At 47.5% G+C, this 115343-nt stretch carries 114 protein-coding genes, 4 tRNA genes and 4 pseudogenes (1 of these 122 running past the window's edge); 72 read left to right on the top strand and 50 right to left on the bottom strand.

Annotated features, from left to right (window positions below):
- Nucleotides 1-231 precede the first annotated feature (231 nt).
- The gene (locus WC647_09645; protein ID MFA6222566.1) at nucleotides 232-1311 is read left to right on the top strand and encodes a DUF4032 domain-containing protein; all 1080 of its coding nucleotides are present in this window, start codon (nucleotides 232-234) and stop codon (nucleotides 1309-1311) included.
- An 80-nt stretch (nucleotides 1312-1391) separates the two neighbouring features.
- On the opposite strand, the gene WC647_09650 is transcribed toward WC647_09645, so the two are convergent.
- The 5 genes from WC647_09650 to WC647_09670 all read right to left on the bottom strand — a co-directional run bounded on the left by WC647_09650 (nucleotide 1392) and on the right by WC647_09670 (nucleotide 6849).
- Nucleotides 1392-2171: a hypothetical protein gene (locus tag WC647_09650; GenBank protein MFA6222567.1), complete on the bottom strand. Its 780-nt coding sequence runs from the start codon at nucleotides 2169-2171 to the stop codon at nucleotides 1392-1394.
- 219 nt (nucleotides 2172-2390) lie between these two features.
- On the bottom strand, nucleotides 2391-3335 hold the full coding sequence (locus WC647_09655; protein MFA6222568.1) for a diguanylate cyclase: 945 nt from the start codon (nucleotides 3333-3335) through the stop codon (nucleotides 2391-2393).
- 54 nt (nucleotides 3336-3389) lie between these two features.
- Entirely contained in the window at nucleotides 3390-4643 is a 1254-nt protein-coding gene (gene ahcY / locus WC647_09660) for an adenosylhomocysteinase (GenBank protein ID MFA6222569.1), read from the bottom strand.
- Nucleotides 4644-4722: 79 nt separating this feature from the next.
- Nucleotides 4723-5892 (bottom strand): methionine adenosyltransferase, encoded by a 1170-nt coding sequence (metK, locus tag WC647_09665; GenBank protein ID MFA6222570.1) that lies wholly within the window; start codon nucleotides 5890-5892, stop codon nucleotides 4723-4725.
- Between the two features lie 159 nt (nucleotides 5893-6051).
- The gene (locus tag WC647_09670; protein MFA6222571.1) at nucleotides 6052-6849 is read right to left on the bottom strand and encodes an energy-coupling factor transporter transmembrane component T; all 798 of its coding nucleotides are present in this window, start codon (nucleotides 6847-6849) and stop codon (nucleotides 6052-6054) included.
- An 86-nt stretch (nucleotides 6850-6935) separates the two neighbouring features.
- On the opposite strand from WC647_09670, the gene queF reads away from it, so the two are divergent.
- Nucleotides 6936-7370 (top strand): preQ(1) synthase, encoded by a 435-nt coding sequence (queF, locus tag WC647_09675; GenBank protein MFA6222572.1) that lies wholly within the window; start codon nucleotides 6936-6938, stop codon nucleotides 7368-7370.
- Between the two features lie 5 nt (nucleotides 7371-7375).
- Here queF and WC647_09680 read toward each other — a convergent pair whose 3' ends face one another.
- Nucleotides 7376-7870, bottom strand: coding sequence for a GNAT family N-acetyltransferase (locus WC647_09680; GenBank protein ID MFA6222573.1), 495 nt, complete (start codon nucleotides 7868-7870; stop codon nucleotides 7376-7378).
- Nucleotides 7871-7903: 33 nt separating this feature from the next.
- Complete coding sequence (locus WC647_09685; GenBank protein ID MFA6222574.1) at nucleotides 7904-8389, bottom strand: acyl-CoA thioesterase; 486 nt, start codon at nucleotides 8387-8389, stop codon at nucleotides 7904-7906.
- 257 nt (nucleotides 8390-8646) lie between these two features.
- Between WC647_09685 and WC647_09690 the strand changes: the two genes are divergently transcribed.
- From WC647_09690 to WC647_09715, 6 genes are all read left to right on the top strand, one after another.
- Nucleotides 8647-10215, top strand: a complete 1569-nt coding sequence (locus WC647_09690; GenBank protein MFA6222575.1) for an FMN-binding glutamate synthase family protein — start codon at nucleotides 8647-8649, stop codon at nucleotides 10213-10215.
- Nucleotides 10216-10437: 222 nt separating this feature from the next.
- Nucleotides 10438-11004, top strand: coding sequence for a GNAT family protein (locus tag WC647_09695; protein ID MFA6222576.1), 567 nt, complete (start codon nucleotides 10438-10440; stop codon nucleotides 11002-11004).
- Nucleotides 11001-11663 carry an N-acetyltransferase gene (locus tag WC647_09700; protein MFA6222577.1) on the top strand — a complete coding sequence of 221 codons (663 nt, stop codon included), beginning with the start codon at nucleotides 11001-11003 and terminating at the stop codon, nucleotides 11661-11663. The genes WC647_09695 and WC647_09700 overlap by 4 nt, the downstream gene beginning before the upstream one ends.
- Before the next feature lie 8 nt (nucleotides 11664-11671).
- Nucleotides 11672-13600, top strand: coding sequence for a DUF294 nucleotidyltransferase-like domain-containing protein (locus WC647_09705; protein ID MFA6222578.1), 1929 nt, complete (start codon nucleotides 11672-11674; stop codon nucleotides 13598-13600).
- Between the two features lie 22 nt (nucleotides 13601-13622).
- The gene (locus tag WC647_09710; protein ID MFA6222579.1) at nucleotides 13623-14291 is read left to right on the top strand and encodes a 3'-5' exonuclease; all 669 of its coding nucleotides are present in this window, start codon (nucleotides 13623-13625) and stop codon (nucleotides 14289-14291) included.
- Nucleotides 14292-14437: 146 nt separating this feature from the next.
- Nucleotides 14438-14647 (top strand): hypothetical protein, encoded by a 210-nt coding sequence (locus tag WC647_09715; GenBank protein ID MFA6222580.1) that lies wholly within the window; start codon nucleotides 14438-14440, stop codon nucleotides 14645-14647.
- A 125-nt stretch (nucleotides 14648-14772) separates the two neighbouring features.
- Here WC647_09715 and WC647_09720 read toward each other — a convergent pair whose 3' ends face one another.
- Nucleotides 14773-16425 carry a sodium:solute symporter family protein gene (locus WC647_09720; GenBank protein ID MFA6222581.1) on the bottom strand — a complete coding sequence of 551 codons (1653 nt, stop codon included), beginning with the start codon at nucleotides 16423-16425 and terminating at the stop codon, nucleotides 14773-14775.
- 54 nt (nucleotides 16426-16479) lie between these two features.
- Nucleotides 16480-16647 carry a hypothetical protein gene (locus WC647_09725; protein ID MFA6222582.1) on the bottom strand — a complete coding sequence of 56 codons (168 nt, stop codon included), beginning with the start codon at nucleotides 16645-16647 and terminating at the stop codon, nucleotides 16480-16482.
- Nucleotides 16648-17299: 652 nt separating this feature from the next.
- On the opposite strand from WC647_09725, the gene WC647_09730 reads away from it, so the two are divergent.
- Nucleotides 17300-18142 (top strand): cupin domain-containing protein, encoded by an 843-nt coding sequence (locus WC647_09730; GenBank protein ID MFA6222583.1) that lies wholly within the window; start codon nucleotides 17300-17302, stop codon nucleotides 18140-18142.
- A gap of 72 nt (nucleotides 18143-18214) precedes the next feature.
- Here WC647_09730 and WC647_09735 read toward each other — a convergent pair whose 3' ends face one another.
- The gene (locus WC647_09735) at nucleotides 18215-18925 is read right to left on the bottom strand and encodes a hypothetical protein (GenBank protein ID MFA6222584.1); all 711 of its coding nucleotides are present in this window, start codon (nucleotides 18923-18925) and stop codon (nucleotides 18215-18217) included.
- A gap of 467 nt (nucleotides 18926-19392) precedes the next feature.
- Here WC647_09735 and WC647_09740 point away from each other — a divergent pair, with 467 nt between their 5' ends.
- Nucleotides 19393-20349, top strand: coding sequence for an alcohol dehydrogenase catalytic domain-containing protein (locus tag WC647_09740; GenBank protein MFA6222585.1), 957 nt, complete (start codon nucleotides 19393-19395; stop codon nucleotides 20347-20349).
- Here WC647_09740 and WC647_09745 read toward each other — a convergent pair.
- Nucleotides 20335-23001 (bottom strand): DUF3458 domain-containing protein, encoded by a 2667-nt coding sequence (locus tag WC647_09745; protein MFA6222586.1) that lies wholly within the window; start codon nucleotides 22999-23001, stop codon nucleotides 20335-20337. The genes WC647_09740 and WC647_09745 overlap by 15 nt on opposite strands.
- A 297-nt stretch (nucleotides 23002-23298) precedes the next feature.
- On the opposite strand from WC647_09745, the gene WC647_09750 reads away from it, so the two are divergent.
- The 8 genes from WC647_09750 to WC647_09785 all read left to right on the top strand — a co-directional run bounded on the left by WC647_09750 (nucleotide 23299) and on the right by WC647_09785 (nucleotide 29962).
- Nucleotides 23299-23751, top strand: coding sequence for a tetratricopeptide repeat protein (locus WC647_09750; GenBank protein ID MFA6222587.1), 453 nt, complete (start codon nucleotides 23299-23301; stop codon nucleotides 23749-23751).
- A gap of 157 nt (nucleotides 23752-23908) precedes the next feature.
- Entirely contained in the window at nucleotides 23909-25213 is a 1305-nt protein-coding gene (locus WC647_09755) for a helix-turn-helix domain-containing protein (protein ID MFA6222588.1), read from the top strand.
- Between the two features lie 226 nt (nucleotides 25214-25439).
- Nucleotides 25440-26552 carry a DegT/DnrJ/EryC1/StrS family aminotransferase gene (locus WC647_09760; GenBank protein MFA6222589.1) on the top strand — a complete coding sequence of 371 codons (1113 nt, stop codon included), beginning with the start codon at nucleotides 25440-25442 and terminating at the stop codon, nucleotides 26550-26552.
- A 69-nt stretch (nucleotides 26553-26621) separates the two neighbouring features.
- Entirely contained in the window at nucleotides 26622-27335 is a 714-nt protein-coding gene (locus WC647_09765) for a glycosyltransferase (GenBank protein ID MFA6222590.1), read from the top strand.
- Nucleotides 27335-27703, top strand: coding sequence for a hypothetical protein (locus WC647_09770; protein ID MFA6222591.1), 369 nt, complete (start codon nucleotides 27335-27337; stop codon nucleotides 27701-27703). Before WC647_09765 ends, WC647_09770 begins: the two co-directional genes overlap by 1 nt.
- Before the next feature lie 20 nt (nucleotides 27704-27723).
- Nucleotides 27724-28476 (top strand): class I SAM-dependent methyltransferase, encoded by a 753-nt coding sequence (locus WC647_09775; protein ID MFA6222592.1) that lies wholly within the window; start codon nucleotides 27724-27726, stop codon nucleotides 28474-28476.
- A gap of 2 nt (nucleotides 28477-28478) precedes the next feature.
- A complete protein-coding gene (locus WC647_09780) occupies nucleotides 28479-29132 on the top strand; it encodes a methyltransferase domain-containing protein (protein ID MFA6222593.1) in 654 nt (217 codons plus the stop codon).
- Nucleotides 29126-29962, top strand: a complete 837-nt coding sequence (locus WC647_09785; protein ID MFA6222594.1) for a ribonuclease H-like domain-containing protein — start codon at nucleotides 29126-29128, stop codon at nucleotides 29960-29962. The genes WC647_09780 and WC647_09785 overlap by 7 nt, the downstream gene beginning before the upstream one ends.
- Before the next feature lie 71 nt (nucleotides 29963-30033).
- Here the strand turns inward: WC647_09785 and WC647_09790 are convergent, their stop codons facing one another.
- The 4 genes from WC647_09790 to WC647_09805 form a co-directional block, all read right to left on the bottom strand.
- Entirely contained in the window at nucleotides 30034-31572 is a 1539-nt protein-coding gene (locus WC647_09790; GenBank protein ID MFA6222595.1) for an NAD(P)/FAD-dependent oxidoreductase, read from the bottom strand.
- 58 nt (nucleotides 31573-31630) lie between these two features.
- Nucleotides 31631-34093 carry a heavy metal translocating P-type ATPase gene (locus WC647_09795; GenBank protein ID MFA6222596.1) on the bottom strand — a complete coding sequence of 821 codons (2463 nt, stop codon included), beginning with the start codon at nucleotides 34091-34093 and terminating at the stop codon, nucleotides 31631-31633.
- Nucleotides 34086-34286, bottom strand: coding sequence for a heavy metal-associated domain-containing protein (locus WC647_09800; protein ID MFA6222597.1), 201 nt, complete (start codon nucleotides 34284-34286; stop codon nucleotides 34086-34088). The genes WC647_09795 and WC647_09800 overlap by 8 nt, the downstream gene beginning before the upstream one ends.
- A gap of 93 nt (nucleotides 34287-34379) precedes the next feature.
- On the bottom strand, nucleotides 34380-34622 hold the full coding sequence (locus WC647_09805; GenBank protein MFA6222598.1) for a hypothetical protein: 243 nt from the start codon (nucleotides 34620-34622) through the stop codon (nucleotides 34380-34382).
- A 237-nt stretch (nucleotides 34623-34859) separates the two neighbouring features.
- Here WC647_09805 and WC647_09810 point away from each other — a divergent pair, with 237 nt between their 5' ends.
- The gene (locus tag WC647_09810) at nucleotides 34860-35627 is read left to right on the top strand and encodes a Bax inhibitor-1/YccA family protein (protein MFA6222599.1); all 768 of its coding nucleotides are present in this window, start codon (nucleotides 34860-34862) and stop codon (nucleotides 35625-35627) included.
- Nucleotides 35628-35644: 17 nt separating this feature from the next.
- Here WC647_09810 and WC647_09815 read toward each other — a convergent pair whose 3' ends face one another.
- Nucleotides 35645-36388 (bottom strand): HAMP domain-containing sensor histidine kinase, encoded by a 744-nt coding sequence (locus WC647_09815; protein ID MFA6222600.1) that lies wholly within the window; start codon nucleotides 36386-36388, stop codon nucleotides 35645-35647.
- Between the two features lie 41 nt (nucleotides 36389-36429).
- Complete coding sequence (locus WC647_09820) at nucleotides 36430-36948, bottom strand: response regulator (protein MFA6222601.1); 519 nt, start codon at nucleotides 36946-36948, stop codon at nucleotides 36430-36432.
- A gap of 167 nt (nucleotides 36949-37115) precedes the next feature.
- Between WC647_09820 and WC647_09825 the strand changes: the two genes are divergently transcribed.
- The 3 genes and pseudogenes from WC647_09825 (at nucleotide 37116) to WC647_09835 (ending at nucleotide 37888) form a co-directional block, all read left to right on the top strand.
- Nucleotides 37116-37190, top strand: a tRNA-Val gene (locus tag WC647_09825).
- Between the two features lie 209 nt (nucleotides 37191-37399).
- Nucleotides 37400-37528, top strand: a complete 129-nt coding sequence (locus WC647_09830; GenBank protein MFA6222602.1) for a hypothetical protein — start codon at nucleotides 37400-37402, stop codon at nucleotides 37526-37528.
- A 197-nt stretch (nucleotides 37529-37725) separates the two neighbouring features.
- Nucleotides 37726-37888 (top strand): annotated as a pseudogene (locus WC647_09835) (transposase).
- Nucleotides 37889-38121: 233 nt separating this feature from the next.
- Here WC647_09835 and WC647_09840 read toward each other — a convergent pair.
- Nucleotides 38122-38367, bottom strand: a complete 246-nt coding sequence (locus WC647_09840) for a hypothetical protein (protein MFA6222603.1) — start codon at nucleotides 38365-38367, stop codon at nucleotides 38122-38124.
- Nucleotides 38368-38836: 469 nt separating this feature from the next.
- Here WC647_09840 and WC647_09845 point away from each other — a divergent pair, with 469 nt between their 5' ends.
- From WC647_09845 to WC647_09880, 8 genes are all read left to right on the top strand, one after another.
- Complete coding sequence (locus WC647_09845) at nucleotides 38837-40378, top strand: ATP-binding protein (GenBank protein MFA6222604.1); 1542 nt, start codon at nucleotides 38837-38839, stop codon at nucleotides 40376-40378.
- 19 nt (nucleotides 40379-40397) lie between these two features.
- A complete protein-coding gene (locus tag WC647_09850) occupies nucleotides 40398-41105 on the top strand; it encodes a response regulator (GenBank protein MFA6222605.1) in 708 nt (235 codons plus the stop codon).
- A gap of 190 nt (nucleotides 41106-41295) precedes the next feature.
- A complete protein-coding gene (locus WC647_09855) occupies nucleotides 41296-41862 on the top strand; it encodes a hypothetical protein (GenBank protein MFA6222606.1) in 567 nt (188 codons plus the stop codon).
- Nucleotides 41863-42284: 422 nt separating this feature from the next.
- The gene (locus WC647_09860; protein ID MFA6222607.1) at nucleotides 42285-43511 is read left to right on the top strand and encodes an efflux RND transporter periplasmic adaptor subunit; all 1227 of its coding nucleotides are present in this window, start codon (nucleotides 42285-42287) and stop codon (nucleotides 43509-43511) included.
- Entirely contained in the window at nucleotides 43486-44181 is a 696-nt protein-coding gene (locus tag WC647_09865; GenBank protein MFA6222608.1) for an ABC transporter ATP-binding protein, read from the top strand. The genes WC647_09860 and WC647_09865 overlap by 26 nt, the downstream gene beginning before the upstream one ends.
- The gene (locus WC647_09870) at nucleotides 44178-45389 is read left to right on the top strand and encodes an ABC transporter permease (GenBank protein ID MFA6222609.1); all 1212 of its coding nucleotides are present in this window, start codon (nucleotides 44178-44180) and stop codon (nucleotides 45387-45389) included. The genes WC647_09865 and WC647_09870 overlap by 4 nt, the downstream gene beginning before the upstream one ends.
- A gap of 6 nt (nucleotides 45390-45395) precedes the next feature.
- A complete protein-coding gene (locus tag WC647_09875) occupies nucleotides 45396-46622 on the top strand; it encodes an ABC transporter permease (protein ID MFA6222610.1) in 1227 nt (408 codons plus the stop codon).
- A gap of 367 nt (nucleotides 46623-46989) precedes the next feature.
- Nucleotides 46990-47070: transfer RNA gene (locus tag WC647_09880), tRNA-Leu, on the top strand.
- A gap of 373 nt (nucleotides 47071-47443) precedes the next feature.
- On the opposite strand, the gene WC647_09885 is transcribed toward WC647_09880, so the two are convergent.
- Nucleotides 47444-47935, bottom strand: a complete 492-nt coding sequence (locus WC647_09885; protein MFA6222611.1) for a DUF3795 domain-containing protein — start codon at nucleotides 47933-47935, stop codon at nucleotides 47444-47446.
- 297 nt (nucleotides 47936-48232) lie between these two features.
- On the opposite strand from WC647_09885, the gene WC647_09890 reads away from it, so the two are divergent.
- The gene (locus WC647_09890; protein MFA6222612.1) at nucleotides 48233-49057 is read left to right on the top strand and encodes a cyclase family protein; all 825 of its coding nucleotides are present in this window, start codon (nucleotides 48233-48235) and stop codon (nucleotides 49055-49057) included.
- Nucleotides 49058-49357: 300 nt separating this feature from the next.
- Here the strand turns inward: WC647_09890 and WC647_09895 are convergent.
- Nucleotides 49358-49930 (bottom strand): annotated as a pseudogene (locus tag WC647_09895) (amino acid permease).
- Between the two features lie 178 nt (nucleotides 49931-50108).
- Nucleotides 50109-50834, bottom strand: a pseudogene (locus WC647_09900) (amino acid permease).
- A gap of 232 nt (nucleotides 50835-51066) precedes the next feature.
- On the opposite strand from WC647_09900, the gene WC647_09905 reads away from it, so the two are divergent.
- A complete protein-coding gene (locus WC647_09905) occupies nucleotides 51067-51861 on the top strand; it encodes an FkbM family methyltransferase (GenBank protein MFA6222613.1) in 795 nt (264 codons plus the stop codon).
- 266 nt (nucleotides 51862-52127) lie between these two features.
- Complete coding sequence (locus tag WC647_09910) at nucleotides 52128-52709, top strand: DJ-1/PfpI family protein (protein ID MFA6222614.1); 582 nt, start codon at nucleotides 52128-52130, stop codon at nucleotides 52707-52709.
- A 300-nt stretch (nucleotides 52710-53009) separates the two neighbouring features.
- Here the strand turns inward: WC647_09910 and WC647_09915 are convergent, their stop codons facing one another.
- The gene (locus tag WC647_09915) at nucleotides 53010-53558 is read right to left on the bottom strand and encodes a hypothetical protein (GenBank protein ID MFA6222615.1); all 549 of its coding nucleotides are present in this window, start codon (nucleotides 53556-53558) and stop codon (nucleotides 53010-53012) included.
- Nucleotides 53559-53804: 246 nt separating this feature from the next.
- Between WC647_09915 and WC647_09920 the strand changes: the two genes are divergently transcribed.
- The 3 genes from WC647_09920 to WC647_09930 all read left to right on the top strand — a co-directional run bounded on the left by WC647_09920 (nucleotide 53805) and on the right by WC647_09930 (nucleotide 57651).
- Nucleotides 53805-54515, top strand: coding sequence for a M50 family metallopeptidase (locus tag WC647_09920; GenBank protein MFA6222616.1), 711 nt, complete (start codon nucleotides 53805-53807; stop codon nucleotides 54513-54515).
- A gap of 533 nt (nucleotides 54516-55048) precedes the next feature.
- Complete coding sequence (locus WC647_09925; GenBank protein ID MFA6222617.1) at nucleotides 55049-56326, top strand: 4Fe-4S dicluster domain-containing protein; 1278 nt, start codon at nucleotides 55049-55051, stop codon at nucleotides 56324-56326.
- A gap of 287 nt (nucleotides 56327-56613) precedes the next feature.
- The gene (locus WC647_09930) at nucleotides 56614-57651 is read left to right on the top strand and encodes a DUF4331 family protein (protein ID MFA6222618.1); all 1038 of its coding nucleotides are present in this window, start codon (nucleotides 56614-56616) and stop codon (nucleotides 57649-57651) included.
- Nucleotides 57652-57715: 64 nt separating this feature from the next.
- On the opposite strand, the gene WC647_09935 is transcribed toward WC647_09930, so the two are convergent.
- Together WC647_09935 and WC647_09940 are read right to left on the bottom strand one after the other, a co-directional pair.
- Nucleotides 57716-58204 (bottom strand): hypothetical protein, encoded by a 489-nt coding sequence (locus tag WC647_09935; protein ID MFA6222619.1) that lies wholly within the window; start codon nucleotides 58202-58204, stop codon nucleotides 57716-57718.
- Between the two features lie 66 nt (nucleotides 58205-58270).
- Nucleotides 58271-58720, bottom strand: coding sequence for a hypothetical protein (locus WC647_09940; protein MFA6222620.1), 450 nt, complete (start codon nucleotides 58718-58720; stop codon nucleotides 58271-58273).
- Nucleotides 58721-59023: 303 nt separating this feature from the next.
- Here WC647_09940 and WC647_09945 point away from each other — a divergent pair, with 303 nt between their 5' ends.
- Together WC647_09945 and WC647_09950 are read left to right on the top strand one after the other, a co-directional pair.
- Nucleotides 59024-60601: an aldo/keto reductase gene (locus tag WC647_09945; GenBank protein ID MFA6222621.1), complete on the top strand. Its 1578-nt coding sequence runs from the start codon at nucleotides 59024-59026 to the stop codon at nucleotides 60599-60601.
- A gap of 116 nt (nucleotides 60602-60717) precedes the next feature.
- Nucleotides 60718-61716, top strand: coding sequence for an aldo/keto reductase (locus WC647_09950; protein ID MFA6222622.1), 999 nt, complete (start codon nucleotides 60718-60720; stop codon nucleotides 61714-61716).
- Nucleotides 61717-61976: 260 nt separating this feature from the next.
- On the opposite strand, the gene WC647_09955 is transcribed toward WC647_09950, so the two are convergent.
- Complete coding sequence (locus WC647_09955; GenBank protein MFA6222623.1) at nucleotides 61977-62198, bottom strand: hypothetical protein; 222 nt, start codon at nucleotides 62196-62198, stop codon at nucleotides 61977-61979.
- Between the two features lie 502 nt (nucleotides 62199-62700).
- Here WC647_09955 and WC647_09960 point away from each other — a divergent pair.
- The 12 genes from WC647_09960 to WC647_10015 all read left to right on the top strand — a co-directional run bounded on the left by WC647_09960 (nucleotide 62701) and on the right by WC647_10015 (nucleotide 74031).
- Nucleotides 62701-63267, top strand: coding sequence for a methyltransferase domain-containing protein (locus tag WC647_09960; protein MFA6222624.1), 567 nt, complete (start codon nucleotides 62701-62703; stop codon nucleotides 63265-63267).
- A gap of 145 nt (nucleotides 63268-63412) precedes the next feature.
- A complete protein-coding gene (locus WC647_09965; protein ID MFA6222625.1) occupies nucleotides 63413-64723 on the top strand; it encodes a ferric reductase-like transmembrane domain-containing protein in 1311 nt (436 codons plus the stop codon).
- Nucleotides 64724-64756: 33 nt separating this feature from the next.
- Nucleotides 64757-64987, top strand: a complete 231-nt coding sequence (locus WC647_09970; protein ID MFA6222626.1) for a hypothetical protein — start codon at nucleotides 64757-64759, stop codon at nucleotides 64985-64987.
- A 20-nt stretch (nucleotides 64988-65007) separates the two neighbouring features.
- On the top strand, nucleotides 65008-65925 hold the full coding sequence (locus tag WC647_09975) for a 3-hydroxyacyl-CoA dehydrogenase (protein MFA6222627.1): 918 nt from the start codon (nucleotides 65008-65010) through the stop codon (nucleotides 65923-65925).
- A gap of 183 nt (nucleotides 65926-66108) precedes the next feature.
- Entirely contained in the window at nucleotides 66109-66351 is a 243-nt protein-coding gene (locus tag WC647_09980) for a GlsB/YeaQ/YmgE family stress response membrane protein (GenBank protein ID MFA6222628.1), read from the top strand.
- A gap of 136 nt (nucleotides 66352-66487) precedes the next feature.
- Nucleotides 66488-67207: a TerC family protein gene (locus WC647_09985; GenBank protein MFA6222629.1), complete on the top strand. Its 720-nt coding sequence runs from the start codon at nucleotides 66488-66490 to the stop codon at nucleotides 67205-67207.
- 275 nt (nucleotides 67208-67482) lie between these two features.
- Entirely contained in the window at nucleotides 67483-68763 is a 1281-nt protein-coding gene (locus tag WC647_09990) for an ABC transporter substrate-binding protein (GenBank protein ID MFA6222630.1), read from the top strand.
- Nucleotides 68764-68850: 87 nt separating this feature from the next.
- A complete protein-coding gene (locus WC647_09995) occupies nucleotides 68851-69717 on the top strand; it encodes a branched-chain amino acid ABC transporter permease (protein MFA6222631.1) in 867 nt (288 codons plus the stop codon).
- Between the two features lies 1 nt (nucleotide 69718).
- Nucleotides 69719-70741, top strand: coding sequence for a branched-chain amino acid ABC transporter permease (locus WC647_10000; protein ID MFA6222632.1), 1023 nt, complete (start codon nucleotides 69719-69721; stop codon nucleotides 70739-70741).
- A 103-nt stretch (nucleotides 70742-70844) separates the two neighbouring features.
- Nucleotides 70845-71624 (top strand): ABC transporter ATP-binding protein, encoded by a 780-nt coding sequence (locus WC647_10005; GenBank protein MFA6222633.1) that lies wholly within the window; start codon nucleotides 70845-70847, stop codon nucleotides 71622-71624.
- Nucleotides 71617-72363: an ATP-binding cassette domain-containing protein gene (locus WC647_10010; protein ID MFA6222634.1), complete on the top strand. Its 747-nt coding sequence runs from the start codon at nucleotides 71617-71619 to the stop codon at nucleotides 72361-72363. Before WC647_10005 ends, WC647_10010 begins: the two co-directional genes overlap by 8 nt.
- 15 nt (nucleotides 72364-72378) lie before the next feature.
- Nucleotides 72379-74031, top strand: a complete 1653-nt coding sequence (locus tag WC647_10015) for an AMP-binding protein (protein MFA6222635.1) — start codon at nucleotides 72379-72381, stop codon at nucleotides 74029-74031.
- A 212-nt stretch (nucleotides 74032-74243) separates the two neighbouring features.
- Here the strand turns inward: WC647_10015 and WC647_10020 are convergent, their stop codons facing one another.
- The 4 genes from WC647_10020 to WC647_10035 form a co-directional block, all read right to left on the bottom strand.
- Entirely contained in the window at nucleotides 74244-74540 is a 297-nt protein-coding gene (locus WC647_10020; GenBank protein ID MFA6222636.1) for a hypothetical protein, read from the bottom strand.
- Nucleotides 74541-74636: 96 nt separating this feature from the next.
- Nucleotides 74637-74954, bottom strand: coding sequence for a TusE/DsrC/DsvC family sulfur relay protein (locus WC647_10025; GenBank protein MFA6222637.1), 318 nt, complete (start codon nucleotides 74952-74954; stop codon nucleotides 74637-74639).
- Nucleotides 74955-75119: 165 nt separating this feature from the next.
- On the bottom strand, nucleotides 75120-75629 hold the full coding sequence (locus WC647_10030) for a tetratricopeptide repeat protein (GenBank protein ID MFA6222638.1): 510 nt from the start codon (nucleotides 75627-75629) through the stop codon (nucleotides 75120-75122).
- A 169-nt stretch (nucleotides 75630-75798) separates the two neighbouring features.
- On the bottom strand, nucleotides 75799-76512 hold the full coding sequence (locus WC647_10035) for a TerC family protein (GenBank protein ID MFA6222639.1): 714 nt from the start codon (nucleotides 76510-76512) through the stop codon (nucleotides 75799-75801).
- Nucleotides 76513-76960: 448 nt separating this feature from the next.
- Here WC647_10035 and WC647_10040 point away from each other — a divergent pair, with 448 nt between their 5' ends.
- The 8 genes from WC647_10040 (at nucleotide 76961) to WC647_10075 (ending at nucleotide 81704) form a co-directional block, all read left to right on the top strand.
- Complete coding sequence (locus tag WC647_10040; GenBank protein MFA6222640.1) at nucleotides 76961-77764, top strand: cytidylate kinase-like family protein; 804 nt, start codon at nucleotides 76961-76963, stop codon at nucleotides 77762-77764.
- 292 nt (nucleotides 77765-78056) lie between these two features.
- Nucleotides 78057-79271, top strand: coding sequence for a DUF5309 family protein (locus WC647_10045; GenBank protein ID MFA6222641.1), 1215 nt, complete (start codon nucleotides 78057-78059; stop codon nucleotides 79269-79271).
- Nucleotides 79272-79372: 101 nt separating this feature from the next.
- Nucleotides 79373-79448, top strand: a tRNA-His gene (locus tag WC647_10050).
- 19 nt (nucleotides 79449-79467) lie between these two features.
- A tRNA-Arg gene (locus WC647_10055) sits at nucleotides 79468-79544 on the top strand.
- 193 nt (nucleotides 79545-79737) lie between these two features.
- On the top strand, nucleotides 79738-80142 hold the full coding sequence (locus WC647_10060) for a hypothetical protein (GenBank protein ID MFA6222642.1): 405 nt from the start codon (nucleotides 79738-79740) through the stop codon (nucleotides 80140-80142).
- 357 nt (nucleotides 80143-80499) lie between these two features.
- Nucleotides 80500-80751: a hypothetical protein gene (locus tag WC647_10065; GenBank protein MFA6222643.1), complete on the top strand. Its 252-nt coding sequence runs from the start codon at nucleotides 80500-80502 to the stop codon at nucleotides 80749-80751.
- Nucleotides 80748-81089 carry a PIN domain-containing protein gene (locus WC647_10070; GenBank protein MFA6222644.1) on the top strand — a complete coding sequence of 114 codons (342 nt, stop codon included), beginning with the start codon at nucleotides 80748-80750 and terminating at the stop codon, nucleotides 81087-81089. The genes WC647_10065 and WC647_10070 overlap by 4 nt, the downstream gene beginning before the upstream one ends.
- Before the next feature lie 342 nt (nucleotides 81090-81431).
- On the top strand, nucleotides 81432-81704 hold the full coding sequence (locus tag WC647_10075; GenBank protein MFA6222645.1) for an HU family DNA-binding protein: 273 nt from the start codon (nucleotides 81432-81434) through the stop codon (nucleotides 81702-81704).
- A 49-nt stretch (nucleotides 81705-81753) separates the two neighbouring features.
- Here the strand turns inward: WC647_10075 and WC647_10080 are convergent, their stop codons facing one another.
- Nucleotides 81754-82701 (bottom strand): glycoside hydrolase family 130 protein, encoded by a 948-nt coding sequence (locus tag WC647_10080; protein MFA6222646.1) that lies wholly within the window; start codon nucleotides 82699-82701, stop codon nucleotides 81754-81756.
- A gap of 11 nt (nucleotides 82702-82712) precedes the next feature.
- Nucleotides 82713-84065: a glycosyltransferase gene (locus WC647_10085; protein MFA6222647.1), complete on the bottom strand. Its 1353-nt coding sequence runs from the start codon at nucleotides 84063-84065 to the stop codon at nucleotides 82713-82715.
- 257 nt (nucleotides 84066-84322) lie between these two features.
- On the opposite strand from WC647_10085, the gene WC647_10090 reads away from it, so the two are divergent.
- The gene (locus WC647_10090) at nucleotides 84323-84766 is read left to right on the top strand and encodes a hypothetical protein (protein ID MFA6222648.1); all 444 of its coding nucleotides are present in this window, start codon (nucleotides 84323-84325) and stop codon (nucleotides 84764-84766) included.
- A gap of 304 nt (nucleotides 84767-85070) precedes the next feature.
- Here WC647_10090 and WC647_10095 read toward each other — a convergent pair whose 3' ends face one another.
- From WC647_10095 to WC647_10105, 3 genes are all read right to left on the bottom strand, one after another.
- Nucleotides 85071-86168, bottom strand: a complete 1098-nt coding sequence (locus WC647_10095; GenBank protein ID MFA6222649.1) for a patatin-like phospholipase family protein — start codon at nucleotides 86166-86168, stop codon at nucleotides 85071-85073.
- Between the two features lie 219 nt (nucleotides 86169-86387).
- Nucleotides 86388-86777 carry a cyclophilin-like fold protein gene (locus WC647_10100; protein ID MFA6222650.1) on the bottom strand — a complete coding sequence of 130 codons (390 nt, stop codon included), beginning with the start codon at nucleotides 86775-86777 and terminating at the stop codon, nucleotides 86388-86390.
- Between the two features lie 847 nt (nucleotides 86778-87624).
- Entirely contained in the window at nucleotides 87625-87867 is a 243-nt protein-coding gene (locus tag WC647_10105; GenBank protein MFA6222651.1) for a hypothetical protein, read from the bottom strand.
- Nucleotides 87868-88120: 253 nt separating this feature from the next.
- Here WC647_10105 and WC647_10110 point away from each other — a divergent pair, with 253 nt between their 5' ends.
- The 6 genes and pseudogenes from WC647_10110 to WC647_10135 all read left to right on the top strand — a co-directional run bounded on the left by WC647_10110 (nucleotide 88121) and on the right by WC647_10135 (nucleotide 95296).
- Complete coding sequence (locus tag WC647_10110; protein ID MFA6222652.1) at nucleotides 88121-88597, top strand: hypothetical protein; 477 nt, start codon at nucleotides 88121-88123, stop codon at nucleotides 88595-88597.
- A 387-nt stretch (nucleotides 88598-88984) separates the two neighbouring features.
- Nucleotides 88985-89869, top strand: a complete 885-nt coding sequence (locus tag WC647_10115) for a hypothetical protein (GenBank protein MFA6222653.1) — start codon at nucleotides 88985-88987, stop codon at nucleotides 89867-89869.
- 834 nt (nucleotides 89870-90703) lie between these two features.
- Nucleotides 90704-91510, top strand: a complete 807-nt coding sequence (locus WC647_10120) for a hypothetical protein (protein MFA6222654.1) — start codon at nucleotides 90704-90706, stop codon at nucleotides 91508-91510.
- Between the two features lie 1130 nt (nucleotides 91511-92640).
- Nucleotides 92641-93318 (top strand): hypothetical protein, encoded by a 678-nt coding sequence (locus WC647_10125; protein MFA6222655.1) that lies wholly within the window; start codon nucleotides 92641-92643, stop codon nucleotides 93316-93318.
- Nucleotides 93319-93511: 193 nt separating this feature from the next.
- Entirely contained in the window at nucleotides 93512-95071 is a 1560-nt protein-coding gene (locus WC647_10130) for a zinc ribbon domain-containing protein (protein ID MFA6222656.1), read from the top strand.
- Nucleotides 95072-95152: 81 nt separating this feature from the next.
- Nucleotides 95153-95296 (top strand): annotated as a pseudogene (locus WC647_10135) (transposase).
- A 132-nt stretch (nucleotides 95297-95428) separates the two neighbouring features.
- On the opposite strand, the gene WC647_10140 reads toward WC647_10135, so the two are convergent.
- From WC647_10140 to tsaA, 3 genes are all read right to left on the bottom strand, one after another.
- On the bottom strand, nucleotides 95429-95785 hold the full coding sequence (locus tag WC647_10140) for an ankyrin repeat domain-containing protein (protein MFA6222657.1): 357 nt from the start codon (nucleotides 95783-95785) through the stop codon (nucleotides 95429-95431).
- Between the two features lie 387 nt (nucleotides 95786-96172).
- Nucleotides 96173-96544 (bottom strand): hypothetical protein, encoded by a 372-nt coding sequence (locus WC647_10145; protein MFA6222658.1) that lies wholly within the window; start codon nucleotides 96542-96544, stop codon nucleotides 96173-96175.
- A gap of 826 nt (nucleotides 96545-97370) precedes the next feature.
- Nucleotides 97371-97868 carry a tRNA (N6-threonylcarbamoyladenosine(37)-N6)-methyltransferase TrmO gene (gene tsaA / locus WC647_10150; protein ID MFA6222659.1) on the bottom strand — a complete coding sequence of 166 codons (498 nt, stop codon included), beginning with the start codon at nucleotides 97866-97868 and terminating at the stop codon, nucleotides 97371-97373.
- Nucleotides 97869-98019: 151 nt separating this feature from the next.
- On the opposite strand from tsaA, the gene WC647_10155 reads away from it, so the two are divergent.
- Both WC647_10155 and WC647_10160 read left to right on the top strand, forming a co-directional pair.
- Complete coding sequence (locus WC647_10155) at nucleotides 98020-98280, top strand: hypothetical protein (protein ID MFA6222660.1); 261 nt, start codon at nucleotides 98020-98022, stop codon at nucleotides 98278-98280.
- A gap of 117 nt (nucleotides 98281-98397) precedes the next feature.
- On the top strand, nucleotides 98398-98874 hold the full coding sequence (locus WC647_10160) for a TIGR03067 domain-containing protein (GenBank protein ID MFA6222661.1): 477 nt from the start codon (nucleotides 98398-98400) through the stop codon (nucleotides 98872-98874).
- Nucleotides 98875-99047: 173 nt separating this feature from the next.
- On the opposite strand, the gene WC647_10165 is transcribed toward WC647_10160, so the two are convergent.
- The 10 genes from WC647_10165 to lexA form a co-directional block, all read right to left on the bottom strand.
- Nucleotides 99048-99500, bottom strand: coding sequence for a PH domain-containing protein (locus tag WC647_10165; GenBank protein MFA6222662.1), 453 nt, complete (start codon nucleotides 99498-99500; stop codon nucleotides 99048-99050).
- Between the two features lie 152 nt (nucleotides 99501-99652).
- Complete coding sequence (locus tag WC647_10170) at nucleotides 99653-99964, bottom strand: hypothetical protein (protein ID MFA6222663.1); 312 nt, start codon at nucleotides 99962-99964, stop codon at nucleotides 99653-99655.
- Complete coding sequence (locus WC647_10175) at nucleotides 99964-100215, bottom strand: DUF6364 family protein (protein ID MFA6222664.1); 252 nt, start codon at nucleotides 100213-100215, stop codon at nucleotides 99964-99966. Before WC647_10175 ends, WC647_10170 begins: the two co-directional genes overlap by 1 nt.
- Before the next feature lie 465 nt (nucleotides 100216-100680).
- On the bottom strand, nucleotides 100681-101172 hold the full coding sequence (locus WC647_10180) for a DsrE family protein (protein ID MFA6222665.1): 492 nt from the start codon (nucleotides 101170-101172) through the stop codon (nucleotides 100681-100683).
- Nucleotides 101173-101300: 128 nt separating this feature from the next.
- A complete protein-coding gene (locus WC647_10185; GenBank protein MFA6222666.1) occupies nucleotides 101301-101654 on the bottom strand; it encodes a hypothetical protein in 354 nt (117 codons plus the stop codon).
- A gap of 6 nt (nucleotides 101655-101660) precedes the next feature.
- The gene (locus WC647_10190; protein MFA6222667.1) at nucleotides 101661-101831 is read right to left on the bottom strand and encodes a hypothetical protein; all 171 of its coding nucleotides are present in this window, start codon (nucleotides 101829-101831) and stop codon (nucleotides 101661-101663) included.
- Between the two features lie 204 nt (nucleotides 101832-102035).
- Nucleotides 102036-102377 carry a hypothetical protein gene (locus WC647_10195; protein MFA6222668.1) on the bottom strand — a complete coding sequence of 114 codons (342 nt, stop codon included), beginning with the start codon at nucleotides 102375-102377 and terminating at the stop codon, nucleotides 102036-102038.
- Nucleotides 102378-102693: 316 nt separating this feature from the next.
- The gene (locus WC647_10200; GenBank protein ID MFA6222669.1) at nucleotides 102694-103155 is read right to left on the bottom strand and encodes an OB-fold nucleic acid binding domain-containing protein; all 462 of its coding nucleotides are present in this window, start codon (nucleotides 103153-103155) and stop codon (nucleotides 102694-102696) included.
- Nucleotides 103148-105727, bottom strand: coding sequence for a DNA polymerase III subunit alpha (locus WC647_10205; protein ID MFA6222670.1), 2580 nt, complete (start codon nucleotides 105725-105727; stop codon nucleotides 103148-103150). Before WC647_10205 ends, WC647_10200 begins: the two co-directional genes overlap by 8 nt.
- A gap of 74 nt (nucleotides 105728-105801) precedes the next feature.
- Nucleotides 105802-106422, bottom strand: a complete 621-nt coding sequence (gene lexA, locus WC647_10210; protein ID MFA6222671.1) for a transcriptional repressor LexA — start codon at nucleotides 106420-106422, stop codon at nucleotides 105802-105804.
- A 293-nt stretch (nucleotides 106423-106715) separates the two neighbouring features.
- Here lexA and WC647_10215 point away from each other — a divergent pair, with 293 nt between their 5' ends.
- From WC647_10215 to WC647_10230, 4 genes are all read left to right on the top strand, one after another.
- The gene (locus WC647_10215; GenBank protein MFA6222672.1) at nucleotides 106716-107498 is read left to right on the top strand and encodes a hypothetical protein; all 783 of its coding nucleotides are present in this window, start codon (nucleotides 106716-106718) and stop codon (nucleotides 107496-107498) included.
- A 168-nt stretch (nucleotides 107499-107666) separates the two neighbouring features.
- A complete protein-coding gene (locus tag WC647_10220) occupies nucleotides 107667-108509 on the top strand; it encodes an aldo/keto reductase (GenBank protein ID MFA6222673.1) in 843 nt (280 codons plus the stop codon).
- A gap of 12 nt (nucleotides 108510-108521) precedes the next feature.
- On the top strand, nucleotides 108522-108824 hold the full coding sequence (locus WC647_10225) for a Smr/MutS family protein (protein MFA6222674.1): 303 nt from the start codon (nucleotides 108522-108524) through the stop codon (nucleotides 108822-108824).
- Between the two features lie 138 nt (nucleotides 108825-108962).
- Nucleotides 108963-109514 carry a phospholipase D family protein gene (locus WC647_10230; GenBank protein MFA6222675.1) on the top strand — a complete coding sequence of 184 codons (552 nt, stop codon included), beginning with the start codon at nucleotides 108963-108965 and terminating at the stop codon, nucleotides 109512-109514.
- A 93-nt stretch (nucleotides 109515-109607) separates the two neighbouring features.
- Here the strand turns inward: WC647_10230 and WC647_10235 are convergent, their stop codons facing one another.
- On the bottom strand, nucleotides 109608-111188 hold the full coding sequence (locus tag WC647_10235) for a methyl-accepting chemotaxis protein (protein ID MFA6222676.1): 1581 nt from the start codon (nucleotides 111186-111188) through the stop codon (nucleotides 109608-109610).
- Nucleotides 111189-111369: 181 nt separating this feature from the next.
- Here WC647_10235 and mnmG point away from each other — a divergent pair, with 181 nt between their 5' ends.
- Nucleotides 111370-113247: a tRNA uridine-5-carboxymethylaminomethyl(34) synthesis enzyme MnmG gene (mnmG, locus tag WC647_10240; protein MFA6222677.1), complete on the top strand. Its 1878-nt coding sequence runs from the start codon at nucleotides 111370-111372 to the stop codon at nucleotides 113245-113247.
- 160 nt (nucleotides 113248-113407) lie between these two features.
- Here mnmG and WC647_10245 read toward each other — a convergent pair whose 3' ends face one another.
- Nucleotides 113408-114898, bottom strand: a complete 1491-nt coding sequence (locus WC647_10245; protein MFA6222678.1) for a DUF4340 domain-containing protein — start codon at nucleotides 114896-114898, stop codon at nucleotides 113408-113410.
- Between the two features lie 4 nt (nucleotides 114899-114902).
- A protein-coding gene (locus tag WC647_10250) for a Gldg family protein (GenBank protein ID MFA6222679.1) crosses the window boundary here: on the bottom strand, nucleotides 114903-115343 show its 3' end. 1038 nt of this gene lie beyond the right edge of the window; only the last 441 of its 1479 coding nucleotides appear in the window; its start codon lies off the right edge, out of view — the gene reads right to left on this strand; its stop codon occupies nucleotides 114903-114905.

Below are 115343 nucleotides of genomic sequence, written 5' to 3' on the forward strand. Positions count from 1 at the left end.
AGGATACAGACCCTTAAAAAGTTGAGTCTTGGGTCTGTCGACCCGACGAAAAACCAAGGCTAGCCCTCCAACGGTCGTGAAAAAGCCGAGAATCACTCCCCGCCAAAATCGCGTGGTGGATTTTGGAACTTCGAGTGCCTTGACATGTCTTTTGGTAACATGTAAAAGGCCTTTTCCCCTGCGGATAAATTTGAGAAGACAATATCCGCCGGACTGTTTCAGGAGGAGAGCATGGACATAGTGGCGAATATTCCAGCGCCGGACGAGTGCGCATCAAAGATATTTAATTACAGTGGACAGAAGTATGAGCAGGAAATAGCGTCGGAACTTTGGCTTAAAATCTTACAGCACAAATGGTTCCTGTCCGAAAAACTGGGCAGGGACGCAGGCATAAAAGTGGCCTGTCTGGACTACATCGAAAACGTTGAGGTCATATACGCAAAACAGATAGATGAAGATCGGGTCAGTACCCTGAGAGAGCTGGGCGCTCAACTGGTGGATAGATCGATATGGGACACCATTTCAGAATCGCAACCTCCAAAGCAAATCATAGAGAAGAGGGTCATCCTCCCGCTCACTGAAGTGAATCTTGCTGAAAAACATGGGGTTACACCGCCAAAGACCATAATCTTCTTTGGCCCGCCCGGAACCGGAAAGACGCATTTCGTCAAAGCGATAGCCGGCGTTCTTAACTGGTGGTTTGTCGAGGCGAGTCCAAGCGATTTGATGTCAGACGGACAGGACCGCCTGGGCAAAAATCTGAAAAACTTGATGGAAAAGGCCGGTCGGATGGAAGACGCTGTGATATTCATTGATGAATTTGAAGAAATTGCGGGAACCCGCGATCAGGCGTCACGAATCGACAAATCAATAACAAATGAATTCCTTAAGCAGGTGCCGTTATTCAAGAGACAGCCTGGAAAGCGATTGCTCGTTTGCGCGACAAATTATATCCGCGAACTTGATGGAGCATTGTTGAGGCCGGGCCGGTTTGATCTGATCATACCCGTGGGTGGGTTGGACATGGAGGGACAGAGAACCATATTCGAGCATTACCTGTCCAAAACGAACTCAGGTGAAGTCGATATTGACAAGCTCGTCTCCTTGATGCCGCTATTTACCCCTGCGGATATAGAATATTTGTTCCAGAAAGTCACTCAAAAGGCTTTTGAAAGGGAACTTAAGACCGGTTCGGACTATCGTTTGAATACGGAAATTTTTCTGGAGGTCTTACTCGAAGTGAAGCCATCTCTGACAGAAGAGATTGCGGCGGAGTTCCAACGAGACTGCAGGGATTTTACCAGGCATTAGAATCACATTTAGAACCAATCGGTGGAGACATTCCAATTTCTCCACCGGTTGGTTCTATTATCAAAATACGGGGTCGCTTCTCACTGTGGGCACTCGGTCTTGGTTCCAACCACACCACCATTTTTCTCACATTCGCCTCTGGTAGCGTCAACGCATTCCCCAGACTTGTTTTTGCACTTGTATATCTCACACTCATAAGACGGATAATTCACTTCATTTCCCCCGGATGCGGAACACTGTTCCCTGCTGGTGAGAGTGACGGTTCCGCCCTTGCAGCAATTGATTTTGGCGCACTGTTGAGCGCAATCAGTTACTTCAGTTCCCCCGGCTGCGACGCATTCGGAGCGGGACTTTTGAGTACATGACCCATCAATACAACAATTCACCTGGATCAAATCGTCCAACTTCTTGTTCAGAGTGTCTATGCTCTCGTTATATTTCCCGGTAAATTTGGATTTTTCAAGATTCAGATCACTTAGCGCACTGTCGTACTTGAGTCTCAACTGAACCAGAAAAGCCTCAGCTCCCGCCTTTTGTCTCAGAAGATTGTTAAGTGACTGTGTCAATCCTGTGCGTTGCTGTTCCGTCGCGTTTGAAATCGCTTCGTCAAGTTTGACTATCTGAGCGTCGATGTTCGCAAGTTGAGCCTCATAGCCGCTGATCTGTTGCGCAAATCCCTGCGCGCCCTGACCGCCGACTCGGTCTAACTCTTCAACGCCCAGACTCATTAAGTTCTGTAATCTGGAGATCTGGCTCTGCAAACTGGCTATCTCAGCGGCGTTGTCCTGAGCGATAACCGGCGCCGTAAAAAAAAGAGTGAAAGTGACCAAGGACGCCACGGTTATACTAAGAATTCTCATGACCCTGTTCCTCCGGAGAAGGTTATTGACGCTCCACAGCTACGGTACATAAGGCGTACACAACTTGTTGGAGCTGGAACTCTAGAATGCGTGAGTCCATAAGGGTCGGATTATCACATTGAAACAGGCTGTCAAGATATTTATAATGCAAATAGATAGATGTGCAGATAAATAGATCGGATAGATTATATTTTTTGGAGGCGAGATCTGTTGTTTAGTTCAAAACATACCGTAAATTTTATATTTTTTCCTCCCTGTTCGTTTAGCTTCATAGAGAGCGATGTCCGAGCGTTCGATCAATTGTCTGGCGGATTTTGCGTCATTAGGAAAGCACGCCACGCCTATGGATACAGTAAGAGGTCCCGACTCGGCCGTTCTGGGTAATCCTCGAGCCATGGTCGATATTTCATTCATAAGCCTGTCACACAGAGTCTCCGCCATTTCTTTGCCGGCGCCGGGGAAGATTATTGCAAACTCTTCCCCGCCATATCTAGTGACTATGTCATATCCTCTGCACGCTGACTTGAATGCCTGGGCAATTTTTACCAGCGCCTCGTCTCCCATCTGATGCCCAAATGAATCATTAAATTCCTTGAAATGATCCACGTCTATCATCAGGAGACAAAATGGGGCCTGCTGTCTTGAAGCCTTTATGATTTCGAGTTTCAACGCCTCATCAAAGAACCTGCGGTTGTAAACACCGGTCAAGGCGTCTTCATAGGACATCTCCAGATAACGTTCCCGTTCTTTGGCCAGGGATTTCAGTTCAATGTGCCTTATCGTCTTGATTAAGGCCACCTGGATTTGTTCCACGCTAAACGGCTTGATTAAATAGTCAACGGCCCCTCCGTTTATGCAATCCAGAGCGTTTTCCACCGACCCGTAACCGGTGATCACGATGACTTCCGTGTCATCATTTAACGCTTTAATGCGCTTAAGGAGAGTGAGGCCGTCCATGGCCGGCATCTTCAGATCTGTGACCACCAGATCATATTTCTTGGTGGCCACTCGTTCGAGGGCGTCATACGGATGGCTACTCCAGTCGACATCATGACCCAATCGTTCGACGCAACTCAACATGAACTGCCCCACTTCAGGATCATCATCTACTACTAGTACGGAATACCTGGTTCTCTTGTTGGCTGAATCGAGCAAGCTATTCAATTTGACGCCCCGTTGAAAGTGCCTAATTAGAAGTTTAGTCGCAGTTGAATCGCCTCATGTGCCCATTTCCCAGGAATTGAGATATTCCACCTGCTCAGGTGTCAAAGTGTCTATTTTGACTCCCATGGACGCAAGTTTTAACCGCGCAATCTCGTTGTCGATATCATCCGGGAGTTTGTAAACTTTCTTGGTTAGTTTTGACGCCTGTTGAACAAGGTACTCGGACGCCAGGGCCTGGTTGGCGAAGCTCATATCCATGACACTTGAAGGATGACCCTCGGCCGCCGCCAAATTGATTAGTCGGCCTTCTCCGAGAAGAGTTATCCGCCTACCGTCGGACATGGTAAATTCTTCTACAAAGTCCCTGATAATTCTTCTGGAAACAGCCATCTTCTCAAGGGATTCTATATCAATCTCAACATTGAAGTGCCCCGAATTGGCCACGATGGCGCCATCCTTCATCAATTCAAAATGTTCCTTTCGAATGACGCTTCGGTCTCCAGTTACGGTACAGAAGAAGTCACCTTTGGGCGCAGCGTCCGCCATGGGCATGACGACATATCCGTCCATTGCGGCTTCCAACGCCCTTAAAGGATCAACTTCGGTAACAATTACCCTCGCTCCCATACCCGAGGCCCTTGAAGCGAGACCTCTACCGCACCAGCCGTAACCGCTGACAACAAACCAGGAGCCCGCCAATAGGCGATTAGTAGCTCGCAGGATGCCGTCAATCGTGCTCTGGCCAGTGCCATATCTGTTATCGAAGAAGTGCTTGGTATTAGAATCATTTACAGCGATGACGGGGAACAGGAGAACTCCACGATCGGCCATGCTTTTAAGCCGAATTACGCCCGTAGTAGTCTCTTCTGTTCCACCTATAATCGAAGGGACAAGGTCCTGTCTCTTGGAATGGATACTACTGACAAGGTCAGCGCCGTCATCCATCGTGATGGTCGGTTTAACGTCAAGACAAGCGTTTATATGTCTGTAATAAGTGTCAGTGTCTTCACCCTTGATCGAGAAAACGTTATAACCTTCCGAAACGAGAGCTGCCGCAACATCATCCTGCGTTGAGAGAGGATTTGAAGCGCAAAGGTAAACCTTGGCTCCGCCGGCGGCAAGGGTCCGGACCAGAGAGGCCGTTTCTGTGGTAACGTGGAGGCATGCGGCCAATACTATCCCTGATAATGGTTTTTCTTTACTGAACCTTTCTTTTATCATCCGAAGGACCGGCATGCTGCGTTCCGCCCACTCGATCCTTAGTTTACCGGCCTCGGCGAGGCCGATATCTTTAATATCGTAATCCATTGCAACTCCTCATAATAATTTATAACGATGTAACCGTCTGAATTAGTTTCTCACATAACCCAGTCAAAATAATCAAAGATTACAGTTGCGTTGATTGCCGCAATTCTTTAGCCTTGTCCGTGGCCTCCCAGGTGAAATCAGGATCATTACGTCCAAAATGACCGTTGGCCGCGGTCTTGCCGTATACAGGGCGAAGAAGTTTCAGGTAATCAATAATTGCTGCGGGTTTAAAGCTGAAAGTCCCATTGACGATATCCGTCAACTTTGTGTCCTCAATTTTTCCCGTCCCGTATGTGTTTACCATCAAAGAAACCGGCTCTGGATATCCGATGGCGTATGCGACCTGGACCAGACATCTTGAGGCTATCCCCGCGGCTACGATATTCTTTGCGACATATCTCGCCATGTAAGAAGCTGATCTGTCCACTTTGGATGGATCCTTTCCTGAGAAGGCTCCACCGCCATGAGCGCCGTAACCTCCATAGGTGTCTACTATGATTTTACGACCAGTCAATCCACAGTCGCCCATCGGCCCGCCCACAACAAAACGACCGGTGGCGTTTATCAGGTAACGGGTGTCGCTTGCCAGCATTTCTCCGGGAATCGCCTTCTTGACTACTTCTTCGATGATTCCTTCCCTGATTGTGTCATAAGTCACGTCGGGGTTGTGCTGGGCGGCTATGACAACAGTTTCAACCTTGACCGGCTTATCCCCTTCATACCGGACAGTGACCTGGGACTTTCCGTCGGGTCGAAGGAAACCAAGTTTCCCGGACTTTCGGACTTCCGTCAGTTTAGATGTCAGTTTATGAGCGTAACTGATCGCCATTGGCATCAATTCAGGGGTTTCATCGCAGGCAAAACCAAACATCAGCCCCTGATCGCCTGCTCCCTGCTCCTTGAACATTCCCTCACCTGCGGTAACGCCCATGGAAATGTCTGGAGACTGTTTGTCGAGTGTGACCATTACAGCGCATGTATTTCCGTCAAATCCCATTTCTGCGTCCGTATAGCCTATGGAGACGATTGTTTTACGGACCACGCTCGGGATGTCCACTATTGCCTTGGTGGTGATTTCTCCGGCCACCAGAGCGAGTCCAGTGGTTACAAGGGTCTCGCACGCGACTCGAGAGCGAGGATCCTGCTCTATCATGGCGTCGAGGACAGCGTCGGAAATTTTGTCTGAGATTTTGTCAGGATGACCTTCCGTGACGGATTCGGAAGAGAATGAATAGCCTCGGACCCCCATGTCGAGCCCTCCTTTCGGATCAGAGTGATAAAGGTTCACAATCCGATACTTTAAACATAATCGTTGACCCGGGTCAATATCTAATTATTGTAATCGCGAATCGGCGCGGGATAATCATAATTCAAATCTCAATAATCCGGCAAATATTACGGCTGAAACTCACATTAATATTGACCCCAAAACTGTCAGCGCAATGGCGACGCCCAGGTAAGCGTCCAGGAACGAAAACTTCGATGGCTGGAATTCTGTTCTGGCTTGTCCTGCCTTAAATCCGCGCGATTTCATGGCGACTGTCAATTCCTCTGACTTTCTAAAGGCCATGATCAAAGAAGGAACTGTAAGTGACATCATGCGTTTGGCCTTTGTGGCGACCGAACCTGTCTCAAATACTATTCCTCTTGATTCCTGAGCCTCGATCAGCCTTCGCCACTCCTCCTGAAGAACAGGGACGAAACGTAAAGCGAGGAACAATACGAGGGATGTCTCACTAATGGAAAGCCCCACAAGCTTTAATGGGCTCATGGCAATCCTCAGCCCCTTTACTATATCCCACGGTAAAGTGGTAAAACTTAAAGCCAATGAAAACACTATGACCAAGGCGATTTTTGTAGTGAGGAAGATCGATTCCGAAAGTCCTTCATAGCTCAATGGGGTGACAATTCCAAACACCAGTATCGGATGACCATCAGTGTTGAGCAGGAAATTCAAGGCGAAGGTCAGCAAAAGCATCAACTTGAATTTCATCAACCCACGTTCCCAGACGCGCCAACCCAAACCGGTAGCCCCTAGGCATAGAAAGGCCAATAATATTGGCGCGGCCAGATTACGCCAACCCTGAGACAAAAATATAATGGCCAGTAGAGCAACCAGACCTCCGAGTTTGGAACGTGGATCCAGCCCATGAACTATCGAATTCCCGGGCAAGTATCCGCCAAGGGTAATTTCTTTGCCTAACATGCGATGGCCTGATATTATTTGGAGAGTCCGGACGACCCGCATGCCCGGCAAATAAAAAATACAAGGTATTCTTGAAGGACCATTTGATGGAGCCCGCAGAGTTAGATCTAACCATACTCAAGTCGAGTCGACAACAATATCCCACCAGCCCGGATGAAACCCGCCTGGAGACCTTTCCGAACAGATATCCACGGCGTGACTACGTCATAAAGTTCAACTGTCCCGAATTCACGAGTGTTTGTCCCATTACCGGTCAGCCTGATTTTGCCCGAATCATAATAACATATGTTCCGGAATCGAAGTGTATAGAGTCCAAATCCCTTAAACTTTATCTGTTTAGTTATCGCAACACTGGAATGTTCCACGAGGAAATTACCAATCGAATTCTTGACGATGTCGTCGCCGCCTGTTCTCCCAGGTGGGCCAGCGTCCTAGGAAAGATGAGTCCCCGCGGTGGAATAGGAATCGAGGTCATTGCCGAATACACAGCCCAGGGCTTTAGCAGGCCGGTTTCCCTATAGAAAATCTACATGGTCAACACGAACTTCTGTTCGACAATTCGGCCGCCCCATTGAGTTACGTCGTGTTCCTGATCAAGAGTGAAGCCCGCATTTTCATATAGCCTTCGCGCTGGGTCCAGCCCACGAAAGGTCCACAGATAGACTCTGTTGTGACCGACTGTTCTGCAAAAATCCAGCGCCGCATCCATCAAGATTTTTCCAATCCCTTTGCCCTGACAATCCTTCGACACGATAAACCACCTGAGTCTGGCTCCCTCATTATCCAGATTTGCGCCGTCTATGGCTATTGCGCCTAGAAAGCGATCCTCGGCTCTAACTGTCCAGAAACCATCCTTCCCGGTATCAAAACGCCCCATAAACTCTCCAAGTTCTCTCGCCACCTGACTCTCAAAGGAGACATCAAAGCCCCAGTGTTCATGATAATAAACAGCGTGAGTCTCCACGACCCGTCCAATCGATCCCGGGTAATAGCCTGTCAGTGTCAAACCGTCATACGTCATCTCAAAATCCCTCCAGTCGCAGCATTGGGACGATTATTTCGCTCGACAACGCTCCACCTCTTTCTGCTCCATTCTGATCCTCTTCCGTTCCAGAGCCTCACAGTTCCTGCGATGATCATCGTCATTTTCAAGAAGTAGAGTGGGAACTCCCGTAGTCTTACCATCTTTATCCAATGCCACAAAAGTCAGATATGCGGACGCCGTGTGCCTGACTTCTCCAGTCAGAAGGTTTTCAGCTTCTACCCTAACTCCAACCTCCATTGAACTGCGGCCTACCATGTTTAAGCTCGCCTTGAGTATCAACAGGTCACCGACGTAAACCGGAAAATGAAAATCCAGACGATCAATAGAGGCGGTCACAGCGATCTTTCGGCCGTGCCTTATCGCCACAACTCCGGCCGCAGTGTCGACGTACTTCATTATGACCCCACCATGGACATTGCCAACGGGGTTTGCGTCTTCAGGGTTCATTTGTACGGCCATTATGATTCTGCTATAATTAACCGGCTTGCCATTCATATCTTCACCTCTTTCTAAGAAACGAAGTAGGGATTCATCCCATTGAAAAATAAACGTGAGTCTTCCGAGAGATAGGCCCATTCAAAGATTCGCAAATTGCTTGACACCGCGTATTATTCTAGCTAATATCTTGCGACTATTTAATTAGCCTAACTAACTAATTGGTCCCGCCTCTTTATTCTGGCGGCTTTAGTCGCTCGTCTAATTCTGATTAAAACAGAAAGACGTTCCACTCTCAACATTTTTGGAGGAGACATATGTCGTACAGCAAACCTAATCGGAGTTCCGCCACAAAAACCAAGACCAGGGTTGAGCCGGCCCCCAATTCAGGCATTTGCGTCACCTGTTTGGATGGCTGCCCGGGACCATGTGAGATAGGTCGATCAGCTATGAGGGGTAGAGAAGTGATTTACCCTCAACCCTACGGTAAAATTACAGCGGGCGCGGACAAAGACTACCCTGTGGATTTTTCACATTTTAACATCCAGGGGACTTGCGTTGGCGCCTTTGGCGTGGCAGCGGATTCTGATGTCGCTACATTTCCCGCGGTGGATTGTTCAACGAGCCTTGGCGCAGAAAACGGAATCAAGATGGATTTCCCCGTATTCACCGGCGCTGTCGGATCTACCTACATAGCGCGGATGAACTGGGAAGAGATCGCCATAGGCGCGGCAATCTCAGGAATTATTGTGGTCGCCGGTGAAAATATATGCGGGATGGACCGAGACGCTGAATTCAAAAATGGAAAGATCGTGAGATCCCCCGAGATGGAGAGGCGTATTAACGCATACAAGTCCTGGTATGAAGGCAAGGGCGGCGTAATTGTTCAGGCGAATGTCGAGGATACTAAGCTCGGTGTGCCTGAATACGTAATCGAGAAGCTCGGTGTTGAAATTTTTGAATTGAAGTGGGGACAGGGAGCGAAAGATATCGGCGGCGAAGTGAAACTTAGCACGATGGAGCGGGCCAAACAACTCAAGGAACGCGGCTACATTGTATTGCCCGACCCAACCACATCCTCAGCCCAGCGTGCTTTTCAAACTGGCGCTATTTCAGAATTCGAGAGGCATTCCCGATTGGGGATGGTCACGGAAGAAGGTTTCTACGAAGAGGTCGAGCGTCTCCGAAACATCGGGGCTAAGTACGTGACCCTTAAGACAGGCGCTTACCGACCTGCGGACTTGGCAAGGGCGATCAAATTCGCTTCAAAGGCGAAAATAGATTTGCTTACAATTGATGGGGCAGGCGGTGGAACCGGGATGAGCCCATGGAGGATGATGAACGAATGGGGAGTCCCAACTGTTTACCTGGAATGCCTAACTTACGAAATGTGTCAGACCTTGAAAGCAAAAGGGGAGTACATACCGCCCATAGCCATAGCCGGCGGACTTTCTCTGGAAGATCATATTTTTAAGGCTTTGGCTCTTGGCGCTCCTTACGTTAAAGCAATATGCCTTGGCAGGGCCTTGATGACCGCGGCGATGGTCGGGAAAACCAACGGCAAATTGAACGCAGAAAAAATGGAATCTGAAGGAAAAGAGCCGGAAGAAGGATATATCGGGTTGTTTGCTGTAGCCAGCCAGCTAAAGGAACGTTTCGGCGCTGATTTCAAGAGACTGCCGCCAGGAGCCATAGGGCTGTATTCTTATGTAGACAGGTTGAAACAGGGATTGCAGCAGTTGATGGCCGGGGCCAGAAAATTTTCATTATCGTATGTCCAAAGAGATGATCTGGTGTCTCTCACGAGAGAAGCCACCTCCATTTCAGGGATACCATACGTAATGGATTCAGACAGAGAGGAAATTTCCCGGATACTGAACGGATAAGTTCCGTACCGTAACCAGGTACCAAAAGGTAAATATCATTAAAACTAACAAAATTTACTAAAAGTTCATTTGATATGACTGTCAGGACCCGCTGAGCTGATGAAAAGAGTTCGCGGGTCTTTTTTATTCTACTGTCAATTCATTCTCGCAATTGAATGACGGCCTCTATTTTGTTAACCTGTGTCCGCCGCAAAATTATCAGCCAAAGTCAGGAGTTGACCGATGTTAAAGGATTATCCCAAGGCCATAGTCACCCAGGACGGTGATTCGGTTCTTTTGCGCCCTGCGACGCCGGCCGACGAAAACGCTCTCAACGAATTCTTCGGACAAATCCAGGACCAGGAGCAATGGTTCTTTAGGGAAAAATTAAATGATCCTAAAATATTACACGAGTTTTTGCTAAACCTTAACTATAGGCGGGCTCTTCCTATCGTGGCGGTCCGGGAAAAAGACGGCAAGATCATCGCCAATCTTAGGCTTCATATGTCAATGGCGCCGTGCCTCGGGCATGTGGCTCACCTCAGGGTGATGGTTCATCCTAATTTTCGCGCCTTGAAGATAGGAAGCTGGATGATTCTCGACTGCGTAAAAACAGCGATGGATCTTGGATTAGAGAAGCTTTTTGCGGAGTTTGTAGCGGGTGTTGAAGAGGCGGCCATTGGAGCCGCCTTGAAATTGGATTTTCGACATGAAGGGGTGCTTAAAGATTATATTAAAGACAAAAAAGGAGTGTACCGAGACCTGATAATAATGTCCAGGGATCTTCAGAGCAAGTGGAGCGATTTTTGACGTCCTTAGCAGACATTGCCGCAAATCCGGATCTTTTCGGCCGCTGTGAAACTTTTGAGAGCGCTTACGGCGCAATTACCATGTGCGGACTTTGCCACCCCGGCTTTTTTGAGAATATGATTCTGGAAGACGGGCTCGGACGATTCTCTCATTACTCATCAATTATTCAAAAGCTGGAATCCTTCGAAACTTTCCTGAAACAGAAGGACGGCAGGGTTACAGTCGCAATTGCGGATCCCAATCTTGTAATAGGTTACTGCGTCGGCTCCTATCCGGCCCACGATGACAGATGGGTAGTATTGGGCGACCTTATGTATGAACTGGCCGCGATCGAAGTGAGCCGAAACTTCCGAGGGCTTAAATTGGGGGAAAGGCTGCTCGGCATGACAATGGATGACGATTTCTTCGAAGACAAGATATCATATATGTGTGGTTATTCCTGGCATTGGGATCTGGAAGGGAAAGGACTAAACGCCGCCCAGTACCGGTCCATGATGAAGAAGCTGTACAGCCGGTTTGGTTTTCGGGAGGTTTATACGAATGAGCCAAACATCACCCTGAGGGCTGAAAACATCATGATGATCAGGGTGGGATCCCGTGTTACCGCCGAAGATCAGTTGAAATTTCGACATCTGCGCTTTGGAATAAAACCCAAATAGGGGCCACCATGTCAACACAAGACAGATACTTCGGAGCCGCAAAAGATGTGGTCTTCTCCTTTTTGCAGGGGACGCTCCCATTTAATGACCTACCCATATCTTCCCTTGAGGATCTTGCCCAGGCAGCCGTAGTCGCCTTTTATCCCAAGGGGACCTTGATTCTGGAACAGGATAAGACCGACGTATCGGACCTTTACCTGATTCAAAAGGGTGGGGTTCGTGTTTTTCTAAAAGGCGCAGACAGTTCTGAGACTCTTGTGGACTATCGAGGTGAGGGCGCTTCTTTTGGGGCCTTGTCCCTGATTCGTGATTCCAGGGCCAACCTGAACGTTCAGACTGTAGAGGACACCTTTTGCTATCTTTTCCCCCGCCATGCGTTCCTGAACCTTATAAACCTGAATCCCGGGTTTGCTGCGCATTATCTGAAAAGCCTGTCCCAAAAACTTGTAGGGTCGGCTTATTCTGAACTACGATCGAGAAATCTGTCTGAACGCTCAGAAGAAAACATTTTTTTGTTCACATCCAAAATCGCGGACATAATCAACAAAGAGCCCCAATCTGTTCTGGTCGGAGCCTCTATACAGAGCGCCGCCGCGCGGATGTCGGAACTTGGTATCGGGTCGCTGTTGGTAAAGGATGAATCCGGCGATGTTAAAGGGATAATAACGGACAAAGACCTTACAGCCAAAGTAGTGGCCAAAAGACTGAGTTACGACGAGCCTGTCGAAAAGATAATGACAGGCCCTATAAAGACTATCCCAGCCACTGCCCTATGTTTTGACGCTGTCCTGGAGATGCTGACCGGTGGCGTTCATCACCTTGCGGTAGAAACGGACAAAAAAATCACAGGGGTTATCACTGCCCACGATATCCTTGTGGCTCAGGGAAGTTCTCCTCTGTTCCTGATGCGGGAAATAGACTCGCAGAATTCTATTGAAGCTCTGTATTCTCTTTCCGGCAAGACGGTCTCGGTCATAAGAGGCCTGATTGAAGAGGGGGCAAAAGCCGATAACGTCGCCCGTGTAATCGCTGTTCTAAACGACAGGATAATCAACAGGCTGCTGACCCTCATGGTCGAAGAGTTAGGTCCGGCCCCGGTTCCTTTCTGCTGGATTGTTATGGGCAGCGAGGGCCGCAAAGAACAAACGTTCAAAACGGATCAGGATAACGCCATTATTTACGAGGATCCCGCGGAGGACTGGGAAACCATCAAGGAAACCAAGCTTTATTTCCGCAAATTTGGGAACGAGGCTATCAAGCATCTAACCGCCTGCGGATACCCCCTTTGCAAGGGAGAGATGATGGCTTCATTCAGCAGATGGAGGAAAGCGTACTCTTTATGGGTGGGTTATTTTGATCAGTGGATGGCCACAACAGATCCTTTGGAGACCTTGAACGCAAAAATTTTCTTCGATTTCCGTCCTATATTCGGCGATTTGGAAATTGGGGATAAACTGAGGAGTCATATAACAAGGCGGGCTCAAAAAAGTGAAGCCTTTTTGAAGCATCTGGCAAATGATTGTTTGGTCATAGAGCCACCTATTTCTTTTTTTCGGAACTTCATCGTCGAACGTGATGGCGAACATAAAAACAGGCTGGACCTAAAACTGAAGGGGCTTACGCCTGTAGTGGATTTTGTCCGAATGATGGCTTTGAAATACGGAAAGACCGAAACTAACACACTTGGCAGACTTTCCGAGCTTCAAAAGGATAACCTCATTAGTGATGATGTATGCTCTGATCTGGTGGAGGCGTACAATTTTGTGATGCATTTGCGTCTCGTAGGACAGCTTAGACTCATAGAAAAGGGCTCGGAGCCGCACAATTATATCAATCCCGCCGAACTTTCGGATCTTGAAAAAATTACCCTGAAAGAAGCGTTTGCCGTAATCAAGCGAACCCAGAATTACGCGGCAAGGATCAGGGCAGAGATGTAACCCCATATCGCAGAGTGATCAATTGAAGGATTGTGACCGCCCGCTTGAAAAATCGAGGTTAATCGTATTCGACACCGAACTCACCGGGCTCAACCCGAGGAGAGACGAGATAGTCTCCATCGGCGCTATCATGGTAGAAAACCTTCGTATCATTCCGGATCAAAGCTTCTATTCCATTATCCGGCCGGAGGGAATTGGGAAGGCTTCCACAGCGACTTTCATCCACCGGATAACCCCGGAAAACCTCACTGACGCCCCACCCCTCAAGGATGTTCTGAACAAATTCCTGAAGTTCTGCGGGAATTCAATTTTGGTAGGACATCAACTTCAGATTGACAGACCATTTATTCTCAGGGCCTGTAAACAGGTGGCCGGATATCCTATGACAAACGCCTTTGTAGATACGATCCAATTAGCCAGACTCTGCCGAACGAAGCTCTTTCAGAGCGAGTCAAATATGCCACATAAAGATACGTCGTACAACCTGGGTTTTCTGGCGCGACGCCTCGGACTACCTTTGTTCCGTAGTCATGACGCCCTGGGGGACGCTCTACAGACTTCCTATCTTCTATTGAAACTACTTTGCCTCTTGAAAACTGAGGGTATTTCAACATGTAGAGAGCTGTGTGTGCTGGGCAGCCCGACGTGGTTCCAATCGTGCCGTTACAGATGGGGAATGAAAAGTGACTGACTGTAATGTTTAGTGAACTCCCCTGGCCTCATGATTTCGTTATACCGAATTAATTAAGGCTTCTACTCAAAGAATTGTTGACTGTATAAGCCGTTGGGTTCCATAATGGCTCGCACACAAATTCAGTATCTTGAAGGGACCTCACGATGAACCCACTCTTGAAGCTTTTACTTGTCGGTATTTGCGCAATCTCGCCGCTTCTTTTCGCGTGCCAGGATAAAAACGAATCTACCCCGCCGGCGACCAAGCCCGCGGTAGAACAAAAGGCCCCCAAAGCGAGCGCTCCTGAACAACTGCAAGGAATTGATAAAAAGGACCAGGAAGAGATCAATAAAATTCAGGATATGATCAAGTAGTTTCTCCGATTCAACAGCTTAACAGGATCGTCTCCCAAAGAGAGACGCATTTCTGTGACACCACACTTATCGCCACAAAAAAAGGCGCCTCAATTTAGGCGCCTTTTTCAATGAAATTAACTCTGTTACTTCTTGAAGTTTATCCAACAGCGGTCAACATAAGCCTTGTCCATCTTGGGGGACATGAGGCTTACAAGCACTGCGATAATGAGCGCCAAGGGCATGGCGATGACGTTTTGATCAACAAACTGCATTTTCCATGGCCAGCTCATTGGAGGGAATGTAGACACAATGGTATCAACACCAAAAAGGGCTTTGGTCAGGCCGATAGCGACAGATTCCTTCTGGTGAATGAACAGGGCGTATAAGGAACTGATCAAAAAACCGCCAACCATGCTACAGACCGCGCCTGTTCTGGTCATTCCTCTCCAGTAAAGCCCCAGGATCAAAACAGGCAGGAATGATGATGAACAGAGCCCGAAGAAAAATGCGGTGGCTATGGCGATGATGCTTCCAGGAAGGACGAGTCCCCACAGCAGGGTGAGCACGATGGTTAGGGCGACGCCGATACGAGTAACCATCATTGTGTCGCCTCTGCCGAGAAGATATTTTTCATAAAAGTCTCGACCGAATGATGTGCCACCAGCGTGATACTGGGCGCTCAATGTTGACATTGCCGCGGCGAACATACCGAGGACGAACAGCGTGCTGAACCAGGACGGCCACATCTTTTCAATATACATTGGAATGATCTTGTCTATATTGCCGCCCGCCACTGCCACCGAAATCGCGGGGACAGCCTTGGTCACTCCATCCACGACTTTTTCAAGCACAGGGTGTTGCCAGAAAACCACGTTGGTCAGGGCCCCAACTACAAAGGCCACACCAGTCATGCAAAGGATGAAGATACCGCCGAAACTGACAGCTTTTTTTAACTGCTGTTCAGACTTAATGGTCATGAAACGAACGGATAGCTGGGGTTGCGCCAACACTCCAATTCCAACGCCAAGCACGATGGTGGTGTAAATCGTGAGCCAGATCGGGCTGAATGGAACCGCCCCCTGAGTCCAGCCGATCATACCAGCTTTTTTCAGACTTTCCGGGTACTGGGACACAAGGTCGGTAAGGGCAGTGTGGGCAGGTATTATCCCTCCCAACATCCAGTAAGTCCCAACCAGGAATATCGCCATAACGACGAACATCAGTGTTCCCTGGAACGCGTCAGTGTACATGACGGCCTTAAGCCCGCCTGTCATCACGTACATTGCAATGATGAAAGAACACCCGATCAAAGCGGCGTTATAATTCACTCCCAAATATACTTCCAGGAGACGCGCAAGACCAATCAAGACAGCGCCCGCGTAAACAGGCAGGAAAAGAAAAATGATAAGCCCTGCAAATCCCTGCAAGAACGGTGAGCGATAACGTCGTCCAATCAGCTCGGGGAAGGTGTGAGCGTCAAGAGCCAGTCCCATACGACGCACCCTGGTGCCAAAAACAACGAACGCTATGAAAATTCCGACAAAAATATTTAGAAAAGTTAACCAGAGAAGTGAGAAACCGAAAAGGGCCGCCGCCCCTCCGAAACCGATGATTGCCGATGTGCTGATAAAAGTCGCGCCGTAGGACATGGCCATAACGAATGATCCCATGCCTCTACCGGCGAGCAAATAATCTTTCGCGACCTTGGTTTCCTTCCAGCCCCTATATCCGAGATAAAGAGTGATCAGCACGTAAATAATGGTCAACACTATCTTCAACAAAAGTCCTTCAGCCATGATACCTCCCTATTTGTGCGCTCTTTGATTGCTCGAAAGATGTTTCTAACATCCTTAGTGAAGTTCCCTCTCTTCCTTCTCCCAATCGGTTGCGCCTCGGACATCATCCGGTCGGTCCTCGGTCTTCCAGAAGAAAAGACCGTAAACAAGACACCACAGCCCTGCTGCGATACAAAGCACGTAGACCAGGGCCATTTCAAAACTGCCCATGCCTAGCCACATGATTACACCTCCTAAATAGAACATTTCCCAGCCCGTTATAAACCTTACGATTCTTTCGGGCGTAGTTCCTAACCAGACCAAGGAAACCCAGTGACCAAAAAGATTTGTAGCAATTAATACAAGTTTATAGGGCCTCTTTTCATTCGCTACACATTGCGTATGTGAAACGAGGCGTCCGGTAGGTTAACAATTAACTAGATAAAATTGATATTGACCCGAACAAAATATTTGCAATCATGCGCTCGGCTAACTGACTTTGAAATGATATCGTGAATCTGATTGAGTAACCATTATAATGAACAACCCTTCGTATCGCAATACTAAAAAACTAACCTTTTTGTCAAACAAACTCTTCATTCGAGACTAAATTTCATATTTGAAGCATTCCGAGTAAATATATAGGGAATTATGACTAGTTCTCTATTGTGAACTGCGCGCAAAGCCCATTTTTCTCATCTCAGGCATAAGATCTCGACAATTAATGATTTTTGTAGAACCTTGTGCTAGTATAGTTGTTCCCGATGAGCGCTCTTATGATTTTCGTATTTTATGGGGTAATGGACTGGATGACCACGGTTTCCCCAAGCAACACTCATCGAAACTAATCTCGAACAAATCGGCCATCCATATCACTGTAAGGAGCATTCCATCCATGAGACTAGCTCTTGCATACAGGGTTGACGAAAACTACGCTCCGGGAAACACCGAATCTCAAAGGACTTTTTTTGAGAGGCTCGGCGCCGCGCTTGAAAAAAGACAACATTCGGTAGAAATATACGCTTTGCAAACTGGATCATCTGTTATCGGGCCCGCTTCGGCACAGCCTGGCTCTCTAGTCTCCATTGCGGAGGTTGGAGAACTGGCGAATTTGTTCCGGAAAGCTAATGATTACGATCTGCTCCACATTCATGGATCAATGTCCGCTGGTTTTTTTTCGGGGCTAACCGACACTCCGGTGCTGTTGAGCCTTGCCCCCAGCTCAAGCGTTGATCCGCTTTCACTCCTGGATAATTGCGGAGAGCGGACATATCTCATCTGGACGGAGAACAGCGACGCCCCCGATCATCCCAGGTTTCTCGGTGTTGTCCGATACGGTAGTGAGAGCATTGCTGAGGACTATCTGAATGTCTACAAAAAAATCCTGGCGATGTACCATCGAGAGGATCATCGGCCGTGGGGATATTATCAAGTCCTGTCGGACCTGGAGAATCACAAGGTTAAGCGAATAGTGGTTTACCCTGGGAAAAGACTGAGTCTGCAACGCCACGGAAAAAGATCCGAACATTGGGTCATGATTAGTGGAGGCGGTCTGGTAACTCTTGACGACCAAGAGATATTAGTGGAGCTAGGTCAGTCTGTTGATATACCAGTAGGGGTAAAGCACAGGATTCTTAACCCTGGTCCCGATCTGGCAGTATTTGTAGAAATACAGATGGGCGCTTATTTTGGTGAAGATGACATCGAGAGATTTGAAGATGATTTTGGTAGGGTCTAGCCGTTCCGGTAAATCCTGATCATTTTCCGAAACGGCTCCAGTATATGTGTGTAAATAACCTAATTTACCAGGTCAAATTGCCTTTGGCAGGATAGAGACAAGATGTTCCGCCATGGTTTGTACATGTCTGAGCAAAGACTGAATAGATTCCAACATATCAAGATATAATGAAGATGAACGGGGAGAGGCGCTCCCATCAAGAAGCCTGTCAACATGGGCTACCTCCAGATCCTGCCCCAATTGATCCAGCCTTTTGGCCTCATAAATGATGTGGCTGAGAAGAAAACTGTTCGGCGCCACTATTGAGTCGCGGAGATTCCTGAGCAGTTCCATTACAGAACTCAGCAAGTCGTCTATCTCGAAGAGGGCTTTTTCGCTGAAAGGAACGCTATCCCTGCTTTTAATTTTGCAACAATTGAGAACGCTTTCCAGAAAATCGCCAATTCTCTCCAAATGCGTTGGAAAAAGCATTATCGCTCGACATACATCTTTGGGTTCGGTTAGTGAGCAAGCGAGATTGCTTGTCAATATCTTTTCCTGCAGATGAACATCACCGGCCAGATTTTCGCACGCCGATATTTCCTCAGGACAATCACTTATAAACGCAAGCCTGCTCAATCTTGTCATTTCCACAAGCTTGCTCAGCATCACCAAAAGACCTTCTTCGATGGTAAGGCTTTCCGAAACCGGGTGCTGATGCAGATCTTCGATTTTCAGCGCCTCAGCGTCGAGTTTGGGGCTCATCATCCGTACAGGGTTAAAGAAAACACGTTTATCTTTCATTAGAGCGGACCTCCTCAGAGTAAACGGCTATATGTGAATTGCGGAAATTTGTAGACGTAATGTATTTGTAACAAAAAAAAAGTTGGAAAACAAGTTTCTTAAGGGGTCTAAAAAATGTGTAGGGACGCTGAGGGAGCGTCCCTACTTTGACGATGCGTCTGGCTTGGATAACGCACCGGGGGAACGTGATCAGTCTGATCTTCTGAGGTGAGATCACGGTTGAATTCCTCGAAAAGCAACATCTGTGCCACCCCAAACCGATTGGCGCCTTCTCGTTGAAAACCCCACCGAATAAGGACCTTCGGTTATTCCTTGAGGGTAGTGGATCCCAAACATTATAGATAGAGATGTCAATTTTTTTTACAAGCTGTAAATAGACTGTTATCGTATAGACACTGTAAGTGGAAAAAATTGGAATGTTCGTATAATTTTCCAAAAGCCACCCTCACAGATAAAGAAGGCGTGCAATGAAAGCCCTGTTCTTTAATGGATCGAATCTAGAGTTGACGGAAAGACCTACTCCTGACATCCGAAGCGGCGAGTCACTGGTCCGGGTCCTGGTGGCCGGGATTTGTCGAACCGACATTGAGATAATGAAGGGGTACATGAATTTCGCCGGGATACTGGGTCACGAATTTGTCGGAGAAATCGTGAAATCGGATGATTCATCCATGATTGGAAAGCGAGTAGTAGGAGAAATTAACGCCGGCTGCGGGAAATGTGATTTCTGCCGGAAGGGTCTCGAAAGACATTGCGCCGATCGGACGACGCTTGGCATTGCTGGTCGTGATGGAGCCTTCGCCGAATATCTAACGTTACCTACGTCGAATCTGGTTGAAGTTCCTGATTCGGTGTCTAACGAAAAAGCTGTATTTGTAGAGCCCTTGGCGGCTGCCGTTGAGATCCTTGAGCAAATCCACCTGGCCCCAGCCTCTCGGGTTCTGATCATAGGCGATGGCCGGTTATCTGCTCTGACCTTCCTGGTTCTGCGTCTTACAGGATCTGAGTTGACCGTGCTGTCAAAGCATCATGAAAAGAAAAAATTCTTCGACAGTATGGGGGCCAGGGTAATGTCGGTCGAAGAGACACAAAACAAAAAACGGGAGTTTGATTTTGTCGTAGAAGCCTCGGGTAGTCCCTCCGGGTGGATCACTGCGACGGAACTGGTCAAACCCAGAGGAACCATAGTTCTCAAAAGCACTTACCACGGGAAGGCTCAATTCGATTCGTCAATCCTTGTTATTAATGAAATCTCGGTCGTGGGTTCACGCTGCGGCCAGTTTAAACCTGCCTTGAGAATTCTTAATATGGGCTTGGCGGACCCTTCTTCCCTGATCTCCGGCTCATTCACCCTTGACAATTATCGAAGAGCTTTTGAACAGGCGGATTCGAAAGAGGCCTTCAAAACGCTAATCACCATGTAGGGGCAAATATGAGTGAGCCTGCCTGTTTACTGTGGGGCTGATGTTTTCAGAAACCTTGTCGATTATATCGAGTAGCGCCTTTTCTACTTGCGGCTTCAGATTTTGTCTCATCCTGTCGCAATCCTGGAATACGTTCAGGAGCCTGGAAGCCACATAGGTGTTGATAGGGGCCAGTTCAATGATGGTTCCCGCTGCCCAGTCCACGCCTGCGTCCGTCCAGATCTTTTTTGTATTCGCTGTCATCGTCAGGAATAGAGCCCTTGCCCAGGTAGGATTGGTAATGTCGAATGACGCCCGGTTTCGTTCGTTTTCTATCATCTGGAAAACATCGTCTCCCCAACCGGCTGCCACAATCCTGAGATAATTGGCGTATGCGCTCACATGTCCTCGCCAATTCATATAAACCTGTTCGAGGATATCCAGTCGCTCAGGCATTGAGGAACGATTGACCGCCAGTAGCGCCCCCATTCTGTCAGTCGCTGACGTAGCCCTGCGATAGTGGTTCCTTATGACATCATGACTTTCTGAGGAATCGTCCACGACTATCTGTTCCAGAAGAGTCTGTTTCAGAATCCTGTCTTCAATTCCGTCTCTCGGGGAAGATTGTTCCCTGTAAGTGTCAAGAGCGTCGAACTGTTTTACGAGTTCCCCCCTGAACGCATTATTGACAGTCCCAATAAGTCTTTCCCTGGTTTCTATCAATTCCCTGTGCCAGCTTGAGTAATCTCTGTCCATGGGCTGTTCATCGATTCTGAGGAAAAAGGCCTTTGTGGAAGTGGCCATGCTATTGTCAGAAAGAAGCTCCCCAAAAATGTCCAGCCAGATGGTGTCAATTTCTGATTTCGGGTCATTCAGAAGTCTGACTCTCTGTATATCTGTAAACCTTCTAAACGCTTCTATCCTGTTAAAGAGATTATCGTCCAGTCGGGTCTGTAATATTAAGGATTCGGGGGTTTCGTCCATTACGCGACAAACCCCATAAAAAGAATAGTCCCTGTTTACAGACGCAAAGGCCGGTTCGTTTTTAATGTCCTCAAAGGCTAGTTCAGATCTGTCATTACGGAACTCAAAGATTCTCTCCGTCCCCGGGATGGAGCGTCCTTCATTGTCGACCAGGGCAACCTGCACCGGCATGTGGAAAGGCTCGTTTGCAGCGTCATCCTTCTCTTGAGAAAAAATCATCGAATAGCGCTTGTTTTCAGAATCATAACAATTCTTGACCGTTACCTTGGGATATCCGATACGGTGCAACCAGCATCTCTTGAATTGGCCCAGGTCCCTTCCTGAAACCTTTTCAAAACACTCAAAGAACTGATCAGTATTTGCGTTGGAATTCCTGTACCTCGTGAAATATAGCTCCTTGGACTCCTGAAAAGTTCCTTTCCCCAAAATCAGCCTGAGCATGCGGATTACTTCAGCGGCCTTGACATAAGTCACACTGTCGATAAGTTCATCAGGGTCGTTAAATCCTTCCCTCACTATTATCCCCGCCTTGCCGGTGTCTTCGATAGCAAGAGGCCCCAAGAGGGGATTTCTAATAGAATCCACCTGGTTCAAACGGATAAAAGTGGGGTCAAAGATGTCTTCGAGGAAGCGTCTTTCGACATCCACCGTATAGGCTTCGTTCAACCACACGTCAAAAGGAGTCTCCATAGTCGTTTCGCTGCCACACTGGTTATGCTCGTATTCGTGAACAATAACCGCATGCGCATATAGCAAAGAGGTGTCGAGGGTATGTTCGTCGATGAGAGCGGCGTCCGTGACAATAGTGGTGTTTCCCACATTTTCCATTCCTCCGAAATTTGACTTTGTCATGCAAATGGTTCTGTAAACATCCGACGTATACTCATAGTTCTGGGTTTGAGCGACCCACAGGACTGATTGCTTGAGTATTCGCATCGGAATCGTTGCGCCCTGAGTTCGGCCTGGTGGTGTCAGATACTCCAGTCGAGCCTTTTTACCTGAATTGAACGTCACATGATCGACCAGTTCATCCCATGTTCCGGCGCAAACGATAAAGAGATATGGCGCCATAGGAATGTCGTTTTGGTATGTAATGATTTTTCGAGCAGGCTCCCCGGGTTTCAGAATTGGGCGCCCGTCAGGATTGGTTTTCCGATCTATGGTTCCATTGGATATAAGGTGTGTATAGCGTGAATCAGCCTCAATGGTAGTCCTCATTGAGCACTTGGCTCTGCAATCGTCGAAAACTGGCGCGATCCGCTGAAATCCCCACTGCTGGCACTGGGATATGAATTGCTGGGGGGCTCCTACCGGCGTGACGTCTCTGTAAATTCCCTCCAAAATATTGTCTGAAGGAACGCATCTTGTCACGGTTTTAAGTTTGAAAGTTTCTTCACCTCTAATAGACCCGTCAGGGATAACAATAATTTTGTTTATGTCACGATGATATTCAAACTTTGGGTTTATGTCGTGGTACCCACTAGGCGGCTTTTCCCATGAAATGTCGATTATTTCCAGATCACGAGCGTCCAGTTCTATTGTGTCAAGCTCACGAAGCGCCGAAATCCATAGGATATTGGACACCTCGACATACGCGTCGAGAAAATTGACGTAAAGATCCATATGGTTGAGCCTGAGAGGCAATGGTGGGAAGTCTTCCCGAACGTATTTGTATGGCTTTGAGGTCAAGTCGGCGTCTCCTTATCATCATGAAGTCCGTTCATATATATACGATTTAAGTGTTCCGAGGGTAAAGAGTGTCTTTTCATGAGCGAAGTTCTGTTTACCGGGCCACTTGTCATGACTATTCTGAATCTTACTATGATGTATCATTTGTAAGAATAACGCTATTGAAAAGGAGCCAGGAACATGACAGGAAAAATTGTATGGGAGACTGATCTGGAGAAAGCTCTCACCCGAGCCAAGAAAGAAAAGAAGCCGATTCTTCTTGATTTCTTCAACCCTGCCTGAATTGGCTGCAAACAGATGGATGCAGTTACGTATCCAGACCCTAAGACGGTAGATTTTGTAGACGCCCGGTTAATTCCACTCCGTATACCTTCAGATGACAAGCTCGCCGGTGAATTCAAGATAAAATGGACCCCAACATTAATAACGCTCGATGAAAACGGCGAAGAACATCATAGATCAGTTGGATTTCTTAAGCCGGAAGAGTTTCAGGCCGTATCTCTTCTAGGCATTGGAAAAGCGTATTTTGAAACTGGTGATTTTGAGGCGGCTATCCGAAACTTTAAAGAGGTTATAGAGCGACATTCTTCCAGCAAATCAGCGCCGGAAAGTGTTTACTTGATGGGGGTATCACTATATAAGAGCACCGGACAGGCTTCTCATCTCAGGGACGCTTATGAAACCCTGATCAAATCGTACCCCGGCAGCGATTGGGCAGATAGAGCTGATCCTTACAAACTGATCGGTTGAGAGCGTTAGTTAACTTTCAGCCCTCTATTGATAATCGATCTTACGCTGTTTGAAGTTGAGTTATCGCTCGCCGGAGGGATTACTTTCTTGACATGACTACCCCTTTTGAATAGCTTCAAACAGCGCATACCCAAATTTCACTTTTGAGGTGGATCGTATGTCCCTGGGCCAAAAGCAGCGTGTTGCCTCAGGCGTCAGCCAGTTGGACCGCCTCCTTGGGGGGTTGTTTATAGGAGATAATGTCGTTTGGCATGACGACGCCGGGAGCCTGGCCTCAGTTTTTTGTCTGAATTTTATTCAGGCCTCCGAATCACAGGGTAAACCGGTAATTTATGTTAGCTTCGATAGATCTCCCCGAAATCTTCTGGAAAAATTGGGGTCATTGGCTGAAAATCCGCTGTTAACCATACTTGATTGTTTCACTTGGGGAAAGGGTTCGGGGTCAGATGTTTTTCTGAGGTTTTATTATGACAGCAAGACGGATTGGCCCTGTCGTATAATTCGTGTCGATGAGCCGAGGAATCCTCAGCAGGTCATGGACACTCTTTACGGGGTTCACGCCTCTATGGAAGGCGATGTGAGGCTCGTTTTTGAAAGTATCACTGGGATGCAGGAAGTCTGGGGTGGAGAAGATAGCATCCTCAGTTTCTACACGCATTCATGCCCGAGGCTTTATGAGTTAAACACGGTGGCTTACTGGATAATGGAGAAGAACGCCCATTCTCCAAAGCTCCGCGCCCAAATCAACCAGATAGCCCAGGTAGCGATAGAGTTATCAATTAAGCGCGGAGCCACCTCTCTGACCATGCTCAAGGCGGAGGAGCGAAGTTTCGAAAACCTGCATAGACCTTACACCTATTGGACCAAAGATTTAAACGTAAGGTTCGAAGAGGAACGCAGGACTTCAGGCCGAATAGAATTGGGGCTCAGACTGAAAGATGTGAGAACCAAGAGGGGGCTATCCCAGACAGAATTGTCAAAACTTGTCGGAGTTACTCCGAGCACTATTTCTCAAGTGGAAAGCAATCTTATTTATCCTTCCTTACCAGCGCTATTAAAAATGGCGGAAGTCCTTTCAGTGGATGTCAGTTATTTTTTTCAGGATCGTGTGGACGTGGCTAGGAGAATCGTGTTCTCGTCTTCGGAAGCCCTGGAAATAAAGCTTCCTGACATGCCGGATGGGCTTGTGGAGGCAAAGCTCCTAACGCCAATTGATTTTGATGGTCAGGCCGAACCTTACATGATCGAAATTTCTCCTGAAGCAAAACTGACATGCCACTTTTTCATCCATAAAGGTGAAGAAGTCGGGTACTTGCTTTCAGGTCGTTTGCAAATGGTGGTCGAGAAAGCGGTGTACAAACTCAGGTCTGGTGACGTCATATATCTTACTTCGGAAATGCCCAACCAATGGATTAATCCCGGCCCGGGAGTAGCCAAACTCATCTGGTTAAAATTAAAATAAGAAATATCTGGAAAACTTCATCACACTATGAAACATATTTTCGGCTACCTGGTCGATGATTCTAAACGCTCTGGCGCCAGATAATCTTTTAATATTTTAAAGGATTTTCTTGACCTTGAGTGTTTAATAGGTTATTGCATAAAAGTTTAGGCTGTGATCTGTCATTAAGAATATTGCGGTCTACTTTGATCCGTTGGAACGATATTTTTTTGGAGAACCTCGAAAGATGATACCTGTATGCGAACCAGCGCTTGACGGTCGTGAACGGCAATACGTGAGCGACTGCCTGGAAACAACATGGATTTCCTCGGCCGGAAAATACATAAACATGTTCGAAGAAAAATTCGCTGAATATTGCGGCGCTCGCCACGGTGTCGCCTGCAGCAGCGGCACAACAGCGATTCATTTGGCCATGGAGGCCCTTGGAATAGGTCACGGAGATGAGGTTATAATACCCGATTTTACTCTCATCGTATCAGCGAATATGGTCATCTTGCCTGGGGCCAGGCCGGTATTGGTTGATGTGGACAGGAGAACCTGGTGTATTGATCCAAGACTTATTGAGGAAAAGATAACCCCTCGCACCAAGGCTATCATGGCAGTCCACATGTACGGCCATCCATGCGACATGGACGCTATCATGAAAATAGCCAGGAAACGAAATCTGTTTGTCATAGAAGACTGCGCAGAGGCCCACGGGGCTGAGGTTAATGGCGCAAAAGTCGGCGCCATCGGTGATGTTTCCTGTTTCAGCTTCTATGGCAACAAAATACTCACCACCGGTGAAGGCGGTATGGTCGTCTGTAACGATGATGATATTGCCAAGCGTCTAAGACTTCTCTGCAACCAGGGTTTCCAGGAGCCACGATTCGTTCACAACGTTATGGGGTTCAATTACCGCCTGACCAATGTACAAGCGGCAATCGGCTTGGCTCAAACCGAGATGGTCGAACAGAAAGTCGAAAAGAAGCGTTGGATCGGCGCTCGTTACAATGAACTTTTGTCTGGGTGGCCGCATCTGACATTACCCGTCGAAGAGCCCTGGGCGAAAAATGTTTACTGGATGTACGGCGTGGTCATAAACGACAGCTTCGGACTGTCCAAAGAACAGTTGATGGCCAGGTTACGGGAAAAAGGTGTAGATACAAGGGCGTTTTTCTGTCCGATGTCTTTGCAACCGGTATTCAAAGGTTCCGATCATCGATTCCCGGATATAACCGGAAACTATCCCGTGTCGGTCGACCTTTGGAATCGGGGGCTTTATTTGCCTTCCGGGTTGCCGTTGACAGAAGAGCAGATTCAAACTGTCGTGGAAAAAGTTAAAGAGTGTAAACCCTGACCGAATTGTGGTAAAAATTAAATCACAAAGGCGTCGATCAAATCGACGCTCTTTTTTTGGAGGTGAATAGTGGAAAGAGATCCTCGGGTCTCAATTGTCCTGGCGACGTACAACGAGAGAGAAAATATTCTCGACACGATATCCAGCATTTTCGAACACGTTAAAGATTCGGTTGAAGTTATAGTGGTGGATGATGATTCCTCGGACATGACCTGGAAGCTCGTTGAGGAGCACAATGACCCCCGCGTGAAACTTATTCGTCGTGTGGAAACGCGTGGTCTGGCCTCCGCCTTTAACAGAGGCATAATAGAGTCAAGAGGAGAAATTGTCGGATGGATGGACGCCGACATGTGTATGCCCCCATCCCTTCTGCCTGAAATGATTAAGAAGCTTGATGAATATGACATAGTGGTTGGATCGAGGTACGCCCCCGGAGGCATTGACGACCGAGCGCTTCTGCGGGTGGCTTCAAGTAGGCTCATCAACGGCCTTGCAACAAAGGTGCTTGGATTTGGCATCAAGGATTATGACAGCGGATTCGTGGTTCTAAAAAGATCAGTATTTGACAAGGTCTCGATAATTCCTACAGGATATGGCGCTTACTTTATGGAGTTTATCTACACCTGCCGAAAAAAAGGACTTACGGTTTATGAACTTCCGTACGTGTTCCGCGACAGGGCCAAGGGTGTTTCCAAGTCAGCGCCGAGTATACTGAAGTTTTTCAGGACCGGAATGCAATATGTTTCCCGCATCTTTACCGCTAGATTGAGGAAGATTGACTGATGGCGAGCGAAATTATAGTACCCGGGTTTGAAAGAAACGATGAGAGAGGTCTGTTTAGGGAAATTCTCAATTCAGGAGATTGGCAAGCCATGAATTGGGCTAGAATGAAACCGGGCTCGACCCTTGGAGACCACTACCACAAAAAGACTACGCTTTTCCTGTACCTGGTCACCGGCTCAGCCGGTATAAAGACTGTTCACATTGTCAACGGACAAAGGGAAGAATTTGAACTCAAAGCCGGGCAGGGAGTGTTGTTCAAGCCATTGGAATCGCATGTGATCAGGTTCCTCGAGGAATCAGAGGTCATAATGCTGAAATCATTGAAATTCGATCCGGCTGATCCTGACATTTACCATCATCCGGTTTGATAGATTGAAGATTTTATCAATTGGAACCTTACGAATATAAGACACTGTTTGATTTTGAGACATCTTACTGGTGGTTTAGGGGACTCCACGCAATCTTGCGAGAGATAATCCAAAACCTGGGGCTTCCGACTGACGCCGAGATTCTCGACGCGGGTTGCGGGACAGGTCAGAACCTTGTCAGTTTGAGCGAAACCGGCGCCTGTGAACCCTATGGGTTTGATATTTCCCTGCATGCGGCTTCTTTCTGGCCCAAACGGAACCTGCGTCGGACGTGCGTTTCCTCGATCAATCAAATTCCTTTCAAAGACAGCAGCTTCGACGCTGTCGTATCGGTTGATGTCCTGGAGTGCGAAGCTGTCGATGAACTTCAGGCTTACTCAGAGATGTGGCGAGTACTGAGACCTGGCGGCTTTCTCCTGCTGGTTGTGCCGGCTTATCAGTGGCTTTTTTCTGAGGAGCATCACAAGGCTGTGGGCGCCACACGAAGATATTCGAAGGAGCGAGTCAAGGAGTTGTTGCGTCAAAGGCCCGTAAAATTGATTCGCATGACTCATCTATTTGCTAGTGTTTTTCCTCTTGTGGCCGCATACCGTTTGTCTCAACCATTGCTGAAACAAGAGGTTTCCAAGGCGCCTAAGTCAGAGATCAAGCCTTTGCCAAAAATGCTTAACGAGGCTCTTTTTAATATGGTCAACGCTGAGCGTTTGTTGTTGAGGAAATTTGATCTGCCATTCGGGAGTTCAATTCTTGCTGTCGCTAGGAAGGCGGATTAAAAGTGGGATACAAGGCTTGGCAATTGGGTGATCCTGGTACCGCTCTCTACGGTTTCTATGATTTTCTAAGGCGTGGGCTAAACCAGAAACTTGTGAACTATTTGCTTACTTCAGGCATACCGGCTGAACATTGCGTAGTATTGGAAGCCGGTTCCGGCCCAGCGTTCGCGACCTCTATTCTGTCCTGTGACGAACGCGTCGGATTGGCCGTAGCTGTAGATATTGATATCGAGGCATTGAAGCAGGCCAGACTTAGGGACGGTTGTCTGAATGTCGTTGTCGCTGATTTGCAAAACATGCCTTTCAAGGACGAGTGCATTGGACTCGTATGGAACAGTAGCACTCTCGAGCACCTTCCGACTCAGGACAGGGCGATATTGGAGATGACAAGAGTTACAAGAGAGGGTGGAAACGTTTTCGTAGGTGTGCCCAATCTTTATGGACCTCTTGGTTTTCAGAGGCTGCTGTCTGATTCATCAATTGGAGTGTGGATAGGAAGAGTATTCCACAAGGTCGAATTGCAGGACCTATTAAGGAAATCTCGTCTCCAGCCCAGCGATTCCATATTTTATTTCTTCCGCTTTTTTGTGGGGGTGTTGGCTTGCAAGGTTTCCTGCGCCGGTAAGTCTTCAGATTGCGATTCAGAGAAATGCTGAAGAACACTTTTTGTCACATCAACGGAATCGGAGAAAAAAGTGAAAGAAAACTTTGGGACCTTGGCATATTGCGATGGGATGACGCTGCCAATGCTGTAGGGGATTACCCGTCAATCAAAAACTTCGAAATACTGAAGGCGGCTATTGAAGAATCGCGGTTTCAACTGGAACTAAGAAATCCAAAGTATTTTGCCGCGGGCCTTAGCGCAACTGAAATCTGGAGAATATTTTCAGAATTTCGTGATTCCGTGGCTTACATCGATATTGAAACCAATGGAGCAGCCGGGGCTAAGGAGTGTATAACCACCATATCTATGTTTGATGGACTCTCCACCAAGTATTACATTCGAAATCAAAACCTCGATGATTTTAAACACGATGTGGAACACTATCGGTTGCTTGTTACATACAACGGGAAATGCTTTGATATACCGGTAATCCAGAAGCGCCTCGGCATCCGCCTGGATCAGGCCCACATCGATCTGAGATATGTGTTGAGCAGCCTTGGATACAAGGGGGGCCTAAAAGGATGTGAGAAAATGATGGGGCTGGACCGGGGAGGCCTTACTGACGTAAACGGATACTTCGCTGTCCTTTTGTGGCGAGAATACAGGAAGTGTCACAATTTACGAGCATTGGAGACCTTACTGGCTTACAATATCCTAGACGCCGCGAATCTTGAATATCTGATGGTAAGGGCTTTCAATGAAAAACTGGCGGGAACCCCTTTCTGCAACGAGCATCAATTGCCGCTTCCCAATCTAGCGCAAAACCCTTTTGAGCCTGATCTGGAAACACTTGACAGGCTCCGAAGAAAATACATCCACTGATTGGCAGCAAACGTTAACCTACAGCCGGAAAACTTCCATCGCCAAGCTATTGATGAAAAAGAGGCCGGATATTAATTCGACGGTTTCACTTTTAGGGAATCAAGTCTCGCGGCCGCTAGATAACCAGACTCGGCCGAAGCCTCAAGCGTTGGATATATCATGTAATCGCCGGCCAAAAGAAATTTGCCCTGATTTATATCGTTGAGTCTTGCCAAACGTTCATACCCGCCAGGAGGCATGATTGGATATGCTAACCTGACTCGTTTCACGTCATGTCCCTTTATCCTGGATCGACTGCCGGGAAATATTTTTTCAATCCCTTCAATTACCTTATCTATTAGCTGCTGGTCGTTAAGTTGATCAGCGCCATCGTGGTTTGCGCTATCGGGAACGTATGCGCAAAGAGCCCTTTCCTGATTTTTATTGCGCTCGGGGTCGTAGGCTCGTGGAACCCAGGAACTGTCATAGAGATCCGTAAATATGAACCCGTTTCCCACTCCGAGATTAAAAGATCGGTCAAATATGGGGCTGTCGGAAAAGAGGGTTACTGTGGTAAGCCCCGCATACTGAATGCTTCCGAGTATTTTCCTTTGTTCTTTTGTAAGGACGGGCGCCGCTATTTCCAGGGCCACAGGAGCCGGGACGGCCACGATGACGGCGTTGGCTTGCATTGTTCCCTCCCGGCCCGATTTGTCAACATATTGAATCTCATAAACCTTGTCTTTCTCTTTGATGCTGGTAACGGCGCAATCAAGCCTGGCCTTGTCTCCCAGTTTTTTGGCTATAGCTTCAGGCAACTCAGTCAAACCACTCTCGAATGTAAAGGCTCCGGATTCTTTTTCTACATCGGGAGTTTCTTCGTCATGTTCCGAGTCCTTTTCGTGGTTTTCCAAATCAGGGGATTCGAATTGAAAACCAATTTCCGGGATAAAACTCAGGGCCGAAACTCGGGCCAGGCCGGAGCCGAAAAGTCCTAGCGCCTGAGATTCATAAATTTCCATGAATATGGGAGGGAATTTCTCTTTTTCGAACCATTCTTTGGCTGAGATCCTGTCCAATTCAGCCAATTCCTCAGGTAACGCCGAATAATCGGAATCCTCATACATCTTGGAAAGCTTCCTGACAGTGGAAACAAATCGATGGTATTCTTCAGCGCTACTCCGTTGAGCGAAGAGTCCAGCCATTTCTTTCGCGCCAAAATAAACTTTCCCATCATAGTAAAATCCCTCGGAAGGCTCAGGGATTTCGAGCGGCTCAAGAGCTAACTCGTTGATCATGGTTTCGATAGGCCCCTGAGGTATGCCGATGTAAGCAGGACCTTGAGGATAGCTGAATCCTCCGAAGCTCCCTGAACTGATTCGTCCACCGAAATGGTCGCTCTTTTCAAGCAGAACAACGTCCCGATCCTTCAGGAAATAAGCTGCAGTGAGTCCCGCCATCCCGCCACCTAGAACTACAATTTCATGATGCTCCGATGCGATGGTTGCCTTTTCTGTTTCATTCGTGTTTCCTGTCAGATTTTGCCCGGCCGCTGCTGAACCTAAAAGGAAGATCATAATAACAAGGGCCAGTAACCCTTTTCGACTTATGCAAGACCGAATAATTGACATTTTTGACCCCTGACGGACAACCCTCGAATTATAATTCACGCCAAACAATTGAAGAGACTCATTGTTGGACTCTGGAAAGAGCGTTTCGCAATCGCAATGAATTGGAAACCACGGAAACAGAACTCAACGCCATAGCGGCAGCCGCCATAACCGGCGTGAGAAGAATGCCAAAAAATGGGTAAAGAACTCCCGCAGCCACCGGTATTCCCAGGCTGTTATAGAAAAAAGCCCAGAACAGGTTTTGTTTGATAATCCTCATTGTTTGCGCCGATACGGATATCGCAGCCGGAACCAGGAGCAAATCACTTGTCATAAGCGTTATGGATCCAGCTTCAACAGCGACATCAGAACCAGCTCCGACAGCTATCCCGATGTCGGCGGCGCTTAAGGCAGGGGCGTCATTGATCCCATCTCCCACCATTGCTACCACCCGTCCTTCTTGTTGCAATCGCCTGATTTCTCCAGCCTTGTCTGCTGGGAGCACCTCTGCCATCACATCATCAATATTCAGCGCTTCTCCGGTTGCTCTAGCGACAATCCGGTTGTCCCCGGTTATCATTGCGACTCTGATGTGGTTTTGTCTGAGTTTTGAAATCGCGGGAGCGGCAGAAGGTCTCAAAGTGTCCGATATCCCGAGCAGCCCTAGGGCCTTTCCATTCAGGACGACTATGACGACTGTTCTACCACGGTTCTCCTGGTCCCTCAAATGTTCAGTAATTTCAGACATATCAAACCCTTGAGATTTGAATAGCCTTGGACTACCAACAAGAGCTTGGTGGCCTTGAACTTCGCCGCTCACTCCTTGTCCAGAAAAAGAATTGAACCTTTCAACCTGGGAGGTCTTTATTCCCAGTTCCGAGGCCTTAGCGCAAATTGATTTTCCAAGCGGATGTTCCGAGAGGGATTCAAGTGACGCGGCTACCGAGAGGAGTTCATCAATTGTGGTTGAATTGAGGGGAACTATATCGACAACTTCGGGTTTTCCCGCAGTCAGTGTTCCGGTCTTGTCAAACACAACGGTGTCGACCTTGCAGACTTTCTCAAGAATCTCGCCACCCTTGATCAATATCCCTTTTTCGGCCGCGGCTCCGGTACCGACCATTACGGCTGTAGGCGTGGCCAGTCCCATTGCGCACGGGCAGGCTATGATCAGCACAGACACAAAATTGAGCATCGCTCGCGAAAAAGAGGGATCAGCCGGCAAAAAAGCCCACACCAAAAAAGTCAACACCGCTATTCCAAGAACCACAGGTGTAAAAACCGCCGCTACTCTATCAGCGATTCTCTGGATCGGAGCTTTAGATCCCTGCGCTTCTTCCACCAACCGTATAATCTGCGCGAGGGCCGTTTCAGCTCCAACTCTGGTTGCCTTAACAATCAAAGCGCCGGTTTGATTGATGGTGGCGCCGTAAACCAGAGCCCCCTCAGACTTTTCAACCGGCATGCTTTCCCCTGTGAGCATTGCTTCGTTCACGGAAGAAAAGCCAGACATAACCGAACCGTCAGTCGGGATTCGTTCCCCTGGACGCACCTGGAAAATATCATCTACACGTAACAGCTCGACCGGAATCTCAATTATTTCGTCTCCTCTAATCACGCTCGCGACGCTGGGTTTCAACTCTATGAGTTTTTTGATAGCTGAGGATGTCTTGCTTTTGGCTCTGGCTTCAAGAAATCTTCCGACTAAAATCAAAGTCACTATCATGGCTGCGCCGTCAAAGTAGACGTACGCTTCGTGGCCGCTCTGCGAAAAAAAACCGGGAAACAGGGTGACCGCAAAGGAATACAGGTAGGCTGACAAGGCCCCTAAAGCCACAAGAGTGTTCATGTCGGACGTCTTTTGTTTTGTCGCCTTCCAGGCCCCGATCAGAAAGCGGTTACCCACCCAAAAAATTACAGGCGTGGTTAAGACGAGTTGCGTGAAGTCAAGGGCTCTGGGGTCTATATGACGCAAAAACGGGAAGAGGTGGCCCATAGCGAGTACATGAACAAGAACGGAGAGTGTGGCGCCAACAACGAGCTTAATCTTGAGATCCCGCAACTCTTCAATGCGGGCCTGTTCCGCAGGGTCAACCGTGTCTTCATTTATGGCGCCCAGGAGCTTATAACCAGCGTCCTCAAGAGCCTCTCCTATGGCTCTAAGATCCAAATCAGGCGATGAATGGGACAACAGCGCTCTTGATGTGGCAAGATTCACTGCCGCCTGTTCTACGCCGGGCTGGGATTCAAGTGTTTTCTCAACTCTGCGAACACAGGCCGCGCATGTCATGCCGCCAACGGATATAATCGTTTTGCGCATACCGCCCGTGGCTTTTTCGAGCGGTTGATAGCCAAGATCAGCAATCTTCGCGGTCAATTTGGAATAATCAGTTACTGAAGGGTCAAACTGCACAGTAACTTTTTCCGTGGCAAAGTTGACTGCAGCCTCTTCAACCCCGTCCACAGAGCGCAGGCCATTTTCTACGCGTCGAACGCAGGCGGCGCAGGTCATTCCCCTTACGCCGATGGTAACTTTATCCAACTTCGTATCCGGCTTTCTGGATTTGAGTGTTTGCCTCTTTCACATCAATAGGCCCATCGTGAGTTAGAGTGACTTCCGCATTCTCGAGACTTACATTCACGTCCTTTACTCCGTCGACAGAAGCCAAAGCTTTTTTGACGGCCATCACGCAATGCTGACAGGACATTCCTTTAACTTTTAGTATAGTGTTCATCTTGTGATCTCCTTTAACGATGTGACGAAGAAAAAATATAAGTTCTGGTTATTCCTAATCAGATTCTCTGATTCCATGAGACATTAAATTGTATCAGACCTCTGTAACATCTTGTATCTTGCGTTTCCAGCACGCCATTACTCCTCCGTCGCCAAACAGCAACTGTACCAGTTCCCAGCCTAGGACGCCTCTCTCATTGAGAATTTCCACCAGAGCTAAAGGTTCCTCGACAGGTATTTCCTTTATGGCGCAATCTGCCTTATCTGTGCAAAAATAGACGATGCGGCTGAAAGTCTCAGCGGGATGTCGTGTAATTTCATATTCAAAAGTGTCCATTTGTCTCACCCTCGCAAAAAAAATCACTACACTCGCGGATAATTCGCGGCCAATACAAATATAATCCTTCTTTAATGTCGGGTAAACTGTTTGAGCCTGGATTAAATTTACTCTTTGAGAATGAATCTATCTTGCGGAATAGGTGTCAAGCCACTAATAGAGTAAAGAAGCAGTGTGTTATAAACGCTAGTGTCAAACCAAGAAGTTACCAAATAAAAGAGTCTTAAGGAGAAAAAAATGGCCATCAGTATCCCTCGATCAGGCAACCCGGCGCTTTCGGAAGGCAGGTTCGCCCAGTACGGCGGCGCCGGTGTCTCCGGCGACGTCATGACCATGCAGGGGGCTGTTAACAAAACTGGAATCTTGTTGTTGATTGCCATGTTAACCGCTGGATATGTGTGGAAAACCTTTTTTGCAGCTCCGGAACAGAATGTAAGCGCCGTATCGGGTCTGATGACAGTCGGAGCGATAGCCGGATTCATCGTTGCGATGGTGACGGTATTCAAGAATTCGTGGGCCCCTGTGACGGCCCCACTTTACGCCGCGCTCGAGGGGCTGTTCCTCGGTGGTATATCTTCAATTGCTGAGTCCCAATATCCAGGGATAGGAATTCAAGCGGTTGGTTTAACATTCGGCGTATTCGTTGTAATGCTTGCGGCTTACTCATCCGGGGTCATAAAAGTAACCGACAAATTCAGATTGGGAGTAGTCGCCGCAACCGGCGGAATCGCTCTCTTCTACCTGATATCAATAATTCTTGGCTTCTTTGGAATACAGATGCCTCTTATAAACGACAACTCCTGGGCCGGTATTGGGTTCAGCGTTGTAGTCGTGGGGATCGCCGCCCTTAATCTCGTTCTCGATTTTGACGTTATTCAGAGCCTGTCACGAAGCGGCGCTCCGAAGTATATGGAGTGGTATGGCGCATTTGCGTTGATGGTCACTCTCGTATGGCTATACATTGAGATCTTGCGTCTGCTCATGAAGCTCAAAAGCGAGCGCTAACTACTGGTGACTCAGGACTATGGGCAGACCTTGACGTGAACCACAAATTCTGCGCCGTGAGGGCACTTGCAAATACTCAGGGAACCGCCCATGGCTCCTGCTAAAGCAAGGGCGCCGGCCAATCCCAATCCGTGTCCCCGAACAGGGAACCCTTCTATTTTGTCACATTGAAAATAGCTGTTGAATATTTGCTGGTGATAGGTTTCGGGTATGCCCGGACCGTCATCTTTCACTGCTATTTCTAGTGTGTCGTTGTTCAAGGCCGCCCTGACGTTGACACATTTGTTTCTGTATTTGAAGGCGTTTGACAGAAGATTTGTGATAATGAGGGCCATCTTGGTCTCATCAATATGTATTTTACGGTCAAGGTGGACCGGATTGGCCTCCAACGTGACGTCGTTAGCTTTTAGGATACTGATGAACTTTTCCAACGCCGTGGCCTCTTCCAAGGCATCGGAGACAACCGGGTCAATCAGATCAAACAGCTCTACCAGAGCGGTCCTCAATATTTGGGACAGAGTGCAGTCAACAACATTGAGCACACCCAGAGCCGCCATATCAACTTCGAGCATGCCGTTGGCCAGATGTCTCAACCTCATGGCGTTTCTAAGCATTCGTCGGATGACCTTCTCCTGCTTGGGGTTGAGTTGTCCGTAACGGTCGGGTTTGTCAAGTAATGATCTTGCTCCAGATTCAATGATATTGACTGGATTCTTGATGTCGTGGACTAAGTGCGCTGTCTTTATATTTTGAATACTCACGCAATAACCCCCTCACGTTATTGACTGTGAACCTACGGCAATCATGATTCGATGATTGTTGACTCGGTTATTTCAAGATCTCGTTCGAATTTGTCCCAGAATTCCTTTTCAGTTTTACGCCATTCCTGTCCAAATTGCGCTCCGAAAACACCGCCAAGCCTAGATAACGCCGATTTCCAGGTGGACTGATAGCTTAACATTAGCAGGTCTTCAAGAAAAGGAATCATTTTGACTATGTGGTCTTTCGGTAGATAAGCCCTTGCGCCAAGTTCGATAGATTTCTTGAGGCTCTCGGGATTGAGAGCGTGCGCGGTCAGCATCACCACCGGCATTTTTCTCGCCGCCGCAACCTGTAACAGGTCGAATCCTCGAACGCCCATGATGTCCAGCATCACCAGGTCATAAGTAAATGACACCAGTTTCTTTAGCGCCTCTTCATAGGTCGAGGCTGTGTCGTAATCTACCTTGAAGTCTTCAAGTTCTTCCGCCAGGATTTCGAGGATATCTTCCTCATCATCTACGGCCAGTATGCTCTTGCCTTTTAGGATGCTTGCGGGCATGGGGGAGCGTCCTCTTCCATTAGATATATTCCAGACTTGAGAAACATGTCAAGTTATCCTGAGGGCATCGGTAGTCAGCCCCACTCGGCGCCAGTCGCCCCCGATCCAATTTTTTTTTAGGAGTGGATTTGACTGTTTCGCATGATAATGGTAAGCTCAAAAGATATGGGCGGGTAGCTCAGTGGGAGAGCACTGCCTTCACACGGCAGGGGTCGGAGGTTCAAGCCCTCTCCCGCCTACCAATAAATTCAATAAAGTACAAGGGTCTCGATGGTGTTTTTTGAACATCCGGGACCCTTTGCTTTTTGTTGCTACCATTTTCACAGATTCAACAATCATTTTCTCAACATGCAGAAACTAAGATTTGGGTTGAATGATTGGGTATGACCAGTTTGTCGATAGCCTCTACTGTTGCCAGATTTAATCGAAATTGGGCAGTGGCGCCTTCGTAATGCGCAAAAATGTATCCACCTCTGTTGACATGATCCTTGCCAACCCCATTGGTATGGGTGAACCCCTGAAAGCCAACTTCAGGGGATATTACAGCGCCCCGGTAAAGCGGAATTTCATTATCATCTAACTGAACTGCATGATTTGTAGGCAAAAGGCCGATGATCAAATCGTTAGATGTCATGAGTGCCAGGATTGTCAGGACGAAACCGTGAAGTACGTTCTGCCGGGTCCGCACGATCACACTTACAAGAATCGATAGAGCCTGCTTTTAGCCTCACTCAACTACGCGACGCCATTTTATTTGGTGGGAGCCAATCCTCCCAACTCAAGGGACGAACAGCAATTCGAGTTTTCAAAGGTTTCCCCTATTTGAGGAAGAAACCCTATTGGGAGGGGTAATCATTTTTGGGGGAGAGGCTACAGTGTCGATACAGTAGGTCTGGATGCGAACATGATCCGCAAGTATGTAAAATACCAGGAAGAGTAAGAGCGTTGACAGGAACAACTATGCTTGCCTCCTCCGGGGGCAAGCATTTAGCCCCCCTTGGGGGCAAAGACAAAGCCACGTGATTAGCACATGGATATTTACTTACCCTTTTGACCCTTTTTTCAACTGCGAAAGTTGAGTACCTACTGAAAACCTACTGGAAGCCCGCCATCTGGTTGAGCAAGGGCCAGTACAGACTGATGAAGTCAGGACGCCGTGCATTCACGATATAGTCAAGGGGGGATGGCGGTTCCAAAGTTCATCACAAGTGGGAACAGGGGGTGGATGATTTCTCTTGTGCCACGTTCATTAAGTGATGTGAGTTTACTGGGGCCAAGTTCAGCAAGGATTGCGAATTCTTTCTTGCCCAGTTCGGGGGAAAAAAATTTTTCGGATACTAATTTCGTAAAAAGAGCATGATTCTTTGTGACCACAGTTAAAGGGCTGCCGGTATCGAGATTGTCTAACCAGTGAAGCAACAGCGTCCATGCGATTTGTGTCCTTATCCCGAATGGATCCGTCCAGGCCTGCGCTTGGCGGAGGACTACCGAGCACGGCGCAATTGACTGAGGGCGTGTGGTGAGGTATGTTCGGGCACTATAAAATATGGTCATTCCCTTGAACGAGGGACAGCGTCTGCCTTCTCGGGACCTCGTGGTTGATCATGCGGATGCCTATTGGGCCATCTGGAGATTGTCGTACAATCCACAACAGCAATGATAGATGGCGCTGTTGCACAGGCGGATGACGTGGCAACGCAGGCCTGTAAAGAGAATGAGTCGTGTCTCGAAGGCTAAAAGAAGGACTTGGAGCATGGGGTAAACGCCAGTGACCGCTGAGAAAAGTGTGGCAGGAGCAAGTGCTTGAGATGTTCCATTGGCGGGGGATGCGCTGATCGCTTGGGCGCTTTTGTGATCTACTTTCGGGGTAGTCCATAGAAGGAGAAGAATGAAGTTCAACTTGTTTCACAAAATCTTCTCGGCCTTCATCGTTACCATTCTAGCCTCGATAGTCGTTCTGGCCTTAATCACGTATTTTGCAGCAAATTGGAGGTTCTCCGAGTATGTGACCAAAGTGGAGATGGGACAACTGGATGATTTGGCGACCGCTCTCGGCTCTCTGTACCAGGAAAAGCAGACTTGGGAACACTTCCAAGACAATCCGCGCCTGTGGCTCCGATTCATTTGGCACTATTTACCCGAAATCCCAGCGCCCCCGCCACCACCATTTCTGCCCGGCCAAGCAGAAAGCCATCAGGAGAGAAACTTTTCATTCGGATATCCGCGCACGCCTCAACACGAGAGTCCGGAGAACGACTTCAAGCAGGGATTCAGCGGCAAAGGAGATGAGAGAAGCGGCCCGCCTCTCCCTTTTCCTCTCCCTCCTCCTCTCAGAGAATCAATTGAGCCACGGCTGGCCCTTCTTGACGAAAACAAACAGCTTGTTATAGGTGCTCCCGGATTACCCATCCGAAGTTATACGCTTCGTCCGATTGATGCGAACGGGCGAACCGTAGGCTGGCTCGGGCTCATGCCGCTGAAGCATGGGTCGCATCCGTTGGAGCTGGCCTTTTTGCAGGAACAGACCAGGGCAATTTTCTTAGCCGGACTTTGCGTCTTTGTTCTGGCAGCCTTGATCTCGTATTTCCTTTCTAAGCATTTGGTTGCGCCGATCCAACAATTGACGCAAGCGACAAAAGACCTGGGTTCGCTCAATTTTGGCACTCAAATTGACGTGCGCACCGGAGATGAGCTGGGCCAACTGGCAGACACTTTCAACTCTATGGCGCAGGCCCTTGAAACGAACGAAACAGTTCGAAAGCAATGGATCGCTGATGTAGCTCATGAACTCCGAACACCTTTGGCCATTCTTCGCGGCGAGATAGAAGCAATGCAGGATGGAGTACGAGAAGTAAGTCCCGAGAGGCTCAGCTCACTTCATGACGAGACAAACCGAATCGGTAAACTCGTGGACGACCTTCATCTGCTTTTTGTAGCGGATTCCAAGAATCTCGTTCAGAAAAAGCTTCCTGTGAAGCCGGTGGTATTACTTCAAGACGTGATCGCTACATTTGAAACGCTACTCACCCAAGCCTGTATTCAACTTGAGGCGAGTTCGATTGGGGACGAAGGCTCCGTAATTTTGGGCGACGAAGATCGCTTGCGACAGTTATTCGCAAATCTGATCGAGAATAGTGTCCGATACACTGATTCTCCCGGAGTCCTGCGGATCAATCATTATCGCTCGCTCCAAAAACTAACGCTGGTCTTCGAAGATTCTTCGCCGGGGGTCCCCTCTGAGGCTCTTGACCGCGTTTTCGACAGACTCTATCGTGTGGACAAATCAAGAAGTCGGGCTTTAGGAGGCAGCGGGCTCGGCCTTTCAATATGTAGGGAAATTGTGAGCGGACACGGCGGAGCGATTCGTGCAGCACATTCGTCCTTGGGAGGATTGCTGGTTTCGATTGAATTCGAACTCGTCCGGGCCTGAATTGATATGAGAGGCTGACATGATGGGAAAACATGTGCTGATCGTGGAAGACGAGTCAAAGATTGCCGATTTGCTCCGGGATTATCTTGTCTCTGCCGGTTTCACAACAACGACCGTGGAGCGTGGAGATATAGCGGTCGCGGAAGTGAGAAAAAACGGGGCTCTGCTGGTTCTTCTGGATATCATGTTGCCGGGCATGGACGGCATGGATGTGTGCAGAGAAATCAGAAAATTCTCTAACGTACCTATCATAATGATAACCGCCCGCGTCGAGGAAATTGACCGGATCATAGGTCTTGAGCTGGGAGCGGATGACTACGTATGTAAACCGTTCAGCCCCCGGGAAATAGTCGCACGCGTGAAGAGCGTACTAAGGCGCAGTCAACCGCAACCCACTGAACCACAGCTTAGGGCAGGACCAATATCTATGGACTGTGCTACCCGCGAAGTATACGTCGGCGAACATCCTCTGATCCTGACCCCTAACGAGTTCGCTCTTTTAAGAGCCCTGATGGCGCGGCCGAATCGTGTGTTTACGCGGGGAGAGCTCCTAGATCTCGTCCAAGGATACGATTTCGACGGATATGACCGAACCATCGATTCACACATCAAAAATTTGCGCAAGAAATTGGCTAAAAAGATTCCGGAACAAGAGATAATAAGCACGGTATACGGGGTTGGTTACAAACTAGATGAGGTTACCGACTTTTCGGCCGAAGACCACTGAGAAACGTCTCGACATTACATCTGGTTCCTGATGACAATTTTCTCCATTCCACAAAGTTAACACAGTTCCTCCATATTTTTTCCACAATCACAATATAGACTTGTCCTCAGACGAGCAACGTCTGCGTGCCTACTGGCCGCGAGCGTTCGCAGTCCGAGTGAACCGATTGCAAAAAAAGAAGGAGAATTCAATGAAGAAGACAGTTTTCGTGCTGGTTCTAGGGCTTTTTACAATCGCCTCAGCGACTTGTCTTGTTGCGTTTGAAAGCCCACCGGGGCCGCCTCCTCATGGAGAGGCATTTTTTGGTGGGCTTCCCGGACCACCACCGGGGCCGCCTCCTCATGGAGGGGCATTTTTTGGTGGGCTTCCCGGACCACCGCCGGGGCCGCCGCCCCACGGAGATTTCCCGAATCTGTTGTATGCGCCACCCGATCTGATTGAAAGACTCAAGTTAACGGATGACCAAATGAAACAGATGCGGCTCGCCTATGCTGATTTTCAAGACAGGACCAGAAAGACTCGAAATGGTCTGATGGGACTGAACGATGAGAAAAGAGTCATGTTAATTTCCGGAAAGATAGAAGCCGGCAAGCTTGCGAAATTGGATGAAGACATAACAAGGCTTGCTTCGGAAGTCATGGCAGAAGGCCTCAAAATGAAAAGAGAGCAGTTCGCAAAGCTCACGCCGGAGCAAGTGGATCGCTTGGCGGATTTCCTGGTTAGGCCGAAACCGCACGCGAAAATGATGCCCAAATAATAGGCGTTTCGCGTAAACGTGGAGCGCTGTGGATAGGAATCAAACCTTATTCCCACCGCTCCACTGCATCGGAAGGGATGCTTATGCGCCCCAAATTCCTTCATTGTCGCCGAAATGTTAGCCGCAATCTCTGGATCAAGCATTGACCTCTTTTGGAAGCAAGCCTTGAAAGTACCCGATAAAAAGAGGGAAGAAATATTGAGACTAATTGCCGAGGGCAAAAACGTTGACCCTCCGGACTTGGAGAACTTTTACTGATGGATACACGAATCATTTGAAGCACGAGGATTCCATCCCTTTCAGTAGCAACAGTTTCATGAATGCTGCCGTTTTTCCGTCGATTCCGCATTCATGAGAATCTATCTCGGAGTCTGGATACTTGAGTTATCCCTGGAGTAGACAACATACAGATGAGATTCCCAATGAAAGTCAATGTGCCTGCAGCCAACTCGGGAGAAGATATTAGACGCGATCGGGACTCCGTCACATCAGGAGCGTGCCAGCGTAATACGGTTACAAGAGTGGCGACAAGAACACCGTCGAGATTCAGCCGGATCGAAGTTCTCATACTCCTTGTTCTTGGTGTTCTGGCTGGGGGTGCGTTCTTGGGCTGTGGAACGGTCTCGGACCAACCACCAAAAGAATACGAGGCTGTACCGGCGGCGAAGCGGGATGTGATTGCGGTGATTCAGGCAACCGGAATCGTCAAGGCGAAGGTGGGAGCCGACGTGAAAGTTGGGGCAAGGATGCCTGGGAAAGTTGTAGAGTTGCCCATCAACGTTGGAGACAAGGTCCATAAGGGACAGGTAATTGCAAGGATTGAACAGGAAGACTTGGTCGCAAAGGTAAAGCTTCAAAAAGCGGTTCTTGCCGAAGCTAGGGCAGAGGAATTTCGCCTTGCAAAAGACCGTGAGCGTTACCAAAAGCTACATTCCACCGACGCAATCTCGCCCCAGAAAATGGACCAGAGTGAAGCACAGCACGAAATGGCCATGGCGAGAACTCTCAAATCTCAGGCCGAATTGGATTACCAGGAGTCTCAGCTCTCTTACGCGACCGTTCTTGCACCGATCAAGGGCACCGTCGCGTCGGTCAACACCATGCAAGGTGAGACGGTGGTGACGGGGTTGAACGCTCCTACCTTCATCAGAATCATCGACCTTGACCACCTGGAAGTGCTCGCCTATGTGGATGAAAATGACATCGGCAACGTGCGGATCGATCAAGAAGCCACTTTCACCGTGCCAGCCCACCAAGCTGCGGAGTTCCAGGGCAAAGTTACATCCATCTATCCATCAGCCACCACTCAGGATAACGTGGTCTACTACCTCACATCCATAAGTGTGGATAACCGAGAAGGCAAGTTGAAGCCGGACATGACGGCGAATGTATCGATTTCCATCGATCGGCGGCAGGGTGTTATTTCAGTGCCACATAAGGCCGTAAGACGTGAGGGGACTCGGAAATTCATCCTTGTGACCGACAAGGGCCTCCTGGAGAAAAGATTCGTGAAGGTCGGAGTAAGAGATCAGGCCTACCTCGAAATACTGGATGGTCTGAAAGAAGGCGAGCAGGTCGTTATCGGCGAACCGCTCAGCAAATGTACAAAGCGAGGGGCAGTCCATGATACAAGTGGAAAACCTTTTTAGGACCTTTCAGAAAGGGAACTTGGAGGTGCAAATTCTTCGCGGCGTCTCCCTGAGTATCAGCAAGGGGGAGTTTGTCTCGATAATGGCTCCGTCTGGAATGGGGAAAAGTACTTTGCTGAATATTCTAGGCTGTCTTGATAAACCGACGAGCGGCTCGTACATCTTGGACAGCATTCCAGTTCATGACATGGACGATGATGAGCTGTCGAGAATGAGGAATCAGAAGATAGGGTTTGTATTTCAGTCTTTTCATCTCCTACCGCGAATGACCGCTTGGGAAAACGTGATTCTTCCGCTCGTCTACAGCGATTTTGAAGGTGACATGAAAGACAGGGCCACCCGCGTCTTGGCCACCATCGGCCTGGCCGATCGGGTGCATCACCTCCCAAGAGAATTGTCCGGAGGCCAACAGCAGCGAGTTGCCATAGCGAGAGCGCTGATTAACTCACCAACCATCATTCTTGCTGATGAGCCCACCGGGAATCTGGACTCCACCTCGAGTCAGGAAGTTATGACGATATTTCGCGAACTCCACAAGGCGGGGACCACAATGGTTATCGTTACCCACGACAAGGAGCTTGCGCATCAGGCTCACCGAATCATCGAGATAAAGGACGGTTGTATTTACAGCGACAGACCGACGGGAACCCGATCAGGAGAGGCGGCATGATGAGAATGCTGCGGATGGGACGGCAAGCGCTGAACGCCATCGCAACATATAGAACCAGAACGATCCTTATGATACTCGGTGTGGTTATCGGTGTGGCGACGCTCACCGTTATCACCTCTTCGGTAATCGGGGCGCGGGACGAGGTCTTGGCGAGGGTAGAAAAATTCGGTTTGAAGCAGATAAGTGTCATCGCCGGCGCCGGAAGAAAGCCGGGAGTCCCGCAACCCGTATGCACGAGTCTGAAGCTGGAGGACGCACGGGCAATACTTTCAGAAATTGCTAATGTGAAGGACGTGTGTCCCGAAATCGTGCGCACGGATTTTCCTGTGAAATACGGTAACAAGAATACTTACGCATCAATCGTTGCAGCGAACTCCAGTTGGGCCTCAATGTGGGGGACAGGGCTGGAAGCGGGAAGGTTCTTATCACAGGAAGACAACATTTATCGAGCGCGGGTGGCCGTTGTTGGAAGAACGATCCAAAGGGACGTGTTTGAAGACGAAGACCCTGTCGGCAAGCGGATTCTCATTAACAACAACCCGTTTGAGATCGTCGGCATCCTTGAATCGAGAGGGACGTCGCCCCGCGGGGACGACTTGGACAATCAAATCGTCATACCCGTCTCCACCGGTCAAAAAAGAGTATTCCACCAGGATTACCTCTTTGCCATAAAGGTGGAATTAAACGATTCGTCCAAGATGTCTCGGACCGTGAACGATGTTCGGGAACTCTTACGGGAAAGGCATAATCTTCGGGAAGGGCTTGAGGATGATTTCACGATTGTGACTCCCACCTTGATCATGAACATGATGTCGAGCCTTTCGGCAACATTCAGCCTTTTCCTCATGCTGGTTTCAGGTATATCGCTCGTGGTAAGCGCAATTGTAATCGCAAACATCATGTTCATTGCAGTGAATGAGAGAAGGGGGGAGATCGGTCTTCGGCGGGCCGTTGGGGCCAGAAAGAGAGATATCCTCGCCCAGTTCCTGTTGGAGGCCGTCTGTGTTGCCGCAGCGGGTGGATTTCTCGGAATTGTTGTGGGACTTATGGGTCTCAAGCTGTTGTCAGGTTATATGAAATTGCCTGCTGACATTATGTGGCAGCCCATCGTAGTCGGGTTTGCAAGTGCAATTGTCGTGGGGCTCTTGGCAGGCATTCAGCCTGCAAAAAAAGCTGCCAGTTTGCAGCCTATTTCAGCATTGAGGTAAGTTCTCATGCGAACCGGTCAGTTACGCAGCTTCCGAATAGCCATAAAGTCGCTCATAGGAAATCGGTTGAGGGTTTTCCTTGCCGTGTTGGCTATCATTATAGGTGTAGCGTCCCTCATTGTCCTAGTGGGAATTGGAAGAGGAACCGAGCAAGAAATCCGAAAGTCAATCGAAGACATGGGGCCAAATATGATTATCGTGAGCGCAGGGCAGTCAAGGGTGATCAAGGGACAGCTCGGGCAGTTGGGAATGATAATCAATTTGACCTTGAAAGATGCGGCCGCAATCGCTGAAGAGTGTCCATCGGTTCGTGCTGTCGCTCCTGCTCATTCCAAGAAACTGTTGGTAAAATCTGATAGCGTGACCTACAGCACAAAGATTGTGGGTACCGTGCCTTCAATACAGGAAATGCGAAATATCTCGCTCCAATCAGGATCGTTTTTTGATGAGACGGAAAACAGCTTGATGGCGCACGTTGCAGTTCTTGCCCCCACGGTGGTCGAGTCTCTATTTGGGATGCGTGATCCCACTGGAAGGTCCATCATGATTGGAAAGGTGACGTTCAAGGTCATCGGCGTAACGGCTCCAAAGGGGTCTGTTTCTGGTGAGGATCAAGACGACCAAATATTTGTGCCTTTGCGGACCGCCATATCCAAACTCATGAATGTGACGTATTTGAGCCACGTATTCGTTGAGGCTGCCGGACTTGACAATATCCACACCGCAGGTATGGAAATAAAGTCTCTCCTGAGAGAACGCCATCGATTGCGTGACGATAAGGCGGATGATTTTACCATTCAGAATCAAGCCGATGTGATCGAGGCGCAGAGTTCGGTCTCAAGGTCATTCAGCCTTCTCGTCCTGAGCATCGCGGTCAGTTCCTTGGTTATTGGAGGAGTCGGAATCATGGGCGTTATGCTTGTTTCCATCCAGGAACGGATAAGCGAGATAGGCATTCGGCGGGCTGTAGGTGCGAAACGGAGTGACATATTTGTTCAATTCCTTGTTGAATCTTTGTTTCTCGGCATACTGGGTGGAATTGGGGGCCTCCTTCTCGGGCTGAGTGCATCGGCCGGAGTGAAACTGATCTCCAGGATGCCGTTAGTTTTGGAGCCCAAGTACATCCTATTGTCACTTGTTTTTTCGTTAGCGACCGCCCTCCTTTTCGGCATATTTCCTTCGTGGAGAGCTTCCCGGCTCAACCCGATTGAAGCACTGCATACCGAGGCCTAGCAGAAGCTCCAATAAGGTCCTGTCTTCACGGCACTTATTGATGATCTGAACTTGGTGCTGTCTTGGTGCCCACAGGTGATCTAATTCCAAACCAACAGATGAAAGAGAGGTCTTGAAACCGCAAATTGTTCAATCAAACAAGGGAGCATAGAATTCTAGCTGGGAGGTCTCGTGACCGGTTAGGGGAGTCGGGGGTGATGTCAGACAATGAAGGTTTTTTGAAACAGATCTTGCCCGACCTGATTCCTTTTAACAGCATAAAAATGTCCTAAAAAGTGGCGTCATTTTGGCGTCGCTTTTTACGTAATCATAGCGCTTAATAGTGACCAATAGTGTTCAATAGTGCTTTATTTCTTCAAGGAAATCAAGGCGTAGCCAGTTATGTAATTATCGAATTTGTGCCTTCACACGGCAGGGGTCGGAGGTTCAAGCCCTCTCCCGCCTACCAAATAAAAACAATGAGTTAGCTCTCCCGGAAACGTTGACAATGACCTCTACCGTAAAAAAGCCAACAAAAAGCTAACACCGGGCTTAAAATTGATTTCATTTTTAGGCGTTTACCGCAGTTAAGATTTCAGTTTCATTGTCGCTGATCCGTCCGTAGCGTTCACTCATCGGCAACATCCTGTCGCTATGTCCAATGGCCTGTCTAATCTAGTGGTCTATCTTTCTGATTCTGGCGTTTTTGAGCCATATGTGGCGCAAACGTGGATCCGTGGTCGCGGAAATTGCAGTTTGTTTAATGCTCGGTCCCATGGTCTTTTGCATGACTGAACATCAATATTGTGACCTCAAGATGTTGCGCTTAGTTTCTGAATGGATCAGTCCAGATTCAACTGCGCTTTGCATTGATTACATTTCGCTGCGCCCCGGAAGATTTTATTGCCGCATTCTGGACAGATATAGCGGGCTTCTTCATCTTGAACCCATTTTTCATCGCCAACCTCTCGACGATACGGGATAGCCCGGAGAATAACCTTCTTTCCAACAGTCATAGAGAAATTGTCAATGTAATGACACGGAAATTCATTACATTGATGACAGCCTGTGTATCCTTTATCTTTTGTGCAGTTCCTGATCTCACATTGGCGACAGTGCATAAACCGTTCCTCAGATAAGCAGCCGCGGCACTGAATGTCTCCTATTGATAGGGATTCGCTATTCGGGAGTGTGCCCTTGTCGGGAGTTCCTCCCTTGTAGAGGTTTACCAGCCGCCCTTTTAGTTTTATGTTATTGTCGCGGTGTGCGATATAAATGGCGCAGACACCACAATAAAGACCACAAGGAGAAATGAAATCGGGATTTGTCGCCATAGCTTTTTCCCTTCCTGATAGCTAATCCGACATTGGACATCCTATGATGGCCCACACTACATATAGTGGGTGATAGAGTCAACTTTACGCGAATGATTTTCTTAATAAGGCGGCCACACAGACAAGGCGGTGACCCATATAAGCATAAGTGTATTAGAGGACAGTACGCCGCCATCTTGTTCCAACATGTTAAAAATACTTGTAATTAATCGATTTGACCCTACATAAGACATAAGGTAGATTAGCCTGGGAATTGAGGATGTGCCAGCATGGGATATCAAATGGAGGCGCAGAACGATGAAAGAGAAATTCAGTTTCGTCTCGTTAGTATTCATCATGGCCATTTCATTAACTGCGGGAGCCGAATCGCCGGCGACATTATGGCCTGTAGTTGAAATGTTGCGATCCAAGGAATTCGTCGATCTGACCCATGCATTTCATCCGGGAATCCCACAGTGGCCCGGTTTTGACGATGAAATAAGAGTTACCACGTACTATTACGACAAGGGAATCGGAACGAAAGGAAGCGGTTTCCTCGCTCATAAATACGAAATACCTGGCCAATGGGGCACTCATGTGGACCCGCCGGCGCATTTCGCAAGAGGAAAAAGATTTCTCGACGAAATCTCCGTCAAGGAAATGCTTCTTCCCCTTGTCGTCATCGACGTGAGCGGTAAGGTAACGACCAATCCGGACTATCAGATCTCCATGGATGATGTCCGGGCCTGGGAAGCGAAACACGGTCAAATACCGAAGAACGCCTTTGTGGCCATGAGAACCGACTGGTCAAAGAAATGGCCAAACGGAGAAGCGATGCGTAACCAGGACGACAAAGGCGTTGCCCATTATCCAGGCTGGAGCAAGGATGTCCTTACCTACCTCTACGAAGAGCGCAATATTACTGCGTCAGGCCACGAAACCACCGACACCGACCCTGGTATCGCCACTAGCAAAGGAGACTATTCCCTTGAGGCGTACATTCTTTCACGAGACAAATTTCAGATCGAGCTTCTGGCCAACCTGGACAAAGTTCCCGAATACGGGGCTTTAGTGGTGGTAGCGTTTCCAAAGCCAAAGAAGGGCTCCGGTTTTCCTGCGAGGGTATTTGCTATCCTACCGTAGTAATGCGCTGCGAGATCCTGATCAGTGACGGAATAGTACAGCGAACAGGAGGTTGATGTCCTTGCCCGTCTCGCAATACTATTTTGAGGCAAACAAAACGCTGATTTTTTTAGCCATTTTCAAAAGCTACGTTCGGTGACGCTATTTCGATCTTCGCTGCGCAGTTGTTCCTCTCATCGCTCTTTGTCTTCCCGGTAATTAAGGCGACGGTTGTTTTTGACTCCCCCGTTGATGGCTGTGATGAATTCCATAAGAAAAATAGATAACAAAACCAAGAACCAGCCAGCCTATAAGGCGTAACTAGGCTTCCCACGGAAGGCTCAGAGCAAGAAGCGTGCATGATGCTACCCCTAACGCGGGTACAAAAGGCGAGAAGGGGGTTCTGAAAGGTCGCGGGATGTCGGGCCTTTTATAGCGGAGCACTAACACGCCGGCGCATACAACGATGAAAGCGGCTAGTGTGCCTATCGAAACCAGTTCGCCTAAAATTCGTACCGGGAGCAAGGAAGCCAATATTGCCACAACCGAGCCAGTTACGATTGTGGTGTTGGCGGGAGTGCCATAACGTGGATGCGCTTTGGAAAAGAATGCTGGCAAGAGGCCATCATGGGCCATGCTAAAAAAGATACGTGGCTGTCCCATCAGAAGGACCAGGATTACGGATGTCAAACCAGCGATAGCCCCGAGTTTTACCAACACCGCCAACCAGAGAATGCCAGTGGCGTCAATGGCCAGAGCTACAGGATTCGCAACATTGAGCCTTGAATAGTTGACTACCCCGGTCAAAATCAGGGAGAACAGAACATACAACACAGCGCAGACAGCCAACGAACCTAAAATACCTATTGGCATGTGAGTCTGAGGTTTCTTGGCTTCCTGAGCCGCAGTTGAGACGGCGTCGAATCCAACGTAAGCGAAGAAGACAACCCCTGCTCCTTCTTAGTACTCCAGACCACCCAAACTCCCCGTATTGGCCGGAATTCGGTGGAATGAACGGGACCCAGTTATCGGTCTGGATGAACCTGATTCCGACGACAATTACCGTCAATATAACAGCTAGCTTGCCCGCCACAATGGCTGTATTGAATAGCGCGGACTCGCGAATCCCCTTGACAAGAATAATCGTTACGAACAGTACAATTAGGGCGGCTGGGAGGTTCAATATGGCAGTAGCGTGTGGCAGGCTGTCTAGAGAGACGCCTGATTGATGAAGTCGCTCAAGATAAGAACCAACCTGATACCAGCCCTCAGCCCCGGAAATACCTATTTTCCGTATTAGCTCGTTTGATAAAAATACGAACTGTGTTCCGGGAGGACCCGAAAATTCTGGAGGGGCAATTATGCCGAACTGATGTAGGAAGCTCACAACGTAACTGGACCAGCCCACAGCAACGGCCGACGCCCCTATAGAATATTCTATAATTAGATCCCATCCGATAAACCACGCGAAAATCTCGCCCAAAGTTGCATAGGCGTACGTATAGGCGCTCCCAGAAACGGGAATCATTGAAGCGAACTCAGCATAACACAATCCAGCCAGTGCGCTTACAATCCCGGCGATAACAAAAGAAATCACGATGCCGGGACCAGCGTATTGGGCCGCCGCCTGCCCTGCGAGAACAAATATGCCTGCTCCGATAATAGCGCCAATTCCTATTCCGAGAAGGTCAACCACACCGAGAGTTTTTTTGAGGCCGGAACCGTCTTGCGCCTCAGCCTGGAGGGCTTCAATGGTTTTTGTTCGGCGAAGTTGTTGAGATAACGTGGAATATTTCACGAAATACCTACACGCGCAAACATGATGGGCGCGGGAAGTTTTGACTCATCAAACTCCCATCGGATATGATATTTAGCATGCGCTGCTGAAACAGGAAAAGTATTGTTTCAGAAGCCGAGGACTTTTTCTATCTGCACTGGTTTGACGCATTATGCCTAGAAGAATCATGGTCCATGAAACACGCTTCTATAAAACCAATTCTCTGCTTGTTGGCAAGTTTATATGAGGCCTTGTGGGGAATATAGAACTCAACAATTTACTTGACTTGTTTGGGCGCCGAAAAACGGCAATCTTAAGGCAACATTCGAGAGCCAGAGCAGTTTTCAAGAAAATCAAAAGACTGCTGTCTCATGGGCAATCGTTGAGATTCTTTTCAGCCTTGATCAAGGAGGGTGATCTCGTTTTTGATATCGGCGCTAACGTGGGGGACATGACCGCATTGTATTTGGAGCTTGGGGCCAGGGTGATTTCCGTGGAACCTCAAGATGATTGCCTGAAAACCCTTGATCGAAGGTTCGGACAGAACCCTCGAGTATCTATTGTCCCGACGGCTATTGGAGCCTTAGAGGGAGAGCATGAATTCATGATTAGCGACATCCGGTCGCCTATTTCCTCGATGTCCAGGCAATGGATCACCGCCGTGAAATCAAGCGGAAGATTCTTGCGCTACGATTGGAGTCGTACCATAACGGTTCCGGTAACAACACTGGACTCATTGATAGAGCTGTATGGTGAACCGGATTTTTGTAAAATCGATGTAGAGGGATTTGAGGCGGAAGTCCTTTCCGGGCTTTCTCGCCCCCTGACAAATCTATCATTCGAGTATCATGTTGAATTTCTGGAACACGCCTTTGACTGTTTTGCGCTTCTTCGACGTCTTGGAACATATCGTTTCAATTACACTGTTGAGAGCCGCATAGTAATGGAATCACCCTGTTGGATGGGGGAACAGGAGATCTGTCAGAAACTTCGGTCACTCACTTGTTCGAGTCTCCAGGGTGACATTTATGGTCAGTTCAAATGCTAGGCTGAATGACGGATACTGAGTTTCATTGTTAGATTTTGGTGGGTTGGAGGTTCAATCAAATTCGAAACTGCGGCCGGAGAAAAATATCACGTTTTTGGGATGTCATCTGAATAGACGGAGAATTATATAGAACTGTAAATAAAAATGGAGGTTGAATCATTTTTAAAAAGTCCGTCGCCGAGTCTTCTTTGTGTTCTTGGCAAATTAGGCCGGCGCCAACGGCCGTCTCGTAGAACATCTCACAGATTACTAACAGGAGGGAACTCATGGGAACAAAGAAAATCTTGATGTTAGTTGGGGACTACGTGGAGGATTACGAAGTAATGGTGCCTTTTCAGGCATTATTAATGCTCGGCTATACCGTTCATGCGGTTTGTCCTGACAAAAAAGCGGGCGACATTGTCAGGACAGCTATCCACGACTTTGAAGGCGATCAGACTTACAGCGAGAAACGCGGCCACAACTTCACTCTAAATGCTACGTTCTCCGAGATCAAACTGGACGATTACGACGCACTGGTGATTCCGGGTGGACGCGCGCCTGAATATATAAGGTTGAATAAAGGAGCGCTCGACGCCGTACGCTATTTCGCAAATAAAAATAAGCCCATCGCGGCAATCTGCCACGGAGCCCAGGTCCTTGCCGCAGCCGGGGTCCTGACTGGCAAGACCTGCTCCGCTTATCCTGCTGTGGCCCCTGACGTAAACTGCGCAGGAGGTAAATGGGTAGACATTCCTTTAGATAAGGCCCACGTGGATGGCAATCTGGTTACCGCTCCTGCTTGGCCCGCCCATCCTGATTGGCTGGCTCGGTTCATCGCCGTGATGGGAGCAAAGATAGAGTTATAGCTTCTGAAATGTTCGCGTACTGGAAACTTTTTCCTCTGCAAAATACATATCTGACACAAATCGGACAGGACTCTGCCCAAAGGGAAAGAGTCCTGAATCCTTCCTCTTGGCTACCAAAGGGTGAAAATATTTTTTGTCAGTACTTAACATAATTTGTTCAACGGACAGTAGGAACGTCAAGAAAGACCATAATGTCGCTTGGAGTTGAGCCCAGGCAAACTGATGGCTTCAAAAGGCCTTTGTAGTGAATTAGTTTTTTTACAGGCTGTATTCGGTGGGCAATAATAAACTAAAGAAGTTCTAATTTTTCGGTTTTCCTTCAGTAGGCTCAACAATCTGAAGAGTCTTCATTGCGGCGTCAAATATGTCTGCGAACTTCCGGCCATCTTCAGGTAAAACAGAACACGTTATGACCAACATTTTCTCTTTTATTCCTTTAAAGTAATACTGGGTTTGCATCAGTTGTTTTCGATCCCATTTGGAATCAAATACGAGCTTAATTCCTCGGATACCTGAGTCTGTATTAAAAGCCCTTTTCTCAAGCAGCTTGAAACCTTGAGCGTCTTTTTTCATAGGCGCTGAGCAAGCCGTTACGTAGTCTTCAACTGACCCATCGAAAGCCTCATCAATCACAGCTATATTTGGAGCGAAACCACCGGAAGGAAAACCACGACAAATTTTGAAGTTAAATCCAGGGAACTCGGCCGTCGTCCATCCTTCAGGAATCATAAATTTGAAGCCGCCGGACGGTTCCGATAACACTGTAGTCGCCTGCTCTGAAAGTCCGATCAACGGCCACAGGAGTATTAATGACAAACATAGAGCGCCGGACATTATACTTCGGGACATCTTTTTTTACTCCTCCGGTTTTAATCCGATATTGATTGTACTACTTCTTAAGATGTATTTGAACATAGGATTCATTGAGCAGCCTCTACAAAGCCACGAGCTAAATCCGGCAGAGCGCTTTTTAGGCTGAACAGCGTGATAAGAATTTCCGTGACGGAGCGTTTACATTGCTGGATCAGGTAGAACGAGTCCAGAACGGGCGTTTCAGGTAATTGGTAAAATGGTCTTCTAAGGACGATGGAATAATTGATCGCAGTACAACCCATCAAAAATGTTGAGAGAATCAGACTTTTCGGTTTGATCGGAGCCGCCATTCTCACTATCGTTCTGTGGCAGGTCCCGGGCGGCAATTACATTCTCTACCCTTTTACAATTATGGCTACGTGGTTTCACGAAATGGCCCATGGCTTGGTGGCCTTTCTTTTGGGAGGTAAATTCGAAAAGCTGATGATTTTTTCAAACGGCTCTGGAATCGCATATTATTCTAGGCCAATGTTGCTTGAACCCATTAGCAGTTTCCTAGTTGCGGCGGCTGGACCGATGGGACCGCCACTGGCGGGAGCGGGGTTAATAATAGCTTCCAGAAATCCTAAAGCGTCTTCAGTGATTTTGAAATTCTTAGGGATCTTCCTGATTTTTTCCGCAATGGTTTGGGTCCGATCGATTTTTGGATTTGTCGCAATCCTTGTAATGGGATCGATAGTGTTGGGAATCTCTTTCGCAAGATCTCAAGGAATTCGGCTTTTTGCAGTCCAGTTCCTGGGTGTGCAGGCATGCGTCGCGACGTACTTTCAACTTGATTATCTGTTTAGCTTCTCGGCTGGTCCATTGGGAATCTCGGATACTGGTCGGATGCAGCAGATTCTTCTATTGCCCTATTGGTTCTGGGCCGCATTGATGGCTGTTGGGTCAATTGTCATTCTCATCGCCAGCCTGCGAATTGCCTATCGATCTTAGATGGTGGAGCTTCTTGTTGAGCTGACAAGATAGATTGGAGCGCTGTACGGAGTCACTTGCCAAGGACGCTAACGTAATCCAGGCTTCGTTGGATTTCATACACACTCCAAGCACGAAAGCTGATGAACAACTTTTACTGTCAAATTTTCCCCAATTTAAACCAAAACGTTGTAACAGGAGTTTTGTTTGTAAAAAAGGTTGCCAATAATAGAGTTTTGCTAGTAATAGCATCAACCTATCATCGACCGTCCACAGGTCCTGTGGATAACTCGTTCGCAAGGCTGTTAGTAAATTTCTTAAACGTCCAGTTTTTCAAAGAGGAATGCAAGTCGCGCAATTTTGGACGTCAGAAAAACGTAATGATATCAAGTAGCGCCGCAACGCACTGTAATCGTGGAGATAGTGGGAATACCTTTTATTGTAGGGAGCATAGTTATAAACGCCTGTTGATAAAGGTGTTTTTAAGTGAGTGAAAATGGCTGCCTGCTGCGGCTTTTTAGGAAAATCCTTTTTTCAGGAAGAGTGACATTATAATGGCCCATCAACTTGTAAGGACACCGTACACGGCGCTCATAGATCGATTAAATCGATTCCCCCAAGGAGCGCCGCCATCCGAACTTCTATACCGGATCCTAGCCATGTTGTTCAGCGAAAAAGAGGCGGAACTGGTAGCCATCTTACCCATAAAGCCATTTAACGCTGGAAAAGCAGCCAAAGCATGGAAAATGGATCTTTTGTCTGCAAGGAAAATCCTGGACGAATTGGCGGACAGAGCAATTTTAGTGGACATTGAACGGAACGGAGAGATCCTTTATTGTTTGCCACCTCCAATGGCAGGATTTTTCGAATTCTCCATGATGAGATTAAGAAACGACTTAGACCAGAAAGTCCTTAGTGAGCTTTTCTATCAATACATAAACGTAGAAGAAGACTTTATCCGGGCTCTAATTCTCGATGGTGAGACACAACTTGGACGAGTATTTGTGCAGGAACCCGCTCTGTCGGAACAAAACGCGATTCATGTTCTGGATCATGAACGTGCCACTGAGGTAATACGAACGGCCACTCATATAGGCGTCAGCATGTGTTACTGCAGACATAAAATGACGCATATGGAGAGGGCGTGTGGCGCCCCTTTAGAAATCTGCATGACTTTCAACGTTACAGCGTCATCGTTAACGCGGCACGGCTTCGCTCGCCAGGTAAGTTCTTCCGAATGCCTTGACCTTCTCCATGCCGCATACTCCTATAATCTTGTGCAATTTGGTGAGAACGTCCGTAACCAGGTAAATTTTATCTGCAATTGCTGCGGATGTTGTTGTGAGGCCATGCTCGCAATCCAGAAATTGGGATTAGTTCGTCCAATTCATTCGAACTTCATCGCTCAAATCACCAAAGACAAATGTATCGGCTGTGGACAGTGCTCAACTTTATGCCCAGTCAACGCAATATCGTTTGGAAATGAGGAAGAGACCCTCCCAGAGTCAGAAAGTCGAGTAAGAATTGACGAAAAGATGTGCCTTGGATGTGGAGTATGCGTCAATAATTGTCTTACCGGGGCGCTCTACCTGGAATCCCGTCCGGAACGAACAATTACACCTGTGGACGGCGTTCATCGGGCGGTGATCATGGCGATTGAAAGAGGCTCTCTTCAGGACCTCATCTTTGACAACCAGTCATTGTTTAGCCATCGAGCCCTAGCCGCGATTCTCGGCGCTATTCTTAGATTGCCACCCATTAAGAGAGCAACCGCTAGTCGTCAATTAAAGTCGCGTTATCTGGAAGTTCTTTTGAAGAAAGCAAATTACTAGTTTTAATTGTCCCGAAATCAGAACAATGGGAATAACTCTCAACATGCGCAAGTGTAATTGAAATCAGGCAATTGTTCCTAGAATGAGAGAGCCCTCTCTTTCGGAGAACTTTCAGTAACCCTGGCATTTCAGCGACAGTTACCGCGACAGCGATAGCAAAAAGACTCACATAGCGGGAACCGAATCCGATTTCCGGCATCAAACGTACCATAGGCGGCGCCATAACGGGGGCAAAGAGCTGTAGCTCCAGCTAATGCGCCGATGAAACACCGTGAAAGGAGAATACCATGTCAAACCACTTTACCGGCCTGAGTCTCGGTCCTCCTGAAGGGGACACTCGACTTGACCTCACTGATCTCTACGCCTTTCAAGTACCAACGGACGCGTCGAGAACCGTAATAATACTAAACTGTAACTCGTTCGCCAAAGCGGCGGCGTTTCACCCTAACGCGGTGTACCGGATTAACATCGACAACGACGGCGATGCCCAGACCGACGTCGCTCTCATCCTTGTGTTCTCGGAGCCGCTAGACGGTCGCCAGTATGCGACAGTCTACCTGGCAACCGGCTCAGAGGCCCGGAAAGCTGAGCCCTCTGGGGAGCCGATCTTCAAAAATGTTGAGGTGTCATTCGGTCCCGACCCACGCATTGTCAATTCCGGCCCATACACTTTCTTTGTTGGACTTCGCAGCGACGCATTCTTCATTGATTTTGCCGGAATTCTTAACATGTTCGACCACAAGGGCGGCAAAAATTTCACCGGGCTGGAGGGATCTCCGGACCCGAGCCGGTGGACCGGCAAGGACCTTTTTGCCAACTATAACGTGTTCAGCATGGCGTTTGAGCTGCCGACCCGTGTTCTGGGAGCCAACCCAAATGTACGCATCTGGGGACGGGTCAGTATCCGCCGTGCGGGGGAACTTGTTCCTGTCGATCGCTCTGGCCACCCGACCCTTGCGAACTTCTTCCACACTGACGAGACTAAACCAGAATTCAATCGAGGCGAGCCTGCTCACGACCGGGAGCGCTTCCTCGACCAGTTCATCCATGTGCTGCAACACGTTGGGGATTACTCCATCGAGGAAGCCAGGGCAGCGATCGACGCCGAGGGAATCCTCCCCGATATGCTGAGCTTCGACCCAGCCAAGCCAGGGGGGTACCCTAACGGCCGCCTACTAACCGACCACATTGTCGCGCGACGCTTATCCATGCTCTCGAAGGGCAAAATCCCACCCGACGGGCTTAAACCTCACACCGACATTCTAACAGTTTTTCCATATCTTGGAACACCGCATAAAAACCCCGACCCGCCGCCTGAGACTTAGGGCTAGTGGTCCAGAAAACCTGATGTGGTAGTTATTTGAAACTGCAAACAACTACCACATTACTCTATACGTCATTCGAGTAGGAAGAATTCTTACTTTTCTTTTTAGGACTCTGAATCCTTTGTGGGGATTGTGAAAAGAAAGGTGGCTCCCTTTCCCTGCTCTGACTGAACCCAGATGCGTCCGTAACTTCTTGTATAAGCTTGGGCAGTTTCCCGGAATAGTTGGGCACTGAGTCACCACCGGCTTTCTGGGTGAGGATGGCGGCAGAGTTTTTATCGAGTTGTCCGTAGACGTCCGGAGTTTGTTTTATTAGGGACACGGGGACTCTCAGCCTAATGAGATCGCTGAGGCTAGAGATGAGGTTCTTCCTGGACACCCTGTCTTCGAGAAAGCGGCGGAAACCTATGCACAGCTTTCGGCAGGTTTTTTTCAAACCAGCAAAGGTGTCACGGCAGCGGAGTCTCAGATCGCTGCGGGTCGATCCGCTGATCTTGCGCTTTGTCACGTATTCACGAATATCAGTCTCACTGGCGTTGTTGTGCAAGGGCACGTCAGGTCGGTCCAAGTACCAATAGGAGTTCAGGCTTGTTCTTGTGGATCCTCTTTAAGGCCTGATTCAATCTTTCATAGAGCGTTCGTGTGGTGAATATCTGATCAAAACACTCTTGAAGCGCTGTTTTCCTTTCAGGGGCAGGAAGGAGACTGCTTGTAAGCTTTGAGCGCGGCGCAAGACCTCAAACTGGCCCGTATCGTCGCTGAGGATGACCAGATCCGGATTGATAGACTTGTTTCTCTGGATGCTCCCCAGCAAGGCGGCTTCCGTGGCGATGCGGATATGCCTATCCTTGAACCCCAAAGACTCAAGACCCACTTCAAGAATTCCGTCCTTTTCCGTAAGGACGGAAGGTTTAATCTTGGGTTTGGGCTTCTGCCCCTTCAACCTGGCTATCTCGTCTCGCAGTTCCTGAATCTGCTCCTGCTGGATCCGCATAATCTCCACAAGAGCCGTCACCGAAGGTGTAAGCTCCTCTTCGCGAATCTCGGGAATCTTTGGGGTGGTTCTCATGCGCCCCTGTAAAGCATATCTCTTTGCTCTTGTCGCGTTCTTTTTGAGACGACACGCAAAAAATTGGTTCCCCGCTTATTGCCTTAAAGATAAACGATTGAGCACGGTCCCAAAACCCTTGCAACCCCCCCACCTATTCAATACACTGCCTGGAAGTGTGGCTCTCCCGCGGTTTTTGAGAAGTTACCCCCAGATAAATTAAATGACTAGGAACATTTGACAAATGATTGTGTCAATTGAACAAATCCAATTTGTCTTGGGGGTGGGACCATTTAATTGTACGACCTCGAAAGGATGTCAACCATGAAAGACCCAAATGGCAACTGGAGCATAAACCGAAAGGATCTCACTCCGGAGGCCACGACCACCAGCATTTGCACCGAGGCGCCGCCCCGTGTTTCTCTGGGGGTGGCTAAACCAGACAAACCCCTGACCAGAATTTTGGGACGCACCGGCTTTGAGGTCACTACGCTTGGGCTCGGGGGCCAAGCATCCGTGCAATGGACTCCTCCGGGGGAGGACCCTGAACGCATTATCCTAAAAGCCGTAGATTTGGGGATTAATTACTTCGACACCTCCAACCTCTACGGCCCCAGTCAGTTGAATTATGGCAAAGCCTTTCGTACCCTACATGTCATCCCCGGCGCTTCCGAATATGACGAGGCTAAACGGCGGTCAATCTTCCTGGCGAGCAAGACCGGTTTGCGTTACGCTAAAGGGCAGCCCGGGACGCGAGGCAACGTGGCCAGCGTAACCGACGGGCCTCCAGGGTCAATGACCTTGGACGATTTGAAACGCACCTTGTCCCAGGTTTTTGGCGATGGCCAGGGTAATTATCCTTCCGGCGCTTACATTGATCTGGTTCAAATTCACAACCTCACACACCTGGATGAGGTGGATGCCATTTTCGAGGGCCTGGAGACGCCGGACCCCAAAGCGGAATGGATAGGGACCCTTGCGGCGCTTCGGGATTACAGGGATGGTACCAATTTAACAGGTCTTAACACCAAAGAAGAAAAGTTGATCCGACGCATCGGCATTACCGGTCACTTCTCTTCCCCGGTGTTAATGGAGTGTTTGCAGCGGGATTCGTTCAACGTCATTGACACCCTCCTGGTGGCGATGAACGCTAACGACCGCCGCTATTTTAACCATCAATACAATGTGATCCCGGTCGCAGCGGCCAAGAACTTGGGTATCATCGCCATGAAGGTCTTTGCCGATGGGGCTATGTATGGCAAGGGCAATCATTTTTCCCGACAACCGGCGGATGTGGTACGGACTGTAGGCAGCCCGGCAATCCCCAGCGCGCCCCTCATTAGATACAGCTTGTCAACCCCGGGGATCGCCACAGCGATTATTGGCATCGGACATATTGATAGCGACCGGAAGCTCGACCAACTGGAACAAAACCTGGTCGCAGCGAGGTTTTCCGGCCAGATGAACGACAGTGAGCGGAGAGAGATTGAACAATCGGCAGCTCGGGCCAAGGACGGAATGACCAACTATTTCCAGCGAGAAGCGGAGGTCCTGAGCGCGCCTCGCCATGTAGCAATTTCCCAAAAAGTGCGGGCTGACCAACGAATAGCGCTGCTTAGCTGGCAGACGGCCTATGCCGGGGACCAACCGCTGAGCCACTACGAAATTCGGAGGGATGACTTTCGTAGCGCTGGCTTCGCAGTCGGCAAAGACCTTCATGGCCAGGATTCCGAAAACATCATTATCGGCCGCGTCGAACATCGCCCGCAAACCACTATGAGTCCATTCACGTTTCATGACCGGCTCAAGGATCAAATCGCCCACAGCTACCGGGTGATCACAGTGGACGCCTCGGGAAGAATGGCCGATTCTGAAGAGCTGTTATTGCCAGCTACCGTTTGAAGACTGTTCAGAAGCGTCTAGTTGTATCTATAACCATCATTCTTTTTGGAAAGGACAGGAAAATGGACCGGCGAGAATTCACTAAGTACGTAATGGCTCTGGGAGTGGGAGTGGAAATGGCGCAAATTGCCGAACGGGAGCGCCATGCCTGCGCAGCGCAGGAGGAAGGTCAGATTCCGTACCGCCACTTGGGAAGCACAGGGGAAACAGTCTCTCTCGTCGGGCTGGGTGGATTTCACCTCGGAAAGCCGGAACTGGCTGAGTCCGAGAGCATTCAAATTATCCGCACCGCGATCGACAACGGAATCAATTTCCTCGATAACTGCTGGGATTACAACGATGGGCAGAGCGAAATCCGCATGGGCAAAGCTTTGCGCGACGGGTACCGTCAAAAGGCCTTCCTCATGACCAAGGTCGACGGGCGTGATAAACGGACTGCTGCGCAGCAAATAGATGAATCGCTTCAGCGGCTACAAACAGATACCATCGACCTCATGCAGTTTCACGAGGTCATCCGAATGGAAGACCCAGACCGCATCTTCGCTCCCGGTGGCGGAATCGAAGCCATGTTGGAAGCCAGGCAGGCGGGAAAGATTCGCTACATCGGTTTTACCGGCCATAAAAGCCCCGTCTTTCATCTGAAGATGCTACAAACCGCCTTCAGTCATGATTTCAGCTTCGATACCGTACAGATGCCTCTAAACGTAATGGATGCTCATTATGATAGTTTCGAGAAAAAAGTGCTCCCGATACTGCTGTCTAAAAACATTGGCGTATTGGGGATGAAGCCACTGGGCGATCCGTTCATTCTGGAGAGTAAGACGGTCAATGCGGTGGAATGCCTACACTATGCTATGAGCCTCCCCACCAGTGTGGTCATTACTGGATGCGATTCGCTCCCTATTCTCAAGCAGGCGCTGTCTGCTGCGCGCAATTTCCGACCCATGAGTCAACCAGAGATCGCCGCTCTGCTGGCCAAGACCGCCAAAGCCGCGCAGGCTGGGGCACATGAACTCTATAAAACCAGCCATCATTTCGACGGAACCTATCGCAATCCCGAATGGCTTGGGCCAGAGCAGGATAGGCTAAAAAAGATGGGCGCCAATGTTAGTTGAAATGCAAGAAGGATGTTCGGGACAACAAAAGTTAAGATTACTTTCGGCATATACTCTTAAATGTACTCTAAGGAATTTTGTGAGAGTACCGTCAGTTGGAACCGGTTAAAAGGGTGTTGGAGATCATCAAGATAGATCGGTACATATTAAAGAAGCGGCAGCGTACTTTGCGAAGGAGTCACTGAACAGCGCGTGGTAACAGATGACATGATCATTATCTTTTTATCGATTTGCCACGGTTATGATAATCACACCGCGCACTAGAAGGGACAGTTTCTCTTTCTCAATGTCTCAAAAATCTGCTCCGCGCGCTCTTCATTGGCTTCAACCCAAATGAGTAGGTCACCCCTTTCAAATGCGCATCCAAATTCTCTTTCCAAAGACTCCAGATAGTTTCCGGTAATCTTGCTGGGGTTCATTCCCAAAGACGCTATTACTGTTCCGTGACGTTCATTTTCTTCATCTTGATGTGAAAAAACCATTTTCTCTCACCTGTTGGATTAATCTCCCGCTGGACGCCCTTAATCAGCCAAGTTTAAGGCCATGAATTAATTTTTGGGCTACAATCAATTTCCGAGAAACCGCCTTTTTTCATATGCATTTTATGCGCCACAGTGTTCATGGTCTTGAGTTTACTGGTATTACGTGTGTTAGGCTCTTGGGTGAGATTTTCAAGCGGATGAACTTAGGATGGAATGGCTACAAAATAGTAAGGTTTATTGATGATATCATACTAAAATGTAATTATAGGGGATGGAAGGAAACCTCTCCCCTGGGGCAAAACAAATTCAGTATACAGATGTCGGAATAACTAAGTAATGGATAATCGATACGCCCGTTTGAAAGATACCTAGATGTATGAAATGGTCTCCGGAAATTCTCCGGATCCTTTTGAACGATGGCGGGAGTCTTGTTCACCCTGTAAAAATTGGTCCTAACCGTGAAGCGCCCCATTTGCCGCCCTGGGGAACGAGGAATTGAAGAATGGGAAAGCACGTTTGTCCATGGTGGGTAGGGTATATACTTGCCAACCCAATCCGGCGCCTATTCCAAAACCCTGAAAAGATTCTTTCGCCATACGTAATGCCGGGGATGACTGTGCTGGACGTAGGTTCAGGTATGGGCTTCCTGACAATTCCAGCAGCCAGGATGGTGGGCAAAGCCGGAAAAGTGATAGCTGTCGATCTGCAAGAAAAGATGCTGGCCTCTTTGGTCAAGAGGGCGGCAAAAGCTGGTCTGGGAGGTCGTATAGTCACCAAACTCTGCGAGCCCGACAGTCTTGATGTTTCTGAGCCAGTTGACCTATGCTTGGCGTTTTATGTTCTTCATGAAGTTCCAGATGTTAGCGGTTTCCTTTTTCAGATCAAGGACATTCTGAGACCTACGGGGCGACTTCTTGTCGCCGAGCCTGGAAACTGGCACGTTTCAGACAAAGAGTTTGAGAATATGATTGACCTGGCCTCGGCGGCAGGACTTGAACTCATCGAAGAACCCCGGATAGCGGGGAGCAGATCGGCGCTGCTGTCTCCTGCTGCCGCATCCGGAAAATGAGGCGTCACATAACTTTTTTAAAATTGCGATCTGGAACGATGAATACGACGCCTCCCTTGCAAGGCGGGATGAATGTTGTTGTCGAGAGCGTTGATTACGGACTTTCTTTCTAGACATGTAAGACTCTAAGATGGGAGGGATTATAGTGGGCTGGATACTCGCTTCAATCTACTTTTTGGTGGCTATCAGTCCCCTTTTAACTGTAGCCGCGCTCCGGATGAAAGGCGAAATGTCGCTCATGCATGAGACCGGCACTAGCCTCGCTTTCGCCGCTTACGGCGTCATAGCTCTTCAAGCTGTCCTCACCGCTCGCTGGAAGTGGATTGAAAGACCTTTCGGTTTGGACATCGTTTCGAGATTCCACAAGTACATGGGCGTCCTTGCTCTGGGGCTTCTTCTTGCCCATCCTCCACTGATGGCCTACGGTGGCGCAGGATTGGAATTGCTGTACAGTCTGAACCTGCCTTGGTACGTGTTACTGGGCAAAGCTCTGCTCCTATTACTATTTGTACATGTGTTATTCAGTCTCTTGCGACAGCGTCTTGGCGTAAACTTTGAAAAGTGGCGCCGGATCCACAACGTACTGGCCGTAATCATCATACCTGCAGCATTCGTCCATAGCCTCTCCGCAGGATATGACAGCTGGCCGACCCCTATTAGGATTCTGTGGATCATCCTGCTTGGGCTGACAATATTTGCCTATGTTCATCACAAAGTGTTGACCCCAGGACGAATTGCACGGAGCCCGTACCGAGTCGACTCTGTTGAGCGGGAGACCCAAAATGTGTGGACAGTCAAACTGGTTCCGCCGGTTGGAGAACATGTATATGATTACCATCCCGGCCAATTTCACTTCCTCACCTTCCAACGATCGGGAGGACTGCCTGTCGAAGAGCACCACTGGACCATTTCCTCCAGCCCTACCAATCGGGATTTCATAAGTTCAACAATAAAGGAATCGGGAGATTTTACAGCGACAATAGGCAAGACGCGTGTCGGAGACTCGGCCCTTGTAGAAGGGCCTTTCGGTCGCTTTTGCTATACCTTATACGAGCGGGACAAAGATTTCGTCTTTATCGCAGGAGGGATAGGCATGACCCCAATGATGAGCATGCTTCGTCATATGCGGGACACCAAGAGAGAAGCGAAAGTTCTCCTAATTTACGCCAACAGGACTGAAAAGGACATTGCGTTCAGATCGGAACTCAGGGATATCGAATCCGGAACATATCCTTGCTTGAAGGTAGTCCATATCCTGAGCAATCCTCCCACTGGTTGGACGGGCGAATCCGGGCGCCTGGATGAGACCAAACTCGTTCGACTGCTGGGCCGACGGGAAGATGACACAGGATACTATATTTGCGCTCCACCCCCTATGACCAGGGTTGCGATAGCAGGCCTGAGGTCACTGGGAGTTCCTTTTTCGCACATGCGAACCGAACAATTTTCTCTTTAGATCTATAAGTTGGCGAGCAATCAGGAGGCTATCTTGAGAATCAGAAAACTTAGAATCGCTACTGTTTTTTTCGTAGCGCTTTTTTTGCTTGCAGCGTATGGCTTAGCCCTGTTAAGGACTTATACCTTCCAACCTTCTGTTCCGCCCGACAACAAGCTTGGTGTCAACTCGTTGTTGAACGGCTCTACGTTCCCGACCGAGGGAATATACTCGGTAAACGGCCATTGGGTTGGGCATGATTTCTTTAACGTGGTCAGATCGTAATCTGATGAGGAGATTGCCCGATGAAACTTTCCGACATCAAGCGGGTCCTTATCCTGGGATCCGGGACTATGGGGAGGCAGATAGGATTTCTGTGCGCACTTAAAGGCTACAATGTTGTGTTGTATGATATATCCATGGAGGCCCTCAAAGATTCCTTGAAGGGAATGGAGGATCTTGGAGCTTGGTTTATATCAATAGGCCGTATGCCTCAGGGGGATCTGAGCAAAGTCATGGGACGAGTACAAATCTCCACTGATTCTGTAGAAGCCGCAAAGGAAGCGGATTTAATTAGTGAGTCCGTTCCTGATATTCCTGAAATCAAGGCTCAGGTCTTTGCCAAGTTTAACGAACTCTGCCCGGAAAGAACTGTTTTTACAACCAACACATCCATGCTGGTCCCATCTATGTTCGCCGAGCAAACAGGCAGACCTGAAAAGCTGGTTGCGCTTCACTTTCATGATGTACGTACGACTGACATTGTCGATGTCATGCCGCATCCTGAAAGTGAACCTGAAATTGTAGAGTTGGTCCGTGATTTTGCGGAAAGCCTGGGGCAGGTTGTGATCATGCTTGCCTGCGAGAACAGCGGATATGTTTTCAACTCGATGCTATCCACGCTACTGATGTCGGCGTTGACGCTGGCGGCTAATGGCGTGGCCTCAATTGAAGATGTAGATCGTTCATGGATGGGAGTAATGAGGACTCCTATTGGGCCTTTCGGAATCATGGATCAGATTGGGCTATCCACCGTTTGGACCATCATCGACTATGCAGCGAAAAATAGTGGAGATCCTCAGGCAAAGGCAAACGCGGCTTTCGTAAAACGATACATTGACGGCGGCGCTTTAGGCATGAAGACAATGTGTGGCTTTTACTCATATCCCAAGCCGGCATACTCAGATCCCAATTTTCTTTCAGGGACGGGAGCTGCCAGATAACTAACACCGTTGACTGGATAGTCCTTCATGTATTGGAGAGAACTCCTTTTCCAAGGCGTGCCAGGTTGTCCTGTCAATGTTGACGCATATTGTTTCACAAGTTTTGGGACGCCACCGCATATTATTTTGAATGCGAGACGATTAGAGATTATATATGTTGAAGCCTAGATAAGGAGTTACAAGATGAGCTTGATTGGATTTTTGATAATAGGACTTGTGGCAGGGTGGTTGGCGGGGTATATCATGAAGGGCAGGGGAGCCGGCCTGCTTGTCAATCTCGTCGTGGGTGTTATAGGCGCTTACATCGGTGGTTTCCTTTTTATGCTTATAGGTTTGTCTGCCCACGGCTTTATTGGATCATTGATTACCGCCACTATAGGGGCGATTGCGCTGCTATTCTTAATAGGGGTGCTCAAGAAAGCGTGAACAGACCAAACATCTTCGAACATATGGATAGGTATCACTCTTCATTCAAATTCTGAAAGACTGTTTATTTCGCGGCCATGCTTTTACACTATCCACTTTGCAAAATAACGGCCGTTTTTTGTTATGAGGTTGTAGAATGTTGGACACATTACTTAACCCCGACGCTTGGGTCGCCTTTTTTACTTTAACCGCGTTGGAGCTGGTTTTGGGTATCGACAACATCATTTTCATCTCCATAATTGTGGAGAGGGTTCCCGAAAACAGGCGAAATCTAGCAAGGCGTACAGGCCTTTTCCTGGCCATGTTTATGCGTATTGGACTACTGTCGATTTTGTCGTGGCTAATCAGTCTTACTACGCCTCTTTTTAAGATTTTGAACAATGAGATATCCGGTAGGGACCTTATTCTAATTTTTGGCGGTTTATTCCTGCTCTGGAAGAGCACCAGGGAAATCCACCAAATGTTGGATTTTGAATCTGAAAAACAAGACAAAACAAAGACGGTTCCGAGCGGTTTTCTGTCGATTATTGTCCAGATAATCCTGATCGACGCTATATTCTCTCTGGATTCGATTATTACGGCCGTCGGGATGGTAGACGACATTGTTGTAATGATAGCGGCCGTAATCGTTTCTGTGGGCCTAATGATGCTTTTTGCGCCGGTTATAGGGCAGTTCGTAGGGGGCCACCCGACAATCAAAATGCTGGCGCTATCCTTTTTAGTGGCGGTAGGGGTAGTTTTGATCGCCGATGGTTTCGGACATCACGTTCCAAAAGGCTACATCTACTTTGCCATGGCGTTTTCTGTTTGTGTGGAAATCCTTAATCTTCATGTCAGAAAGAAATTTACAGTTTAGTCGGGCTTAGAAACCCAAGCGCTTTGAGAGTAGGCAAAGTATTAACGCCTTTGCGTTACCGCCACGGCTCACTCAAAAATATGCTTGACATCTGGTCATTCACATATGTAGTCTAGCCGAGTTTCTCAGGACAGTTTTCCAAAGACAACCCCAATATACACTACAGGCCTTTTATGTCGTGGTCAGACGCTCTTTTCGGGCGCCAACCATGTCTGAGTTGTTTCACATGCGCTTTTCTCGGTCAACGTCAAATACATCCTCAAAGGAGTCTAGAGATGACTGGAAAGAACAAGTGTGCGATTGTGTCGACTGTCCTTTTTCTTCTTTTATCAATGGTTTCAATGTGTTGTGCTGCGGAGAAACCCATCATTATCGGGGCTCCCCTTTCAACGGCTTTTCTGTACGGCTGGGACGCTGAACGGGGAATCAAACTAGCGGTAGATGAAATCAACGCTGCCGGCGGTGTAAAAGTCGGCAATGAAAAACGGCCATTCAAGGTTGACGTTATAGATACCCGTGACCTTGAACCAGGCGTCCCTGTCAGTGACGCTCTTCTGGCGGTCGAAAAGCTCATACTGGAGAAAAAAGCGGATTTCCTTATTGGTGGTCCGGTTCGATCCGAGGCCGCCCTTGCCGCAATGCCCCTTCTGGCCAAGCACAAAAAGATTTCCATCCTTACCACTGGCTCGCTGACGCCCAAGTACCACGAGACGGTTGGACAACAGCCTGACAAGTACAAATACTGTTTCAGAATATCAGGTGAAGCCAAGTGGATGGTTATGGGTGAGATCGTTCCGTGCCTCGAATACATTGGCAAGACATTCAACCTTAACAGACTCATGATCATGGTTCAGGACGTGGCTCACGCCAGAGCTGGTGGTCAGATACTTAAAACGGTCATGGCCAAGAAAGGCTGGACAGTGTTGGGCGATCCGATTGTATATCCTACCGGGACCACAGATTATTCGATGGGATTGCTCGACGCTAAGAAGCAGGACGCTCAGGTTATCATAATATGGATGGATATGCCCGAGTCCGCTATTCTTCTCAAACAATGGTATGACATGAAGGTCCCGGCGCTCCCATTTGGAGTCATAATAGCGGCGGCTGAACAACCCGGCTTCTGGAAGGCTACCGAAGGAAAAGGCGAATTTTGCCTCGCAAACGTGGTCAACGCGGGCAACGTGCCGAGTGAAGCCTCACCCTGGACGATGAAATTCGTGGACGCCTACAAGAAAAAATACGGTCTGGAACCCGAGGGATACGGCACTTCGTCAAGCTATATGGCCGTGTATGTTTTGAAAGACGCTATAGAAAGAGCAGGATCTCTTGATCCTGACAAGGTCGTGGACGCCATGAAAAAAACTGACATGATGGGCGTTTACGGAAGAATCAAGTTTGACCCCAAGACCAATCAAATCGTTCCAAGCCTGGATCCTAAAGAAGGGGCGGTGGGAACTATCTTCCAGTGGCAGGCCGGCAAACGCATAGTTGTGTTTCCGCAGACTATTGCTACTGGCAAAATCCTTCTTCCTCCATGGATGAAAAAGGAATAACAGCCGACTGAAAACTAGGGACCCCGATCAGTATGGAGATCCATGTTTTTCAATCTCCCGTATCGGGGTCCACCTAGAGGATCTTTAATGGACATCATCATCTACGGGATTATAAACAGTGTGTCACTGGCTCTCATGGCTGTGGGTTTCACCCTGGTTTACGGGGTCAGTCGGTTGCCCAACTTTGCCCACGGTGCGCTTTACGTCCTGACCGGATACCTTACCTGGATCTTGATGAATAGAGTAGGGCTCAACTATCTCTTTTCAGCCATTGTGGCCCTTGGGCTGACAGGAATAATCGGAGCCCTCATGTATCAGCTTGTTTTGATCCGTGTCCGGGGAATGCCAATCTCAGAGATCATAGCCTCCTATGCGATCGGTCTGGCCATTTTGGAAGGCTTGAGATGGGGCGGTCTAAAGGGAGGAACCTTCAGATTGCCACCCTTTGTTGAAGGAAGCGTGTCCATTTTTGGGGTCTCAGTGGATTACCAACGAATTTTCGTCGTAGTTTTGGGCGCTGGGCTAATGGGGGCTCTCTTGGCATTTGTCAATGGCACAAAACTGGGACTGGCGCTCAAAGGAATGGCGCAGGATGAAAGAGCTGCGATGACTCTCGGGATTGATTCGGATCGCATGGCCGTGGTGGCTACAGCCATTGGATCCATGCTCGCCGGAGCCGCAGCAATCATTCTGCTTCCTCTCGGAAGTATTGTCGTGGAATCAGGTTATCATGTCCTTATAATGGCCGTAGCAGTATGCATTGTTGGCGGGCTGGGAAGTTGGACAGGAGCGGTCATGGCCGCGTTCCTTATAGGCTTTGCCCAGATATTAACCGTGGTTATTTTTGGGGCACATTTCCAGGTGGTCGTTGCTCTCCTGGCCATTGTCTTGACCCTGATTGCTCGCCCAAGCGGTCTGTTTGGAAGGCAAAAAGAGTTGGAGGAGCGAGTCTGATATGTCCGGATCTAAAGCTGATAGTCGTAAAGAACGTCTGGATCGCGGCATCAAGGTTAGGTCCGACGGCGTCTACGCTATTTCCTCCTGGAGAGAAATAACCTACCTGATCACCCCGCGTCTGCTCTTCATTGTCGGGCTTGCCCTCGCTCCTCTTCTCCTGAGCGGAGTCCCTTACTGGCAGCGGGTCATTTCGATAGTGTGCGCATATTCTCTCCTCGCAATTGGTTTTGATTTTTTGGCCAATTATGTTGGTCTTGTCTCTCTCGGTGGAGGTTTTTACGTTGGTGTGGGCGCTTACGTTGCGGCGCTGCTAAATACCAGCCTTGGCGTTCCTCCCATTCTCAGCATTCCTTTAGCGGCTATTATTGGGGGCGTTATTTGTACTATTCTGTTTGTTCCGTGCCTGCCCCTCAGAGGTGTTTATTTCGCCATAGTCAGTCTGATGTATCCACTGCTCGCAGCTAGAATTATAGAAGCTTTCGATCTTTTCGGTGGAACTGACGGCATACTTGGTGTGGAGGGCTTTCCCAATGCCTGGGTCGAACAGTACGTCCTCATCCTGGCCGTGCTGGTAGCGGTATTTGGGCTCAGAAGGTTTGTTGAGGAAGATATCGGACTTGTGTTCAGGGGGGTCAAAGACAATGATCAGGCGGTGAAAGCCTCCGGGATCAATATCACCGTATACAAAGCCCTTGGGGTATTTGTCGCCTCGGTTCTGGGGTGTTTTGCAGGCGCGTGCCTTTCAAGCATGTACATGTGGGCAGGTTTGTCACAATTCGCCATGGATTTCTCCATTATTCCGATTGCGGCTACTGTCGTCGGCGGAGGAGGGACCTTGGTCGGCCCGGTGATTGGATGCCTGATCCTTGTCCCGGTTTCAGAATTACTCCGGGATTTCGGTTCACTCAGGATTGCAGTCTATTCTGTAGTTCTCACCGGATTTATTGTTTTCAAGTCTGAAGGAATAATACCGTACGCTGCTCGCAAATATGAGCAGTTTGAGCGTTGGGTGGAGATCTAGAATGGAGACTTTTGTTGGTCACTGAGAGCGACACCGGAACCGCTACGGTTCTGCCTTTCATCCTTTTCAAGAAGATTTGGCGCTCGTCGAACTGGAGTAGGTTATGAGTTCAGAGCCTTTATTGTCGGTTCAGAATGTAAGCAAGAAATTTGGTGGTGTCCTTGCCCTGTCAGGGATAAATCTGGATGTTTTTCGAGGAGACATTGTCGGGGTTATAGGCCCAAACGGCTCTGGAAAAACTACGCTTGTCAACGCGATTACTGGATTCATAAAGGCCGACACAGGCAAAGTATTTTTCAACGGTCGGGATATCACCGATACCGTTCCGCACAAGATCGCGGCCCAAGGACTTACCCGCACGTTTCAGGTAATGAGACCGTATTTCAGCCTCCCTGCCTATAAGAACCTTATTGTTCCACTTTTTTCGCCTCGAGCCCGTAAGACTGGAGGTTGGCGCGGCGGCGGAAAAATGGGCAGCCGAGATACTGTGGCGGTAGATATCCTCGAAGAGATAGGTTTTGAAAGAGATTCATATGTGCCGTTCAAGTTGGCGTCATCCCTTCCCACCGGTTATTTGAAGCGATTGGAACTTGCCAGATGTCTCGCTCTAAGACCAGAGCTGATAATATGCGACGAAGTATTTTCGGGACTGAGTATGAGCGAAATGGCCAGCATGGTTCCTCTCATTGAAAAACTTCAGATGGAGGGAATAACTCTTATCATGGTCGAGCATAGACTTCGGGAACTCTTTCGACTGGCAGGTCGGGTTGTGGTCTTGAACTTTGGCTGCAAGATCGCTGAAGGTACCTCTGATGAAGTAATGGCATACCCCGAAGTGAAGGAGGCCTATTTCGGCTCCGAGGAGGTATTCGACTATGTTTGAAGCTCAAGGCCTTATGGTCTTTTACGAAAACATGCTGGCCTTGAACAATGTCAGTTTAAAATGCGGAGCAAATCAGATTATAGGAGTGTTTGGAGCGAACAGCGCAGGCAAGTCCACCTTGATGTACACTCTTTCCGGAATAATACTGGATATACAGAAAAAGGAGGAAATGGCCGGTGGGGAACGAATAACAATTCGCGGCCACGTTACGTTCAAAGGCATGGACATTATGGTTGAAAAGCCTTCCAGTAGGGCGAGGAAAGGCATCATCCTTTGTCCGGAACGTCGAAGGATCTTTCCAGAGAGCACAGTTCTGGAGAATCTCAAAATAGGCGCATACCTTGCCACATCCGCCCAAGCCAAGGAGACACTAGATTACGTGCTTGGCGTTTTCCCTGCCTTAACAAGAATTTTAAAACGTCTTGGCGGATTCTTGAGTGGCGGAGAACAGCAAATGCTCGCTATTGGCCGGGCCTTGATGGCCCAACCAACGCTTTTGCTTCTTGATGAGCCGCTTCTAGGATTGAGCCCCTCGATTCAGTATCTCCTGGCAAAAGCCATCAAGGAAATCAGGACGCATCGAGGTATGTCCATTATTGTCGCCGAACAGTACGCTCGTCCAATTATCCCGATAATCGATTATGGTTACATACTCGAAAACGGCGCCGCTGTAGTTGAAGGGACAAAACAGACGCTCATGGACAATCCTGATGTGAAATCCGCTTACTTCGGAAGCTGATGAGGTATTCCCCCTATGAACCATGAATATACATTCTCCAGATTTGAATCCGCATGTCAGAAGTATCCCGATTCCACAGCCGTAATTTTTTTGGGCGACAGGTTCTCATACAGCGCATTAAGAAACAAAGTCTACCGTTTCGCTAACGGCCTTACAGACCTTGGAGTTAACAAGGGTGACCGTGTGCTGCTTTATCTGTCCAACTCAATCCAGATGATTATCGCGTATCTGGCCGCCCAGAAAATCGGCGCCGTCGTAGTTCTTGTTTCGCCAATTTATACATCCCATGAACTTGAGTATATGATAAACGACTCGCAAGCTAGAGTTGTAATCTGTCATGACACCAATTACGGATATGTCCGAGAAACAATGGGGACAACTGGATTACGGCACATAGTTTATACGAACCTGCTGGATCTGGTGTCTGTTCCGAAAAGAGCAATCGCTGCCCTATTTGACAAGGCCCCTCACGGGAAAGTCAAAGGAGGGCCTGAGACTATTCCTTTTCGAAGCCTGCTCAAATCCGACCCAAATCCCCCCGAAGTGGAGATAGATCCGGTAAAAGATCTCTCATACATTCTTTATACAGGTGGCACTACCGGATTCCCAAAGGGCGTAGCCGGCAACCATTGGGGGCATACTTCCTATGTTAACGATATCACGGATGTTGTTTTCGCCAACCATCTCAAATCAGGCTCTGACGTTTACATTGCGATAAACCCGCTGTTCCACATCATGGCCCTCGGACTCTTAATGGCGGTTGGTCTGAACTGCGGTAACACGACAGTGTTAATGCCTGTGCCTCAGGTGGACGCGATACTGTCTGCGATAGAGAGATACAGAGTTAGGTGGATGCTCGGTGTGCCGGCGTTGTACCGGATGATTCTGGAGAATGACCGGCAGGATACCTACGATTTGAAGTCGCTGCGATACTGCTATTGCGGCGGCGACGTTCTCCCACGGGAAGTCATACAGCGATGGAAAAAGAGGGTAGGCTGGCCGATATATCAGGTTTATGGGTCCACTGAAGCGGGCCACATCTGTTACAGTCGTATTGACGATGGTGAACCGGACCAGATGTCCATCGGAAAACCTCTTCCTTCAAGACGCGTCAAGATCGTTGATCCGGATACCCTCGAACCAGTATCGCCAGGAGAAGTCGGAGAACTGCTTGTTACTTCGGATTATTCCATAAAGGCATACCTGAACAAGCCTGAAGAAACGGCCAGGTCATTCGTGGACATTGATGGAGAGAGTTACTATAGGACCAGTGATTTTGTCACTCACAACGCCGAGGGTAGTATCACCTATGTAGAACGTTCCGCAGATATTTTAAAGCACAAAGGATATCGAGTGTCCGCGTCCGAGGTCGAGGCGGTCCTCCAGGATCATCCTGTAGTAGTCGGAGCATGCGTTGTAGGGGTTCCAGACCCGAAAGTGGGTGAACGGGTCAAGGCTATAGTTGTGCTGAAAGACGATGCAAAGGGGGTAGGCGCTACTGATCTGATTAACTTCTGCAAGGAAAAGCTCGCTTCCTACAAAGTCCCTTCATACATAGAATTCCGCGACATGTTGCCAAAATCTAAAGTAGGGAAATTGTTGCGTCGAGAAATCAGGGATGAGGAAAAACGTAAGGTCGAGAAAGAAAAAAAACCGGCGCCAAGATAAAAGTGAAGAAAAGTCTTTTGGATAGAAACTGGAAACTACTCCGTACGGTTTTAATTCCGGACTAAACGCTCTTGAGCCCCATTCCCGGGCCTTCGCGTTGACCTCAACCTATAGCTGCTAGACTTGCGGAAATCTTGGAATCCCAATTCATTATGGATGTTTTGAAACAGTTACGCGTAATTGGGGCGTTAACCAAAGTTGGGCGCATATCATCAGAAGCGCTCTCTTAGAAGATAGAATTTCCCCTGCCAGGTTTTCCCCACGATGTTATCCTCCACCATATATTTTAAAGCCATTGAGCGGTAATCCGTCAGGCCGAAAAGCGTGAAACGCTGATTGGGTAAAGACAGGTCCACTGCGGTAAACGGCCCTAGAGCGCCTTTGCCCCGAAGTTCGCGCGCAATTTCCGCCGAGACTTTGCTGAGTTTCCAGGAAAGGAAATGTTTACCAATCGCAATAGTCCCACCAACAAAGAATATAATAAGAAAAAGCAGAACCTGTGAAGACAAGGGACCAGTCGACGATAATGAGTGAACTCCCCGGGAGTCGGCGCCCGCTCGAAGATGCGGGCGTTTAGAACTCCTTGGGGATAAAAGGGGAGGAAGTTAAACGCACCCTGTAGGTTTCGGCAAGCCCGCCACCTTACATGCGCCTTTGGCTGGTCCTGAGGGAAACAGCTCGTAGATTTTTTTCAGCTTGAATCCTGTATCCTTGCACACTTTACGAATCATCGGAGCAATGTTGAATTCCAGGTAGTAATTTCTCAGGTAGTGAACAACCTTCCAATGCTCTTCGGTCATTTCATCAATACCTTCGGTCTTCGCGAACAGAGACGCAACTTCTTCATTCCAGAGATCCGGATCTTGAAGGAAACCGTCTTCATCAACGTCAAAGGTTCTGCCTTCAATTTCAAGCGTAGGCATATTATAGAGCCCTCCTTTATTCAAGTTAGCCGGGACAACACCGGACACATTATCTAATCTTAATGATGTTACCACCCATAAGGGTAAAAAACAAGCCGAATATCTCCACTGTGACTCTTGCAAACCAGTATAACAGTAAATTCGGAAAATCAACTACATTTCTTCTCAATTTCCGGCAGGTTTCTTTATCTTGGCTTCCATATCCTGTATGTATTTTTGCAACAGTTTCTTGGCCGCGGGTCGTTTCTCTCTTGAAGAGGCTTCCTTATAGGCTTCAAGCGCTGACGCGTAATTCTTCTTTATCTCGTAAAGAAGTCCCATCAAACCGTAAGCGTCAGGATAATCCGGGTTTAGCTGAACCGCCTTTTTCAGGTCCGCGATACTTTTGTCATATTCACCTTTCTTCGAATACGCGATTGCCCGATTATGGTAAGCCACAAAAAAACTGGGGTTGTCAGCGATCGATTTTGAAAAAAAATCTATTGCGCTGTCCCATTTCTCTACACGGAGCGCGAATTCGCCCCGTTCATAATAGTCGAGGTAATCTTGAGCGCTCGTTGTCCCCACGAGCAACATGACCATTATGACGAGAACAGCGGCGGAAATAGATCGTCTCAATGCTTTGTCCATAAAAACGTCTGTTGAATGCTTCATAGGAACAAACGATGTTATCATACAACCTTCATTAGATATATATTGTTTTTCAGCGCGCCCTGCGCCAGTGATACTTTGAATATCTTCCGGCTGCAAGAGGCGCCCAACAAACTGAATCGCCTAATATTTCAACAGGCTCTTGGGGGAGTTGTTCATCTCGATAGAGGACTGATTCACGCGCGGCATGAACTCAATGATTCTTTTCCAGGGCGCCGGCCCACACCCAGAGCTTACCTATCATGACGACCCCGATTGCTGAAATTGCCTCAATCAAGTAAATGAACAACTCACTGTGAGGGAGAAATTGTTCTAAGACTGGATCCGTCACAATCATCTCGGCTCCAACTTTTCCCAGGAGCGCAGCGCCGATAGTAATAATTATCGGATACTTGTCCATGAGCATGGAGAGAAGATTGCTCGTGAAGATCATTATCGGAATGCTGGTGGTAAGGCCGAAAATCAGAAGAAACAGGTTGCCTTTTGAAGCTGCTCCCACTCCCAGCATATTGTCCAGAGACATGGTTATGTCGGCGATCACAATGATCTTCAACGCCTGCCAGATTGTTGACGCTTCCTTGTCCGAGTCGTTTTCGGGATTGGTATCCACAAAGAGTTTTACTGCGAGCCATAGGATGAGGGCCCCGCCGATTAGTTTCAGGTATGGGGTCTGGAGGAAACGGGCGACAAAGAATGTCAGAATCACTCTAAGTACTACTGCTCCAGCCGCCCCCACCAAAATTCCTTTTTGCCGTTGAGCGCGAGGCAGGGACCTGACCGCCATGGCGATAACCACCGCGTTATCGCCGGAAAGCACAATATTAATGACAATAATACTGACAAGGGCAGTGAAGAATTCCCAATTTAAATTGATCGTCCCAAGTATACCGAAATCCATGATCGGCATGCCTTTCGTTCGATATTTCGGCTGTCGCCAATTCTGTTTAGACGTGGTCAGTCATTGCCGGTTGTTCTTCTAGGTGAACGCCGTGAGTCATATTTTGCCGGCAAATGATTCTTGGATGGCGCAAACCCGAAACCAACACAATCGATAAAGGGTTTGTAAAAATGTATACTTTATAGTGAATATTTCAAGCTTTTTCCTGTTGGTTGTCCATTGTTTTTATACTGACGGTTGACTTACATTCCCGTCTGTAACTGATTGCGCCGTGGGACAGCCGATCCTTCCAGTTGTTCAGTATTGCGAACACTGTCATACCAAGAATAGGTCAAGAGAGGTTGAATGCCATTCCCATAACCTCCTCTAAAGGAAAAATCTTGTAAGTAATTTAGATCAGAATTACTATGGCTAGAGACATTTTTCCCCTAAAGACGATTTTGTCAGTGAGGCAATAATGGCGATTTGGACCATTTCAAGACAGTTCGGAAGCGGCATAAGGGAAATCCGCTACGAAATTGCAGCGGCATTGCATTATTCCTATGCCGACAAAAAAATTATCATGAACGAAATACGGGAGAGAGGGGGAAAATGGGAGAAATGGGCCAACGAGTTCGACCAAAGCACTCCCACCACATGGGAAAAGTATGACTGGTCCTTCAAAGGTTTTGGGGCTCTTCTTCAAAGTATCCTTCTTCGTCATGCCCTTCAGGACAATGTAATCTTGGCTGGTAGGGGATCAAATTTTCTTCTTGAAGACGTCCCGCATGCATATCGGGTCCGGTTTGTGGCCCCGATCGAACAACGAATAGAGAGGATAGCGCAGTGGGAGTCTGTTGATACCAAGAAAGCGATGTCTATCGCTAAAAAGACGGATCGTGAAAGAGCAGGATTTGTCAGCGCTTTATATGGTAGAGACATGAATGATCCTGGTTCTTATGACGCGGTGTTCGACACCGGCGCAATTCCCCATGAAAAAATTGTCGTCATTGTAAAAGAAGCGCTTTTAGCCAAAGACAAGTTAAAAACGGACAGAGCGCAGAATATTCTCAAAATGAGAGCTATAGCGGCTAGAGTAAAGGCTGGACTCACTATAGACACTAAACTTTATGTCCCCACACTAGAAGTTGATTGCACTGAAACTGAACTCCTGGTACGAGGGATTGTCCACAATTCAGGTCAATATTCTCGAATCGAGGTGGCTGCTCGGGAATTAGCCGGGGACACCCCTGTAAAGATCGAACTTCGGTTCAGATCGTAATCTTCGTTTCAATTAAACGCATGAGCCCTAAGCTTCGGTGCGATCCATTCTAAGCGGCGTTCTTGCCGTCGTTTTGAAGTCCTACATGTTACATACTTTCCTGCTTGCTTGTAACATACCAGCATTACATAAAATATCGCTCTTTTAGAATCAGCGCTTGTTCAGCGGTTTCCTGTCAAACATAATGAAATTGGGGGGGAAACATAGCTTATTAAATCGGCTGTAATAAATCCCATTAATCATCTCTTCTTGTTCGTCACTTCAATCTCAACGAAAGAAAGGAAAATCAAGAATGGCCGCTGACGTGAGCGATTTTCTCAAGCTTTGGACTCAAAGTGACCAGGCGTCTGAGCGAATGTTGCAGAAATTCCTGTTGGTAGGACTGGACAAAATAGTTCAGGGACAAAGTGACGCTCTTTCCAAAATTGGGATCGGCCCGCCGGCGTCCGGCCCGGTGATTCGCTGGATGGAGGAGTGGGGTTATCCATCTCAGATATCGGCTATGCTGGATGAATCGACTATGACCTTTTCGGGCCGTTTGTTCGGAAAGAATATTGACTCTGAATTGGTTCGCAAGGTGATCAGGGAAGGGACCATCCTTGAGAGGCCGATGGACGGCTCCCAGGTCAAGGTCATTTCCCTTAATGGCCTGAGCGCCACCATTTCACCGTATGGTGGGAGCATCCTGAGTGATGACCTCATCGAAACTGCATGGGACATAATTGCGGAAGCGTGGTCGGATTATCGGGACGCTGAGGATCCCCGATCCCTGGAAAGGACCTTCCGTGAGGTAGGAACACAAATTCACGCGGAGACCTTTGAAATTCCCAAGACGAGAAAAAACACCAAGTACGAAATAGTGGGCAATGAGGTTGAACACCAAATATCTTCATTGCTGGAAAAATTGAGAAGACAGCTTGCTTACGCGGTATTGAGATCCAGGCCTTTTCACGACGGGTCCGGCTTTGTTTACGGAAACAAGACGGAAGAATCCACCATGTGTGGATTGTGCTCCTGGCCTCTGGTTACACAGTCGGAGGTCCCAAATCCCAAAGTATATGTGAATAAGGCGTCGCAGGTTCTGGTAAAGGATGATCTTGACAACCTTGCTCTGAGTCTCTGGCTGGATGAACAGGCGGACCTGAACCAGGGAGACTGGTGGATCGTGTGTCACCCGTTGATCAGCCGATACATTCACGATTTTGACATCAGTTATAGACAGACAGAGCGATCTGACACGGGAATAGGTTTTTATGTAGACCACTTTGATTCTAAAATAGGAAAGAGTTTTCCAATTCTCCCCGAACGTTACATGAGACCCGACACGTTGATAATCGTAAATTTCGAGGCAGCCAAATATGGTTATTACGCGAACGACAGAATGGAGAGAAAAGAAATTTCTACCCAGGGACGATACCAGCGATGGCTGATATCATTCCAGACTTATGGAGTTGTATTGCGCAATCCACGGGCCAATATCGGGATGATCTACGGGTTGGAACATTAAGATCATTTAAAGGTTAGGGGGGCAATGAGAGACGAAGAAAGAGTCAATTGAGATATTCGTGGTTGACTTGTTCCGTCAAGCTTTGTAACTATAGAGGTGTGGAGGGCGTAGCTCAGTTGGCAGAGTTCAGGGTTGTGGCCCCTGCGGTCGTGGGTTCGAGTCCCATCGCTCTCCCCACCACAATTTAAGCCTCTCTGCGCCCGTAGCTCAGCTGGATAGAGCGCCGGACTTCGAATCCGTAGGTCGCAGGTTCGAATCCTGCCGGGCGTACCAAATAAATCAATTAGTTATATTTTCTATTTGTAACTTCTCAATAACGCCGGGTAAGAAACCCATGCCTGGATATATTAGTTTGGCCTGATGGTCGAGGTTTTGGGCCGAAGTGGGATCCCGGCCATATTGACATTATTTGATGAGAAAATAAAAAAGGCGCGACACAGGGATTGGAATATTCTTTAAGGGCTTTATGAGCGTCATCGTAAAGATCCCTGAAATTTCTGATAAGGAACTCACGCCTTCGGTGGCGGCCCTTTCGGAGATTGTCCAGATCCAGCAGGAGCTTATTCAAGGGCTGAGAGACGAGATAGCCAGACTCAAAGGTAATAATCCCAGACCTCGAATCAAGCCTTCTACGCTGGGCGAGAGTATAAACAAAGGTACACAACGTAGGGAGAGAAGACGCGCCAAGCGGAACAAGACAGAGAGAGTTGAGATCCATGAGACGCTAGTTGTCGAAGCCCGGAATGTCCCGATTGGGAGTACGTTCAAGGGGTATGAGGATTTCACGGTTCAGGATCTGTTGTTGCAACCATTCAATACGCTCTACCAGCGGGAGCGGCGGAGAACCGCCCAATTCCTGAAGTCCGTTTGATTGAACCATTTTCAGTCAAGGTATAGGGCTCCGGGCTTCTTTATTGACGCCCCTTTTACATTAAATGACATGAACTGGACATTTGTCCTGGCCAGCCTTAATTGCTCGAAAGGTCAGAAAACCGTGCAACTCTTGGCCAATATGCAATTAAGTATATATTGCGCTTAATGAATGTTATAGCGATTATGTAAGCGTTCCATCCGGTCTCCATTCACGAAGAAGTCGTTGGAATCATGGCTCTCAATCTCAGCGATGGTATCTTGTGTTCTCTATTTGTGTTTAATTTTTGGCGCCATAGTGTAATATAGGTAAAGAGGTCCGTATTGAAATATATACGAAGTCTGAAGGAGATAGCTCATGGAACAGATCGAATATATCGGTAAGATTATGGATGATGGGCATATCTATTTGCCTGAAACCGTGCGGCGACAATTGAAGCTTGAACCGGATTCTTTCGTTCATGTCATTCTCTCGGTTAAAGAAACAAAGTCATTGTCTATGGACCAGGGATGGTCTGTTTTCAAGGCAATGGGGAAAGAGGGTCAAGCAGGTTGCCTTCAGGACGCTTCCGAAAACCATGATCTTTACCTATACGAAAAACAGCCATGATTTTTAAAGATGAAATCGCAAATCGATACGAATTGATCACATCTAATTATATCCTGGATCAAACTTATACCCTTCTATTGATAAACATAGGATATGAAAGGACTGTAGCCTTTCACAGGCAGTTAGAAATGTTGATAAAAGCCGGCGTGCTTCAGGTTATTCAACTATCAGAGAATATCGTTGAAAAGGCATGGAATATTTTTGAAAAATACAATCAGGACAAGTGTTGGTCTTTTACAGATTGTACTTCCTATGCAGCTATGAAAGAGCTTGATATTGATGAGGTTTCTTCATTTGATCGACATTTTGAACAGATGGGACTCATAAGGAAACCTTGAAAGAAAGAAATTACGCCCTCTTATAAAAACGCAACGCCGCCTCAATCGAAGTGTTTACTAGAGATTTCAACGGTCTTGGGAGTTGTTCTCGAACTTTCTGATAGACAATCGCTAAACGCTCCTTCTCCGTCAGGTCCTTGTCGGTCACATCTTTGATGGCTAAATCAATTAGTAGACCATTACTTCTTTCCAGGATTCAAATTCTCGTTCAATTGGCTGCATAATCGACTTGACGCAGCAGATTCCCTTTATTCCTCTTGACACTCTCGACGGTAGTGCCTTATATAGCCCCAATTCATATTTTTGGCGGAACACAACTACAATTTCGAGGGAGGAACGGACATGACAAAAGCTGAAATGGTGGACAAACTTGCAGAGAAGGGCCAGATGACGAAAAAACTCGCTTCAGAATCGATTGATCTGGTCTTTTCGGCTATTTCTGACGTGTTGGTTGCGGGCGATGAGATCTCATTACCGGGATTCGGAAAGTTCTCAGTAATTGTCAGACAAGCTCGGACAGGTTTGAATCCCCGCACCCAGGAAAAACTCAACATCCCGGAAACCAAAGTTCCAAAGTTTACCGCAGCAAAGGCCCTCAAAGAATCGATAAAGTAGTTCTGGTTCATAGAAACTTATTTGTAAAGACTGGGGACCAAGACTTAGGTTAATCGGGGGGTCGCGGAACTTTCAGGCATAAATCTACCAGATCATCTATCACTGCCGTTCCCATGCACATTACGGTATCAGCTCCACCCCAATAGATCTTCACAGTGCCATCTTCTTCGGGGATTGCGCCACAGGTAAAGACAACGTTGTGAACATAACCCGACACCTCCCATGGGTCCTCGGGTTGAAGAATCCACTCGTCAGCAACGCCAAGAATCTTTGCTGGATCTTCAAGATCGTGCAGCGCCACGCCCAGCCGATAAACCGCTCCATCCATGGTCTGGAAGACCCCGTGATATATATGAAGCCAGCCTTTGGATGTCCGAAAAGGCGTTGCTCCCGGGCCGACTTTCATCTGATCCCAATGGTAAGGGGCAGGCTTCATGATCACTCGAGAATCACCCCAGTGAACAAGATCAGGGGAAAAGGAGATCCAGATAGACCACGGAGCTATTTCAGTGTGCGGGCGGTCAAGACGAGCAAATCGCCCTTGAAACTTGCCGGGAAAGATCACGACATTGCGACAATCAGCTTGCGTGATCAGGGCTACTCGTTCAACGGACCTAAAATCAGAAGTTTTGCCAAGACCTATTCTTACACCATGCCTGGAATAAGCGCTGTAAGTGATGAGAAAATCATCGTCAATTTGACATATACGAGGATCTTCAATTCCGAATTCCTCATACTCAGCGAAAACGCCTTCTCTCGCAGGCACCATGAAGGGCGCCGGGTCAACCGTGAAATTGTAGCCGTCTTTGCTCCTCGCCAATCCCAGTATGGAACGGCCATTCCTGAGATGCGAACGGAAAACCAGTATGTATTCCCCCCGAATTTTGACTGCCGCCGCATTGTGGACTGTCACAACTGGGTATGGGACATGATCCTTCGTGAGGATCGGGTTACCTTCGAAGCGACGGACTATGGGGTCCTTGTGATAAATGGCCATTGACTACACACCTACACCCGACCGAAATCGTCTTCAAAACGTTCAATGTCGTCTTCACCAAAGTAATCACCCGTTTGCACTTCCACGAAAACCACGTCATCAGGACCAGGGTTGGAGATGCGGTGTTTCGCTTGCTTGGGAATCTGTATAGAATCAACTGGACCTAATGGGATCTGTTCACTGTCCAGTGTAACGACAGGGTGGCCGCTTACAATTGTCCAATTCTCGCTGCGGCGCTGATGGCGCTGCAAGCTCAGCCTCTTTCCCGGGTAGACCACAATACGTTTCACCTTGTGATCTGGAAGGTCGGAGAGAACTTCATAGTATCCCCATGGGCGGCGATCAACTGTTTTAGTTTCTTCCACGATCCGATTGTACACTTTCAAATAATCGTCAACCATGCGATCTCTCGAGAATCGTTTTTCCACGACTTCTCGGCAGGCGGGACGGGATATGGTATGGATCCTTTCCACGGCATCGACCGCCTCGGACACGGTCGATACAAGGAAACCATTAACACCCTCTGTTATGATTTCCGGCATGGAGCCCCGTGAGAACGCTATTACTGGTGTACCACACGCATTGGCCTCAACAACGGACAAACCGAAAGGCTCATTAAAGTTTATTGGATGTAAAAGACACGCCGCCTCGCCAAGAAGGCTGTCCCGACGGTCTGGGCCGACGCTTCCCAAATACTTTATCTGGCTGTCATTCAGGTGCGGCTTAACCTCAGTTTCAAAATATTGCTCGTCCTGAATTATTCCCGCGATCAACAAATCCCTGTTCGTCAGTCGAGCTATCTGAATCGCTTCTCGGACACCTTTGTCATGATGAATTCTGCCAAAGAATAGAAGGTATTCTCCACCGAACGGGTTAAAAGTGAAAGCTTCCAAGTCTATTCCATGGTGAATCGTTGCGCAATAGGTAAGTTCGGGGGAGCGATCGGAGTCGCTGATTGATACATAATAACTTTTTTCGTCGTATTTTTTGTAAACGGGTAGAATCTTATCAGAGGAGAAGCCATGGATCGTGGTAAGAACTGGCCTTGTCACAAGGCCGGAGTATGTGAGAGGCAGGAAATCAAAATGATTGTGGATCAGGTCAAAATCTTCAGCTCTCTCGAAGACCTCACTAATATGAAGAGATTTCCAGACTTTGGGAATCAGACTCTTGTCTTCCTCATAAGGTCTTGGAACAATTGCGTGGATTTTCCCACTTGTTTCCGAATCCGCCGTGGCGAAAAGTGTGACGTCAATGCCTCTTGCGACAAGACCTTCTGTGAGGAGGGAGACAACCCGTTCCCATGGTCCGTAGTGTCGAGGGGGAGTTCGCCACGCTATCGGGGCCAACATAGCAATACGCATACCCAATACCTCAGTCCGTAAGGCGTTTCGTCATTATGTCGCCGATTGCTGTATCACAAACAAAAAACAAACATTTTTCATAAACATTAACTTACTCATTCTCAAGCAAATCAGTATTGGTCTCGAAGTCACGGAATGTCAACACCCTGCAGCAGAGGGCAAAGGCCTTTCCGGCGAATAAAGGGGGCGAGCCGCCCCGCTAGAGTTGGGTTCTGCCCGAACACAACATCAGAGAAAACTGGATCGATTAGAGCCGTATCTATTGTAAATATCGCGAACTTGCATTTGACAATATTATTAATAAGACAATCCGTTACTCCTACAGACTGCTCCGAAAACATGGAAACTCAAGTTTCCTACAGGATGTGTCTGTATATGACACCAAGCTTGCTTCCCTGGGAGTGTCGGATGGGATTGTAGATTCGGAGCAAATCCGAAATATCACTTATACTCACATGAATTCCAGCTATCGACTATTGATGGAAGCAAGTCAAAAGGTGATAGCGAATTTTAGAGCCACCGCTGTGGGAGACCGACCTAGGTTTAAGGGGATGTCTTTTTTCGTGGATGTGGCGGAATTATGGGAAAATTACATATACCGGCTATTGAAAAGGCATTTTATAGCTGGTCTGGAAAAATTGGACAATGACATAAGTGGTAAAGCTGCTCTAAACAGAAGGAAGAGAAAGAAGCGGCGATGACGACAAAGAGACTTTGTATTCATCTCTTATTACCGTCACATCAAATCCTTCGTCCCTGGTCAAAACCACGCGTCTTTGATTTTGCTTCTAATATTCCCCTACATGAACCACATCTGCGACCAGGTCGCGTTACAGACTCGGAATACGCGATGTTAGGTTTAAAACTTGACGATACAATTAATTGGTCGATTTGCCATAGTCTAAATGCCGATGCTCATACTCTTCAGTCACGATGCAGACATCTCCACCGAGTCGTCTATCTGCATCAAAAGGACCCTGTCAAAGTGGCCATTCCTTCAGACTGTCATGCCCAAAACTTTCTGATCTCCTCCGCTTCTTTTCTGGCACGCTCATATCCCGTCCTCATTGCGGGTTCTATTTGTGTTGGATCCATAAGATTTACGCCCGAGGGAGTGCCTGCTACGATCCACAATGCCTTAGTCCCGGTAGCCTCTAGAGCCTTAACTTCCTCATGAACGTTGTGAGGTATTCCGGTTAACTTTACACCGGTTACGCCATCCGTCAGAGTAATGATTATAGAGCGTTTAGACCCAGCCACGACATCGCAGTGCGAAGTAGTAGCGGCAATGCCTCCATCCATACAGTAGCGCTGCCCCAACAGAGTCGGACCGATAACTCCGGGAAGCGAAGAACTTGCAGCCGCCCCATGTGCCAAAGGAATATTATTTTTGCGTGCAACGGTCTGCCCCACAATAAGACGTTCACCGGTATAACAGTCGTTTGCAGTTGTGTACATTTTTGCCACCGGCCAGTCGGTCTTGCTATCTCCCGTCAAAAAAGCGGCTAAACGCTCAACTTTGACGCCGCTGACCCTGTTGTCCGCAGCAAGGGCAGCGTGTCCGATGGCCCGGATGGATGAGGCGCTACCATCTTTGACTCCCATGTTCACTTCCTGCGCACGTTGTTGGCTGATATTGGGGCTTACGACTGGGGCTATATCGGCAAGTATTTTGGGGAAATGTCCGAAGAACTCAAACTCGGCGCGAAGGCGTTGAAAGTGCCCTGAAGTCAAACTGCTCCCCATGTAGGAGCCGGCCGATGTGCCAACCACCATCTCAGATAGCCCATTCATGTCAAGGCCTACCTCTAGGAGACCGTGGAAAAATCCGCAATACCAAGCGACGTAATACTCTCCCCCACCACCTAACACCATCGTGCGGTCTAGCCCCATTGCGAGGTCCGAAACGGTGGGTTTTGTCGGGATTGGTCTGGCGAGGCCATCGTGAGCGAAAAGCTTTTCGGAGATGCCGAGTGCCATTGTGACAGGGTTGTAGTCAGAATTGGTGTCAACAGGCCGTGCCCAGGCAATCCCTCCGGTTGAACCGCCTGCGACGGCCAAGGACGAAGCTTTAAGAAAATTGCGTCGTGTCCATTTGCTCATGAGCTATTCTCCCGATTAGAAAAATTCTCAAACCTTGCACTGATTGTGAAACATCTATAACCGTCACATCATGCAGCGCAGTGAGATGTCAGTGCAAGAAAGATTTTTCGTGCTTTGCCCGTGAGAGCAATTTATACTGTATCATCCCGATGAAGCGCCATGATTATACAGTTCCAAATTTTCTTTCGATTCAAAACCCTTTTGGAGCGAGAACCAAAATTAGGCCGGTTCCACTGTAACTTGTGACTCGCCCATGACCATCTTAAAATCTCGCGGATCACCAAGAAATTTTCCGATGACATTGACGGCAGACGCTGGCACGATTTTACCCGGACTGCTCATCGGGGTCATCCCGAAAAAGATGCAAAAGGCTGATCCCGGCGGCCAGTATCCCAAGTCTCCGATCTCTACAACCTCTTTTGATGTTTCTTCCAATGGAGAATTGACAGGAATTGAGAAATAAAATTCATCGCCCCAGGTATTAAAAGACGTTGTCAACGGCAATACCTCGAATATCTTACGGGCCGTAGGGCTATCATTCAGATCAGCCATCATAGACATCTTTCCAATGTTAATCTTAATTTTCATGATCATAACTTTCTTTGTCACAACCTATCTCAGAATATTTTATCATATAGGGATTGGCTGGTCTGTTTAGAATTTGAATTGTCTTACGTTGTATCGTCAGTCACTAATCAAAAAGGAAGATTAAAGGTCTGAGAAAAAATGGACGGTGGCATGTCTACAAATGTTTCTCTAAACAAATCAGAATAAAATTGGCGGCGGCGACGACAAACATTATGTTCATCTCTTATCACGGTCACGTCAAATCCCCCGTCCCAGGTCAAAACCACGCGTCCGTGATTTTGCGTGGAACATTCTCCCCCTAATTAACTCAGTTCCGCGACCAGGTCGCGTTTTAGACGCGGAATACGCGATGTTTGGCTTAAACGTGACTAAACATTTAACTCCTTGAATTTTTTAAAAGGACATGCGGTAAAGTAAGGGCAATGGAACCTATGAAATGGCCGGGTCAGATGTTTTGCTATCTTTTGTAGACCGCCTCTCGACAAAGAAAAAATATCTCTTAATCTACCTAAGCAAAAATGGGATTGGGTTGATATTATCGGGGTCACAGGTTGGCTTAGGTAATTTAGGGAGCCTGGGCGTCATTGCTGCCTGTGTCCATTTTGTGTCCATCGGTCCTGTAACGTGCTGATTTGTTGTGATAGGTCGGAACGGTCAAGACAAGTCAACTTACCGATATTAGGTCATTTTATGTTTTAGTTCTGTGTCTGAAAATCCTTGTGTCGATGGTTCGATTCCGTCCCTCGGCACCACGTAATGACCAAGGATTCCAACAACTTCCAATTTTCAGATCTCCCAAAACTGACTCATCAATCACCTTAATCTCAAAAATGCTAACATTTTGCTAACATCGCTGCTATCAAGCATTCTATTTTCCAGCCTTAGACGCAACTAGAATTTGGGTTAACCCGTGGTCGTAAGTGAATTTGTCGATAGCGGCTACAAGTTCGTCATCGCTGATAATTCCATACCTCTCGGATACATCTAAGCTGCGGTTGCTGTGACCTAGTATTGACTCTCTAATCTCTGAATCAATGCCGCTTCGTCTCGCATTAGTTTTCCATGTGTGTCTTAGGTCATGGAACCGGGGGCGTGGAAATTCCCATTCCAATTTATCTAATCCTCAGCCCGAGTTTGACAAAAAAATGAGACAAAATGAGAACGCGATGTCGCTACATAATAATCAGAAGCCAACAACCTTTGTCATCGGTAATGTCTGAAAAATCACAAATTGGAGTCGCGCATTTCTGATATCGCTTGATAATACGATCTTCTGTAAAAAAATCCTTTTCAACTACCCCCTTTTTGCCATAAGTTTCGCTGCAACAATTCCCAAACACTAAGCAGTTAAAAGCGAGGACCATGTGGCACATCCAAACGGAGAATTCAAATGGGACCTAGTCAGAATAGCTCTTTCCCTGCGTCTCACTGAGAATGATGTTCAAGTTTATTTCAAGGACGGTCGCAGGGTGTCCTTCTTGTTAGAGAGGCGAATTGCATATGAAGTGCTCCACGGGACACTAGCCCCCAGCGAAGGGGCCGGTTATGATGTGCTGGACCAAAATAACAACAAGTGGGAGGTACGCAGTATCTCTCGCAGCGGAATTTACTTTTGTCCAAGCTACATGGTAGGTTCCGGACGTTGCTTCGAAAGACAAGGATTTCTAGACAAACTCAATGAAATTGCGGGATATATAGTATCTGATATAGAGCGGTTTCCTGTTGTCCCCTACTGGATTGTAGATGTCGACGTTGTTAGACGATGGTGGGAGGCTGGATCCTTGAGAAAAAACACAAGTGTTATGCGCCCAAAAGTCTTGGACCTACTGAAGAGATTGTGAAATATGGTGACTCAGCTCCAATTTTTTGAAATGAATAATAGTGTAAACAGAGTTCTTTCTCTTGCTGAATTCACATACGATATCGAGACGTTCTGCGACTTTGGAAAAAAAACGACGGTCACCTCGTTTCCGGATGCTTCGGTTGATCTTAACGTTTACATAAACGAGTTTTGGACATCGAAACAAAGAGCAGCCCATTCTTTGCACGAGGTATCCTACCGAGCATGCTTCAAGCCGCAGCTACCGCGTTTTTTCATACAACGTTTGACTAGCCCATATCAAGCGGTTTACGATCCATTCATGGGGCGCGGGACGACAGTTTTAGAAGCCGCCTTGCAAGGTAGAAGGCCAATTGGATGCGATATTAACCCTCTTAGTAATATACTAATGCGACCGCGGCTGAACCCGCCGAATCTTTCCGAAGTTCGTAGACGTCTAGATAGTATCGATCTTGAACGGCAAACGGAAATATGTGAGGACTTGCTCGTCTTTTATCACCGAAAGACTCTACGAGCGATCACCAACCTTCGAACTTACTTAATTGAAAGGAATTCCGAGTGTCGTCTGGACCAAGTCGATGACTGGATCAGAATGGTTGCAACGAACAGACTTACCGGACACTCCAAGGGTTTTTTCTCTGTTTATACTCTGCCCCCAAATCAGGCTGTTTCTGTTGAATCTCAACGACGTATAAATGAGGCACGACACCAGGTCCCTGAGGAAAGGGATTTGCGTAAACTCATAGTTACTAAGTCTTCTTCGCTCTTGAGAACGGCGGATTCAAGTCAGGTTGAGCTGATGAGTCAGGTAGCAAAAGATCTTTTGTTAATAACCAGCTCTTGCGAAAACACTCCGGAGATATCAGACGAATCTGTTCATCTAATAGTAACTTCACCGCCTTTCCTGGACGTGGTAGACTACCAAACGGATAATTGGCTTCGATGTTGGTTTAATAACATAGATGCCGAAGGTATTAAAATTTGGCAGTTTAAAGATCCGATCGAATGGAAGTCAAAGATGACGTGTGTTTTTACTGAAATTCGCCGAATCTTGGTTCCTGGGGGGTATGTTGCCTTTGAAGTGGGGGAGGTTCGAGGGGGCAAATTACTACTTGAAACCTTAATCGTACCTGCTGCCATTGAAGCAGGTTTGAAACCCGTGATGATTCTAATTAACGATCAGGTTTTTACTAAAACTTCAAACTGCTGGGGCATTAAGAATCTGAAAAAAGGTACGAACACAAATCGAATCGTCTTGCTTCGCAAATCGTGATTTAGATCAGGCAACGCTAAAGGGAAAACTACCGACCAACATCATGACCAATACGTTTTGCCTCGGAAAAGCCTGAAGTTAGTTCGTTTTCAAAGATGCTGTGGCCTGAAAAGTTCTCTGATGTGACATGTTGTCAATCTCGGTGTTGTAAGGCTTTACAAGATATTTCTACTGAGCCAAACAATAAACGTGGCGAAGGCGCTTGGTTATTTAACGGAAACATAATTAATTTCCGCCAAATTTGTTAAGAATTAGTGCTTTTATACCGCGGCAACCGAAAAATGCGGCCGCTTTAGAGGGACACTATTGCACCGGCGTTTATAATACCGGGGATCGATAGTCTCCTCCTTCAGTTAACTATGTCTGCGTACCTTCCATCGCGATCCAAATCTCTCCACCCTTAAGTTCACCAGGACCTCCTCGTTCATAAGTGGGAGGCGTAATATTGACTCCCGCTATCCTGAGCAGTCGCATCCAAACTGAAATGGGGCGGGATTTCTGGTCGGTCGTGGTTTCGCCAAGCCGAATGGCTGCCAGCTCAATAAAACAACTAACAACACTGCGACGCCCGTGAGCACCCTATTCATTGGATCCCTCCTCCGATGTTATTGTCAATTCTTACTCGACCGTTCACAGTCTACAGTCTTGTAGCGTCCAACAACCTCTGCCTGAATGTACCTTAAAACTCCGTAATCCAATTTTACTTTATTCATTGCTTTTGATTGCGATGGGTCACGTTGCTTGATATATTTGGACACGCTGATTTTTTATAAGAAGGAAACGGACTGCGCTGTCCGTTTTATAGAGTCGTTATAAGTATTGTGAGGTTTCCACATGCATGTCACGTTTGATACTAATGTAATTAACCCGCTAGCCTGCCCAGACATGTATGAAAAAACATGCCCAGACATGGCGTCTGTTGATGTGATACGTGAATCCATACAATCGGGAAGAATTCATGCCTATCTGTCCGAGGCATCGACATCACTTGAAGCTATCTCGAACGAAGAAAGACTTGACTCTTTCCTGCGACAGTTCGCATCAGGGAAGATACCAATCCAACTGCCAAAACCTTCGTCTGAAAGAATACGGGTTTTTTCTGAAGCAATTCAACTTGGGCTAAGGGTCCTTCACGCTCCACGTTTAGGGTTGACAACCTTCATCGAGTTTCCAGAAACCGCCTGGGCCGAGGATACAAACTATCTCATCGACGAACGGCAACACCGTTACCACGAGTATATTCGATTCCAACCGGACACGGGAGTAGAAACTATCAAGAGATTGGACGCAGAGCTTATTGGAATCCACGGCCTTGGCGCTACCCACCTATCGACCCTTCCATCGTCACCAATAGCGGCAAATTCAATGTGGAAAGGGCTCCTAGCCGAATATGGCTCACCAATAAAATTCAGATCAAAGAAGAAGTTCCTCGCCGAATTTAGAGATAGAGTCGCTGAGTGGTTTGATATGGACATCCAAGCGTCCCACTACGCATATGGGCACGACTATCTGTGCACTTTCGACTCTGGTAGTAAGGCCGGCCCATATGCGATAATGCACCCAAACCGGGTATCAATCAATTCGAGCAGGTTTGGCATACAGATTGTCAGCCCAAGCGAGTTAGATGCGCTGATTACTTAAAATGAAACCCAATGATGCGGTCAATCTCCAATGTTGAAAACCGTTTTGTGACAACGGTGGCAGGCTGTTTGGCCTAGCCTCCGTATTGAGTCGGCTCGGATATAGGCACGCGACCTGGATTAGGCTTGAGAGATTAGAGATATATTCCCATATTGTTTTCTTGCCTCTTTCTGTTTCCGTGACATCGTTTTACCGCTAACCAACGGATACCGCTCCAAGGTGTCAGTCAATAACCTGAAGTCTCTAGGTCTTCCTCTACCGGAATCAATTCGTGTCTCAACCTTCTCCTCTAGCTTTTAAGGCGTCTACGGGTCGTTCAACTTACATTGGGTCTTTCCATGAAACACCTCCTTTAGCCGTTAAGCTTTCCCCCCAATGTTTCCGAGAAATGGGATGGTGGTCGCATTTCATCTGAACGGCGGCAAGCATCAATTTTAACTGTTTGATATGACGAGTGTTTATACTGCAGACGGTCATGTCTGCACGGCTGGAAGTTGTTGAAATCGGGGATGGTTCTGGGAAGGACATCTGTAACAGATGATTACTCTCCGAATGATGCACAAAGGTAATTGTCGCTGAACAGGCTTTATTTCTAAGAAATTATTTTCATTTTCAGACAACAAGGTTATTAGGCTCACAGGATTATTGCTTTACACACGAGAAATTATTGTATAACTTTGTGTTAACATTGTGACTTTGATTGACGACGACAAGCGTTACTTTCACCAAAACTGATATTGCTCGATCAAATTCTTGAAAAGAGAGACGCTGAGCTGGCTGGGCCTTGTCTCGGTTTTTCAGTTTGCGTCGGGATCTGTTAATGCATCTACATAGTTTCCCGTCAGTTGTCGCAGTTGCTTTTTCTCTACCGTCGCCGAAACTAGGTTTCGCATTTTGTTTTTTTCCATTTCAGTTCCTGCGTCCACCTCTGGTTATCTTACGGACTGATTTTGACTCTATTACTGAGCAGAGTTTCTGGTTCATCCGTCATGTATCATTCTTATTCGGGGCTTTTCAACCAGGATCATATGTTCCAAGTCGAACCGGCCAAAGTATGACTCATGCATATACGCGCTTTTCCACACGACATGAGCCCTAACCCTGTGTAGACGGGACAAAGAGGTTTTCATATGCAAATTTTGACAGAACTGGATTCGAAGTTTGGCGAGAATCTGAAGACTTTTTTGGCACAAGGACATATGGATTGTAGAGAAATTGACGTAAAGGCGAGGGCGATTGCAGCTATTGGTCAAATAGCCTCAGAAGCGGAAGGATTGCAACCAAATCAAAGCGAAATTGCCCCGATTTTTCATGAAGTGTTCTCTGATTTGATACTGTCTGTCTATTTCACAGGATGCGCTCTTGATAGACCAGCTCAGAGCGTCCTGCGGAGAGCGTTTGAGCTTGGCGTAGCGATAGTCTACCTTTGGGATCTTCCACATGCCTTCTGGGGCTGGAAGGATGACGATTCTGATCTCAACTTCAATGACATGTTGGAGCATCTTTCAAAAAAATGCTACAAGAGCTTCCTTTCGTCATTGAACTCACCGTGTACCGAGGATAATCTGTTTGACTGTAGTGAGGCAAGACGACTGTACAGAACCTTGAGCAATACGATTCACGGAAAAATCTCGACGCATGAGTCAAAATTGCCCGATCGATTTGTCTATAACCCCGAAGATTGGAAATGTAATCTCGATTTGATTGGCAGGGTACAGACAATACTACTGCAGCTTTTCCACAAGAGGTTTCCTAATTATTACATCGAAATGTCACAGAAGATACCAGCTATAAACACAATGATATAGGGATATATAATCTATGTCTATGCCCTCTCCCGACATTGAGTTATTGCACTCAGCACGATCAGAAGATCTATTATATGATCAGATATCCAAATTGACTGTCTTGGGCAATTTTGAAAAGAAGACTGTTGAAACGCTGAAGTGGACCGGTGCCCATTTGCTGCAGGGTTCGCGCGGGGTCGGGAAGTCAATGCTAATGCGCCAAGCAGAGGTAGAAATGGATTCTGATTTTCCCTCCTCCAAGAAACTAGCAGTTTATGTCAATTTCAAAACGAGTACTCTCCTAGAGGGAGTAAAAGCAGAAAAGCGTGATGCCTTTCAGATATGGGTTGGAGCAAAGATCCTACAAGCGATTTACGAAAAGCTCATATTGCTTGATCTAGTTGGCCATTCAGATGTCCAGGATCCGTACTATGTAGTCTTTGGCATCCGGTCAGCTCAAGGCATTCAATCCGCATTCAAAGAAAAGATTCATTTGCTTCAAAAGCTTGCAATATCGCCAGACAAGGGGCTCATCATTGAGCAAATAGGGACTTCTTTCCTGGATAGACTTAACGATGTTCCCTTTGTGCTTGAGACACTGAAAGAAATAATTGAAGCCTTTGGAATAGAAAGGCTTGTAATCCTCTTCGATGAGGCTGCTCACACATTTATTCCTTCGCAGCAGGAGATCTTCTTCGAGATTTTCAAGTTGTTGCATGGTGGACGAATCGCAGTTAAAGCCGCTGTTTACCCAACGATTACTTCGTACGGACGTAATTTTGAAATTGGCCAGGATGCCATTGTCATCTCAATGGATAGGTTTGATACTGGCCAAGTTGGTAGGCGAGAAAACAGGTCTCTGTTTCGGGACATGCTCTATAAACGTATTCCCAAAACTGGGCAGATCCGGAAGAGGCTGTTTAGTAAAGGGCACTTGCTGGATCAGTGCATAGACTTGTCCACTGGCAACCCAAGAGCCTTTTTTCATCTACTCATACGCACGAAAGATAAAGGCTACTCTGATACAGCGCTCCTGCTCGCAACACAGGAATTTGTAGATCAGGAGCTTTTACCCTACCATTTGAACCTGTCAAAGAGATTGCCTAAATATGGTCACCATGTACGAGTAGGACTCGACCTGTTGAGAGGTTATATAATTCCCGAGATTAAGAATAAGAACTTCAAGACGAAAGTCTCCAAATATCAATCTGCTTACTTTACTATACAACGGGATATGTCACCCAACCTTAAGCTGGCTTTGGATATTCTCTGCTATTCTGGACTGTTATCAGCTCAAGGGACGGTTAAGATTGCTCAGAGAAAAACTGGCTTAAGATACATGGTTCACCTATGCCTTCTTTTTGCTGAAAAGGCATTCCCTTCCAAATCCATATCTGATGCTATAAATGCTTTAAGTCGGACAGACTACCGAGAATTTAGCAGTGAAGACAACAAGATTGAAGAATATCTTTACCAACTTAGAGAGACATCAGACAAGTGCCCAATTTGCTCAGCGGAAGTGGATCCAAATGCAAAGTTTTGCTCACAGTGTGGGAGCAAGATTGCAGGTGGATCTATAATAGGGCCGTTGTTGGAGGAGCCGTTATCAGCACTATCGATTAGCGATAGACTGAAGGCAAGAGTGCAACCGGAATTCCCCAAGGTTGGAGACATTATTCAATCTAGCCGTGAGGAAATAATGCGGATTAAGTGGATCAAAGATGTGCGGTCTAGGATCATAAAGAATGCGGCAGAAGAGTTTATATCAGGCTGAAAGAGTTGTGGATATTGTAAGATGCTCCATAACCAGCGAGAAATGGTAACGGTTTTGGACAGTTGAACATCCTAGCGTTTGAGAAACTGGGAAAACGTCATCCCTTTCTTCGTTTTCCCCGGGGATATCTGCAGAATAATTTACACTACCAACGCTATTGAAAGTCTGAATATGAGACTAAGGAAGATTACCAAGAATCGAGGGCATTTCCCAGGAGACGACTCAACGTCAAAGCGCTACTCTTTTATACCGCCGCAACTGAAAAATTCGGCCGCTTTAGAGGGACACTATTGCACCGGGGCTTATACTCAGGCTCAAACATGTCTTGCGATCATATATTACTATGGGAATGTGATACTACTTTCTTGACTGTGTAGCTGCGAGGGCTTCTTTAACGTCGTGTAAGTTTTTCTCCACTGCCCAGATCAAGGCTGTTTTGCCAGACTTGTCCGTCAAGCTCACGTCTGCTCCATTTTTCAGGAGTAGTTCCACGAGCTTGGTGCAACCCTTCTTGGCCGACACGATCAATGCCGTCTCGCCCCTCTCGTTAACGGCATTTACGTCACTATGCTCACAGATAAGAAACTTTGCTGTCTGGAAATGACCCTTCTCGCAGGCCTGGACTAGAGAAGGCGTGTCTTGAGGATCTATTCCGCACATCATACCTATAAACTGCAGTGTTTGGAAAATCCTCTCAACTTTGAGATTTGACATACAATTAGTTCCACAGAATTTTTAAGGCTCTTAATACCACGGAGTCAAGCACCAACCAACGACATTGTCCATCGCAACCACGACAAGACGGAAGTGGGAAAATTTCTTTTCGCGGGATTTTTGTGGGTCGCTGCACCATGATGATGTCATTATTCAGCGCCCGTATAATATGGGCATCGCGGTATTTGTCGACAATCGTGTCGTCAACATTGAAGCCACTTACCAACTGAAAAGCTGGATCCCAGTGATAACCGGCTAAGGTGTCGATATCTGACTAACAGTCCATCCTTCAAATGTAATTGACGTCGGGCAGGAAACCATCTAAACATGAGTTCGGCGTTATTTACGAATTCCAAAAAAAAGGATACCGGGCCCGCCATGAAATTCCTAGTCGAGCTTGACCATGTCAAGACAGGCCAGCCGTTTACCGAAGACACCGTTCGCTCCTTCATCGAAAACATTATTTTCCCGACATTGGACAAGGCCGAACAGCTTGCTCAACAAGGCCTCATAGTGGCAGGCGGACCAGCAGTCGGACGCATAGCGCTCCGCTTCATTGCGGATGTGGAGACTACCCAGCAGCTTGACCTGATCGTTTCGAGCCTCCCCTTGTGGGCACTCTCTGATACGCGAGTTACTCCTCTTATCGAATTCAGCGACCGTCGCGACCACGTCCAGGCAATACTTCAACGCATGACTAAAACTGACATCTAACAGGCTCTCCAAGTGACACCCCTGTTGCGCGGGAGCCTCGTTCAATGAAAACCTCCAACCTATAACAGGCGTCAGTGCTCTATTTTCGAGCCCGGCCCCCAAAGCTGCGTGTCTAGCTTTAAGTTCTTCATCAGAAGCGTTAATTTAATAGCTGGTCGAGGTCATCTTGACCCCCTTGATTAGGATTGAAGCGCGGCCCTTTACGGTTCGGGCAGAATGTGGTATTTTAAACATAGAGAGTTTAGAGGATCTGTGACAGTTTCCCCCCCTTGTTGCAGACAACCTTTGGCTCTCTTTGTATTTGTAGCCTTACCGCTCCAGGAAATCCCGCCTGTCCCCGGCTACATTTGAAGTGTTTGCAAGTGACCGCCTTGGCAAAACCAAGACCGTCCAAGTTCGGAGAGCGCCCTGGATATCTTGAAAAGACGGTATGTGAAAGGCGAGATAACCAAAGAAGAATTTGAGCAGATGAAAAAGGACATTCTTTCCTAACGGTCGCAATCCAGCCATTAGTCTTTCATTTGTTGTATGCTCAACTTTCGCAGTTGATAAAGCGGGTAAAAAGCTAACTAAAACGATAGAATAGGCTCGTGAGAGGACGTCCAATTGTTTCCAAGTATTGGCAAACAAAGATCGCACAGGAGGCCGCCCCACAATGAGAGTTACCCCATCTGAGTTAGAGGATCAAGATCTTCGAGATCGGATCGACACATTCATGGCTCGGTTTAAAATCGCCACGCTTCTTAACCAAGCCGGGATTAGGTGAGAATTTCACTAGATCAAAGGTTTCAACTGTAGCGCTCATATAGAGTCACTTGCACTGGAAAGGGTTCACGTAAGTAAGGTTACGGCGAGTTGCCGATATTTGGCGCTAATGCTTTTTGTCTTTGTCAATGCCGTTGGCCCAATCTGGAACAGACGCGTCAGGAACGCAATCGCTGGGTCTGTAAGGCTTGAGATCAATTATGGGTGTGCCATCAAAGGCGTCTATGTCATCAACTGTGATTATACAATCATCTATGGATTTTATTTTGCATACCGTCAATCCAATGAGATTTGGCCGAACTGGGGAACGTGTAGCAAAGACACCGGTAATGGGGATTTCTTTGTTTCCTCTCGGGTGGACCCTCAGTATGGCTCTTTTTTCCGGCGAGTCGTTCTGGTTGAACCAATAGAAAACAAGAAGATGAGAGAACTCACTGAGTCCTAGTAAAGCGTCTTTGTACTGAGATAAGATCTCAATCTTTACCTTCCCGGCATTCCTGACCACATGTCCTATAGGTTCGATCTTGTAAGCTTGAGCATCAGACTGCAAAGTCAATCCCATCGTAAAAACAAGGGTTAGCGTTGCATAACAGAGCCATCTCATCTTTTACCGCGCCCATTCTCCAATTTTTGTCGAACGGTGACTCGATGTTATACCCAAAGGATTTCATAAACAATCGATGAGCGTGCATGTTGCATTTCGCGAAACCGTATCAATACTATTATAAATAAATTCTCATTCATCGGAGGGCGTAATGCAGGCTAGGCGTTTAATTGGTTTTTTCGTAGCCATGATTTTTGTCCTGACAACTGTAGCCGCTTTTGCCGCGGGGGATAACTACTTTGTAATCAAGGACAAAAACGGTGTTTGCAAGGTTATCAAGGCAAAAGAAAAAACACCTGCGACCATAGCAGGACCATTCAAGACCAAAGAAGAGGCGCAAAAAGCCAAGGAAAAGGAATGCGCCAAGCCATCTAGTAAACCTGGTAAACCAGCTAAAGAGCCTAAGATGTAAGGACTGGACTTTAGACAATCACTGTCCAAAGTCCTCGTAAAGTCGGTTATTTGCGCCAATTGGAGTTAATAGAAGGGATTTCATCTTTTATTCTTAATCTCGAAAGGAAAATGAATAATGCGCACGAACACTAAATTGCTTGCCGTTGGACTCCTGGCTTTGTGCTGTGTGGTATCTCCATTTGTCTCCGCGGTCTTGGCGGAAAATGTCGACCCGGAACTGAACAAATTTCAGGGATCCTGGATTTTAGTATCTGGGGAAAAGGATGGAAAGAAGCTGGCAGACGAGGAGGTGAGTAAGAATAAAATAACTCATCAGGGGCAGCATGGGCAGATCACATCTCCCCATCAAAGCAAGGAAACGATTTTATTTGATATCGTAAAAATAGACCCTACGAAAAGCCCAAAAGAATTTATCTTCATTCGTAAGACTGGACCAAGCGCTGGTAAGTCTATAAAAGCTATTTACGAGTTCACCGGAAACGATGAGTACAAATTTGCTTTCGACCCGAGCGGAGTTACAACACCCAAAGAGTTCGCCACCAAAGCGGGGACTGGGTACATTCTCAATACGTGGAAACGAGTAAAGCCTTAGCTGGAAAAAGACTCCATGAGCGTCAATTACTCATTTTCTTATTTGCGGCCTGAGTAATCTGATTCAAATGCTGAGACATTAGCCGCCAGGAGATCCGTATCAATTCCGATCAACTTTTCGGCTGCGGCCTGAAAGCAGTTTCAACCTGGCGGTAACATTTTATAACCTCAGTATTATTTTGAATCTTGAACGGCTGCAATTTGTTCTTGAGCCTGTTTCCTAAACTCAAAAGGCGCGTCTATATTATGAAAAGGATATCTTGTGCCGCCTGTGCCAATTACCATGATTGAACCGAACCCCAGAATTCTGCCCAAAAGGCCTTGACTGACCTGAATACCTTCAACCTTGTTTAGCAGTATCTCAATGGAATTTCTACGGATGAAGCCAACCTTTACAAGGAGGCGTTTGTTTGTTATTCCGAATTCGGATGTCGAGTAGTTAATGAACGAAGAAATACCCGTGGCTATTGCAATAACAATGAAAAGATAGCCAACTGCGCTACCGCCCTGAGAAAATATTATGGCAACGATAAACCAAATTGCTGCCCAGAGAAAAATTACAAAATGCAGCTTGCAACGATAAACTATATTCTCTCCCTTCATAATATTTTCCTCAATATAGCTCATTACGTTCCTCTTTTCTGTGGTTGGCTTTAAAAGCATTTAGAGACCAGGACCAGGAAAACCCGACTTATAGCAGCGTTTGCAACGCCTTTCTGTGACCCGTTATTGAAACGCGACTTGTCGGTCATGAGGCGCCAATATTACGAGCAATCCTATCATTTTTCGTCGCCATGATCGTGAGGGCCAAGCTCTACGAACTTGACCGTTTCGTCATAGCAATCTGAACAATCATGACAACGGACAATCTTGTCATACCCTCTTCGTCTACAAATCATACAGTAGAGGTAAATGATGAGAAGGTTTGTCTTCACCGGATCGCTGTAATATCCCCTAAAATCTGACCTCAGTGGTTCGCCGATTGCAATCGGATTAGCAAGAATAATGTCCATTTTCTTCTGAACCGCGTTCTTTAAGGCAGCATGTTTTTTCAGCGATTCAAGAAAGTCGTCGCTGAACAAGGCGACCATCAGAAGACCTCATCGTAACTGGACCACTTCGTTGCGCCGGATTGGATCTTCACCATGGTCGCCATGAGGCTATCTCTGAATCCTGGATCATCGAGGAAAATTTTCATTGGATCGTCTTCATTGACCCGCTTCAGATTGAGTATGAACTGTGTAAAGATTTCCGAGACCGTTGTTCTTTGTCTTGTAGCGTAAATCTTCGCATATTCGATAAGGTCTTGATCCATAGTAATATTGATCTTTCTTTTTGCCATGCGATTGGAGCCTCCTCGAAGCATACCCCTAATATACGCCCAATATGTGGCCTAATCAAGGATCGAAGCATGATAAAACAAAATAACTGGAAAAATTGTTTCAACATTTGGCTCAATTTTGAAAGCATTGGGCCTGGCTATCCTTATGCTATGAGATCAGCGAAAAAGGAGTTCATAGATTCAAAAGATTTTACATTCCCGAATTGAATGTCTGAGGTGGCTTGGTCTTCATTATAGTAAGTGTCGCCGGTTATTGAAGACGACCTTTTAGAGTCTCCGTCATGCGATGGTAAGGTACCAGGAGTTCGCGGGCAAGCTCCGCAGCCCTTAATCCAAGCTCTTCAATCTGTTCGGCGAGATGTGCGCCAGGCAAATTCAAATCGAGTAGCAATTTTGCAGCGTCAAGTAGGTCAATCTTCTTTTCCGCCTTGCGCTCAGAACCGGCGAAAGCATTGAATCAACAGATCACGGCTTTACGTACGCAAATCCCATTCTTTGTAAGTCAATTATTTCCAATATCCCTGCTGGAACTATCTCGCAGACATCAATCAAGTCCTGTTTGTCGATGTGATTATTGGCCAACGCATTCCTGCACATTTTGAATCTAACTCCCAGCCTGTGAAGTTCCTCGATTGTGTCGGCGTGGCGGGATACGTTATCTTTTTTAAACAGTTTAACAGCGGCGCCGTTAGCGACAACACTGATCTCACACTGCTGCGCCGGAATCTCCTTGAAAAGATTCTTTATGTTTGCCAGTGCTAACGAAAGTCTTTCTTCCTGATCCCAATCAAGATGAAAAAGCGCTTTTAGGGACCTCTTCGCATCGACTCCTTGAGTCTGCTTTGTTTGTGTTCCCATTGATTCAACCCCTTCGCCAGAGTATACGATAAAAGGACAAATGGCTGTTTCAGTCACCAACAAAAAGCTGATCGCAATTAGTGAAAATAGTCTTTTCATGTGAACTTCTTCCAAAGGTCTGGTTTTCAGTGATTAAGCGGACTATTGCAACAGGCTCTTTAAATAAGCCTATCCAGAATATTGAGGTATTCCTCGATCTTGCCAAGCCCTTTACCGAAAATTACGATTCAATCGTTATCGTCGGATTGGAATGAGAGTTTTGGCCTTCCGAAAAAGTGCCAGATACAGCTATCAATAATATGACTTAATTGTTGACCGGCCTGTTGTCGTTGCTTCACCAATTCAAACAGGTTGGCGTCGACGGTTGTCGCCAGTTTCTCCCGTTTCCCCTCTTTTTTCTTGTGGAAAATACGAGGCCTTGGAGCGTCCGGGAGAGGCAGGGGGTCATTCAAATGTTGATTTTTGAGCAACAGAATTTGCTCTTGTAAAGAAGCCATGCACTGATTGAACTCTTCGCGAGTTACGAATAGCGAAGAGTCGGGGAGTCGGTCAGGATCGATTGCCGAACGTTTCCTGGGCATATTCGATTACTCATCTTTCTTTTCAGGGTTATCTGTTTGTCCTTTGACTATGTCTTCCAGCATTTCTTTCAATACGGCCTGTTCTGAGGGCATTTGGGCGAGAAGTTTTCTTATTTGATCTTTAAAACCCTGTTGTTCTCTCAATGGCTGTGATTTTTTCTTCTTTTTCTTCATCATGACGGACCTGCGTAATTAGATGACTGGAGAAGCGGTACCAACGGTCGCAAAAAAATGAATAGTCATCCATTTTCAATACCTCAGAAAAAGCTGCATGTCTATGGAAAAACATAGATAAGACAGAAAAGATGTGACAATTCTATTTAGGTTGAATGGATGGCGCCGGAGCCACCTATGATGGTGGCTACCGGCAAAATGTAAGGGTTAAATCTTGTCTACAACTGTAGACCAGATGTCACGAACTCCATCAAACCAACCCTTGACCCATGACGCGGCATAATAGTTGAGACATGGGTCGTGCGGTTTAACGCCCATAAGATGATCCTCTTCAAAAGCGTCTCTGAAATATTCCCCTATCACATTGTCATTCAGAATCGAAGAAGTCACCCAATGGTCCTGGTATGTGTAGTCGAATTTCACTGCGTAAATGAAGTCGGAATAAGACGCTGAATTGGCCCAACCTTGGCCTTCGGTTTTACCATTTTTAAAAGAATCTTTTTCTATACAGGCCTTTTCCTCTCTCAATCTTTGAATTATAGCTTCCATGATGTTATCCCCCCTTGTTAGAGATTTCTGTCTGTGATTCGCTGGAACATTTAGAAAAGATATCCCCCATATTGCGCAGCGGTTTCAAAACGGGTTATAGACCATGTCAGGCGAGACTTTATCGAACTACTTAATCACGATGTGTCGTCAACCATTTTACACCCCCTGTAATTTACTGATCTATACGAATATCGCTCCGATAGAAGATAACTCGCAGAGATAATATTTGTTGTCAACAGGTGGTGACAATTCTATCCTAATGTATTGTATTAATTATATAATGACCAAATTATAGACATTGGCGACTGACCGCGGACTAGTAAACCTTCATTCTTAGAAATTTATCCAACCGGCCGCTCCAGTTTTTAAGAGCTTTCCACATGACAATTGATATTGATATTCCTTTAGCCCCCTGTTTTTGCAATTTACCCTCGACAGCGAGAACCTGACTGGTAAGTATAGTTCGCGCAAATCCATTCTGGGCTTTTGGGAAAACCACCACATCAATAAGACCGGTTTCGTCCTCCATTGTAAGAAACATTACCCTTTTTCCTGATTTGGTTGGTGGAGTATGGACAATCACAAGCAGGCCGATGACCCGCACAATGGAGCCTGATGGTAAACGTCGCAAATCAGTCGCCCTGACGATATTCTGTTGAGCCAGAATTGGTCTAAGGATAGACAATGGATGCGCATGACAGAAAACTTTCATGGATATGGCTTCGTTATAAGCCAGCGTTCTGTCAGTCTCATTTATGTGTTTGGTCTGGTCATGCATTATAAGCTTCCTGGATCAGCTCCCATTCGTAATTTTCGAGGCCTTCAAAAGCCCCTGCAATAGATAGAATATCCTCTATGCGTTTAGGTGTTGGGACACGAGTCAGAAATTCCTCACGATTCCTGAATGGTCCAAATCTCTCGCGATTGGCTCGAATACGGCGGGCCATGGCGGGTCCAACCCCGTTTATCACATCCAATGGAACCCTTATCCCCGTTCTTTCGGACACATATTCAGCGCTGCTGGAATTAACATGTGGCGCGTATATTCTTATGCCCCTTCTCCTTGCTTCGTTTATTACTACTGAATGCGGATATGAGCCCACCTGTCCGGCGTTGAGCAGTCCAAGATAGAACGCCTGTGGATAATGAGCTTTCAGGTAAGCGCTTTGGTAGGTAATGTGGGCGAATGAAGCAGCATGGGCTTTACAAAATCCGTATGATGCGAAAGCGGAAACTTGAGTGAAAACTTCCTCTGCGAGAGATTTGCTATGTCCCTGATCTATTGCGCCTTCAATAAAGCTTTGTTTGAGAAGTTCCATTTTCCGGGATTTGCGGTCTTTGGTCATGGCCCTACGGAAAGCGTCGGCTTCGGCATAGGACAAACCGGCAAAAAAATGGGCGATCCTTAAGACCTGTTCCTGGAAAAGGATTACACCGTAGGTCTCTTTCAAGACTTCTGAAATAGTCTCGTGTAAAAATGGCACAGGCTCCTCTTTATTTCGCCTTCGAATGTAAACACTAACCATATCTCCTTCAACAGGGCCGGGCCTAAAAAGAGAAACTTCCGCTACCAGATCCTTAAATTCTACTGGTTGAAGACATCCCAAAAGACTCCGTTGTCCAGGAGATTCAAGTTGAAAAACACCGACACTGTGAGTACTGCGAAGCAGTGAATAAGTCCTCTTGTCGTTAAGCGGAATGCGATCAAGATCCAGATTGATTCTTTTTTCATCCAATATTTCCAAAGCTTTTCTAATCGCGGTATGCATACGCAAGCCGAGTATGTCCAGTTTGAGAAGACCCAAAGCTTCAACATCGTCCTTATCCAGTTGACTTACCGGAACGTCTTTTGGCGATTTACCTACCGGGGTCCATGCTTTTATGTCACCCGGCGCTATTATTATCCCGCCTAAATGAACTGAGGTCTGAAAAGGAATACCGGTCAGTTTTGACGCCAAATCCACAAGCTGTGTTTCTTTCTGGATTGGAGCGCTCCTTAATTCCGGCAATTGCTCCAGGGATAACTTCAGGTCACGACCTCTAAGCGACCAGGGAAGGCATGAAGCAAGGCGGTTTATTTCATTCAGAGGGTAACCCATTGCTCTTGCGGCCAAACGCACGGCGCTCCGGCACTTGAATTTGTGGATTGTGCAAACCATCGCCGTTTGTCTTGGAAATAGCCCAAGGACATAGTTGATGACCTCGTCCCTGCGTTCGGAATCAAAGTCAATGTCAATGTCCGGCATGTCACCACGGCCGTCATTTATGAAGCGTTCAAACAACAAATCATTAGCTACAGGATCAACCCCTCCCAGGAGTAGATAAACTATCAAGCTGCCCGCGGCTGAGCCTCGAACGCTGTGCCGGATATTCCCAGAATGGGCAAAGTCAACTACGTTTCTGACAAGAAGAAAGAAATCGGCCAATCGGGTTTTATTCACAGCTTCCAATTCCTGATCAAGACGGCGGAAATAGTCTATACCAACAGAAGAATAAAACTTGCTCAGTCCCTTGAAACACAGTTTGGTAAGATTTTCCGAGGCCTTGTGAGGGTCTTGAATAGATGGTGGATGGAGTTTTCCGATAGGTAGAGAAAAGGATTTACATAGTGAAGCGACATATTTAGTATTTTTAATTGATTGATAATAGCCAATTCGATTTTCCATTTCTGCGCCGGAGGCTAAAAAGAAACTGTCATTCGGTAGTGGGGTAATTTTTCGGTGATGATGTTTGATCTGAATATCGACCAATATGCGGTGGAGAATATAATCTTCACGTCTCAGAAAAGAGACTTCATTGGTAGCCACCGTCGGGATATTTACTGATGAGGCAAAGTTTATCGTTTTTTCCAATAATTGATCGTCATTATTCTGAATAGCCAGAAAAAGCCACTCAGGGTTGTTTAGGGCTGACTTTAATTCCAGCAAACCAAACTCAGCCTGGTCGGATATCCCTCTTTTCAGAGCCGTATTAATCCTGGAATCTCGTCCACCGGCTATACAAACCAGCCCTTTTGAATAGTGGCATAAATCCTGTTTTGTAATGATTCCCGAATTCGCAGTAGCCGACACAAGACAGCAAAGGTTCCTGTAGGCTTCAAAGTTTGTCGCCAGAAAAGTTATCCGAGATCCATCCCAAATCGGAAGTTTGGCTCCTATAATTGGTTGAATTCCAATTCTGACTGCCGCCTTATAGAACCTAACAGCCCCATGCAGGGTGTAATCGGTAAGAGCGACAGTCTTTTGTCCCATTGACGCAACAGTCTCAACCAAATCTTCAGGGGTGAATGTTCCCCAAAGAAATGAGAAAGCGCTAAGTACTTCAAGATGTACAAAGGTATCCATCTTCATGAAAACATGATCATGCTGTTATGATTAGTTTGTTTAATCGATTAGTTCGATCTGGACCGAGAGTGGCAAGCTTGTTATGGCTTGGCTCGTATAACCCCGACTAGTTTTCCTAAAACCTTTATATTGGAACGATCTTTCCCTCTAAAAATTAATGGTTCATAAAGTTTATTCGCCGGCAGTAATTCTATTGCCTCTCTACTGATTCTGAGAATTTTCAAAGTGGCTTCGGGTTCAATCGCCTCAACAATAACCGCCACGATAGAACCATTCTCCGCTTCCTGCTGAGGTCGAATTATTGCAAGATCTCCGTCCTGTATGTGAGCTTCAATCATTGAGTCGCCTTTGACTCTGAGAGCGAAAGCTTCGGATGAACCGAAAAATGAGGGGTTTATCGGTAACTGTTCTTCCTTGTCTTCTTGAGCCAATATAGGATTCCCTGCGGCTATTCTCCCTAGAATGGGTATCGAAGGGATTATTCTTGATTGTGAATCAACTAGTTTCCAGGCTCTCTTTTTACCCGGCATTCCCTTAATCAGGCCTTGCGATTCCAATGAGCGGATATGCTTGACAAGACTTCCATGAGAAACAAGGCCTACGCCTTTGCATATCTCCCTTAAAGACGGTGAAAAACCTTCGTGTTTTTGGAATAGGGTGATGAAATCCAGGATTTGTTTTTGTCGTTCGGTTACAGTCATGTTTATATTATAGAGAACATATGGTCTCCATGCAAGAAAAATATTGAATCACTGGAAAGAAGGCAACTCGAACTCGAGCTTCTCCGACGGCAGTCGGAAATTCCTTTCAACAGACGCTATTTTTTACGAGATTGAGTTTATGGTTAATGTTTAGTACAAGGTGCATGGACCTATTTCAGGACCGCAGACTAGCATCGTAATCGCGAGTCGAAATAACGGGCAGTTATTGACCTGCAAGAGGCCGACTGTTAAACTAATAAGAGAATTACTGACCCTGACAACGGAATACTTCCATGATCAACACCCTGAAAATTTTCAATGACCTCAAACAGACTATGGATCCCACGGCCGCTGAAAAAATAGTGGATGTGATCGGGTCTGTCTATGAAGAACTGAAGAATTCAGTAACCAAGACTGAGTTCAATGAACTGAAGGAAATTGTTAGGGAACTGGCCGAACGCGTTAGTGATCTGACCAAGCGTGTTGACACTTTGGCCATTCGCATGGATGAGCTAACTCAGCGTGTTGACACTTTGGCCATTCGCATGGATGAGCTAACTCAGCGTGTTGGCGCCTTGGCCAAACGCATGGATGAGCTAACGGCAAATGTCTCCCGGCTTGAACATAAGGTTGAAGACCTTGTGGGAGAGATGAAACGCATGAAGGTAACCATGCAGGACATGAAACAAGAAATCGGCGGACTATCCCACACGGTTGGTTACAGGCTTGAAGATGAGGCAATGAAGTCCCTACCATCCCTGTTGAAACGGGATTTCTCCATTGACACTGAAGGCACGCTTGTCAGGGATTACATCGAAATAGGGCCAAAGAAGTATGTGGAACTTAACATTTGGGGCCACGGACTTAGGAGTGGCAAACCAGTTGAAATTATTGGCGAGGCGAAGAGCCAACTTAAGAAAAGGGATGTGGATCAATTCCTTCAAACTCTGAAAATCCTGGAACCCCTTATAAACAAGCCGATTGTCCCTCTCCTTGTGACGTATCAGACATCAGTTGATGTCAGACGTTACATTCAGGGTAAGAATATTGCGCTGTATTTCTCGTACCAATTGTAGCGATTGTCATAGTGGCACGGCATCCTACCGATGATTGCATGGTGGCTATAGACAGTCTCTGTCTGTGTATTTAACCTGACGAATCCCCCCAAGTGTTGCTCTTGACCATGCCCCACAGTTTTGCAAAACAACAGCAATGGTCCATTTCAGACAAGAGGCGGTAATGTCATGACCATTCCCAAAAGAAAACTCGGCAGTACAGGCGAAGAAGTCAGTATAATTGGTCTTGGAGGTGAAGGAATACTGCGGACTTTTGGATATGATCTTCAGGCTGCCAGACTGATCAATCACGCAATTGATCTTGGAATCAACTATCTTGAATCGGCGAGGGCATATTCGGGTAGTGAAATTTATTATGGCTTGGCGCTTGCGGACAGACGAAAAGACATTTTCCTGACAAGTAAATCTCATGCGAGGACCAGGAAGGGCGCTCAAGACCACCTCGTTGAAACTCTATCAAATATGAAAACCGACTATCTCGACCTCTGGCAGGTCCACGATGTTCGCACTGAAGAAGATATCGCAGCTATATTCGGTCCTGGTGGAGCGATTGAAGCGTTTGTAGAAGCAAAGAAAAGGGGCATGGTTCGATTCATAGGAGTTACTGGACACCAGGATCCTGAAATTCTCCGAAAATGTTTCGAACTTTTCAACTTTGACACAGTCCTGATTCCTGTAAATTCCGCTGAACATTTTTACAACAGTTTCATCGACAGCGTGATTCCGACGGCCGTGGAAAAGAATATGGGAATTATAGGAATGAAGGTTTACTTCAGGGGCATTGCAAACCAACTTCCGTGGTATGAATCCATGAGGCCTTTCCTTTACTACGCTCTTTCCAAGGCGGTCAGCGCTGTTGTTATTGGATGTGACAACATCAAACAATTGGAGGAGAATGTGGCTTTCGCGTCAGATTTCAAGCCCCTGGGCACTGATGAGATGGCCCTTCTGGAGGAGAAAACAAGGCGTTTTGCTCGCTCTCTGATGTATTACAAACCAGTTGTTTCATGAAAAGAAATTGAAATGAATAGTCACGATGACATAGATCCAACAATAGAGGTACCAATCGAACTTCCGATAGATGGAGTCCTGGACCTTCACACCTTTTTGCCTCGTGAGTTGGGTGATCTCCTTCAGGACTATATCCAGGGGTGTCTGGACTCCGGCATCATCGATATAAGAATCATTCATGGAAAAGGTAAGGGGATTCTCCGAAACCGAGTTTACTCAATTCTAAAAAGACATCCTTGTGTCGAAAGGTTCGTTCAGGCTCCTGAAGAAGCCGGAGGATGGGGGGCCGTCCTGGTACGACTCAAGGTGAACTGACTGAAAAGATTGACCAACTCACAATACTTACTACTAATCCAGCAAAACCAATTTCGGGATGTGCGATGTTCCTGATGTTTTCAAAAGGGATTGGCTGGTATAATGACATTGTAAGTACAAAACTGTTCGGTGCGCATCATGACTATCCCAAGAATCTCCAGATCATTGTTTGTTTCACTCCTCCTTGTGGCGACCGCTTTTGGTCATGGCTTTTGCGAGGAGTTGACTCTGACCAACGCTCCAACGGTTGTATGTTTCAGTCCGGAGGGCCAATGTTCAAGATCGATTATCAGGGCAATTGACTCCGCCAAGACCCAGATACTTGTCCAGGCTTATTCATTCACATCGTCCCGGATTGCCAAGGCCCTTTTGAAAGCGCGAAAAAGAGGCGTAAATGTCGAGGTCATTCTTGATAAGATCCACCTGACGGACAATTACTCGTCCGCAACTTTTCTGGCCAATTCGGGTATCCGGACTTACGTTGACCAGGCGCACAATATTGCCCACAACAAAATAATGATTATTGACAGCGACACCGTTGTCACCGGCTCATTTAACTTTACCCGTGCGGCGGATGAACAAAATGCGGAGAACGTCCTGATAATCAAATCAGCGGAACTTGCGAAACTCTACCTGGCTAATTGGCAAGATCACCGGCGCCATTCCGAGATCTTCAAATCGAGAAGATAAAGCCGCTGAGACTGGCAAAAGCGGGATTTTCGGGCCCATGAGATTAGAACATGCGAGAAATTGCAAACGCTAGAAAGCTTTTGTAGCGCGAGATCACATTTTATAACGTTCAACGAGTTCCTTGAGGGAATTTCCCAAGTCGGAAATCTGCCGAGCAGCGTCTTCAAGTTGGGTCGCGCCGGTTACATTTTGTCGGACAGCCTGGTCTATATAGGCCATGGCGTTTGAAACCTGCTCTACACCAACTGCTTGCTGTTCATTGGATGCCTGGATTATGGTGGCTGACTCCGCTGATTCCAATACACTCTTGCAAAGGGAACGAATTGAATCCCCGGCGAGTCTGGATTGCTTTACGCCGCTAGCTACAGCCTTAGATCCTTGCTCAGTGGCCATTACAACGGCGGCTATCCATTTTCTAGTATCTTCAAGAATAGACCTAATCTGTTCTGTAGCCTCCCTGGACCTGTCTGCCAGGATCTTTATCTCAGCGGCCACAACGGCGAACCCCTTGCCCTGTTCTCCTGCCTTAGCAGCTTCGATTGAAGCGTTTACAGCAAGCAGGTTGGATTGATCCGCAAGATCACGAACGGAATTAACAATATCCTCAACTGACTGGCTCTGTTCACTAAGCCTCTGAACGGTCTCACCTATGGACTCCATTTCCGTCTTGATCGTAGTGATCTTTTGGACCGTATCTTCGATGGCCTTTTCCCCGTTATCAGAAATCTGAGCCGCCTGGTGGGCTCCTTCGGCGACCTTTCGGGCCTTCTCGCTCGATAATCTCGCTGTCTGTTGCAGTTCTTCAACCGTTGTGACCGTTTCTGTGACAGCCGAGGAGGTTTCAGTGGCGGTTGAAGCCAATTCCGCGACACTGGTGGAAATCTCCGCAGCGGAAGAAGCCAGAACGCTGGCTCCTTCTAAAGTCTTGGATGTTTGCTCTTTCAAGGAGATGACCATGTGGTTTAGAGCGTCACCCAGTTTGCCTATTTCGTCCTTCGTCGTCACGATTAAGGTCCGGGAAAGATCCCCCCTTGCGATACCTTCAGCGAGAGCCACAGCCTGTGCGAGTGGTTTGGCCAGAGACCTGGCCAACAGGTAACAGAGCGGGAAAGTTAACAGGATAAGAAAAACTGTCCCAAGAATCATTATTTTTTCGGTCCATGCCTCACCGGCGTGTCCGGCAGCCTCCTGCTCGGCAAGTGTCAAAGTCTCTTTTTTCCTGAAGTTGTGTATTGCGTCATCAAACTTTTCCCAATCATCGTGTCCCTTCACCATTTTACGGGATTTAATGGAAGGCTCCGCCGCTTCTTTTTTCCACCTCTCGAGATGTGCATGAGCTTCGTCGATAGTAGCTTTTTGGGCGCCTGAAATAATTTGCGCTCGAAGCTGCTGAAAAGACTTTCCATAGTCCTTTTCGGCCTGTCTATAGGGTTCCAGGGAGCTTTCCTTTCGAGTGAGCAAGAAACCTTCCAGGCCGGATTTCATATCGTGAGCGTATTCCTGAACCTTCATAGACAGCATTAAGGTTTTATAGGATTGTTCAACCTGGTTCACCAGCTTTAGGAGGTCTCTGAGAGCAAACACCCCAACCGTGGACAAAATTATGACCAGTAGTATAGGAACGAGGGTCGTAACCGTAATCTTGGTCGTCAATCCTAGGTTGCGGAATCTCATGAGAATCTCCTCGTAATAGAAGCTCAGTCTCGAACATGATCTGAAGTACCTGGGAAAATTGGCTTATTTTATAACATATCGAAACTACTTGTAAAGAAGAATCGCATACAGGGCTGCGCCATTGCAAAGGGCCATTGAGTAAGTATATATTCCGTATGAAATCCTGACTCGTGGTTTTTTGATGAAAAGCTGGAATGAAACTGACATAATTGTTGTGGGTGCGGGACACGCGGGCTGTGAGGCAGCCTTGGCCATCGCTCGTATGGGATTAAGTGTATGGCTCTATACTCTCAATGTAGACACCATCGGACTAATGCCATGCAACCCCTCCATCGGCGGTATAGGTAAAGGTCACTTGGTGAAAGAAATTGACGCCCTTGGCGGTGAAATGGGGGCCGCCGCCGACAAGAGTTGCATTCAGTACAAGTTGCTCGGTATCAGCAAGGGACCTGCCGTTCGAGGATCAAGAATGCAATGCGATCGGCTCGATTATTCTGCCGCCATGAGGACCGCTGTGGAAGCTCAGGAGAATATCCTAATACGTCAGGAGATGGTTGACAGCCTAGTAATTAAGGACGCCAAATGTCGCGGAGTAGTAGAAAGAACCGGATATGAGGTTACGGCTGGATCCGTAATACTGGCCACCGGTACCTTTCTGGATGGGACAATCCATGTTGGACCGGTCAATTACAAGGCCGGCAGGGCAGGGGAGTTCCCATCAATAAGCCTGGCAAGACAATTGAGAGACCTTGGCTTACCATCGGGGCGATTCAAGACTGGCACCCCTCCAAGAATAAAACGATCCAGCATCGACTTTTCGGTAATGTCCGAAGATACAGGTGACCTTAAGGTCATACCCTTCTCCATGAGAACCGTTTCTATTAATCGTCCTGTGAAATCTTGTTTCAAAACTCGTACGTCTGCGGCCACTCATGAGTTTGTCACGAAACACTTGCGCAAGTCTTCCCTTTACTCTGGCGCTATTCAGGGAAAGCCCGCCAGATACTGTCCGTCTTTGGAAGACAAGATCGCCCGTTTCCCAGAACGGGGGAGTCATCCCGTAGTTGCCGAACCGGAGGGGCTTAACACAACCGAAATATATCTCAAGGGGTTGGGGAATTCATTACCCGCCGACCTGCAATATGAACTTCTTCACACCGTGCCTGGGCTTGAGGCTGTGGAAATTGTGCGGCCTGCGTATGCTATTGAATATGATTTCGTAGACCCCAGATGTCTCAAACTCTCCCTCGAGACAAAACTCGTCGCCAACCTTTATTTGGCTGGACAAATCAATGGAACTTCAGGCTATGAAGAAGCCGCAGCCCAAGGCTTAATGGCAGGTATAAACGCCGCTCTAAAACTGAAGGAACAGGAACCCATGATTCTCGACCGTTCCGAGGCCTATATAGGCGTAATGATCGATGACCTGGTTACCAGGGGAGTTCTTGAACCCTATCGGATGTTCACATCCAGGGCGGAACACAGGCTACTGTTAAGAGAAGATAATGCGGATGAACGTCTCGTTAAGAAGGGCGCTTCAATAGGTTTGTTGAGTTCTGACACACTACGGATCGTTGAAGAGAGGCAAAAAGACCTCAAAAATCACTTGAATCAACTCAATGAAATTCGAATTAAACCTTCCGCCGAACTTAACGATCTGGTGATTTCTCGGGGAGGGTCAGAAATGCGTGAAGCCATGTCCGCCGCCAAGTTTTTGAAAAGACCGGAAATTAGATTCGCAGATCTCGAAAGACTGGGTTTCTGGGAAAACGAGAAGATTGATGAAAAACTGCAGTCACAAATCGAAATAGAACTCAAATATGAAGGATATATAAAGAGACAAAAGCGTGAGGCTGAACAGTTTGTCCGACTGGAGAAGGTGAGAATCCCGGAGGACTTTGATTATGAGTCGGTTCCGGGATTGTCACGTGAGTTAAAAGAGCGACTGGGCTCAACTCGACCACACTCGATAGGGCACGTTTCCCGAGTTTCCGGAGTGACTCCGGCCGCAGTCACCGCCATCATGGTAATGATACGCAGCGCCCAGGCTAGAGTCTGATCTGAATTAGACTGTCTCATCCGAAAAGGCCGGGTAATTCCATCATTTTCAGCGTATTTCCCAACATCCGAAACTGGTTGGTATATCGAGCAAAATACATAGATGGCATGGCTAATATGGAGAGTCACAGCATTAAGAACATGACCCATTTGGCGATTAATCACTCTTTCTTCAATAGTTGATCCAGATCAACCCTCAGTTTTCCTATAAACGCCCCGTTCACGATATAAATCACATGCTTTTCGTCGTTTGGAGGTTCCACCATAGCGTATGCGATCTTCGGGACCTTTGGAGCATCCAGCCCCTGCGCCGGTTTTTTGTTGTCGCTTTCCGGGGCGACGGCATGGTCGGCGCCGGTTCGACCGTCAGTATTGGATGGTGGTTCCTCAGAAGCAGGCCACCCCATAGTTATCTTTACTGGATCCTTGGCCCCTTTCTCATAAATCGACATTACAAGCTGTGGCAGGTTAAGCTGGAACGGGGCAAGATCATCAGGGATGGGATAAATGACTGATTTGTAATTCAGGTCTTTGAGCGACCAGAGCATCTCGCTTACCAACCAGTCCTCCAGTTTGTCACGCCGGTCCGGTTGTTCCATTTTCCACTTGTTGTCAGAGGCTCTGGCCAGTTCCCAGTTTTTCCCCATGAATTCTATCAGGACCTTTTCAACTATCCTTGGTTCGATTGAAACAATGGACCTATCGGTCAAAGAATCCGGATCAAGCTTCTCCCCAGTAAAGAACCTGTCATCCACCACATATACAGGAGCCTCGCCTGAGACTGACATGTATACGGAATTTCCTGATTGGCCGCTTCCCGACTTCTTATCTTTAATGGAACCTAGTGTAAGGGTTTTCTTGAAATCTTTTCCGGTAAGTGTAATTGAATTCTTGGACTCATTTAGATTATATGGGTTGTTGGCATTCTGTGGTTCGTCAATTATTTCCTTGGCTTTTAGAGTTTCCAGGCTCCTGAGAAGGGTTCTAACCGACGCTGATTTCGCCGGCGCTTCAACAGGTTTCAGAATGCGCCACTTCCCTTCTTTCTGTTCAAGATCTGTTTCCTGGCCATCCTTGACGATTTCAATTTTATTGATTCGGCCAGGAGAAAATTTTGCCACAGACTTGTCGCGAAGGTCGAACAGTGTCTTGTTAACACTTATCCTCAAAGTGTCCGGTACCAGGAGAAGGCGGGGCTCTCCTTCGACTTTCAAATAATAAGATGATTTGGAAGGATTTGGGGCTCCGAAACAGATCTTCACATTCTTGCCGGGCCCGGTGAAAGTCAATTCAAGATCAGGCTTGTCCAGCCCGTAGTCCTGCCAGTTGACATCCTTATCCAAAACGGTTTTTTCTGGTTGGGCGAGTGTCGAGGCAACTAATAGGTCCTCGACAGCCTTCGTGTCGGCGGAAGTGTTGACAGGGCTGATGATATTCCATCCTTTTGAATCTGATTTCTTAATATCAATGGCTTTTTCATCATGTCTCACAATCTTGACATCTTTGATCTGGTCCCGGTCAAGCTGAACGATCCTGGATTCTTTCTCCTTACGGTCTGTCTCAGCCTGTTTGTGTTTGATCTCCACAAAATATATGTACGCCACTAGGGCTAACAAAACGCCCAAATAGATCAGTATCTTATATGGTTTCATGGAACTAATCCAATCCTCCAGCCCTGGCGAGTTTTCTCCTATAAACAAATACGGCCACACCCGCGAGGATCCAGATCAGTGGGACGATGATCACTGGGATTACGAATGAGATCAGCGACTGGTTCCCAGTAAGGACAATAGGTTGGGCATTTTCGGATTTGGGTCGAATTGCTATAAGGTTCTCATCTTCAGCCAGCCAGGATATGCTGTTCAGAAACAAATCTCCGTTTCCCTGAAGTTTGAAGAAACGGTTCGCTGCGAACAGCGAGCTGCCGGCAACAACAACACGACCCTTCTTGTTGGTTTTTGTGTCGTTCGCCACGTCGGATTTTTGCGGCTGATCCTTGTCAGAAGATTTTGCATTGGAATCGGTGGCAGCTTTGGGACCAAGCGCTTTGGCCGTGATGGTCGACACGGCCATAACTGGTATCGGACCTTTCTTGCC

Source organism: Desulfomonilaceae bacterium, assembly GCA_041662605.1.
In the GTDB taxonomy this organism is placed as follows: domain Bacteria; phylum Desulfobacterota; class Desulfomonilia; order Desulfomonilales; family Desulfomonilaceae; genus CAJBEZ01.

Bases quoted from the DNA above. Each gene is read 5' to 3' on its own strand.
- WC647_09980 (MFA6222628.1), top strand. From the start codon at position 66,109: ATGAGCTTGATTGGATTTTTGATAATAGGACTTGTGGCAGGGTGGTTG.
- WC647_09800 (MFA6222597.1), bottom strand. From the start codon at position 34,286: ATGAACACTATACTAAAAGTTAAAGGAATGTCCTGTCAGCATTGCGTG.
- WC647_10015 (MFA6222635.1), top strand. From the start codon at position 72,379: ATGAACCATGAATATACATTCTCCAGATTTGAATCCGCATGTCAGAAG.
- WC647_09945 (MFA6222621.1), top strand. From the start codon at position 59,024: ATGAAAGACCCAAATGGCAACTGGAGCATAAACCGAAAGGATCTCACT.
- WC647_10205 (MFA6222670.1), bottom strand. From the start codon at position 105,727: ATGAAGATGGATACCTTTGTACATCTTGAAGTACTTAGCGCTTTCTCA.
- WC647_10225 (MFA6222674.1), top strand. From the start codon at position 108,522: ATGAATAGTCACGATGACATAGATCCAACAATAGAGGTACCAATCGAA.
- WC647_09770 (MFA6222591.1), top strand. From the start codon at position 27,335: ATGGCGAGCGAAATTATAGTACCCGGGTTTGAAAGAAACGATGAGAGA.
- WC647_10005 (MFA6222633.1), top strand. From the start codon at position 70,845: ATGAGTTCAGAGCCTTTATTGTCGGTTCAGAATGTAAGCAAGAAATTT.
- WC647_09690 (MFA6222575.1), top strand. From the start codon at position 8,647: ATGTCGTACAGCAAACCTAATCGGAGTTCCGCCACAAAAACCAAGACC.
- WC647_10010 (MFA6222634.1), top strand. From the start codon at position 71,617: ATGTTTGAAGCTCAAGGCCTTATGGTCTTTTACGAAAACATGCTGGCC.
- queF (MFA6222572.1), top strand. From the start codon at position 6,936: ATGGAGCCCGCAGAGTTAGATCTAACCATACTCAAGTCGAGTCGACAA.
- WC647_10080 (MFA6222646.1), bottom strand. From the start codon at position 82,701: ATGGCCATTTATCACAAGGACCCCATAGTCCGTCGCTTCGAAGGTAAC.
- WC647_10235 (MFA6222676.1), bottom strand. From the start codon at position 111,188: ATGAGATTCCGCAACCTAGGATTGACGACCAAGATTACGGTTACGACC.
- WC647_10125 (MFA6222655.1), top strand. From the start codon at position 92,641: ATGCAAATTTTGACAGAACTGGATTCGAAGTTTGGCGAGAATCTGAAG.
- WC647_09650 (MFA6222567.1), bottom strand. From the start codon at position 2,171: ATGAGAATTCTTAGTATAACCGTGGCGTCCTTGGTCACTTTCACTCTT.
- WC647_09750 (MFA6222587.1), top strand. From the start codon at position 23,299: ATGGATGCAGTTACGTATCCAGACCCTAAGACGGTAGATTTTGTAGAC.
- WC647_09885 (MFA6222611.1), bottom strand. From the start codon at position 47,935: ATGGCGACAAATCCCGATTTCATTTCTCCTTGTGGTCTTTATTGTGGT.
- WC647_09960 (MFA6222624.1), top strand. From the start codon at position 62,701: ATGGGAAAGCACGTTTGTCCATGGTGGGTAGGGTATATACTTGCCAAC.
- WC647_09725 (MFA6222582.1), bottom strand. From the start codon at position 16,647: ATGTGGCTAGGCATGGGCAGTTTTGAAATGGCCCTGGTCTACGTGCTT.
- WC647_10065 (MFA6222643.1), top strand. From the start codon at position 80,500: ATGGAACAGATCGAATATATCGGTAAGATTATGGATGATGGGCATATC.
- WC647_10075 (MFA6222645.1), top strand. From the start codon at position 81,432: ATGACAAAAGCTGAAATGGTGGACAAACTTGCAGAGAAGGGCCAGATG.
- WC647_10200 (MFA6222669.1), bottom strand. From the start codon at position 103,155: ATGCATGACCAGACCAAACACATAAATGAGACTGACAGAACGCTGGCT.
- WC647_10070 (MFA6222644.1), top strand. From the start codon at position 80,748: ATGATTTTTAAAGATGAAATCGCAAATCGATACGAATTGATCACATCT.
- WC647_09875 (MFA6222610.1), top strand. From the start codon at position 45,396: ATGCGAACCGGTCAGTTACGCAGCTTCCGAATAGCCATAAAGTCGCTC.
- WC647_10220 (MFA6222673.1), top strand. From the start codon at position 107,667: ATGACCATTCCCAAAAGAAAACTCGGCAGTACAGGCGAAGAAGTCAGT.
- WC647_09760 (MFA6222589.1), top strand. From the start codon at position 25,440: ATGATACCTGTATGCGAACCAGCGCTTGACGGTCGTGAACGGCAATAC.
- WC647_09925 (MFA6222617.1), top strand. From the start codon at position 55,049: ATGGCCCATCAACTTGTAAGGACACCGTACACGGCGCTCATAGATCGA.
- WC647_10115 (MFA6222653.1), top strand. From the start codon at position 88,985: ATGCGACCGCGGCTGAACCCGCCGAATCTTTCCGAAGTTCGTAGACGT.
- WC647_10130 (MFA6222656.1), top strand. From the start codon at position 93,512: ATGCGCCAAGCAGAGGTAGAAATGGATTCTGATTTTCCCTCCTCCAAG.
- WC647_09890 (MFA6222612.1), top strand. From the start codon at position 48,233: ATGAAAGAGAAATTCAGTTTCGTCTCGTTAGTATTCATCATGGCCATT.
- WC647_10095 (MFA6222649.1), bottom strand. From the start codon at position 86,168: ATGAGCAAATGGACACGACGCAATTTTCTTAAAGCTTCGTCCTTGGCC.
- WC647_09870 (MFA6222609.1), top strand. From the start codon at position 44,178: ATGATGAGAATGCTGCGGATGGGACGGCAAGCGCTGAACGCCATCGCA.
- WC647_09850 (MFA6222605.1), top strand. From the start codon at position 40,398: ATGATGGGAAAACATGTGCTGATCGTGGAAGACGAGTCAAAGATTGCC.
- WC647_09955 (MFA6222623.1), bottom strand. From the start codon at position 62,198: ATGGTTTTTTCACATCAAGATGAAGAAAATGAACGTCACGGAACAGTA.
- WC647_10040 (MFA6222640.1), top strand. From the start codon at position 76,961: ATGGCGATTTGGACCATTTCAAGACAGTTCGGAAGCGGCATAAGGGAA.
- WC647_10230 (MFA6222675.1), top strand. From the start codon at position 108,963: ATGACTATCCCAAGAATCTCCAGATCATTGTTTGTTTCACTCCTCCTT.
- WC647_09805 (MFA6222598.1), bottom strand. From the start codon at position 34,622: ATGGACACTTTTGAATATGAAATTACACGACATCCCGCTGAGACTTTC.
- WC647_10085 (MFA6222647.1), bottom strand. From the start codon at position 84,065: ATGCGTATTGCTATGTTGGCCCCGATAGCGTGGCGAACTCCCCCTCGA.
- WC647_09985 (MFA6222629.1), top strand. From the start codon at position 66,488: ATGTTGGACACATTACTTAACCCCGACGCTTGGGTCGCCTTTTTTACT.
- WC647_09810 (MFA6222599.1), top strand. From the start codon at position 34,860: ATGGCCATCAGTATCCCTCGATCAGGCAACCCGGCGCTTTCGGAAGGC.
- WC647_09990 (MFA6222630.1), top strand. From the start codon at position 67,483: ATGACTGGAAAGAACAAGTGTGCGATTGTGTCGACTGTCCTTTTTCTT.
- tsaA (MFA6222659.1), bottom strand. From the start codon at position 97,868: ATGAGATGGCTCTGTTATGCAACGCTAACCCTTGTTTTTACGATGGGA.
- WC647_10190 (MFA6222667.1), bottom strand. From the start codon at position 101,831: ATGATGAAGAAAAAGAAGAAAAAATCACAGCCATTGAGAGAACAACAG.
- WC647_09755 (MFA6222588.1), top strand. From the start codon at position 23,909: ATGTCCCTGGGCCAAAAGCAGCGTGTTGCCTCAGGCGTCAGCCAGTTG.
- WC647_09950 (MFA6222622.1), top strand. From the start codon at position 60,718: ATGGCGCAAATTGCCGAACGGGAGCGCCATGCCTGCGCAGCGCAGGAG.
- WC647_09975 (MFA6222627.1), top strand. From the start codon at position 65,008: ATGAAACTTTCCGACATCAAGCGGGTCCTTATCCTGGGATCCGGGACT.
- WC647_09735 (MFA6222584.1), bottom strand. From the start codon at position 18,925: ATGAAAGATAAACGTGTTTTCTTTAACCCTGTACGGATGATGAGCCCC.
- WC647_09830 (MFA6222602.1), top strand. From the start codon at position 37,400: ATGCGCAAAAATGTATCCACCTCTGTTGACATGATCCTTGCCAACCCC.
- WC647_09845 (MFA6222604.1), top strand. From the start codon at position 38,837: ATGAAGTTCAACTTGTTTCACAAAATCTTCTCGGCCTTCATCGTTACC.
- WC647_10245 (MFA6222678.1), bottom strand. From the start codon at position 114,898: ATGAAACCATATAAGATACTGATCTATTTGGGCGTTTTGTTAGCCCTA.
- WC647_10180 (MFA6222665.1), bottom strand. From the start codon at position 101,172: ATGAAAAGACTATTTTCACTAATTGCGATCAGCTTTTTGTTGGTGACT.
- WC647_10000 (MFA6222632.1), top strand. From the start codon at position 69,719: ATGTCCGGATCTAAAGCTGATAGTCGTAAAGAACGTCTGGATCGCGGC.
- WC647_09910 (MFA6222614.1), top strand. From the start codon at position 52,128: ATGGGAACAAAGAAAATCTTGATGTTAGTTGGGGACTACGTGGAGGAT.
- WC647_09670 (MFA6222571.1), bottom strand. From the start codon at position 6,849: ATGTTAGGCAAAGAAATTACCCTTGGCGGATACTTGCCCGGGAATTCG.
- WC647_09915 (MFA6222615.1), bottom strand. From the start codon at position 53,558: ATGTCCCGAAGTATAATGTCCGGCGCTCTATGTTTGTCATTAATACTC.
- WC647_10215 (MFA6222672.1), top strand. From the start codon at position 106,716: ATGATCAACACCCTGAAAATTTTCAATGACCTCAAACAGACTATGGAT.
- WC647_09865 (MFA6222608.1), top strand. From the start codon at position 43,486: ATGATACAAGTGGAAAACCTTTTTAGGACCTTTCAGAAAGGGAACTTG.
- WC647_09740 (MFA6222585.1), top strand. From the start codon at position 19,393: ATGAAAGCCCTGTTCTTTAATGGATCGAATCTAGAGTTGACGGAAAGA.
- WC647_09995 (MFA6222631.1), top strand. From the start codon at position 68,851: ATGGACATCATCATCTACGGGATTATAAACAGTGTGTCACTGGCTCTC.
- WC647_10185 (MFA6222666.1), bottom strand. From the start codon at position 101,654: ATGCCCAGGAAACGTTCGGCAATCGATCCTGACCGACTCCCCGACTCT.
- WC647_09705 (MFA6222578.1), top strand. From the start codon at position 11,672: ATGTCAACACAAGACAGATACTTCGGAGCCGCAAAAGATGTGGTCTTC.
- WC647_10060 (MFA6222642.1), top strand. From the start codon at position 79,738: ATGAGCGTCATCGTAAAGATCCCTGAAATTTCTGATAAGGAACTCACG.
- WC647_10170 (MFA6222663.1), bottom strand. From the start codon at position 99,964: ATGGTCGCCTTGTTCAGCGACGACTTTCTTGAATCGCTGAAAAAACAT.
- WC647_10035 (MFA6222639.1), bottom strand. From the start codon at position 76,512: ATGCCGATCATGGATTTCGGTATACTTGGGACGATCAATTTAAATTGG.
- WC647_09930 (MFA6222618.1), top strand. From the start codon at position 56,614: ATGTCAAACCACTTTACCGGCCTGAGTCTCGGTCCTCCTGAAGGGGAC.
- WC647_10140 (MFA6222657.1), bottom strand. From the start codon at position 95,785: ATGTCAAATCTCAAAGTTGAGAGGATTTTCCAAACACTGCAGTTTATA.
- WC647_10030 (MFA6222638.1), bottom strand. From the start codon at position 75,629: ATGATAACATCGTTTGTTCCTATGAAGCATTCAACAGACGTTTTTATG.
- WC647_09715 (MFA6222580.1), top strand. From the start codon at position 14,438: ATGAACCCACTCTTGAAGCTTTTACTTGTCGGTATTTGCGCAATCTCG.
- ahcY (MFA6222569.1), bottom strand. From the start codon at position 4,643: ATGGATTACGATATTAAAGATATCGGCCTCGCCGAGGCCGGTAAACTA.
- WC647_09860 (MFA6222607.1), top strand. From the start codon at position 42,285: ATGAAAGTCAATGTGCCTGCAGCCAACTCGGGAGAAGATATTAGACGC.
- WC647_09730 (MFA6222583.1), top strand. From the start codon at position 17,300: ATGAGACTAGCTCTTGCATACAGGGTTGACGAAAACTACGCTCCGGGA.
- metK (MFA6222570.1), bottom strand. From the start codon at position 5,892: ATGGGGGTCCGAGGCTATTCATTCTCTTCCGAATCCGTCACGGAAGGT.
- WC647_09695 (MFA6222576.1), top strand. From the start codon at position 10,438: ATGTTAAAGGATTATCCCAAGGCCATAGTCACCCAGGACGGTGATTCG.
- WC647_10160 (MFA6222661.1), top strand. From the start codon at position 98,398: ATGCGCACGAACACTAAATTGCTTGCCGTTGGACTCCTGGCTTTGTGC.
- WC647_10045 (MFA6222641.1), top strand. From the start codon at position 78,057: ATGGCCGCTGACGTGAGCGATTTTCTCAAGCTTTGGACTCAAAGTGAC.
- WC647_10195 (MFA6222668.1), bottom strand. From the start codon at position 102,377: ATGGAAGCTATAATTCAAAGATTGAGAGAGGAAAAGGCCTGTATAGAA.
- WC647_09680 (MFA6222573.1), bottom strand. From the start codon at position 7,870: ATGACGTATGACGGTTTGACACTGACAGGCTATTACCCGGGATCGATT.
- WC647_09820 (MFA6222601.1), bottom strand. From the start codon at position 36,948: ATGCCCGCAAGCATCCTAAAAGGCAAGAGCATACTGGCCGTAGATGAT.
- WC647_09785 (MFA6222594.1), top strand. From the start codon at position 29,126: ATGCTGAAGAACACTTTTTGTCACATCAACGGAATCGGAGAAAAAAGT.
- WC647_09720 (MFA6222581.1), bottom strand. From the start codon at position 16,425: ATGGCTGAAGGACTTTTGTTGAAGATAGTGTTGACCATTATTTACGTG.
- lexA (MFA6222671.1), bottom strand. From the start codon at position 106,422: ATGACTGTAACCGAACGACAAAAACAAATCCTGGATTTCATCACCCTA.
- WC647_10025 (MFA6222637.1), bottom strand. From the start codon at position 74,954: ATGCCTACGCTTGAAATTGAAGGCAGAACCTTTGACGTTGATGAAGAC.
- WC647_10175 (MFA6222664.1), bottom strand. From the start codon at position 100,215: ATGGCAAAAAGAAAGATCAATATTACTATGGATCAAGACCTTATCGAA.
- WC647_10120 (MFA6222654.1), top strand. From the start codon at position 90,704: ATGCATGTCACGTTTGATACTAATGTAATTAACCCGCTAGCCTGCCCA.
- mnmG (MFA6222677.1), top strand. From the start codon at position 111,370: ATGAAAAGCTGGAATGAAACTGACATAATTGTTGTGGGTGCGGGACAC.
- WC647_09645 (MFA6222566.1), top strand. From the start codon at position 232: ATGGACATAGTGGCGAATATTCCAGCGCCGGACGAGTGCGCATCAAAG.
- WC647_09685 (MFA6222574.1), bottom strand. From the start codon at position 8,389: ATGAATGGCAAGCCGGTTAATTATAGCAGAATCATAATGGCCGTACAA.
- WC647_09855 (MFA6222606.1), top strand. From the start codon at position 41,296: ATGAAGAAGACAGTTTTCGTGCTGGTTCTAGGGCTTTTTACAATCGCC.
- WC647_10155 (MFA6222660.1), top strand. From the start codon at position 98,020: ATGCAGGCTAGGCGTTTAATTGGTTTTTTCGTAGCCATGATTTTTGTC.
- WC647_09940 (MFA6222620.1), bottom strand. From the start codon at position 58,720: ATGAGAACCACCCCAAAGATTCCCGAGATTCGCGAAGAGGAGCTTACA.
- WC647_10165 (MFA6222662.1), bottom strand. From the start codon at position 99,500: ATGAGCTATATTGAGGAAAATATTATGAAGGGAGAGAATATAGTTTAT.
- WC647_09790 (MFA6222595.1), bottom strand. From the start codon at position 31,572: ATGTCAATTATTCGGTCTTGCATAAGTCGAAAAGGGTTACTGGCCCTT.